Genomic DNA, 115,343 nt, shown 5'->3' with positions numbered 1-115,343 from the left:
CCAGCGAGCGACCGACGTCGGTGCCGATCATCAGGCCGACCTTGTCCTTCGCCACCGCCGGTGGGCGCGCGCCCGGCGGCAGGCCCGGCACCGGGCGGCCGTTGCGTTCGGCGATGCGCTGCATCAGCGCGGTGCCGACCGTGCGGGAATCCTCGTCGGACAGCAGCGGCTGACCACCCGCGAAGGCATTACGGACGGCGCGCTCGAACGCGGCGAAATCCATGTCCGGACCGGAGCTGGCGATCGAGCGGCCGACATCGGCGCCGATCATGTAGCTCACGCGATCCCGGTCGGACGTCGGCGCCACGGCCTTGTCGTCCGCAAACGCCAGACCGGCACTCCACAACGACAGCAGCAGGGCCGCCATCCAGGCGGCCAGGCCGCGTGCACGCACACTCATCGAACTCTCCGGGAAACGGTCGCGATCACCGCCGGGCCTCTGCCGGGCGGACGGTCGTCGGGCCGCACATTGTCGCGGCCGGCGCCGGTGCGGGCAATCGCCGGACGCAGGTTCTTCGGGCGGGTCGTCATCGCGCGGGCGCGGCGGCCGGCACCGGCGCAGCGATCGCCTTCTCGATCGCCTGGATCACTTCCGGCGCATCGGGCTTGGTCCGGCTGCCGAAACTGGCCACGACCTTGCCGTCGCGACCGATCAGGTACTTGTGGAAGTTCCACTTCGGCGATTCGCCCGTGGCCGATTCCAGCGCCTTGTAGAACGGCGTGGCCTCGTCGCCGACCACGTGGACCTTCTGGAACATCGGGAATTTCACGCCGTAGGTGAGCGTGCAGAACTCCTGGATCTTCTTTTCGTCGCCGTATTCCTGGTTCATGAAATCGCCCGACGGGAACCCCAGCACCGCGAATCCGCGCGGCTTGTAGCGCGCATGCAGGGCCTCCAGCGCCTCGAACTGGGGGGTGAAGCCGCACTTGCTGGCGGTGTTCACCACCAGCAGGACCTGCCCGCGGTAGGCGGCCGAGAGATTGACCGGCGTCTTGCCCGCCAGCGGGCGGTAGCTGTAGTCCAGCAGGCTCTTCCCGGCAGCGAAGGCCAGCAGCGACAGCATGGAAAGGCCGGCGACGGCGAGGATTCGGGGCAGCAGGCGGCGCATGGCGGGCTCCGGGCGGGAAAGGCGCCGAGTATGACTTCAGTTGGGGGCGATTGGTTTCCCGGGCACTTGACCGGGCGTGTTTCGGTGTTATAGTTGCATACAACACCAGTCGACAAGTACAGGAGTCCCCCATGCCTCGCAAGCTCCTCCATGCGCTCCGCGGCCTCGGCATCGCGACGGGTGTCATGAGCGTCGGTCTCTTCGTCGGGCTCACCGCCCCGGAGACCGGCACGTCGGTCTCCAGCGCCGTCCCGGACGACGCCGGCACGCCGGTCACCAGCCGCAGCCACCGCCGGGCCCTGGCCCGCGAGTCCCTCGCGCTGCCCTTCTTCTCCTTCGCGCAGACCATGCGCCACGGCAACGGGAGCTGACCCCCCATGAATGCCATCCAGTGGAGCGACGGCGCTCCGATCTACCGCCAGCTGAAGGAACGCGTCGTCGCGATGATGCTCGACGGCCTGCTCAAACCCGGCGACCCCCTCCCCTCGGTGCGCCAGGTGGCCGCCGAGTACCAACTGAACCCCATCACCGTCTCGCGCGCCTACCAGGAACTGGCCGACGAGGCGCTCGTCGAGAAACGCAGAGGACTGGGCATGTACGTCACCGAAGAAGCCGCGAAGAAACTCCTGTCCACCGAGCGCGAGCGCTTCCTGCGCGAAGAGTGGCCGCTGGTGCTCGAACGCATCCAGCGCCTGGGCCTGCGGATGGACGATCTGCTGAAGCCGGCCACCGACGGAGGTGCCGCATGAACGCCGCCGTCCATCCCGTCGTCTCCGCTCGCGGCCTGCGCAAGGCCTACCGCAACAAGCTCGCGCTGGACAGCGCCGACTTCGACATCGCCGCCGGCCGCATCGTCGGCCTGATCGGCCCCAACGGTGCCGGCAAGACCACCGCGCTGAAAGCCGTGCTCGGGCTGATCCCGTTCGACGGCGACCTCAAGGTGCTGGGCCGCGACCCGCGCACCGAGCGCGACGCGCTGATGAACGAGGTCTGTTTCATCGCCGACGTGGCCGTGCTGCCGCGCTGGATCAAGGTGAAGGAAGCCATCGAGTTCGTCGCCGGCGTGCATCCGCGCTTCGACCGCGCCAAGTGCGAACGCTTCCTCGCCAACACCCAGCTCAAGCCCGACCTGCGCGTGCGCGAGATGTCCAAGGGCATGATCGTGCAGCTGCACCTGGCGCTGGTGATGGCGATCGACGCGAAACTGCTGGTGCTGGACGAACCCACGCTCGGCCTGGACATCATCTACCGCAAGGAGTTCTACCGGCGCCTGCTGGAGGACTACTTCGACGAACAGAAGACCATCGTCATCACCACCCACCAGGTCGAGGAGATCGAGCACATCCTCACCGACGTGATGTTCATCCGCGATGGCAAGGTCGTGCTCGACGCGACGATGGAAAGCCTGGGCGAGCGCTACGTCGAGGTGCTGACCAGCGCCGACCGCGTCGAAGCCGCCCGCGCGCTGAAGCCGATCGACGAACGCGCGCTGCCGTTCGGCAAGACCGTGATGCTGTTCGACGGCGTGCCGGAAGCGCAGCTGGCCGCCTACGGCGAAACCCGCATTCCCGGCCTCGCCGACCTGTTCGTCGCCACCATGAAGGGGACCTACGCATGAACGCCACCACCCTCGCCCCCGTGGCCGCGGCCTCGAACGGCTTCGGCCCGGCGCAGAAACTGAAACTGCTGCTCAAGCGGGAATTCTGGGAAAACCGCAGCTTCCTGTGGGCGCCCGCGATCACCGGCATCATCGCCACCACCTTCGCGCTGATCGGCATGATCGTCGCCACGATCTTCATCCAGCGCGCGAAGAGCGAAGGCAACTTCCACGATGGCTTCTCGGTCGACGGCGAGCCGGTCGGCGAGACCCTCGGCGCCATCGGCACCGGCATCTTCGCCAACGGCATGTCGCTGGCGATCCTGGTGACGATCTTCGTGGTGTTCTTCTACGCGCTCGGCTCGCTCTACGACGAACGCCGCGACCGCAGCGTGCTGTTCTGGAAGTCGCTGCCGGTATCCGATGCCCAGGTCGTGCTGTCCAAGGCGCTGTGGGCGCTGGTGCTGGGCCCGGTGATGGGCATGGCGGTGGGCGTGCTGATCGGCCTGGCGATCTGGCTGCTGGCCGGCCTGGCGATGGTCGTCAACGGTCTGCCCGGCGTCTCCGGCTACTTCACCGGCTTCAATCCGTTCCACGTGATCGGCCAGATGTTCGGCACGCTGCCGGTGTACATCGCCTGGTCGCTGCCGACCGTCGGCTGGCTGATGCTCTGCTCCGCCTGGTCGCGCCGCTTCCCGTTCCTGTGGGCGGTCCTGATCCCGCTGCTGGGCTGCGCCATGGCCAGCATGACCGGCCTGATCTTCAGCGCGGTCACCGGCGCCGAGTTCCCGCACGGCAGCCTCTGGTACGTGGTCGTCCTGCGCGGCCTGTGCAGCCTGATCCCCGGCACCTGGTACGTGAAGGCGGCCGATGCCACGGACATCATGTCGATGGCCCAGGACGGGCATGCCGCGGCCAAGCTGGACCTGATGTCGAGCTGGCAGACCTTCGGTACGCTGGACCTGTGGATCGGTGCGGCGGCAGGCGTGGCGATGATCGTCCTGGCCACCCGCCTGCGCCGCTGGCGCGACGAGGGCTGAGGTCCCCGGCCCGGCCCGCGCGGCCGGGCTCCCTCCCGCACACGGTTCCAATCCCCGGTTTCCACCACCGCTTTCCCGAGGTCACCACCATGCGCACCTCCACCCGCCGTTTCGCCTGTGCCCTGCTGCTCTGCCTGCCGCTGATGGCCTGCTCGGACGACACCGCCCAGCCCGCCGCCCAGGGCCAGGAAGAACCCGGCATGCTCGGCAAGGTCGTCCGCGAAGCCACCGACAAGGCCCGCGACGAGCTGGCGACCAACAACATCGATCTCGACGCCACCGGCCAGCCCAAGGCGCAGATCGCGCCGAACGGCGATTTCATCGTCGGCGGCAAGCCGGTCGCCATCGACGACGCCCAGCGCAAGCTGCTGCTGGAATACCGCGCCGGCATCACCGCGATCGCCGCGGCCGGCATCGACATCGGCGTGCAGGGCGCGGACCTGGCCGGCAAGGCCGTCACCGAAGCGCTGGCCGGCGTGTTCACCGGCAAGAGCGACGAAGTCGAGAAGAAGATCGAGGGCCATGCCGAGGGCATCAAGCAGGCCGCCGTGAAGCTGTGCGAGAAGCTCCCGGCGCTGCTCGACACCCAGAACCGGCTGGCGGCGTCCCTGCCCGCCTTCAAGCCCTACGCGTCGATGTCGCAGCAGGACATCGACGATTGCAACAAGGACGGCAACGTCAACCTCAACCTGCCCGGCAGCGTGCACGTCGCGGCGGATGTCGAAGCCGGCGACGCGCGCGGCGACGATGCGGCTTCGGAAGCCGAAGCCGCCGCCACCGAGACGAAGCCGGGCGACGCGGCCGCCGCCAAGCGCTGATCCATCCGGCCAGGCCCGGCGGCGTGCCTCAACCTCCGCCGCCGGCGCCTTCGCGGATGCCACCCTCGGTCAGCGCCGCGGGATCCAGCAGCCGCCGCAGCTCCGCCGCCGACAGGCCGCTGTCCTCCAGCGCCACCTCGAACACCGGACGCCGCTCGCGATACGCCTTCTTGGCGATCGCGGCGGCTTTTTCGTAGCCGATCACCGGATTCAGCGCGGTCACGAGGATCGGGTTGCGCGCCAGCGCGTCGGCCACGCGATCGGGCCGGAACACCAGCCCCGCCACCGCGTCGTCGGCCAGCGCGCGCATCGCATTCGCCAGCAGGCCGATCCCGTCCAGCAAGTCGGCGGCGATCAGCGGCAGCATCACGTTGAGCTGGAAGTTGCCGCTCTGGCCGGCAATCGTGATCGTCACGTGGTGGCCCATCACCTGCGCGGCGACCATGCACACCGCCTCGGGGATCACCGGGTTGACCTTGCCCGGCATGATCGACGAGCCCGGCTGCAGCGCCGGCAGTTCGATCTCGCCCAGTCCCGCCAGCGGCCCGGAATTCATCCAGCGCAGGTCGTTCGCGATCTTCATCAGCGCCGTCGCCAGCGCGTTGAGCTGGCCGGAGAGTTCGACCGCGTCGTCCTGCGCTGCCAGGCCTTCGAAGGTGTCGTCGGCGGGCACGAAGCGCGCGCCGGACAGCACCGACAGCGTCTGCGCGACACGCTTGCCGAATCCCGCCGGCGCGTTGATGCCGGTGCCGACCGCGGTGCCGCCGATCGGCAGCCGGCGCACGCGCTTGAGGCTGTCCTCGATCCGCTGTCGGGCCGAGTCCAGCTGCGACGACCACGCCCCCAGCTCCTGGCCGAAGGTCAGCGGCATCGCGTCCATCAGGTGGGTGCGGCCGGTCTTCACCAGCTTGCGGCCCTCGCGGGCGCGGCGGTCGATCGTGCTGCGCAGGTGCTTGAGCGCCGGCAGCAGGTCCTCGACCACGGCGAGCGTGGCGGCGACGCGGATCGCGCTCGGCACCACGTCGTTGGAGCTCTGGCCGAGGTTCACGTCGTCGTTGGGATGCACCCGGCCGCGGCCGGTGCGCATCGCGAGCGCGGCGATGACCTCGTTGGCGTTCATGTTGCTGGAGGTGCCGGAGCCGGTCTGGAAGACGTCGACCGGGAAATGCGCGTCGTGCTCGCCCTCGGCGACCTCCAGCGCGGCCTTGCGGATCGCCGCGGCGCGGGTCTTGGGCAGCAGGCCGAGGCTGGCGTTGGTCTGCGCGGCCGCGGCCTTGATCAGCCCGAGGGCGCGGATGAAGCCGCGCGGCATCGGCCGGCCGGAAATCCTGAAGTTGCGCCGCGCCCGCTCGGTCTGCGCGCCCCAGAGGGCCGCCGCGGGCACCCGCAGCTCGCCCATGCTGTCGTGCTCGATGCGAAAGGGATCGGGGATGGCGTCCGCCGCCGCGTTGCGCCTGGCCATGGCCGGCCTCCGGGGAGCTGTGGGGGTGGCGGGAGCATACGCCGGGCGGGGTTTACAATGCCCGTTTCCCCACGCCGCGGCCGTCCGCCTCCGCTCGCCATGTCCGAATCCGCGCTCCTCGCCCTCTCGCCGCTCGATGGCCGCTATGCCGGCAAGGTCGACGCCCTGCGCCCGATCTTCTCCGAATTCGGGCTGATCAAGGCCCGCGTCAAGGTCGAGGTGGAATGGCTGCTGGCCCTCGCCGCGGAGCCGGCGATCGTCGAACTGCAGCCTTTCTCCGACGCAGCCGCGGCCCGGCTGCGCGCCCTCGCCGACGGCCTGTCCGTGGCGGATGCAGCCCGGGTCAAGGCGATCGAGCGCACCACCAACCACGACGTCAAGGCGGTCGAGTACCTGATCAAGGAGCGGCTGGCGGACGACGCCGAACTGGCCCCGGCGCTGGAATTCGTGCATTTCGCCTGCACCAGCGAGGACATCAACAACCTCAGCTACGCGCTGATGCTCAACGAGGCGCGGCAGACGGTGCTGCTGCCGACGCTCGACACGCTGATCCAGACGCTGCGCGCGATGGCCCACGAACATGCGGCGTTGCCGATGCTCTCGCGCACGCATGGCCAGACCGCGTCGCCGACCACCGTCGGCAAGGAACTGGCCAACGTCGTCGCCCGCCTGCAGCGCCAGGGCGAACTGCTGGCCGGCGCGCAGATGCCGGGCAAGATCAACGGCGCCGTCGGCAACTACAACGCCCACGTCGCCGCCTACCCGGATGTCGACTGGGCCGCGTTCTCGCAGCGCTTCGTCGAATCGCTGGGCCTGGACTGGCAGCCCTACACCACCCAGATCGAGCCGCACGACGGCATCGCCGAGGTCTGCGACGCGCAGAAGCGCATCGACACCATCTGCATCGACCTGTGCCGCGACGTCTGGGGCTACATCTCGCTGGGCTACTTCAAGCAGGCGGTGAAGGCCGGCGAAGTCGGCAGCTCGACCATGCCGCACAAGGTCAACCCGATCGATTTCGAGAACGCCGAGGGCAACTTCGGCATCGCCAACGCACTGTTCGAGCACTTCGCCGCGAAGCTGCCGATCAGCCGCTGGCAGCGCGACCTCACCGACTCCACCGTGCTGCGCGCGCTGGGCACCGCGTTCGGCCACGCGCTGATCGGCTTCGATGCGCTGTTGCGCGGCCTGAACAAGCTCAGCGTCAATCCCGAGCGCCTGGCCGCCGACCTCGACGCCGCGTGGGAAGTGCTGGCCGAAGCCGTGCAGACGGTGATGCGCCGCCACGGCCTGCCCAATCCGTACGAACAGCTGAAGGCGCTGACCCGCGGCCACGGCATCACCGCCGAGTCGATGCGCGACTTCATCACCGGCCTCGACCTGCCCGCCGACGCGAAGCAGCGTCTGCTCGACATGACCCCGGGCGGTTACACCGGCCTAGCCGAATCGCTGGCCCGCGCCGTCTGAGCGCCGAGCGCATGGACACGCGCCTTGCCGGCATGCTCGCCGCGTCCGTGCTCGTCGCGGCCGTCGCGATGTGCCCCGCGCCGGGCATGGCGTCCGATCCCGCGCGCGACGCCGCCGCGGACGCCTGCATTGCCGCGCATTCCGGCGCGGACTCGATCGATTGCCTGCAGGCGATCGCCGACGCGGCCGATGCCGAGCTGTCGGCGCTGGAAGCCGCGTTCCTCGCCCGCGCGCAGGCGCGCCGGGACGCGGACGACATCGGCGACACGCACCATGGCCTCGCGACGACCGGACTGCACTCCGCCACCCGGGCCTTCGAGGCCTACGTCGAGCATCAATGCCAGGCCGAAGTGGGCCTCAGCGGCGCGGTCGCGTCGGGCAGCGGCCAGATCGACGGGACGTGCCGGATCCGCCTGAAGGACGACCGCATCGCGCACCTGCGGACGCTGCTCGCGCGCGACGCACAGCGCAATGCCGCGTCGTCCGCACCGTCCACGACGTTTTCTCCCTCTCCCTCCTCTCCCGGCTCCCCATGAAACGCACTGCACGCGCGGCCGCCGCGCCCCCGATCGAAATCGACGCCACCGGCAAGGGCCCGCTGGGCATGTCGCCGGCGAAATTCCTGCGCGACTACTGGCAGAAACGCCCGCTGCTGATCCGCAACGCCTTTCCCGGCTACGTCTCCCCGGTATCGCCGGAAGACCTCGCCGGCCTCGCCTGCGAAGAGAGCGCGCTGTCGCGCATCGCCGCCTACGACCGCACGACCGATGCGTGGACCGTGCGCAGCGGCCCGTTCGACGAAGCCGAATTCCCCGGCATGCCGCACCAGGACTGGACGCTGCTGGTGCAGGACGTCGACAAGTGGGACGCCGACATCCGCGCGCTGCTGGACGATTTCGACTTCCTGCCGCGCTGGCGCATGGACGACATCATGATCTCGTTCGCCGCACCGGGCGGCTCGGTCGGCGCGCACATCGACCAGTACGACGTGTTCCTGCTGCAGGGCCTGGGCCACCGCCGCTGGATGATCGACACCGCGCCGAACCCCGACGAGACCTACCTCGACAACGTGCCGCTGCGGCTACTGAAGCACTTCGCGCCGACCCACGACTGGGTGCTGAAGCCCGGCGACATGCTCTACCTGCCGCCGGGCGTGCCGCACCACGGCGTCGCCGAGGATGCGTGCATGACGATCTCGGTCGGCCTGCGCGCGCCGTCCAGCGCGGAACTGCTGGGTGACTTCATCGACACGCTCACCTGCGACGCCGACGAGGCCGTGCGCTACGCCGACCCGGACCTCGCGCCGGCGAAGGACGGCCACGAGATCGACGCCGCCGCGATGGGCCGCGCGATCGAGGCGCTGAACAAGCTGCGCATGCACGATCCGGAACGCCTGGGCGACTGGTTCGGCCGCTTCATCAGCCTGTACCGCAGCGCCGGTGTGCCGCTGGATCCGGATCCGCCGCAGTCGCCCGAAGCGGTCGAAGCTGCGCTGCAGCAGGGCGCCGTGCTGGCACGCCATCCGTGGACGCGCGCCGCATGGCGCCGCAGCACCGAATCCAGGCGCATCGGCAAGCTCTACATCGGCGGCCGCGTGCATGCGCTACCGCTCGCCGACGCGCGCGCGCTGGCCGCGGCGCAGCAACTGGACGCCGACGGCTACGCTGCGCTCTCGCCCGACAGCCGTGCGCTGGTGCTCGACCTGCTGGGCGAAGGCCATTACCACCTCGCCGTCGAGGACGACGGCGGCTTCGACGGTGACGAGGACTGACATGAGCGAGCGCACGTTCCGGATCGAACCCGTCGACTACGCCACCGGCGTCGACGCCCTGCGCGCGGTGCGCGAACCGGTGTTCGTGCAGGAACAGCAGGTGCCGCTGGCGCTGGAGTGGGACGAACTCGATCCGCTGTGCGTGCACGTGATCGCGCGCGACGCCGACGGCCGCCCGATCGGCACCGGGCGGCTGACGCCGGAGCGGAAGATCGGCCGGATGGCCGTGCTGCCGGACTGGCGCGGCCACGGCGTCGGCGATGCGCTGCTGGTCGCGCTGCTCGACGAGGCCCGCACGCGGCGCTGGCCGGAAGTGACCCTGCACGCGCAGGTGTCGGCGATCGGCTTCTACGCGAAGCACGGTTTCGTACCGGTCGGCACGCGGTTCATGGAAGCCGGCATCGAACACCAGACCATGCGCCGCCGGCTGGGCGGCGCGACCGAGATCGACAGCCGCGAGGCCGCCGCGGCCATGGTCTGCGCGATCGCCGCCGGTGCCCGTCGCGAGTTGTCGATCTACACCCGCGCCCTCGACCCGGGCCTGTTCGACGTACCCGAAGTGCTCGAAGCCCTGCGCAAGCTCGGCACCCGCCGGCAGCGCGTGGACGTGCGCGTGCTGCTGCAGGACGCGGCGTCGGCGCAGCGCGCACACGCGCCGCTGATCGGCCTCGCCCAGCGCCTGCCCAGCGTGTTCGCGTTCCGCGAGGTGAGTGATCCGGCCGATCGCGGCTACGCCTCGGCCTACGTCGTCAACGACGACGGGGGCTGGTATTTCCGCACCCTCGGCAATCGGTTCGATGGCGAGGCGGCGATCGACGACGGCGGCCGCGCCAGGCAGCTCGCGGAGAGCTTCCAGCCGGTGTGGGAACGCGCCCGGCTGGTCACCGAATTCCGCGCGCTGGGGCTGTGACGCCCACCGGGCGCCGGCTCAGCCGCGGGTGAGCGGCGTCGGCGCCAGCGCGACCTCGAAATGCACCTTGCCGCCGTCCTGGCGGATCGACAGCAGTTCCGGCCGCGTGCCGGCGCCGTCCAGCGCGCGCAGCGCGTCGGACACGGTGCGGTTGCTGTCCGCGGTGCCGAGCAGCGTGACCTTCTCGCCACCGTAGCGGACGTCGGTGATGGTGCACTTCGGCGGCAGCAGCGCGGCCAGCCGGTCGCGGATGGCCGCCGGTGCGGCCATGCCCGCCGGGACCGCCTGCGGCGGGGCCACCGACAGCACCGCCATCGTCGGCGCGGGCGGCGCGGCGGCCGCCGCGGCCTGCGCATCGCGCAGCACCAGCGGGGAATCGGTGAGCGCGAACTCGACGTAGCGACGCGACAGGTCGCTCGACCGCCCGCCGCGGACGACGTCCTTCGGCGCGTCCGGGTTGCGGGAGGCACCGGCGATCCGCCCCAGCAGGGTGTCCATGTCGGTCGTCGGCGCGGAATAGCGGATGCGGACCTTGCCGTCGCCGACTTCGACCTGTTCCACCGTGGTGCCGGCCGGGGCCATGGCTTCGATGCGGGCGCGGATCGCCGCCTCCGGCAGGTAGCGGCGGGCGTCTGCGTCGCGCTGCGCCTGCATGCGCGCGGCGTCCTCGGCCGCGATCTCGTCCAGCGGGCGCTGGAAGGCCTGCACGTCGCGCGGCTTCCAGCCCGGGTCGCCGGCCAGCCGCGGCCAGTGGACCTCGCCGGTGAAGGTGCCGGTGGGGATCGGCAGGTCACGGCAGCCGTCGCCGCACCAGACGGTGATGCCGACCGTCTTCAGGCCCTTGAACTCGCCGATCACCGAACCGTCCTCGCCGCGGGTGAGGCGCATCGGTCGCAGTTCGCCGCGCGGCAATTCCAGCCAACCGGCCTTGCAGGTCATGCCCGTGCCGGGGGACAGGATCCGGACCAGTTCGGTTTCGGGCCCCAACCGGGCCAGTTCGACGTCGTACGCGGCTTGGCCATGGGCGGCGACGTAATCCGTGCGCTCACGTTCGGACAACAGGTGGTACCAGCGCCGATAGCGCGGCTTCTCGAATTCGCGGATCACGTCGAGGTGCTGCCGCACCCGGTCTTCGGCGATCTTCCAGCGCAGTTCGAATACGCCGGGCGCGGTGCGACGGATGGCGACCGCCTGGATCTGTTCGATCGGCACCCGGTTGCCGTCGGGCTTGCGGAAGGCTTCCTCCATCGCGCCGGCCTGCGACCCCTTCCGCTCCGGCGGCAGCGAGACCTGGTAGATGCCGTCGAGGTTCGGGCAGCCGTAGGCGTCGACCGCCAGCGCGGCCCGGCCGGCGCGGTCGATCCCGCCCACGTTGTCCCCGCAACCGGCCAACGCCGTCAGCGCGTACACCGTCACCGCTGTCACCGTTGCATGTCGAAATCGCCGCATGCGCATCCCCCCGTTCGATGCGCGGACCATAGCAGCGAATGCCGCGTTTTCCCGGCCTGGACCGCGCCGGTATCGCCGGACGCACCGTCCGGCGCAGCGCGCCGCACCCCGCGGACGGATGCCGGCGGATGGGCGTGCGACCAATGTCGAAGCAACGACAGGCCTGCCGGGGGAGTTGCGGTGGTGCGCTGCGGCGAAGCCTCCGGCTATAATTCCGGTTCTTTCGCCGCAGGTCCGCCGTGCCGGCAGATTTCCCGGCGGATCAAGCGCTTATCCTCTCCCGCGCCACCCCACCTCCGAGTGTGATCCCCGAGTGGACAGTCTCCTGAAGCAGTTCGCCCAGTCCTCCCAGCTTGGCGCCAACGCCGGCTACATCGAAGACCTCTACGAGCAGTATCTGGTCGCTCCCGACAGCGTCGGCCCGAAGTGGAAGACCTACTTCGACGGCATCCGCGGCCGCGATGGCCAGGACGTCCCGCATTCGGCGGTCATCGACGCCATCGCCGAAGCCGGTCGCCAGGCCGCTCGCGGCGTCGCCGTCGCCCCGGCCACGGCCGGCGACGAGCGCGAACGCGCGGTCGGCCGCCTGATCACCGCCTACCGCGCCCGCGGCCACCTGGCGGCGACGCTCGACCCGCTGGGCATGATGGACAAGCCGGAGGCGCCCGATCTCGAACTCGCCTTCCACCGCCTGAGCGAACGCGATCTCGGCGACGAGTTCAGCACCGGCGGCGTCGCCGGCCAGCCGCGCATGAAGCTGCGCGACCTGCTGGCCCTGCTCAAGACGACCTACACCGGCAGCATCGGCGCCGAATTCATGCACATCACCGATGCCGAGCAGCGTCGCTGGATGTACGAACGCCTCGAAACCGCCGGCGGCCGCTACGACCGCAGCGCCGACGACCGTCGCCGCATCCTGGAGCGCCTGACCGCCGCCGAAGGTCTGGAGCGCTACCTGCACACCAAGTACGTCGGCCAGAAGCGCTTCTCGCTGGAAGGCGGCGACGCGCTGATCCCGCTGCTGGACGTCACCATCCGCCGCGCCGGCGCCGACGGCGTCAAGGACGTCGTGCTGGGCATGGCCCACCGCGGCCGCCTCAACGTGCTGGTCAACACGCTGGGCAAGCCGCCGCGCAAGCTGTTCGACGAATTCGAGGGCAAGTTCGAGCACGACGAGCACGCCCACGCCGGCGACGTGAAGTACCACATGGGGTTCAGCGCCGACGTGCAGACGCCCGGCGGCCCGGTCCACCTCGCCCTCGCCTTCAATCCGTCGCACCTCGAGATCGTCGACCCGGTGGTCGCCGGCAGCGTGCGCTCGCGCCAGCAGCGCCGCGGCGACAAGGCCCGCCGCCAGGTGCTGCCGGTGCTGATGCACGGCGACGCCGCGTTCGCCGGCCAGGGCGTGGTGATGGAACTGTTCCAGATGTCGCAGGCCCGCGGCTTCGCGGTCGGCGGCACGATCCACATCGTCATCAACAACCAGGTCGGCTTCACCACCAGCGAACGCCAGGACGCCCGCTCCACGCTGTACTGCACCGACGTGGCGAAGATGGTCGAGGCGCCGGTGCTGCACGTGAACGGCGACGACCCGGAAGCGGTCGCGTTCTGCGCCGAGCTGGCCTTCGACTTCCGCCAGCGCTTCGCCAAGGACGTGGTGATCGACCTGATCTGCTACCGCCGCCACGGCCACAACGAGGCCGACGAGCCGGCGGCGACGCAGCCGCTGATGTACCAGACGATCCGCAAGCACAAGACGCCGCGCGAGCTGTACGCCGAACGCCTCGCCTCCGCCGGTGCGCTCGCGGCCGCCGATGCGCAGGCGCTGGTCGACGACTACCGCCGCAAGCTCGACGACGGCGTGGTCACCACCGAACTGGCCGCCAGCAACCCCGACGCCTACGCGATCGACTGGTCGCAGCTGCTGGCCGGCAAGCTCTCCGACCCGGTCGACACCCGCGTCGACCGCGCGAAGCTCGACGGGCTGGCGAAGGTCATCAACACCGTGCCCGAAGGCGCGACCCTGCATCCGCGCGTCGCCAAGATCTACGAGGACCGCGCGAAGATGAGCGCGGGCGATCTGCCGGGCGACTGGGGCTTCGCCGAGAACCTCGCCTACGCGGCGCTGCTGGCCGAAGGCTTCCGCCTGCGTCTGGTGGGCCAGGATTGCGGCCGCGGCACGTTCTTCCACCGCCACGCGATCCTGCACGACCAGAAGACCGACGACGACCACATCCCGCTGCGCCAGCTGGTGAAGACGGCCGAGGACGTGACGATCATCGACTCGCTGCTCAGCGAGGAAGCGGTGATGGCGTTCGAGTACGGCTACGCCACCGCCGATCCCATGACCCTCGACATCTGGGAAGGCCAGTTCGGCGACTTCGCCAACGGCGCGCAGGTGGTGATCGACCAGTTCCTGTCCTCGGGCGAGGCCAAGTGGGGCCGCCTGTGCGGTCTGGCGCTGTTCCTGCCGCACGGCTACGAAGGCCAGGGCCCCGAGCACAGCTCGGCACGCCTGGAGCGCTTCCTCCAGCTGTGCGCGCTGCAGAACATGATCGTCTGCACGCCCACCACCCCGGCGCAGGCGTTCCACATGATCCGCCGGCAGATGCGCATGAAGACGCGCAAGCCGCTGGTGGTGATGACGCCGAAGTCGCTGCTGCGCCACAAGCTGGCGGTGTCGACGCTGGACGAACTGGCGAACGGCGGCTTCCAGCACCTGATCCCGGACAGCCACGCGAAGGATGCGAAGTCGGTGAAGCGCGTCGTGGTCTGCGGTGGCAAGGTCTACTACGACCTGCTGGAAGACGCCCAGAAGCGCGGCCAGACCGACGTCGCCATCATCCGCATCGAACAGCTGTATCCGTTCCCGCGCGAGGCCCTGTCCACCGAGCTGGCGCGCTACGGCAAGACCGTGCCGGTGGTGTGGTGCCAGGAAGAGCCGATGAACCAGGGCGCGTGGTACCAGATCCAGCACCACCTGCGCGCCTGCCTGCAGGAGAAGCAGTCGGTGCACTACGCCGGCCGCGCCCGCTCGCCCTCGCCCGCCGTCGGCCACTTCAACGACCACGTCGAGGAGCAGCAGAAGCTGATCGCCGACGCACTGGTGAACCCGCTCAACGGCGTGCTCGCCGACGAATGATCCCCGCCGGCGCCACGTGCGCCGGTTCCACTTTCGAATACCGCTGTCAGGACGTCACCCATGGCCACCGAAATCAAGGTTCCCGTTCTTCCCGAGTCCGTCTCCGATGCCGTCATCGCCACCTGGCACAAGAAGGCGGGCGACGCGGTCAAGCGCGACGAGAACATCGTCGACCTCGAGACCGACAAGGTGGTGCTGGAAGTGCCCTCGACCGTCGACGGCGTGATCAAGGAACTGAAGTTCGCCGAAGGCGCGACCGTCACCAGCCAGCAGGTCATCGCGGTGATCGAGGAAGGCGCCGTCGCCGCCGCGCCTGCGCCGGCCGCTGCCGCGCCTGCCGCCGCCCCGGCGGCTGCTCCCGCCGCGCCGGCCAGGGCCGCGGCGCCTGCGGCTGCTCCCGCCGGCGAGCTGCCGCCCGGCGCGCGCTTCGCCGCCAACACCGCCGGCGTCAACCCGGCCGACGTGCAGGGCACCGGCCGCCGCGGCATGGTCACCAAGGAAGACATCGTCAACTACGCCAGCGGCAAGACCGCCGGCGTCTCGGGCGGCGCGCGTCCGGAAGAGCGCGTGCCCATGACCCGCATGCGCGCTCGCATCGCCGAGCGCCTGATGCAGTCGAAGAACTCGATCGCGATGCTGACCTCGTTCAACGAAGTCAACCTCGCCAAGGTCATGCAGATGCGCAAGGAGCTGGGCGAGTCCTTCGAGAAGGCCAACGGCATCAAGCTCGGCTTCATGAGCTTCTTCGCCAAGGCCGCCGCGAACGCGCTGCAACGCCACCCGATCGTCAACGCCTCGGTCGATGGCAACGACGTGATCTACCACGGCTACGCGGACATCAGCATCGCGGTCGCCACCGAGAAGGGTCTGGTCACGCCGGTGCTGCGCAACGTCGAGCGCATGGGCTTCGCCGACATCGAAGGCGCCATCGCCGGTTACGCCAAGGCGGCGCGCGAAGGCGGCCTGAAGCTGGAAGACCTGCAGGGCGGCACCTTCACCATCACCAACGGCGGCACCTTCGGCTCGCTGATGTCCACGCCGATCGTGAACCCGCCGCAGTCGGCGATCCTCGGCATGCACGCCATCAAGGAACGCCCGATCGCCGAGAACGGCCAGGTCGTGATCGCGCCGATGATGTACATCGCGCTGAGCTACGACCACCGCATCATCGACGGCAAGGACGCGGTGCTGTTCTTGGTCGACATCAAGAACCAGTTGGAAAACCCGCACCGCATGCTGCTGGGCATGTGATCCCACTCATCCCCTCCCCCGCCCGCGGGGGAGGGTCAGGGTGGGGGCAGCGGACACGGCGCCCCCATCCCGCCCTTCCCCCTCACGCGGGGGAAGGAGACACACCTCAACGGGAAGTGACATGAGCGATCCGCAACAATTCGACGTCGTCGTCATCGGGGCCGGCCCGGCCGGCTACCACGCCGCGATCCGCGCCGCCCAGCTCGGCATGAAGACCGCCTGCATCGACGCCGCGCTCGGCAAGGACGGCAAGCCCGCCCTCGGCGGCACCTGCCTGCGCGTGGGCTGCATCCCGTCGAAGGCGCTGCTCGATTCCTCGCGCCAGTTCTGGAACATGGGCCACATCTTCGGCGAGCACGGCATCAGCTTCGCCGACGCGAAGATCGACGTCGGCGCGATGGTCGGCCGCAAGGACAAGATCGTCAAACAGTTCACCGGCGGCATCGCCCAGCTGTTCAAGGCGAACAAGATCACCGCGTTCTACGGCTTTGCGCAGCTGCAGCCGGGCAACGTCGTCAAGGTGAAGCAGCACGACGGCAGCGAAGTCGAGCTGAAGGGCACCAACGTCATCCTCGCCGCCGGTTCCGACTCGATCGAACTGCCGTTCGCGAAGTTCGACGGCCAGCACATCGTCGACAACGTCGGTGCGCTCGATTTCACCGAAGTCCCCAACCGCCTCGGCGTGATCGGCGCCGGCGTGATCGGCCTGGAACTGGGCAGCGTGTGGAACCGCCTCGGCGCCAAGGTCACGATCCTCGAAGCGATGCCGGACTTCCTGGCCGCCGCCGACGGCGAAGCCGCGAAGATCGCCGCGCGCGAATTCAAGAAGCAGGGCCTCGACATCCAGCTCGGCGCCAAGGTCAGCAAGGCCGAGGTGAAGGACGGCGAAGTCCACCTGACCTACACCGACGCCAAGGGCGAGCAGACCCTCGTCGTCGACAAGCTGCTGGTCGCCGTGGGCCGCAAGGCCGCGAGCAAGGGCCTGCTGGCCGATGGCACCGGCGTGCAGCTCGACGAGCGCGGCCGCATCGTGGTCGACGAGCACTGCCACACCGGCGTCGATGGCGTGTGGGCCGTGGGCGACTGCGTGCGCGGCCCGATGCTGGCGCACAAGGGCTTCGAGGAAGGCATCGCGGTGGCGGAACTCATCGCCGGCCTGCCGGGCCACGTCAACTTCGACACGATCCCGTGGGTCATCTACACCGAGCCGGAAATCGCCTGGGTCGGCAAGACCGAGGAGCAGCTGAAGGCCGAAGGCGTGCCGTACAAGGCCGGCAGCTTCCCGTTCGCGGCCGTCGGTCGCGCGGTGGCGATGGCCGAGCCCGCCGGTTTCGTGAAGGTGCTGGCGCACGCCGAGACCGATCGCGTCCTCGGCATGCACCTCGTCGGCGCGAACGTGTCCGAACTCGTGCACGAAGGCGTGCTGACGATGGAGTTCAGCGGCTCGGCCGACGACCTCGCCCGCATCTGCCACGCGCATCCGTCGCTGTCGGAAGCCGTGCACGACGCCGCGATGGCCGTGCACAAGCGCGCGATCCACAAGGCGAATTGATCGAACGACCTCCCTCGCCCGCGATCTTCCGGAACGCCAGGCCCGCGCCTGGCGTTCCGCGTTCCGGGCCGCCGCAAATCGTCCTGCTACCATGCCGCGATGAACGCCCAACTGCTGATCAAGGCCGCGATCACCGTCGCGCTGGTGCTGCTGGCGAGCGTGCTGGCGCGCCGGCCGGGATTCATGGGCGCGCTGGTCGCGTCGCTGCCGGTGACCTCGCTGCTGGTGCTCGGCTGGCTCTACGCCGACACCCGCGACCCAAAGCAGGTCGCGGACATGGCGATGGGCATCTTCTGGTTCGTGCTCGGCAGCCTGCCCTTCTTCGTGGTGCTGGCCGTCGCGCTGCGCCAAGGCCTGGCCGTGGTGCCGTCGTTCGTGCTCGCGGCGCTTGCCGGTTTCGGCGGCACCGTGCTCGTGCAGTGGCTGCTGACCCGCAACGCGACCGGAGCAAGCTGACATGACCAACACACCCGCGACTTCGTCCGCGAACCCGATCCGCAACGTCTCCGACACCGCGCTGTGGGTGGCGATCTATCGCGCGATGGAAAGCGAGCGTCCGGACGCGATCTTCCGCGATCCCTACGCCCGCCGCCTCGGTGGCGAACGCGGCGAGACCATCGTGCGCCAGATGCCGAACGGCGCCGCGATGGCGTGGCCGATGATCGTGCGCACCGCGGTGATGGACGAGATCGTCACGCGCTGCGTGCGTGACGGCGCGCGCACCGTGCTCAACCTCGCCGCCGGCCTCGACGCACGCCCCTACCGCATGGACCTGCCCGCAAACCTGCGCTGGATCCACGTCGACATGCCCGACATGATCGACTACTTCCGCGGACACATGGCCGGCGAGACGCCGAAGTGCCGGCTGGAGTTCGTCGCAGCAGACCTGCGCGACGGCGAACTGCGTCGCCGTGTCTTCGCCGACGCAGCACGCGAAGGCCCGGTGCTGGTGATCACCGAAGGCCTGCTGGTCTACCTCCCGCCGGACGACGTCGCCGCGCTCGCACGCGACCTGCATGACGTCGCGCGGGCGCGCTGGTGGCTGAGCGACCTCGCCTCGCCGATGCTGCTCAAATACCTCGAGAAACAGTGGCTCGGCCGGCTGCGCGACGGCAACGCGCCGTTCCTGTTCGCACCGGCCGAAGGCACCGCGTGGTTCGCACCGCACGGCTGGCGCGAAGCCGAGTGGCGTTCGAGCTGGAGCGAATCGTTCCGGCTCAAGCGCACCATGCGCTTCGTCTGGCTGTGGAACCTCCTCGGCAAACTGCAGCCGAAGGAAAAAGCCGAAGCCGGCAAGCGCATGTCCGGCATCATGCTGCTGCATTCCGAACATTGAACAAGGCCCTGCATTCCAAGATGAAATCGATCTGCGTCTACTGTGGTTCCAACGCCGGCGCCAAGCCGGTCTACGCCGAGCGCGCGACCGCGCTGGGTGCGCGCATCGCGGCCGAAGGGCTGCAACTGGTCTACGGCGGCGGCAACGTCGGCCTGATGGGCATCGTCGCCGATGCCGTGCTGGCGAACGGCGGCGACGTCGTCGGCGTGATCCCCGAGCAACTCGTGCAGTGGGAAGTCGCGCACAAGGGCGTGACCCGGCTGGAGGTCGTCGCCAACATGCACGAGCGCAAGGCGCGCATGTTCGACCTCGCCGACGGCTTCATCGCCCTGCCCGGCGGCTTCGGCACGCTCGACGAGATGTTCGAGATGCTGACCTGGCGCCAGCTCGGCCTCGGCCGCAAGCCCTGCGCCTTCCTCGACGTCGACGGCTTCTACGCGCCACTGATCGGCATGATCGACCGCATGGTCGAGGAACGCTTCCTCCACCCCGAACAGCGCCACGACCTGTGGCACGGCGAAGACCTCGACCTCCTCTTCCCGTGGATGCAGGGCTACGTCCCCGCCGAAGCCGACAAGTGGATGGACGAGAAACGGCGGCGGGAGATGCGTTGAGGCGTTCCGGATACAAACGCACGAGGATTCGATGAAACCGGCACTCGTCCTGGCGCTGATCGCCACCTTGCTCGCTGCCATCAGTCTTTGCGGATATCGCACACAGCGCGGGTTGGCCGAGCAAGGCAATGCATCGCCGCCTTCCGAGTACGCACAGGCCTACAACATCACGTTCGAGAGATCCGCGTGTCTGGGCAATTGCCCGGTCTTCCTGCTGATGATCGATATCAAAGGCAACGTGAAGCTGCAGATGCCGGCGCACGCAGAGTCCGATACCTCGTACTCGGAACCCGTCCTGGCGACGTACGTCACCGGGATTCCCGATTCCCGCGTGCAGGCACTGGCTCGAAAATTCGATTCAGGCGGCTTCCGCAAGCTCAAACTCGACTACTCGATCGACGTCACGGACGGCCCGAGCACCACCATCTCGATCGATTCAACCCGCGCGCATTGGTCCACGCAGGTTTACATGGTGCCGTGTGCATCGGAAGGAAAACGCTGGAGCGATCGAACGCGGAAAGACATGGGGATCACCGAGTTCGTCCCGGACGTGTTCTGCGACTTGTCCGATGAACTGGACGACATCGCATGCGAAGCCTACCGACGCGGCGCTCGCAACGGCCAGGCAAATGACCTCACGCCCTCCCGCCCTCCCCACTGCAGGCGCCCACAATGAAGAACTTCCAGGCCTTCCGCATCCACAACGACGCCCACGGCTATCGCAGCGGGCTGGAGCAGGTGTCGATCGACGACCTCGCGCCGGGCGAGATCGTCATCAGGACCGCGTATTCGTCGGTGAACTACAAGGACGCGCTGGCCGGGACCGGCGAGGGCAAGATCCTGCGCAGCTTCCCGCTGGTGGGCGGCATCGACGTGGCCGGGCACGTGGTCGCGTCCGAGGCGCTGGGCTTCCGGGAGGGCGACGCGGTGCTGGTCACCGGCTGCGGCCTGAGCGAGACCCGCGACGGCGGCTATTCGGAATATGCGCGCATCGAGGCGAAATGGGCGATCCCGCTGCCTGCGGGCCTGAGCCTGCGCGAGAGCATGATCCTCGGCACCGCCGGCTTCACCGCGGCGCTCGGACTGCTGCGCATGGAAGAGAATCGCCAGAGCCCCGCACTGGGACCGCTGGCCGTCACCGGCGCCACCGGCGGCGTGGGCTCCTTGGCGGTCGACATCTTCACCCGGGCCGGCTACGAGGTGCATGCGATCAGCGGCAAACCCGAGCACGCCGGCTACCTGAAGGCGCTGGGCGCGACCGAGGTGCTGGGCCGCGAGGCGCTGGCCGAGGCCCGGCCGCTGGAGAACGCCCGCTTCGGCGGCGGCCTGGACAACGTCGGCGGCGCGATGCTGGCCAGCCTGCTCGCACGGACGCGCCCCTACGGCAATGTCGCCAGCGCCGGCCTGGCCGCGACCGCCGACCTGCCGACCACGGTCATGCCCTTCATCATCCGCGGCGTGTCGCTGCTGGGCGTGGCCTCGGCCGGAACGGCCCGCGATCTCCGTGAACAGGTCTGGGAACGTCTGGCTTCGGACTGGAAACCGGCGCATCTGGACACGATCTGCACCCGCGAGGTCACTCTCGACGCGCTGCCCGAGGTCTTCGCGGGCATGCTCGCCGGCGGATCGCTGGGGCGGACGCTGGTCCGGATCGGCTGAGCGGGCCTCGCCGTGTGCGTTGCATCAACAAATCGCCGGCGCCCGCTTCCGGGCCGGCCCGCGCCCGACTACACTGAACGCAGTCTTTTCCGGGGGTCTCCATGGCTCGCATCCTGATCGTCGACGATTCGCCGTCGCAACTGATGGGCATCCGCCGCATCGTCGAAAAACTCGGACACGAGGCATTGACCGCCGAGGACGGCGCGGCAGGCGTCGACGTCGCCAAGCGCGAAATTCCCGACCTCATCCTGATGGACGTGGTCATGCCGAACCTCAACGGCTTCCAGGCCACGCGCACCATCTCGCGCGAGCCGACCACCAAGCACATCCCGATCGTGCTGGTCACGACCAAGGATCAGGACACCGATCGCGTGTGGGGCATGCGTCAGGGCGCCCGCGCCTACCTGACCAAGCCTTTCAGCGAAACCGAGCTGGCGGACACCATCACCCGCTACGTCAGCGGTCTGGGCTGAAGGCCCGGCTGACGCCGGCGGGCCGACAGGCCCGCCGATCGTCTCGTCAACCCGAAATCTTTCCGGATCAGGCGCGACGCCAGTCGTCGCCGAAGGCTTCGCGCAGGCGGCGATAGGCCTCGCGCTCCTGCTCGTTGTTGGCCTTGGGCGCCAGCACTTCCAGTTCGACGATCTGGTCGCCGGCCGGCGCACCACCGGTGCCGGGCAACCCGCGGCCGCGCAGGCGCAGCTTGCGCCCGCCCTCGGAATCCGCGGGAATCTTCAGTTCCACCGGCCCGCCCAGCGTGGGCACGCTCAGCGTCGCGCCCAGCGCGGCCTCCCACGGCGCCACCGGCAACACGTGGATCACGTTGCGACCGTCGACCTCGAAGCGCGGGTCGGCGGCGTACTCGACTTCCAGCAGCAGATCACCGCCGCCCGGCGCCTGCCCGGCCAGGCGGATCGCCTGCCCCGGCCGGATGCCCTTGGGCACGCGCACTTCCAGCGACTTGCCGGCCACCGACACCCGCACCGGATGCCCGGCATGGACCGCCTCCAGCGGCACCGCGAAGCGGGCGCGGGTCGCACCGTCGCCGCGCGCGTGCGGACCGGGGCCGCCCGGACCACCGCGGCGGCGCCCGAACAGCTCCTGGAAGAAATCGCTGAAGCCGCCGTTGGCGCCTCCGCCGGCGAAGATGTCCTCGAAATCGAAGCCGCCCGGGCCGCCGCCGAAGCCGCCCGGCGGCGGCTGCACTTCGTCGCCGGGGCGATAGCCGCGGGCGCGGAGCTGGTCGTAGGCCTTGCGCTTCTCGGGGTCGCGCAGGGCCTCGTAGGCCTCGTTGACGGCCTTGAACTTCTCTTCGGCGTCCGACTCCTTGCTCACGTCGGGGTGGTACTTGCGCGCGAGCCGGCGGTAGGCGGTCTTGATCTCCGCCTCGCCCGCGCCGGGCTCGACGCCGAGAATGTCGTAGTAATCCTTGAAACGCATGGGCCTGGTCCTGCGAACGGGGGCTTGAGGACGAAACGGGACGCGCACGATAACAAAACGACCGCGTCCGGTTGCGGGCCGGCGCGGTCGCGAGGGACGCGCGCATCGACGGGCGATGCGCGCACGGCGGAGCGGTCAGGGCCGATCAGGCATTCGTCGGCCGGGCGCCCACCTGGATGCGACGCGGCGAGGATTCCGGACGCTTCGGGATCGCGATCTCGAGCACGCCGTTGCGACCGATCGCGGTGATGCCCTCGGCATCGGCGGTGTCGGGCAGCGCGAAGCGGCGGTGGAAGCTGCCGTAGCGACGCTCGATGCGCGAGAAACGCTCGTTCGATTCGGCGAAGGTGTTCTTGCGCTCGCCCTTGATGCTGAGGATGCCCTTGTCCATCAGCACCTCGACCTCTTCCGGATCGATGCCCGGCAGATCGGCGAGGATCAGGAAGCGATCCGCTTCCTCGCGGATGTCGACGCGCGGCACCCACTGGCTGGTGACGACCGCGGATTCGTCGGTGGTGTTGCCGGCGTTGAAGAAACGCTCGAACAGCTGCTTGAACTCGTCCTGGGCACGAGCCTGGGCCGGCCAGGCCTGCTGATAGCGCATGACGCTCATGGGTGTCTCCGTGAAGGGGCGGCACCGTGCCGCCATGACCGGGAGATGTGTGCATTGCCCTGCATTTCAAGAGGGTTCGACACGCCCCCGTCGCGGCAGGCGTTCATGTTTCGGCCTACACTGTCGCCGCACGCCCCCAACAGGAGATCCGCATGACCATCCAGATCGGCGACCGCCTTCCCGAGGTCAACATCAAGCGCATCAACGACGGCATCGAGACCGTCGACACCCATCGTTTCTTCGAAGGCCGCAAGCTCGTCCTCTTTGCGGTGCCCGGCGCATTCACGCCGACGTGTTCGGAGAAACACCTGCCGGGTTTCATCGCGCAGTTCGATGCGTTCCGCGACAAGGGCGTGGGCGTGGCCTGCATGTCGGTGAACGATCCGTTCGTGATGAAGGCATGGGCCGCCAGCCAGAACGCCCCCGCGGAGATGGACATCCTCGCCGACGGCAACGGCGACTTCGCCCGCGCACTCGGCCTGGAGATGGACGCGAGCGCCTACGGCATGGGCCTGCGCAGCAAGCGTTTTGCAATGTACATCGAGGACGGCGTCGTCAAATTGCTCGAAATCGAGGCGCCCGGCGAGTTTCGCGTATCCTCCGCTGAACACATGCTTTCGCTGTTGCCCTGAAAACGCCGGGGCATCGGATCGGCCACTAGGATGCGGGCACCTCAGGAGGACCCGCCATGGCACGCAGCGCATCCCGCTTCACCGCGAAGAAGACCACGACCACCGCCGGCCTCACCAGCCGCGAAACGCTCCGCGCCAATGCGCGCAGGAAGATCGAGGACGGCGCCGTCACCGAGACGTACACCGGCGATCGCAGGACACTGATCAAGCTGCTCAACGACGCGCTCGCCACCGAGTACGTCTGCGTGCTGCGCTACTACCGACACTACTTCATGGCATCGGGCATGCTCGCCGATGCCGTGAAGGCCGAGTTCCTCGAACACGCGCAGCAGGAACAGGCGCACGCGCACCGCATCGCCGAACGCATCGTGCAGCTGGGCGGCGAACCGGATCTCGATCCCGACACCCTCACCGCCCGCGCCCACGCCGAATACAAGGAAGGCAAGGACCTGCGCGACATGGTGAAGGAGAACCTCATCGCCGAACGCATCGCGATCGACAGCTATCGCGAGATGATCGGCTGGGTAGGGGACAAGGATTCGACGACGCGGCGCATGCTCGAAGACATCCTCGCGCAGGAAGAGGAGCACGCCGACGAGTTCGCCGACCTGCTCGAAGGCTGGATCGGCAACTGATCCTGCCTCCGCCGTCGCTTCCGTGCATGGCGCACGGAAGCGATCGGCCTCACGACAGCGACGTCATTCGAGGATGCGGAACCGGATCCGTGTCCATGCACCGCTGGCCGACAATGCGGTCAGCGTGTGCTCGCCGACCTCGGCGAAATCGCGCACCAGCGGCGCACGACCGGCGCTTTCGCCGACCCACTGTCCATCCAGCAGCCACTGCACCTCGCGCTCGGTGCCGAGCGCACGCAGCGACAGGCGCACCGGATGTTCGCTGCCCGGTGCACGCGCCAGCGTCGCGCCATCGTTGAGGCCGTCGATGCGCAGCGTCTCGGCCGCGTCACGCCCGTCGGCCATGCAATCGTCGGCGAGTACCGGCAACGTCGACGCCGCGCGTGTCTCGCTCGACAGCCACGGCGATGCCAGCGCGGGCCAGCGCGCGATCTCGCGGGCTTCCGTGCGATGCGGCAGCGAACACGTCGCGGACACGCGACGCCCGGTATCGAGATCAATCTCGAAACGTTCGCGACCTGCGTTCCACAGCCTTGCGCCGCGCTCGGCGAACGTCGGCGGTACCGCGCCGTCGAGCGTCCATGCCTTCATCCTTCGCTGGCACAGTGCCGGCGACTGATCGTCTGCCGCGATGCCCAGCGGCCAGCAGATCTCGGCCTCGGCCACGCCCGCAGGCGGCGGCGAGGCGGCTTCCACACGCTGTCCCGGCAGCGAATCCACCACTTCGAACAGCAGCGGCAGCGCGGTGATCGCACCGAACTGTCCGGGCAGCGGCGTGCCGTCCGGACGACCGACCCACACGCCGACGGTGTAGCGGCGCGTGCCGCCGACCGCCCACGCATCGCGGAAGCCGTAACTGGTACCGGTCTTCCACGCCACGCGCGGACGCGAGCCACGATCGTATTGCAGCAATTCGCCCGGGCGCGGATTCGATTCGAGGATGTCGCGCACGATCCACGCCGCGCCGGGCGACAGCACGCGACGATCGACCTTCGCATCCTGCGGCGTGTAGCGCACGCGCCCGGCGATGCCGCCGCGATTGAACGCGGCATACGCACCGACCAGATCCTCCAGCCGCGCGCCGGTGCCGCCGAGGATCAGCGCGAGGTTCGGTTTCGCGCCCGCCGGGAATTTCAGGGCCAGCCCCGCGTGCCCAAGCCGCGCGGCGAAGCGCTGCGAACCGACACGATCGAGCAGATCCACCGCCGGCACGTTGAGCGAGAGCCGCAGCGCCTCGGCCGCGCCGATCGGACCGTTGAAGGTCTCGCCGAAATTGCCGGGCCGGTAGTCGCCGAAACTCTGCGGCGCGTCGACAAGCAGGCTTTCGGAGTGGATCACGCCGTCGTCGATCGCCATGCCGTACAGGAACGGCTTGAGCGTGGACCCGGGCGAACGCCAGGCCTGCACCATGTCGACGTGCCCCAGCCGCGCCGCCTCGCCGAAATGCACGGAGCCCACGTAGGCGCGCGCTTCCATCGTCGTGTTGTCGACCACCAGCAATGCCGCGGACGTGCGCTCGGGCAAGCCGGAGAAATAGGCGGCAACGCGTTCCTCCAGCGTGCGCTGGAGGTTGGGGTCGATGGTCGAGACGATGCGCACTGCCTTCGGATGCGCGCTGCGCAGGCGCTGGGCGAGCAGCGCGGCGCTGAGCGGCGGCTGCAACTGGCGCGCGACCACGGGTTCGATCTTCGCGTCCTGGACGTCCGCGCGCCGCCAGACACCGAGGTCGGCCATGCGATCGAGCACCTTGTCGCGCGCGACGCGGGCGGCTTCGGGATGGCGATCCGGACGCAGCCGGCTCGGCGATTGCGGCAGCACCGCCAGCAGCGAAGCTTCCGCGCGCGACAGCCGCGATGCGGGCTTGCCGAGATACGCCCAACTCGCCGCTTCGACGCCTTCGATGGTGCCGCCGAACGGCGCGCGTTCGAGATACAGCGTCAGGATCTGGCGCTTGGTCAGGTGCAATTCGAGCTGCAGCGCACGCAGGATCTGCTTCAGCTTGCGCCCGGGCGTGCGCGTCGAGGTGCCGTGGTCGGCGTCGAGGATGCGCGCGACCTGCATCGTCAGCGTGGAGCCGCCGGAGACGACTTCACCACTGCCGAGCATCTGACCGCCCGCACGCAGCAGCGCATACGGATTCACGCCCGGATGCTGCCAGAACCAGCGGTCCTCGTAGTTCAGCAACGCATCGAGATACAGCGGCGACACGCTTTCGGGTGTGGCGGGATAGCGCCACACGCCTTCACCATCGGCAAAGGCGCGCAGCGGCGTGCCGTCGCGGGCGACCACCAGCGTGCTGGTGTCGCGCGCCTTCGGCAGTTGCGGCGGGAACACCAGGTCGAGCAGCAACAGCAGCGACAACAACCCGGCGAGGCTCCAGCGCGCCCAGGACAGCGCGCGACGCCAGGACCAGCGGGCGACAGACATGCGGATCATCGGAAGGGTCGCCTGATGCGACACGGATATCGGAGAAGGGAGAGGCGACCTCCTCCGCGATGGTGCGGAGGAGGTCGCCGGAGCGATCAACGCGGGTCAATCACTTCGGCTGCACGACCGTGATCGTGGCCGGCACGGACTTGCCGACGCCGCGCAGCTGCGGCCGGTACATGTCCTCGACCAGCGACGGCGGCACGGTGTAGGTACCCGGCGTCACCGCGCGCACGAGGTAGAACACGCGCGCGGTCGAACCGGCGTCGAGCTTCACCGCGGCGACGTAGCGGTCGTCGCGATACTCCTCGTGCTGCACTTCGGCGGCACTGCCCCGATCGGTGATCTCGATGCCGTCGACCACCACGTCGGCCCACTGCTTCTCGTCGCCAAGGTTGAAGTTCTCGATTTCGAGGCCCGCCGGCAGCAGGTCGGTGAGCAGCGCGTCGGGCATGGCTTGGTCGGCGGTGATGCTGACCGAGACGATCAGCGCCTCGCCTTCGGCGATCGGGCCCGGCTTCCACGGCTTGCCGTCGGTGGTGTACCACTTGCGCTCGATGCCGATATTGCTCTTGTCCTCCGCCGGCGCCGTGCGCGGCACGCCCGCGACTTCGAGACTGGCGTACAGCGGCGACGCGCTGCCGGCCACGGGCTCGAAGCGGAAGCCGCGCGAGAGCGTGGTGAAGTCGACGCGACGGCTCTGCATCCGGCGCGCATCCACCGCATCGGCGGTATCGCCCAGCTTCCACGTGCCCGACACGGTCTTCTTCTGGTCGGCCAGCAGCGCGCGGCCGACCCGCGCCAGCGCCACCTGCTCCTGCGTGCTCAGCCAGAACCAGTGGTAGCCGCGGCGCACGTCGAGCGCCTTGCCGAGGTCCAGCACCTTCGCGTCGTTCTCCGGATTCGGCATGCCGCGCTCGTGGGTGAGCGCGATCATCAGCGCGGCGTCGCGGATGTCGCTGCTGTAGTCGCCCAGGTACTCGTAGCGGTTCTTCGCCGTGTCGAAGTCGAAGCCCGCCTTGATCGCCTTCGCACCGCGCGCACGGTCGCCCTGCAGCGACAGCGCGAGCCCCAGGTGCACCAGCGACAGGCCGTTCATCGCCTTGCCGCGGTCGTTGTCGTACAGCGCGCGCAGCGTGCCGAGCGGCGCCCGGTTCACGCGCGCAAGCACGTAGCCGGCATGCGCCTGGTACGCGAACTTCAGGTGCTCGCGATGCTCCTTGCCATAGAACTCGTTGCCGCCGGCCAGCAGGTCCTCGCTCAGGCGCTGCAGCGACTTCTGCAGCATGGCGTCCGGCACCGCAAAGCCCGCCTCGCGCGCATCCAGCAGGAACTCGACGATGTACGGCGTCAGCGCCGGATTGACGTAGCTGTCGTCGCCCCACATCGAGAAGTGACCGTTCGACACCTGCATCGCGGCCAGCCGACCGAACGCGCCTTCCATCCGCGCCTTGCGGGTCGCGGCGTCGAGGCCCTTGGCGTCGAGCATCTTCGCGGTGTCGGCGTCCATCACCAGCGCGGCGTAACCCTTGCTCGTGGTCTGCTCGGCGCAACCGTACGGGTAGTCGAGCACGCCCTGCAGCGCACTGGCGAAGGGAATCGGCGGCAGTGCGCTCACCGTCATCTGCGCATTCACCGAGCCGGGCATCAGGCCTTCGGCCATGTCGGCGCCCATCGCGATCGGCACGCCTTCGGCCATCGTCACCGAACGCGCGCGCAGCACGCTGGGCCACGCCGGACGCACCGGCATGTCGAAGCGGCGATCGACCTTGAAACCGTTGCCGTCGACGCGCACGCGGATCTTCGCCGTGGTGTAGCCCTCGCCCGCCGACAGCGGGAAGGTCAGCGTGGTCTTGCCGCCCGCACCGAGCTTCGCCGTGCGCGCGCCTTCACCGATGGTCAGCGGGCCGATGCCGTCGACCTGCACCGCGAAGCTGCCGGGCTTGCCGGTGAAGTTGGTGAGGTCGAGCGTGACGTTGCTGCGGTCGCCCGGCGCCAGCACGCGCGGATAGCTCGCTTCGGCGACGATCGGCGCCTGCACGATGATCTCGCTGTCGGCGTTGCCGTAGCGCTGGGCGGAGTACGCCAGCGCCGAGACGCGCAGCGTGCCGTTGAAGTCGGGCACCTTGAGCGGGATGCGCGCGATGCCCTTGGCGTCCAGCTTCACCGGACCGGAGAACAGGTCGACCGTCTGCACCTTCGAGGTGGGACGACGCGCCTGCGCCAGCGGCTGCAACGCCATGTCGCCGCCGAAGCGGATCTTGCCGATCTCGCCGTCGAGGCTTTCGATCACGCGACCGTAGATGTCGTAGGCGTCCACGCCCAGGCGACGCTGCGCGAAGAACTGCTTGTTGGCATCCGGCACCGGGAAGCGGGTGATGTTGAGGATGCCCACGTCCACCGCGGACACGGTGACGAACGCTTCCTGGCCGGCCAGCTTCGGCACCGCGACGGTAGTGGTCAGCGTCTGCTCGGGGCGCATCTGCTTCGGCAGCGACAGCCCGACCTCGACCCGACGATCGCTGCGATCCATCGGCACGAAGGCCACGCCCACGGCGCGCGCCGGGGTGATCTTGTTCGACGCGCTGCCGCCGCGGAACACCAGCGCGGTGACGTAGACGTCGTGGCGTTCCCAGTCCTTCGTCACCGGGATCTCGAACGTGCTGCCGCGCTTGACGTCGATCTCCTGCACGTACAGCAGGTGGTCGGTCTCGACCATCAGCAGGCCCTTGCCTTCGTGCGGCGGCGTCAGCGTCGCCTTCAGCGTGTCGCCGGCGTGGTACGCGGTCTTGTCGAGCGCGACCTTGACCTTGTCGGGGCGTGCGTCGAGGCCGCGGTTCTCGTCGTCCCAGCTCCAGCCAGCATTGAACGGATAGCGCGTGGTCAGGCCGGTCACCGGATCGAGCACGTCGATGCGGTAACCGCCCCACTCCACCGGGAACGCCAGGCGCACCGGCGTCACGCCGGCGTCGATCATGCGGGTCTCGACGTTCTCGAAGCGCGAGGTGAAGTCGAAGTCCCAGCCCTCGTCGTCATCGTAGTTCCAGTGGTAGTCGCGATGCTCGCGCACCAGCGTCACCTTCAGGCCCTTCGCCGGGCGCGGCTTGCCGTCGGCGCCCACGCGCAGGAACTGGAAGCCGGCGTCGGTGTCGCTGTCGGCGCCGTCCTTGTCGTCGAACAGCGGGCGCACGCCGACGATGGCATCGGCCGGCCACAGTACGCGCTTGAGCGAGCGATCGACGCTGCGGCCGCCGGTCTCGAACAGGCTGCCGGACACGATCGCGGCGATCGGCGACTGCGGTTTGGCTTCGTCGGGCAGCGCGATGTCCTCGCTGAGCTGGCCCTTGTCGTCCAGCGTGGTGTCGACGACGTCCTTCGCGTCCTTCGGCAGGCTCATCGTCGGATCGCCGAAGAAATAGCCGGGCAGGTTCTCGATCGGATGCTGTTCGACCGCCACCGCCAGCTTCGCGGTGAAGCGGTTGCCGGCGGCCGGCGCGCCATAGAGGTAGGCGCCGGTCGCTTTCAGCGTCAGCGGCTGGCCGGGCTTGAGCGTGGCCGTCGCGGTGTCGAGGTCGAGCTTCATGCGCTCGGGCAGGAACTCTTCGATGCGCAGGGTCATGCCCTGCACGGCCTCGGCGCTGGCGGGGTCGGTGCGGAATTCGACCTGCCAGCGTCCGGTCGGGGCTTCCTGCGGGATGAGTTTCTCGAAGCGGTAGTAGCCCTGCGCGCCGGCCTCGATGCGGCTCTCGACGAAGGGCTTGCCGTTGGGCTGCTTCAGGCGCACGAACAGCGGCTGCGCCTTGTTGCCCTTCATCGGCACCGGCTTGCCGTCGTTGTCGCGCAGCAGCGCGGAGATGCGGACGATTTCACCCGGGCGGTACAGGTCGCGGCCCGACCACGCGAACACGTCGAACCACGCGGATTCGCGGCCGCTGACGGCGAATTCGGACAGGTCCAGCGCCGGCTGGTTGAACGGCAGCATCGACACGTCCTTGCCGCGGCGCGCGACCAGCACCTGGCTGGCGTCGAGCTTGTAGTTCAGCAGCACGTTGCCGTTGCGGTCGGTCTGGCCCTTCAGCGAAGTCTCGCCCGCGGCGTTGAGCACCTGCAGGTCGACGCCGGAAATGCCCGAGCCGTCCTGCAGCGAGGCCGTGTGCACGAACAGTTTGTCCTTGTAGGCGCGGACGTGCAGGCCGATGTCGCTGACGGTGAAGAACGTGGTTTCGTACTGTTCGCCGAACTGGCCGGTGCGCTTCATCACCGCGAAGTAGAGGCCCGGCTCCTGCAGTTCCTCGATGTCCTGGATCGGCAGGTAGGTGACCATGCGCTCGTTGCGCTTGCCGCCCAGCACGAACCGGTTGGTGTAAACCGGCTCGGCCAGCTTCTCCAGCGGCGTCTTGCCGTCGTATTCGCTGTCCAGTTCCCAGCCGCTGCGGCGACCGCCGCGCTGGTATTCGCTGAAGAACTGCGGCAGCGACTTCTCGCGGACGCGGAGGAATTCGACGTCGACCTCCGGCACGTTCACCGACACCACCGGCAGGCCGCGGCTCTCGCGCGCCGGCAGCACGCTGCCCTGCGAGGCGAAGCCGACCGCGGGTTTCAGTTCTCCGGTGTAGACCTTCAGCTCGGCGTCGCGGCCCAGCGTGGTGCCGTCGGCGGCGGCCAGCTTGCCGGAAATCTTCAGCACGTAATCGGTGTTCACCGCCACGTACGGGTAACGCAGGATCTTGCCGCTGTCGTCGAGCTTCCAGCCGCTCTTCTCGGTCGGCGGATGGTCGAACGCGATCAACTGGTCGAAATTCTGGGTGCCGACCACCGGGCGTGAGAACTCCAGCGCCACCGACAGCGTGTCGCCGTCCTGGTCCGGGTACGCCCGGAGGACGGCGAAAGTCTTCGTCTCTTCATGCTTGGCCTGGATGGCCTCGCCGCTCACTTCGGGCAGCTGGCCCTTGGCCTTGTCGCCGCACCCCGGCAATGCCACCAGCAGCACTGCCAGCCCCGCACCCGCCGCCCACTTCCCCACCAACCCGCGAACCCGACCCACCAACCCGAACCGCGACGAGCGACACATATGGCCTCCTGGATGTTGGGCGGAGTATAGAGAGCTTTCAGAGTAACGGATCACTTTTTCTGAACATTTTTTTGACTTTTTTTTAACTTTAACGGAAGCCAACCGGGTCGGCGCAAACCGTGGCCGCTCCGACAGGGTATCGCCGTAAGGCTTTGATTTCGTGATCGTCTCCACCGCTTGTCGGAAGGGGGCATGTGGCCCGGATTCCGTCTCGCCCGGAGACATGACACGCGCGGATACTGGCCGGGCGAGGCCTTCTCGCACCATGCCTCCGCCTCCCGCCTGCGGTTTCGGCCGGCGGCTTGCGGACGGACGCATGGACAAGGAACAGGCGCGCCGGACTCACGGCGCGTCCATCGCCCGGGACACCGGGCCCGCCACCATGGAGTGTTGAATCATGATGATCCTTCCACGCCGCCGGGCGATGCTCGCTTCGGCGGTTGCCCTGAGCCTCTGCGCCCCCGCGGCCATGGCCGCCACCCGCACCGACCTGCACGCCGCCGACACCGGCGGTGTCGCCCAGCGCAATGCCGCCCTCGCCAAGGCCGCCGCCGCCGACACCGTGCACACCCGCCACGAGCGCGCGCTCGGCCTCGACGCCGATTCGCGGCTCGTCCTGCTCGACCGCAAGTCGACGCTCGGCGTCCGCAACCATCGCTACCAGCAGACCTTCCGCGGCATTCCCGTGTTCGGCGAGCAGATCGTCGTGTCCGAAGACACCTCTGGTCACGTGCGCACGCTGTTCGGGCAGAAACTCGACGGCCTTGCCGCGCAGATCCCGGCCGGCAGGCCGCGACTGGCCGCGACCCGCGCGCTGTCGATCGCCAAGAGCGCCGGCCTCGGCAACCGCGTCGGCTTCATGCGCACGCGCGACGAGATCGCGCCGCTGATGATCCACGTCGACGATGCCGGCCGCGCGCGCAAGGCGTACGTCGTGACCTACTTCGCCGACAGCGCCCGCGGCGGCTCGCCGATGCGGCCGACGGTGATCGTCGATGCCGAGACCGGCCGCGTGCTGAAGCAGTGGAACAACCTGCAGACCGCGCTCATCGGCACCGGCCCCGGCGGCAACGCCAAGATCGGCCAGTACGAGTACGGCACGAACTACGGTTACATGGACGTCGCGCAGTCGGGCAGCACCTGCACGATGAACAACGCGAACGTGAAGACCGTGAACCTCAACCACGGCACGTCCGGCACCACGCCGTTCTCGTACACCTGCCCGCGCAACACGGTGAAGGTGATCAACGGCGCGTACTCGCCGCTCAACGACGCGCATTACTTCGGCGGCGTCGTGTTCAACATGTACCAGGCGTACATCGGCAAGGCACCGCTGACCTTCCAACTGGTGATGAAGGTCCACTACAGCTCGAACTACGAGAACGCGTTCTGGGACGGCACGTCGATGACCTTCGGCGACGGCGCCGGCACGTTCTATCCGCTGGTGAGCCTTGACGTGTCGTCGCACGAGGTCTCGCACGGCTACACCTCGCAGAACTCGAACCTGACGTATTCGGGCCAGTCGGGCGGCATCAACGAGGCGTACTCCGACATCGCCGGCGAAGCGGCCGAGTACTACATGCGCGGCAGCAACGACTTCAAGGTCGGCTACGACATCTTCAAGGGCAGCGGCGCGCTGCGTTACATGTACAACCCGCCGCTCGACGGTCGGTCGATCGACAATACCGCGAATTACACCGCTGGTCTCGACGTGCACTACAGTTCGGGCGTCTACAACAAGGCGTTCTACAACCTCGCGACCAAGCCGGGTTGGAACACGCGCACCGCGTTCCAGGTCTTCGCGCGTGCGAACGATCTGTACTGGACCGCAAGCACCGACTTCAACCAGGGCGTCTGCGGCGTGCAGACCGCGGCCGCCAACTACGGATACAGCGTGTCGGACGTGACCGCGGCGTTCACGGCGGTCGGCGCAGTCTGCCCGCAAGGGGCACCGGGCCCCGACATCGTCGGCATCGCGAGGATCGGCGCGTCCGGCAAGACCGAAGTGCATACGCTCAACGGTGCAGCGGGCTACCAGAACTTCTCCGCCCACATCGCCACCGCGCTGCACCAGACGGGCAACGACGGCGCATGGGCGTTCGCACTGGGCGACTACAACAAGGACGGCGTGCTGGATCTTTATGCCGTGAAGAAACAAGGTGGTTCCAACACCACCGAGGTCCATGTGCTCAACGGCGCCAACGGCTACCAGAGCTTCCTGGTCAACACCACGACCGCGCTGCACGTCACCGGCACCGACACGACTTGGATGTTCGACCTGGGCGACTACAACCGGGACGGCACGCTGGACCTGTACGCGATCAACCGCGTCGGCGCATCGGGCAAGACGGAAGTGCACGTGCTCAACGGCGTCGGCAATTTCCAGACGTTCCTTGGCCATCATGCGACCGCACTTGGACAAACCGGTACCGATGGCAATTGGGTCTTCAAGGTCGGCGACTACAACAAGGACGGCTACGCGGATGTCTACGGCATCTTCCGTCTTGGCGCATCGGGCACCACTGAAGTGCATGTGCTCAACGGCGCCAACGGTTACCAGAATTTCCTGCTGCATACTGCCACTGCGCTGGGCCAGACCGGCACGAACGGCGCATGGCGCTTCGCCCTCGGCGACTACAACCGCGACGGTACGACCGATCTGTTCGCAATCAGCAAGCTCGGTGCTTCGAACACGACCGAAGCGCATGTGCTGAACGGCGCTGCCGGGTTCCAGAGCTTCTCGCTGCACACGGCGACGGCGCTCAGCCAAACCGGAAGCGACTACGCCTGGGACTTCCTGATCAAGCCCTGACCTAGTGCCACAACGCGACAGGCCGCCTCGCGGCGGCCTGTCGTGTCTGCGTCGTGCAGTGTCGATCGGAAACCTCGATCAGGCTCCGGCCTCCGGCGATGGCACGACCGGAACCTCCGCCGCTTCGTCCTCGTCCAGCGACGCATCCAGACGCTCAAGCGCCTGCAGCGTTTCGCCTTCGGCCAGGCGCATCAGGGTGACGCCCTGCGTGTTGCGGCCGACCTGCGAGATCTCGGCCGCGCGCGTGCGCACCAGCGTGCCGCCATCGGAAATCAACAGGACTTCGTGATGGTCGCTGAGCTGGATCGCGCCGACCAGCAGGCCGTTGCGCTCGCTGGTCTTCATCGCGATCACGCCCTTGGTGCCGCGGCCCTTGCGCGGGAAATCCTCCACCGACGTGCGCTTTCCGTAGCCGCGCTCGCTGGCGGTGAGGATGTCGCCGTCGCCGTCGACCACGACCAGGCTCACCACTTCCGAACCACTCTCGACCTGCGCGTCCGCGGCATCGGCCTCGCCGTCCTGCGCGCCGGACTCGTCGGCCTCGGCATCGCCCGGGGCGACGAGGCGCATGCCGCGCACGCCGGTCGCGGTGCGACCCATCGGACGCACCAGCGATTCGGAGAAGCGCGCGACGCGGCCGTTCGAGGCGAACAGCATGATGTCGCGCTCGCCGTCGGTCAGCGCGGCACCGACCAGCGCGTCGCCGTCGTCGAGGTTGATCGCGATCTTGCCGCGCGCCAGGCGGAACGCGAATTCGGTCAGCGGCGTCTTCTTCACCGTGCCGTTGCGGGTGGCGAAGAACACGTAGTGCTTCTCGTCGTACTCGCGCACCGGGACCACGGCCTGGATCTGCTCGCCCGGTTCCAGCGCCAGCCAGTTCACGATCGGCCGGCCGCGCGCGTTCGGACCCGCATCCGGCAACTGGTGCACCGGCAGCCAGAACACGCGGCCGCTGCTGGTGAAGGTCAGCAGCGTGTCATGCGTGTTGACCAGCCACAGTTGGTCGATGAAGTCCTCGTCCTTCGTCGCGGCGGCATTCCGGCCCTTGCCGCCGCGCTTCTGTGCGCGGTACGCCGTCACCGGCTGGCGCTTGGCGTAGCCGGCGTGCGACAGCGTCACCACCACGTCTTCCGGCGCGATCAGGTCGAGGATGTCGAGGTCTTCCTCGCTGGCGCGGATCTCGCTGCGGCGGTCGTCGCCGTAGTCGCGCTTGACCTCCAGCAGTTCGTCACGGATCACTTCGCGCAGGCGATCGGGGCTTTCGAGGATCTCGATCAGGCCGCGGATGGCCTCCAGCAGTTCGCGGTATTCCTCGGTCAGCTTCTCCTGCTCCAGCCCGGTCAGGCGGTGCAGACGCATCTCGAGGATTTCCTTGGCCTGGATCTCGGTCAGGCGATAGCTGCCGTCGACCAGGCCCACGCCGGCGGGCAAGTCGTCCGGACGCGACGCATCGCTGCCGGCGGCCGACAGCAGGCTCGCCACCAGGCCCGGCGCCCACGTGCGCGCGAGCATGCGCTCGCGGGCTTCGTTCGGATTCGCCGACGACTTGATCAGTTCGATCATCTCGTCGATGTTGGCCAGCGCGACGGTCAGGCCTTCGAGGATGTGGGCGCGGGCGCGGGCCTTGCGCAGTTCGAAGATCGTGCGGCGCGTGACCACTTCGCGGCGGTGGCGCACGAAGGCTTCGAGGATCTGCTTGAGGTTCAGCAGCTGCGGGCGGCCGTCGACCAGCGCCACCATGTTGATGCCGAACACCGACTCCATCGGCGTCTGCGCGTAGAGGTTGTTGAGCACGACCTCGGCCGACTCGCCGCGCTTGACCTCGATGTAGATGCGCATGCCGTCCTTGTCGGACTCGTCGCGCAGCTCGCTGATGCCTTCGAGCTTCTTTTCCTTCACCAGCTCGGCGATCTTCTCGATCAGCCGCGCCTTGTTGACCATGTACGGGATTTCGGTGACGACGATCGCCTCGCGACCGTTGTCGGCCACTTCGACGTCGGCACGGGCGCGCATGCGCACGCGGCCGCGACCGGTGCGGTACGCCAGATGGATGCCGCCGACGCCGTTGATGATGCCCGCGGTCGGGAAATCGGGGCCGGGGATGTGCTGCATCAGCCCGTCGATGTCGATCTCCGGCTCGTCCAGCAGCGCGACGGTGGCGTTGATCACTTCCGAAAGGTTGTGCGGCGGGATGTTGGTCGCCATGCCGACCGCGATGCCGGCGGAGCCGTTGATGAGCAGGTTGGGCACGCGGGTCGGCAGGACCGTCGGCTCCAGTTCCTTCTCGTCGTAGTTCGGCTGGAAATCGACCGTGTCCTTGTCGATGTCGGCCATCAGCTCGTGGCTGAGCTTCGACATGCGCGCTTCGGTGTAGCGCATCGCCGCGGCGTTGTCGCCGTCGATCGAACCGAAGTTGCCCTGCCCGTCCACCAGCATGTAACGCAGCGAGAACGGCTGCGCCATGCGCACCAGCGTGTCGTACACCGCGCTGTCGCCGTGCGGGTGGTACTTACCGATCACGTCACCGACGATACGCGCCGACTTGTAGTAGGGCTTGTTGCTGTGCGCGCCGAGTTCGTTCATCGCGTGGAGCACGCGGCGGTGCACCGGCTTGAGGCCGTCGCGCACGTCCGGGAGCGCGCGGCCCACGATCACGCTCATGGCGTAATCGAGATAGCTGCGGCGCATCTCGTCTTCGAGATTGACGGGGATGATTTCCTTGGCGGGCTCGGTCATTCAGACGTCTTCGGCTGGTTGGCGGCGAGGCGTCGCGGACGCCGCTGCCGGATGACCGCGACCCCTTGCGCCCCCGGTGACGAGGTGGGCGGCGCATGGTGGTCGGCGGACGGCGCGCGAGGTCTCGCGCGAAAGCGGAATTGTATCACGGAGCGACACCCGCGAGGGCGCTTTTCCATTCCCGAACAGGGACTTGCGCGCGCCTGAAGGACGTCTCGCGAGACGATCGATCAGTGGCCGAAGAAGGTCTGCATCGACACCCGGTTCGGGCGCTCGATCGCGCCGCGCTCGGTGACGATCGCGTCGATCAGCTCGGAAGGCGTGACGTCGAACACCGGGTTCCAGGCGTTGATGCCGTCGGCCACGGTGCGCACGCCGCCGACGCCGAACAGCTCGCCCGGATCCCGCTCCTCGATCTCGATCTTGCTGCCGCTGGCGGTCGCCATGTCGACCGTCGACGACGGCGCGACGACCATGAACTTCACGCCGTGGTAGCGAGCGGCGATGGCGAGCTGATACGTGCCGATCTTGTTCGCGGTGTCGCCGTTGGCACAGATGCGATCGGCGCCCACGATCACCCACTGCACCTGCCCGGTCTTCATCAGGTGCGAGGCCGCGGCGTCGGCGATGAGGGTGGCGTCGATGCCGTCCTGCTGCAGCTCCCATACCGTCAGGCGCGCGCCCTGCAGCCAAGGCCGGGTTTCGCCGGCAAACACGCGCTCGATCCGACCCTGGGCGACACCCGCGCGGATCACGCCCAGCGCAGTGCCGAAGCCGGCGGTCGCCAGCGAACCGGTGTTGCAGTGGGTCAGCACGCCGCTGCCGCGGGCGATGAGCTGGGCGCCGAGACCGCCCATCTTGCGGTTGGCGGCGAGATCCTCGCTGGCGATGGCCTGCGCCTCGCGGAACAGCGCCGAACGCCAATCGTCGCCGCCGATCGTCAGCGCGCGGCGCATGCGCTGCAAGGCCCACGCGAGGTTCACCGCGGTCGGACGCGCGGCGTTGAGCTGCTGCATCACCGGTTCGAGCTTGGCCGCCGCGTCGGCAGCGGAGATCTCGATGCCGCCGGCAGCATCGAGTTCACGCGCCGCCAGCACCACGCCCCAGGCCGCGGCGATGCCGATCGCCGGCGCGCCGCGCACGATCAGCGAATGGATGGCGATGGCGACCGCTGCGCTGTTGCGGCAGGTCGCGTATTCGACCGCGAACGGCAACTTGCGTTGGTCGAGCAGTTCCAGTGCGTCGCCCGTCCACCGGATCGGACGAATGCGGTCGTAACGACCGTAGTCGATGGCTTTTGTCATCGGGCCATTTTAGCGGTGCCGGATGCGCGAAGACCCGGTCATGGACCGGGTCTTCGGATGGATGCGACGGAATTCCGGATTCAAGGCGTGATCTGGCCCGGTTCGCCGGCGGCGTTCTCCTGACGCTGGCGGAGACGGGGATGGTCGCGCGGCGCTTCGGCCGGCGGTGCGGGCTCGGCCGGACGCGGCGCTTCGACGGCGGGACGCCCCGGCGGATCGATCTGGGCGATCCGGACCGGCTGCGCGGGCTGCGCCGCCCGGGCGTGGGGCCGCGGAGCAGGCCGCTCGGCGACGGCGACCGGACGCTCGGCCGGGCGCGGCTGCTCGACGTCCATGCCCGGGCGCGACGGCGGCTGTGGATCGGGGTTCACGAAAACGCCCGGCGGACGATCATTGCCGCCCGGCGGCGGACCCGGCGGCGGCTGCCAGCCGCCATTGCCGCGATGACCGCTGCGCTCCACGACGAATTCGCCGCGGCAACCACCGGTCACCCATACGCCATTGCCGCTGCGGCCCCAGGTCCGGCCTTCGATGCACGGTGTATCCGACAGCTGACGGAGGAGGCGGATGTCGCCGCGACGACCGGAGGCGAGATTGCAGGTGCGGCTGTGGTTGTCGCGCGACTCGCAGCGGACCAGATCGTTGCCGCCGTAGTTGCCGTAACCGCCGTTTCCGTAATAGCCGCCGTTGCCGTAGCCGCTCTGGAACAGCGCACGGCATCCGCCGCTGACCCACACGCCACGCGAGTCGCTGCCCCAGGTTCTGCCGCGCACGCAGGGCGTGTTCGACAACTGGCGAACGAACCGCGCGTTGCCGTAGCTGTTGCAGCGCGTGGTGCGGTTGTCGCGCGATTCGCAGCGGAACAGGCCATCACTGGCGTAGGTGTTGCCGTAGCCGTAATCGCTGCCGTAGTAGCCGCTGCCGTAATCGTCGTCGCCATAGCCGTAGCCGGAGACATCGAACTCGGCGCGGCAACCGCCGGACACCCACAGCCCCTGGTAATCGGTGCCCCAGGTGCGGCCACGGATGCAGGCGCTGTCGGAGAGCTGGCGCACGAGCTGCGCATCGCCGCCGGAAGTGCCGCAGCGGGTCATGCGACCGTCGCGGGATTCGCAGCGCACCACGTTGCCGTAGCCGTTGCCGTTGTAGCCGTAGTTGCTCCACTGCGCCTGCGCCGGCAGGGCGCCCAGCCCGGCGAGCAGCACGGAGGAGACCAGAACGAAAGCGTTGCGCATGGCGTCATCCCCTTGATGAGTGGCCCCACTGTAGCTTTGCCGCATGAATGGCCGGTCAATTTTTCCGGGAAGTTCCCCGGCCGAACGCGCAATATTCAGGTAAACGGTTTCAGGCAAGGCGAGCTCAGGACCGGAAGAAATCGAAGGCGACGGTGTCGGCGATCCGGTCCGTGCCGAGCAACGCCATCAGCAGGCGCTCGATGCCCAGTGCAACCCCCGCGCAATCCGGCAGGCCGGCCGCCATCGCCGCGAGGAGGCGATCATCCAGCGGCGGGCATGCCGTGCCGCGTGTGCGACGAATGGCCTCATCGCGTTCGAAGCGCGCCCGCTGCTCGGCGGCATCGGTCAGTTCGTGATAACCGTTTGCAAGTTCCAGCGATCCGAGGTAGAGCTCGAAGCGCTCGGCGACCGGCGGATCGTCACCCTCGCCCGCCCGCAGCTTCGCCAGCGCGCACTGCGACGCCGGCCAGTCGAGCACGACCAGCAGCGCCTCGGCGGCGAAGGCCGGCTGCAGCCGATGCGTCATCAGCAGATCGAGCCAATCATCGCGGTTCAAGCCTTCCGGATCGATGCGCACGTCGCCGAGTGCGGCCTGAAATTCGCGTTCCGTTGCGAGGAACGGGTCGAGCCCTAGCCGGTCGCGGTAGAGATCGCGGAACGTGGTGATCGTGACACCCGCGTCGCGCCCGACGAGCGCCAGCGCCGCGCGCACCAGCGCCACGGTCTCATCGACCAGGCGCAGGTGGTTCCAGCCGACGCGATACCACTCCAGCATCGTGAATTCGGGATTGTGGCGCCCACCGGCCTCGCCGTCACGGAACACGCGGCCGAGTTCGTAGCAATCGCCGATGCCCGCGGCGAGCAATCGCTTGAGCGGGAATTCCGGCGACGTGCGCAGCCAGCGCGTGCGCGGCCCGCCTTCGGTGCGCCCGGAGAATTCGAGCGAGAACGAGGCGATGTTGACGTCGGTGTTGCCCGCGGCGGACAGCACCGGCGTCTCGACCTCCAGCACGTCGCGTTCGGCGAAGAACGCACGGATCGTCGCGTACAGCCGCGCGCGCAGGCGCAGCGCGTCGAGGCCGGCGGTCGGCCGCCAGTCGCTCATGCCGCGCCGTGTTCGGCGAGGAACGCGAGCAACTTCGCCTCGTCCCAGATCTCGATGCCGAGTTCCTGCGCCTTGGCGAGTTTGCTGCCCGCGGCTTCGCCGGCGACGACGAGATGCGTCTTCTTCGAGACGCTGCCGGCGATCTTGGCGCCCAGCGCTTCGAGCTTCGCGCCGGCCTCGTCGCGCGACATCGCGGACAGGCCGCCGGTGAGCACGACGGTCTTGCCTTCGAGCGGGCCGGCCGGCGCGTCGTCCGATTCCGGCACGCGTGCGAGCAGCGTCGCGAGCGCGTCGCATCCACGCGCGAGCAACTGCGCATGTGCCGGATCCTCGCGCCATGCGACCAGCGACTGCGCGGTCTCGGCCGGCAGGCCGGCGGTCACGAAGGCATGCTCGGGCGCATCGCGCACCGCCGCGACGTCCGCGAATGCGGCCGCAAGCTGCTCGGCGCGGATGCGGGTGATCTTCGGGATTTCGAGGTCGGCCAGCAGCGTCGCCGGCGTCAGCTCGGGCCGCAGTTTCGGCGGCGGCGCATGCGTGTCGGCGATGCGCACGCCGCGTTCGAGCAGCGCGTCGATCACCTGCTGGTTGCCGGGCTGATCGAAGAAATGGCCGAGCGCGCGCGCGACTTCGCCGCCGATGTCGGGCACGCGCTTGAACAGCGGCCACGGCAGATGGCGGATCAAGTCGAGATCGCCGAACCACGCCGCCAGCGACTTCGCGGTGCTTTCGCCGACGTGCTCGATGCCGAGCGCGAACAGGAAGCGCTCCAGCGTGGTCGTGCGGCTGTGGTCGATGGCCTCGATCAGGTTTTCGGCCCACTTGGTCGCGACCTTGCCGGCCTTCACCGTCTCCGGCGTGGTGCCGTCGCGTTCGTCCGCCTCGCGCTTCATGCGCAGCAGATCGTCGAGCGTCAACCGGTACAGGTCGGCGACCGACTGCACGAAGCCGAGGTCGCACAGGTCCTCGACGTAGCGATCACCCAGGCCTTCGATGTCCATCGCGCGGCGCGAGGCGAAGTGGCGGATCGCTTCCTTGCGCTGTGCGGCGCAGGTGAGTTCGCCAGAGCAGCGCCACACCGCTTCGCCTTCCTCGCGCACGATCTCGGAGCCGCAGACCGGGCAGGCGTCGGGCATCTGCCACGGCTGTGCGTCGGGCTTGCGATGCTCGGGCACGACGCGGACGATCTCGGGGATGACGTCGCCGGCGCGGCGCACGATCACGGTGTCGCCGACGCGCACGTCGAGGCGCGCGATCTGGTCGGCGTTGTGCAGCGTCGCGTTGGTCACGACGACGCCGGCGACCTGCACCGGCTTCAGCCGCGCGACCGGCGTGGCGGCGCCGGTGCGGCCGATCTGGATCTCGATCGCCTCCAGTTCGGTCGACTGCTCCTGCGCCGGGAACTTGTGCGCGATCGCCCAGCGCGGCGCGCGCGAGACGAAGCCCATTTCGCGCTGCCCGGCGTAGTCGTCGAGCTTGTAGACCACGCCGTCGATGTCGAACGGCAGCCGGTCGCGCTTCTCGCCCATGCGGCGGTAGTAGCCGAGCAGACCTTCGGTACCGGTGACGACGTCGCTTTCGGCGCTGACCGGGAAGCCCCATTCGCGCAGCCGCTGCAGCGTCGCCGAATGCGTCGCCGGCAACTGCACGCCTTCGACCACGCCGACGGCATAGGCGTAGAACGCGAGCGGCCGCTGCGCGGTGATGCGCGGATCGAGCTGGCGCAGCGAACCGGCGGCACCGTTGCGCGGGTTCGCCAGTACCTTGCCGCCGTCCTTCAGCGCACGCTCGTTGTAGGCACGGAACGCGGCCAGCGGCATGTAGACCTCGCCGCGCACTTCCAGCACGTCGGGTGCGTCGTCGCCGCGCAGATGCAGCGGCACCGCCTTGACCGTGCGCAGGTTGGCGGTGACGTCCTCGCCGGTGCTGCCGTCGCCACGGGTGGCGCCGCGCACGAACGCGCCGCGCTCGTAGCGCAGGCTGATCGCGAGGCCGTCGAGTTTGGGCTCGACCGAGAACACGGGATCCGTGCGATCGAGGCGCTCCTCGATGCGACGCACGAAGTCGGCGACTTCCTCGTCCGTGAACGCGTTGCCGAGCGACAGCATCTGGATTTCGTGGCGCACTTCCGCGAACGCCGACGACGGCGCATTGCCGACGCGCTGCGTCGGCGAGGTGGCGTCGGCACATTCCGGATGCTCGGCTTCGAGCGCCTGCAGCTCGCGCATCAGCCGGTCGTACTCGCTGTCCGGGATCGACGGATCGTCGAGCACGTAATAGCGGTGGTTCGCGTCCTCGATGCGGCGGCGGAGGTCGGCGATGCGGTGGGCGGCGTCGGTCATCGTGCGCTCTCGTGGTCCGGGCGGCACCCGCCACTGCGGCGGGCGGAACCGGAGGATCGTCTCATGCGGTCGTCGCAGGCGACGCGACGGTGCGGCGAAGCGGATTGGTAGAGCGGCCTTCAGGCCGCTGATCCACGGCAGCAGTTGTAGCGGCCTGAAGGCCGCTCTACCGAGAAGGAACTACCAGCGGGTGTTCTTCGAGATCGGCGGCGCTTCGTGCTGGCGATCGTAGGCGCGCAGCTCGTCGCGCAGGTGCGCGATGCGCTGGCGGCCGATCGCGTTGCGCGATTCGTCCAGCACCACGCCGTCGAGCAACTCGGCCATGCGCTGCGCGGTCGGCAGCATCTTTTCCCAGGCGTCGAGCGCGGGGATCGGCGCCGGCAGCGTGAGGAAGAACGCGATCGCCGGCGTCTCCAGCGACTGGATCTCGGCCATCTCGAAACTGCCGGGCTTCTTGATGTTGGCGACGCTGAAGATCGGCCCGCCGTCGGCGCGGCCGTCGGCGAGGCGGTGGAACACGTTCATGTAGCCGTAGCTGAGGCCGGCCTTCTCGGCGGCGACGACGATGTCCGGCCCGCGCAGCACCTGGCCGGCGCGCGCGGCGACGTACAGGGTCACGATCTTGTCGAATTCCTCGCGGTCGCGCTTGCCGACCTCGGGGCCGGACGGCGGCGGCGCGGACGGTTCCGGCGGCAGTTCGTCGCGCAGCACCGGGCCGCCGAGGTCGATCGACTGCGGCGGCGCGCCGGCGTCGAGCCGCGGCTCGCTGCGGCCGCCGCGCTCGTCGCGCACCTTGCGGCCCTGCCCCGGCTTGCGCGGGCGGCCGAACACGTAGATCGCGCCCATCAGCAGCAGACCGGCGACGACGATTCCAATTCGCAGCATCCAGATGTCGGACATCGGTGGGGACCTCGCGGAAGAACGTTAGGCGGCGCCGGCCAGGCGCGCGGCTTCGGCCAGATCGACCGACACCAGGCGGCTGACGCCGGGCTCGCGCATGGTGACGCCGCTGAGCTGCTGCGCCGCCTCCATGGTGGATTTGTTGTGGGTGACGAACAGGAACTGCACCTGCTGGCTCATCTCGCTGACCATCGCCGTGAAGCGGCCGACGTTGGCCTCGTCCAGCGGCGCGTCGACCTCGTCGAGCAGGCAGAACGGCGCGGGATTCAGCCGGAAGATCGCGAACACCAGCGCGACCGCGGTCATCGCCTTCTCGCCGCCGGACAGCAGCGAGATGTTCGACACGCGCTTGCCGGGCGGACGCGCCATGATCGCGACGCCGGTGTCGAGCAGGTCCTCGCCGGTGAGTTCGAGGTAGGCGTGGCCGCCGCCGAACAGGCGCGGATACAGCTCCTGCACGCCGGCGTTGACGCGGTCGAAGGTGTCCTTGAAGCGGCCGCGGGTCTCGCGGTCGATCTTGCGGATCGCCTCTTCCAGCGTCTCCAGCGCGGTCGAGAGATCGGCGTCCTGTGCGTCGAGGTATTCCTTGCGCTGCGCGGCCTCGGCGTGTTCCTGGATCGCGGCGAGGTTGACCGGCTCCAGCCGGCGCAGCTTCGCGTCGAAGTCGGTGACGATCTTCTCCCACGCGGACGGATCGGCGTCCTCGGCCAGCGTGTTCAGCACGTCCTCGACCACGAAACCGGCGGACGTCACCGCCTCGGCGAGCTGGTCGGCCTTCAGCGACAGCGCCTGCTGGTCCAGCCGGCGCTGCGCGATCTTCTCGCGCTGGGCCAGCGACTGTTCGTCGCGCTGGTGGCGGGTCTGCTCGAAGCCGCGCAGATCGTTGTCGATGCCGTCGAGCGCGGCGCGCGCGGCGGCGAGATTCTTCTCGGCGATGACGCGCTGCTCCAGCGCGACCTGGCGCTGCTCGTCCAGCGCCACCACCGGTGCATCGCCATCGGACAGTTGCGAAGCCAGTTCACTGAGCCGGCTGTCGAGCTGCCCACGCTGCCCGCCCATGCGCTCCAGCGCCTGCGCCAGCGCGACGACCTGCGCGCGCTGCGATTCGAGGTTCAGCGCCAGCGCGTGCGCGGCGTCGCGCGATTCGCGCGCGGCCTGGCGCGCGGCGTCACGGGCGTCCGCGAGCGTGCGGCGCTCGGCTTCGAGCTGCTGGCGCGCGCCTTCGAGTTCGCCCATGCGCTCGACCGCTTCTTCCAGCCGCGAACGTGCGTCCTTCGCCTGCTGCGCGGCGGTGTCGATCGCTTCGATCAGCTGGCCGAGGTCGACGTCGATCTTGGCGATGCGGTTGCGTGCGCTGTCGAGCCGGCCCTGCTGGCTCTGCAGCTGGCCGGCGAGTTCGGAGACGTTGCGGTGCGCCATGTACAGCGCGCGCTGGGCGTCCTCGCGCTGCTGCTCGGCGGCGAGCATGCGGTCGCGGAACGACGCGATGGTCTGGTCGAGCGCGGCCTCGCGCTGTTGCAGCGCCTCGATCGTGGCGCGCAGCTCCTGGATCTCGCGCTCGCGCAGCAGCGCGCCCTGCTTGGCGGCGCCGGAGCGGCTGACGCGCACCCAGCCCTCGCCGAGGCGTTCGCCGCTGCGGGTGATGACGGATTCGCCCTCGCCGAGCCGCGCCTGCAAGGCGCGCGCGTCGGCCAGCGTCTCGGCGACGTGCAGCTTCGCCAGCAGGCGACGGATCGCCAGCGGGCCTTCGACCTTCGCCGCGAGCGAGGTCGGCGCGAACGCGGCGTCGCCATCTGCGGAGGCGACCAGCGCGAGGCGGCCTTCGCCGAGGTCGGACAGCGCTTCGACCAGGGTTTCCGGCGATTCGATCAACACGCCTTCGATCAGCTGGCCCAGCGCGCTTTCGACCGCGAATTCCCAGCCCGATTCGACGCGCAGCGCTTCGCCGACGCGGGTCGCCGAATCCAGCCCGCGCGCCTTCAGCCAGGTCATGGCGGCGCCCTGCTCCTGGCCCAGCGCGGCGTTCTGCAGCGCTTCGAGCGAGGACAGGCGGCCGCGCGCGGTCTGCGTCTGCTTGCGCACGTCGGCCAGCTCGGCCTGCGCGTTGCGCACCTGGTCCTGCAGGTCGACGACGGCCTGCTTGCGCGCGTCGAGGTCGAGGTTCAGCCCGTCGAGCGCGGCCTTGCGCTCCTCGTGCTGGAGTTCGATGCCGGCGAAGGTCTCGGCCAGCGCGTCGAGATCGAGCGCGGTGCGTTCGCCGGTCAGCTGTTCGCGGCGGCGTTCGGCGTCCAGCGACTGGCGGTCGAGGTAGTCGACGCGGGTGCGTTCGACTTCGGCGGCGCGCGAGGCCTCGGCCTGGGCGCGGCTGAGCTGGTCCCAGCGCTGCTGCCAGTCGGCGAGCTTCGCTTCGGCGTCATGCAACGCCTGCTGGCGGTCGGCGTCGGCGTCCTTCAGCGCTTCGAGGCGCGGCTCGGCGTCGTCGATCTCGGCACGCAGGGTGTCGAGGCGCTGCTGGTCGTGTTCGATGTGCAGGCCGATCTCCGACAGCGCCTGCTGCGCCTCGTCGCGGGCGCGCTGGAGGCGCTGCGAGAGTTCCCTCTGGTGCGCGATCTGCTGTTCCAGCCGGGCCAGCGTGCCGCTCACCTCGTAGCCTTCGGCCTGCGCCTTGCTCAGCGCCTCGGCGGCGGCCTCGCGGCTGGCGCGGCCTTCCTCGATGCGGCGTTCGGCTTCGCGCTGGTCGGCGATGATCTGCTGGAGGCGCGTCTCTTCCTGCGACAGCTTCTCGCGCAGGCCGCGCAGGCGGTTGTCGAGCACGCGGAATTCCAGTGCCTTCCACTCCGCGTCCTTGATCCGGCGATCGGCCTGGATGGCCTGGTACTGCTCGGCCTGGCGCGCCTGGCGGGCGAGATGCTGCAGCTGCTTGCCCACTTCCTCGCGCAGGTCGTTGAGGCGGTCGAGGTTCTCGCGGGTGTGGCGGATGCGGGTCTCGGTCTCCTTGCGGCGCTCCTTGTACTTGGAGATGCCGGCGGCCTCTTCGAGATAGACGCGCAGTTCCTCGGGCTTGGCCTCGATGACCTGCGAGATCATGCCCTGCTCGATGATCGAGTAGCTGCGCGGGCCCAGGCCGGTGCCGAGGAACAGGTCGGTGATGTCGCGACGGCGGCACTTGGTGCCGTTGAGGTAGTAGTTGCTCTGGCCGTCGCGGCTGACGGTGCGCTTGACCGAGATTTCGTTGAACGCGGCGTATTCGCCGGTGATGGTGTGGTCGGCGTTGTCGAAGATCAGCTCGACCGCGGCCTGCGACACCGGCTTGCGCGCCGAGCTGCCGGAGAAGATCACGTCCGTCAGCGAGTCGCCGCGCAGGCGGCTGGCCGCGCTCTCGCCCATCACCCAGCGGATGGCGTCGATGATGTTCGACTTGCCGCAGCCGTTCGGCCCCACGACGCCGGTCATGTTGGTCGGCAGGTGCAGCGTGGTCGGGTCGACGAAGGACTTGAAGCCGGAAAGCTTGATCGTGGAAAGACGCATGCGCTGACGGAAACTCCACCGGCCCGACCGGATGGACCGGCGCTGGCGCAGTCAGGGATTCGGTTGAAGAACGAGCGCCAAGCGATTGATTTCGCTGGCGACGAGGCGAGAAAAGAACCGCGCCGTCACCGCAGTATATAGAACGCTGCGACGCGGGAAACTCACCCCGCCGCCGACAGCCTCGCCCCGGTCGCGGCGTCGAACACGTGCAGCCGGCCCGGAGCCGTGCGCAGCCCGACGCTGCCGCCCGGCGCCACCGGCAGGTCCGGCGCGAACCGTGCCACCAGCGCCTGGCCGCCGCAGCGCAGGTAGGCGAAGGTCTCGCTGCCGACGCGCTCGACCACTTCGACCTCGGCCTCGAACGCCGGCGCCTCGCCGGGGGCGCAGGGCAGCAGGTGCTCGGGGCGCACGCCGACGTCGACCTCGCGCCCCGCCCAGCCCGGATCGCCCGCCAGACCCGGCAGCGGCAAGGTGCGGCCGTCGGCCAGGGTCAGCAGCGCCCCGCCCTCGCCTGGCGCCAGCCGGCCGTGCAGCAGGTTCATCGCAGGGCTGCCGAGGAAAGTGGCGACGAACACGTTCGCCGGCGCGTGGTACAGCGCCATCGGGGTGTCGATCTGCTGGACCTCGCCGTCGCGCATCACCACGATGCGCTGGCCGAGGGTCATGGCTTCCACTTGATCATGCGTGACGTACACCATCGTCGCCCCGAGGCTGCGGTGCAGCCGCGCGATCTCGGTACGCATCGACGCACGCAGCTTGGCGTCGAGGTTGGACAGCGGTTCGTCCAGCAGGAAGACCTTCGGTTGCCGCACCAGCGCCCGGCCCAGCGCCACGCGCTGGCGCTGGCCGCCGGACAGCGCGGCGGGCTTGCGCTGCAGCAGCGGGCGAAGCTCGAGCCGATCGGCGGCGGCTTCGATGCGCGCGGCGATCTCGGCCTTCGGCATGCCGCGCAGCGTGAGCCCGAACGCCAGGTTCTCGGCCACGGTCATGTGCGGGTACAGCGCGTAGCTCTGGAACACCATCGCGATGTCGCGGTCCTTCGGCGCGACATCGTTGACCACGCGATCGTCGATCCGCAGGGTGCCGCCGCTGATTTCCTCCAGCCCGGCGATCATCCGCAGGAGCGTGGACTTGCCGCAGCCCGAGGGGCCCACCAACACCAGCAGCTCGCCGTCGGCGACCTCGAAACCGGCGCCGTGCACGGCGACGTGGCCGTCCGGGTAGACCTTGCGGAGTCCATCGAGCGTGACCGTCGCCATCGGCAATCCTCATCGGGGAAGCGGCGCCGACGCGACCGCGGGCGGCTTGCGTCCGGGACATCGGCCTCAGGGCGTGCAATGTAACCGTTTTCATGATGCCATCGCCACGGGCACCGGGGAACCCCGGGAAGGCCACGTCCCCGCCGGCGCGATCAGCCGGCGCGGATCGCCTTGATGTCGCGATCCGCCGCCCAGGCGAGCACGTCCTCGCGACGCAGCGCAGTCGCCATCAGGTCCGGGAACTGGTCCGGGGTGCAGGCGAACACCGGCGCACCGAGCGCGGCGAAGGCCTCGGCCATGCGGGCGTCGTAGGCCGGACGGCCGTCGTCGCTGAGCGCGAGCAGCACGATCAGGTTCACGCCCTGCCGCACCAGCCCGGCGGCGCGGGCGAGCAGTTCCTCGCCGTTGCCGCCTTCGTACAGGTCGGAGATCAGCACCAGGTGGGTCTTCGCCGGGCGCTCGATCCGTTGCTCGCAGTACGCCACGGCCTGGTTGATGTCGGTGCCGCCGCCGAGTTGCACGCCGAACAGCACCTTCACCGGATCGGCCAGTTCGTCGGTCAGGTCGACGATCGCGGTGTCGAAGCAGACCAGCCGGGTGCGCACCACCGGCAGCGACGCCATCACCGCGGCGAAGATCGAGGCGTAGACCACCGAACTGGCCATCGAGCCGGACTGGTCGACGCAGAGCACGACCTCGTCGAGATCGACCAGCCGGCGCTGGTGGCGCATGAAGCCCAGCAGCGTCTCCGGCACCACGGTGCGGAAGGCCGGCTGGTAATGCCGCAGGTTGGCGCGGATCGTCCGCGGCCAGTCGATGTCGGCGTGGCGCGGGCGGCGCGTGCGCCGGGCCCGGTTCACCGCGCCGCGCACGGCCTCGGCGGTCTTGCGTTCCAGCCGGCGCATCAGATCGTCGACGACCTTGGCGACGACGATGCGCGCGGTCTCCAGCGTCTTCTCCGGCATGATCGAGCGCAGGCTGATCAGGTCGGCGACCAGGTGCACGTCGGCCTCCAGCGCGGCGAGGAATTCCGGCTGCAGCAGCATCTGCTTCAGGCCCAGCCGCTCCAGCGCATCCTTCTGCACCACCTGCACCACCGGCCCGGGGAAGAATTCGCGGATGTCGCCCAGCCAGCGCGAGACCCGCGGCGCCGAGCGCGACAGCGAACCGCGGCCCTTCTCGCCGCCGGCATCGGCGTCGTAGAGCGCCGACAGCGCGGCGTTGAGGCGGCGATCGGATTCCGACAGCGACGCATCGTCCTGCCCGAGCATCAGGTGCCAGCGCCGCCCGCGGTCGGCCAGCGTGGCGTCGTCGATGCCGTCGTGCCCCGGCGGCGTCGGGTCGTCTAGTGCGGCCATGACGGCATCTCCCCGCGCAGCAGCGTCGACAGGCGCCCGCGTTGCGCTTCCCAGTCCTCGAACAGGCCTGCATCGAACCGCTCGGCGCCGCCGCCGGCCGCGCGCGGGCGCAGGATGCGATCGAGCAGGCGCTTGCGTTCGTGTGCGTCGAGTTCCGAGAAAACGCGGCGGAACAGCGGCAGCTGCGCCTGGAACACGTCCGGCGCGAGCCCCAGCAGCCAGGCGTCGACGATCGCCAGCAGCGCATCGTCGTGCAGCAGGCGCTTGGCGCCCTGCTCGAAGAAGCCCTCGAAGAACCGCGCCGCATCGGCGGTGGCGACGCCGGGCGACAGCATCCGCTGCATCAGCGTGCGCAGCGCCTCGGCATCGATCCGCTCGGCGGCGTACAGCAGGCGGCAAGCCAGGCCGCAGACGCGACGGTCGCTCTGCGTCTCGCCCGCAACCTCGTCGAGCGCGCGCCACCAGGTCTCGACGATCGCGGGATCGGCTTCCGCCAGATCGAGCGACGCCTGCGTGCCCTGGATCGCACGGCACAGCGCTGCGGCCTGTTCGGCATCGAGATGGCGCGCGGCGTACGGCAACGACAGCGCAGCCTGCACCAGCAGGCGTTCGATCAGGCCGCCGACGCGATCCAGCGCCAGCGCACGGGCGCTGCCGTAGCGGCGCAGCGCGATCAATGCCGGCAGCGCTTCCAGCAGTTCGCGGCACTCCTGCGCATGGCCGGCGCGTTCGTCGAGCAGCGCCAGCCCGGCATCGACGGCGTCCGGCAACTGCGCTTCGAGACAGGCGTGGATCAGTTCGACCAGCGCATCGAGGCCGGCGGCGGCGCGCATGCGCTCGGCACTGCGCGCAGCGGCGGCGCGGGCGATCGTGGGTCCGTGCGCGAGGTGCTCGACCAGGCGCACCGCGAATTCCGGCTGCCACGCGAGGGTCCAGCGTTCGCGGAAGGTGCCGCGGCTGCGGCCGGCGTCTTCGGCCTTGCCCCAGTCGACGTCCAGCAGGCGCAGCCGGTGCAGCAGGGTCGAACGCTCGGCGCCGCTGTCGGTGCGCAGGTCCAGCGCGAGTTCGCGCGGCAGCGCCTCGGGCTTCAGCCGCACCCGCTTCTGCTGGCGCTGAAGATCCTCCAGCAGCGGCATGAGCGGCGTGTCCGGCGGGATCGCGCCGACCTCGCGCCCCAGCAGCAGTGCATCGGCGTGCCGGTCCCACGGCAGCGATTCGCCGCCGCAGACGCAGGCCACGACGGCGTCGCGGATTTCCTCGAAGCCGGCGCGCGGACGGCCACGCAGCGCGGCGAGCGCGGTCGCCATGCGCACGGTCTCGATCACCGACGCCGTGGACACCGGCAGCCCCGCGGCGCGGAAGGTGCGCGCCACCGAGACGACCCAGCGCGCGGTGCCGCTGGGCTGGTCGCCGTGTCGCCACAGGTGCGCGTACCAGCGCGGCGCGGCGACGCCGGCGCCGTAGCCGCTGGCGTAGGCCAGCCGCGGCGAGGTCCACGGCACCCAGGTGCTCTGCATCCGGCGCTTCGGCAACCCGGCAAGCAGCGCGCGATCGTCGCCGGCGCGATGCTTCGCGCGCAGCGCCGGCACGTGCCATGCGCCGCAGACCACGGCGATCGCGCCATCGGTGTCCTTCGCCGCCGCCGCGATCGCCAGGCGCATGTGCGCCTCGCGCCGGCGTTCATGGCGCGAGATGCGCGGATGCCGCTCGCGCAGCGTCGCCATGATCTCGGCGACGGCCTCGAACGCATGCAGCGGATCGCGATCGTCGGTCGCGCTCTCGATCCAGTCGTTCCACCAGGCCTCGCCGTCCTCATAACCGGCCGCTTCGGCGATGGCGCCGATCGGATCGATGCGCAGGCGGGCATCGTCGTCATCGTCCGCGTCATCACTGGCCGCTACATCATCTGGCGCGGTCTCGCCCGCGAGCGCACCCGGCTCGCCGTCGCCCTCGCCCGCCGCCACGGCGTCGTCGGCGCGCTTCTGCGGGCGCAGCGACACCGGCAGGTCGATGAACGCGACCGGCACGCCGTTCGCGATCGCCCAGCGCACCGCCTGGTATTCCGGCGAGAACTCGGCGAACGGATGGAACACGGCATCGTCCGGCGCGTCGACCGCATGCGACAGCAGCGCCACCGGCGGCCGCATCGCCGGATCGGCCAGTGCCGGCAGCAGGTCGCTGGCGTCGGCCGGGCCTTCGATCAGCACCCGCGCCGGACGCAGCGCATCGAGCGCGTCGCGCAGCCTGCGCGCCGACCCGGGGCCGTGGTGGCGGATGCCGAAATAGTGCGGCGTGGCGGGCATGCGCGGCTCAGAGCACGTCGAGCATCGCGCGGTAGTAGGCCGCGTCGCCGGCGCGCTTCTTCAGCACCGTTTCCAGGTATTCCTCCAGCACGACGCGATCCTGCACCGGGTCCTTCACGATCGCGCCGACGAGGTTCGCGCCGAGATCCTCGGCGGACAGCCGGCCGTTGCCGAAGTGGTGGCACTGGCTGAGGCCGCCGACCATCACCGCGATCGCCTCGGCGGTCGACAGGTTGCCGGTGGGGGTCTTCAGCGCGATCTTGCCGTCGAGCGTCTTGCCGTCGCGCAGCTCGCGGAAGATCGCGACCACACGGGCGATCTCCTCGGCGGCATTCGGCGGCACCGGCAATTCCAGGCTCCGGCCCATGTCGGCGACCCGGCGCTGCACGATCGAGACTTCTTCGTCGAGATCGTCCGGCAGCGGCAGCACCACGACGTTGAAGCGGCGCTTCAGCGCGGCCGACAGTTCGTTCACGCCCTTGTCGCGGTTGTTGGCGGTGGCGATGACGTTGAAGCCGCGGCGCGCGTGGACGATGTCGTCGAGTTCGGGGATCGGCATCATCCGCTCGGACAGCACGGTGATCAGCGTGTCCTGCACTTCAGAACCCATGCGCGTGAGTTCCTCCATCCGGCACAGCGTGCCCGCTTCCATCGCCCGGAACAGCGGCGTCGGCACCAGCGCGTCGCGCGACGGGCCGTGGGCCAGCAGCTGCGCGTAGTTCCAGCCGTAGCGGACCTGGTTCTCGTCGGTGCCTGCGGTGCACTGGATGACGCGGGTGGAGTCGCCGGAGATCGCCGCGGCGAGGTGTTCCGACACCCATGATTTCGCGGTGCCGGGCACGCCCAGCAGCAGCAGTGCGCGATCGGTGGCGAGCGTCGCCACCGCGGATTCGATCAGGCGCCGCTTGCCGACGTACTTCGGCGAGATCGGCGTGCCGTCGGTCGCGGTGCCGCCCATCAGGTAGGTCACCACCGCCTGCGGCGAAAGCTGCCAGTGATGCGGGCGCGGGCGGGTATCGCCGGCGCGCAGCGCCGCCAGTTCGGCGGCGTAGGTCTGTTCCGCAGTCGAACGTTGCTGGTCGGTCATGGGGAGGCCTCTTTGGCGGAAATCGATGCAGGGGCGGCCGCCGGCGGCGACTGCACGTTGAGCCACAGCGCGTCGAGCGCGGGATCGCCGGGATGCACGCCGGCGGCGGCGAGCGTGCGCCACAGGTCTTCGGCGGCGGCATGTGGCAGCAGCGCGGCCAGCGCGACGGTCTCGCGGGCGAAGCCGTCCTGTGCACCGCCGCCGTCGGCGAGGTGGCGCTGCAGCGCGTTCTCGTAGGCGGCCCAGCGCGGGCCGCGACGCAGCAGACGCAGGTCGATGCCGTCGATCGGCCCGAGCACCAGCGTCTGCAGCGCGGCGTAGTCGTCGAACGGACCGGCCTGCGCCAGTTGTTCGCGGATCACGTCGGCGCGCACCGCGGGCGACAGCCGGGCGACGATCGCTTCGATGCCCGCGTTCACGTCCGCGATCAGCGGCAAGGCCAGCGCGCCGGACAGCACACGGCGCAGCAGTGCGAGCGCGACGCCGTCGGAGGCGGTATGCGCGGCGCACTCGAACACGGCGCCGTCGTCCTCGTCGCCCGCGGTCCAGGCCTCGGCCAGCGCCTCGGGCGCGAGTTCGAGCAGCGCGCACAGGTCCGACCAGCCGAGCTGGGCGAGCCGCGCGCGACGCGCGGCATGCTGCGGGCGGGTCTTCAGCGGCGTCAGCGCGACCTTCGTGCGGCGCTGGATCAGGCCGGTGCGCCCGACCTCGAACCAGCCGCGGACCTCGGTCGCCTCGGCGTCCCCCAGCGGCACGCGTTCGCCCAGCCGCGCGCGCAGTCGCGCCGCGGCCTGACGCACTTTCTCGGAACGGTCGGTGGACAGGCTCGCGAGCAGTGGCAGATCGTCCGGCCCCAGCCCGATCGCCAGCGTCTCCACCAGCGGCAGGCGCTGTTCGGCCAGCAGCCCGGCAAGGCCCGCGGCCAGCCGTTCGCGGGCGACATCGGGCGCCGTGGCACGCGTCTGCGCGAGCCAGCGGCGGCGATCCGACGGCCACCACGTGTCCCAGTCGTCGGCATCCGTCGCGGACGCGGCGCGCGGCGCGCGCTGGGCGGCTTCCCAGGCACGCCACGCATCGTAGGCCGTGGGCAGGTCGTCGTGGTCGGGCCCCGGTCGCCAGTCGAACGGATGCGCCATGCGTCCGCGCGTCGCGAGCATCGCCAGCACACCGGCCAGCGCCTGCGCCGACTGCGTGCCGCGCAGGCGGCGGAACCGCAGGCGCAGCGGATCGGGCAGCAGCACCAGCGTCGGCACCGGCAGCGGAACGCCCGGCTGCGCCGAGGCCGGCAACACCGGCCGCAGCAGGAACTGCCGCGCCTGCGTCGCCAATGCGAGCAGGCCGGCTTCGTCGTCGGCGTCGATCGCATCGCGCCAGGCCACGGGCATGTCGTCCGCGGCGGGCGCGTCACCGCCGACCAGCCAGCGCGCGGCCAGTCGATCCAGTGCGGCGGGCAACGTGGCGTCAGTCATCGGGCCAGGCGCTCCCCAGCGCGGTATCGAGTTTCAGCAGCGAGGCCTGGAACCCGTTCCACAGCGCGACCGCGCCGTGCAGCGCGGCGCCGCGCCAGAACGCGTCGTCGGCCAGCGGCGCGACGCGCAGCGCGCAGTCCGGCGCCGACCGCCACCACAGTTGGCCCTGCGCATCCTTCAGTAACTGCCCCGGCCCGAGCAGCAGCGGCGTCTGCACGGCCCATGGCACGCGGGCAAGATGCTCGCGGTGCGCCGCCAGCGGATCGGCAGGCGGGGTTGCCTGCAACGATGCGGTGTCGATCGGCCCGGCGTCGTTCTGGCCATCGCTGACGACCGCGCGCAGCGGATAACGACCCGGATAGAACGTGAGTTCCGCGGCGAAACGCTGTCCCGGCACGAAGGCCGCGGTCCGGCGTCCGGCCGACGCGGGAAAGAAATCGAGCAGCAACGCGAAGCGCGGCGCGGTGCTGCCCAGGTCCAGCAGCCACGTGGCCTGGCTCACGAGCCCGTCGCGCCGGGTCTCGACCCGGTTGCCGACGACCTCCCACGTGCTGCGCACGCGCAGCGCGGACGGATCCGCGAGCACCGCGTCGCGCGTCGGCGCCTGCAACAGGCCGGCGCGGGCATCGGCGTCGTCGGGCGCGGCGGACCACGCCCGCACGAGCAGCGTCCACTGGCCGAATTCGAACAACGCCGCATCGGCGCGGCCTTCCCGCGGCAACGCCAGCAGTCGCGACGGCAGTTCATCGACGCGCGAAGCGAGGATCGCGGCTTTGGCATCGTTCAGTCGCGCGGCGATCCTGCGGCAGCGCGCGGCGGCATCGTCGACGAAGGCCACTGCACCGGCACGCAACTGGTCATGCACCCACTGGCGCAGATCCTCGAGCCCTGCGCGCACCGCCTCGTCGGACTGCTGCCGGCGGCGTTCGGCGGCCTTCGCGCGCTTCTCCGCCTCCTCGGCGGAAGGCGGCGCCTCGGGCGCCTCCGATGTCGCCGCGGCGCGGGCGGCATCGAGGTCCTTCGCCGGGCCGTCGGCGGACGCCCCGGCGGCCGCGCGGCCACCGCCGCGCTTGCGGCGCCCGAGCCATTCCTGCACCCAGACCGGCGGTTCGTCGGCGCCGAACTGTTCCGCCGTCTCCGCGAACTTCCACATCAGCGCCAGCGCATGCTTGCACGGGAACTTGCGCGACGGGCACGTGCATTTGTAGCCGTGGTCGGCGACATCCGCGACCACGAGATAGGGATTGGCGCCGGAGCCCTGGCATTCGCCCCAGATCACGTCGAACGCGTCGTTGCGCGCCACGCGGCCCCAATGCTTCGGCGCGAGCAGTTTCCCCGCCGAAGCCAGCACGCTCTGTTCCGGCGCAAGCGCCTGCACTACCGCCAGCGTCAACGCCACACGATCTCCGGCGCAATCCCGCGCATCGCGAAGGGTGACGTCCGGCCCGGCTTCATGCGTCGATCGTGTTCCTCGGAAGACGGCCGAAGCATAAGGGAATCCGATGTCGGCGGGAATCGCGCCGGCGACGGCTCAGCGCAGCATCACCCGTACCCGTCGCGCGCCCGGCGGGATTCGCAACGCGCCGTCCCGCCAGATGACGATGCGGCCGTCGATCGTCGTCCGCCCCGGCTGCGCGTCGGCCAGCGGCCACGGCAGCACGGCGCCGCCGGACGGCAGGCGCGTGTCGGCGGACACCGTCAGTTCCAGCGCGTCGGGCGTGCGCCGCAGCGTGTAGCCCAGCATGCCCTGCGGCGTGCGCAGGCCGTCGATGGCAATGCCCTCGCCGTCCAGCCAGCGCGCGGGAATGCCGGCCGCCAGCACCAGCGCGTCGTCGTCCTCGCGACCGTAGGCGAACAGATCCAGCGCCGACCGCACGAAATCCGACGCCACCCACGCATGCGGAAGATCGCCGAGGAAGAACGGTCTGCGCGGCGTGCGCGTCACGACCTCACCCCACTGGTTCCATGCCTGCGGCGCGCGGTCGGCGAAGAAGAAGCGCACCGCCTCCCATGCGCGATCGCGCCAGCCCAGGCGCACGAACGCGCCGACGTTGCGCCATTCGTACGGCGTGTAGTCCTTCCATTCGCGCTGGCCGTCGCGGCGCTGCGCGAACTCGCGCCAGTAGCGCTCGAACGTGCCGTGCAGCAGGTCCTGCGGCAATCGCGCCTGTTCGCCGCCGGGCGCCAGCGCGATCGTGGTCGAGGTCGGGTCGAAATCGCCGAGTTCCGCTGCGCCGGGGAGATAGTCGATGCCGTGCTTCGCGGTTGCCAGCCGCAGCGAAGCATGGAGATCAGCGGCGAAGCGATCGCGCGCCGACATCATGCGCGCCGCATCGGCGGTCTCGCCCAGCCGTTGCGCGATCCACACCGCGTCCTTGTAGCCGCGCAGCGCCCAGAAGTCGTCCCAGTACGAATGCATCGGCTTGGCCGAATAACCCTCGTGGCTGATCGACACCGGCATCAGCCCATGGAACGCCGCGTCGCGAGCGCGGTTCTCCTCGGTGCGCTCGCTCGCGCTCAGCGTTTCCATGTAGTCGAACGCGGCGTGCACGTGCGGCCACATCCGGCGCAGGAACGCGTCGTCGCCGGTATGGCGCGCGTATTCGGCGATGGCGAAGATCAGTTCGCCGTGACTGTCGTTCTCCGGCACCGGATCGCTGCCGCGATCATCGACGCAGCACGGCACCTTGCCGTTGTCGAACTGGTACGGCGCGTACCATTCGAGATAATCGCGCACCGCATCGGCCCGCCCCATGCGCAGCAACGCTTCCGAGATCATCGCGCCGTCGCGGATCCAGCTGCGCGCGTACGAGCGCGTGCCCGGCTGCAGCCGCGGCCCCACGCGCGAGATCAACTGGTGCGCCAACGCGGTGCGCAGGGTATCGACCAGCGGCTGCCCTTCCACCGGCACGGTGAAACGCACCACGCCGAGCTTCGCCCGCCACGCACCGGCGACGATGCGCTCGCGCTGTTCGGCGGTGCGGGTGTTGCCCTCGCAGAATGGTGCGATTCCGAACGGAACGACCACGCTGATCTCGCGCGATTCGCCCGGCGCGAGGCGCCAGCGGTACAGCAACGCACCGGACGCAAGTCCCGTGGCGTCGTCGACACGACGCGCGGCCGGCGTGTCGCCGCTCGCCAGATGCGCGCTCGCCATGCCGGCATCGAACGCGGTCGCGAACACGGCATCGGGTGCACGTCCTGGATACACGCGCGGCTTGCCGTCGACCTGCACGATGCCGTCCTCGCCGATCGCCAGCGACGCGATCCGGCTGACACCACCCGTCGTGTTGAGGAACTGGCCGGGCGGATTGACCTGGAACGGCTGCACTGCCAGCGCCAGCGTGTAGTCGTGCGGCATCGACGACGGATTCGACAGCACGTAGCGGGCGACGATCTGCGTGCGTTCGCCCGTCGTGTCGCGATCGACGAACGCGGTCGTGCGCAGCGACGCCGCTTCGTGCGTCCAGCCGACGCTCGGGATCGGCAGGTAGCCGTCCGCCAGCGACTGCGCGGTCGCGACATCGGCCCAAGTGAGCAGCGTGTCGTCGACGCGCACGAACGGTTCGAGACTGAAGCCGCCCTTCGCGACCTCGATCGCACCGTCCTCGCCGATCAGACCCTGCTCATGGCCGCCGTCGACGCCGAGGATCGTCCAGTACGGCTGTTCGCCACTGAAGCCGCGCGGGAAACGGCCGCGCGGCGGGTCCTGCGCCACCGAAGCGACGAACGCATTCGGCGTCGTCGCGAAGGCCAGCAGCTGGACCGATGCCTGCACAAGGCCCGCGCCGTTATCGCGACTCTCGATCGCGACGTAGCGCGCTTCGGATTCGGGCGTCGCGATCCAGTCGCGGCCGCCGTCGCTGCCGGACACCGTGCGCAGCGTGCGCCAGGCCTTGCCGTCGTCGGACGCGAGCACGGCGTAGTCGGCCGGCCGATCCGTCCAGTCCAGCCGCAGGCCGCCGAATTCGGTCGACTGGCCGAGATCCAGGGTGATGCGCTGCGTCCCCTTGCCGCCCGTCCATGCCGTCGCGTCGTCGCCGTCGATCGCCTTCGCCGCCTCGCGATCATGCGCCGTCGCGCGCGCGGAGATGATTCTCGGCGCAACGACGTCCGCGGGCAGCACGGTGAAGCGCAGGTCGTCGAAGCACACCGTGCCCTTGCCGCCGGTACTGTTGTTGAGGGTGAATTCGAGCTTCGCACTGGCACGCAGCACGGGATCGCGGCCCGGGCCCCAGGCCTTGCCGATCATGCGGCGCTTGTAGCGCACCGCGGTCCAGTCGTGCGGGAATGCGTACTTCGGCCGATTGACCCACCACACGTTGTCGCCACTGGCGTCGATCAGCTTGAACTGCAGATCGTTCGACGGCGAATCACCGCGCAGGCGCAGGTCGAAGCGGTAGTTGTCGGGATACTCCAGCGGCAGGTCGCGCTGCATGCCGACGTAGCCCGACACGCCGTTGAAGTCGTAGTCGAGGCAGAGCGCGCCGGCGTCGGCGCGGATGCTGCCGATGACTTGCGTGGAGGCGATGACGCGCCAAGGCGCCGGATTGGAAAAGTCGTCGAGCAGCCGAGCGCCATCGGCACCGGAAGCGACGATCGGGGAAAGACAAAGCAGCGGCGATGCAATGAGGGGGAGGCATTTCATTTGAATCGACCGCCGCTCTGGAGAGGATCGTTTGATTGCGGATGAATTGGCCCTGCCGAACATTGCAGTGCCGCGCGGGGCGTGCCGTGCCGTCCGTGGCGCAGCGCGACAGGCTGCGGATCGCCCGGCCCGTGCATCCTTGCACGGGCGTTCGCCCGCGCGCGAGGCAGTGCCTCGCAAGCGCGCGGGCTCACCCTTTCACGCTCCCGAGGAGGAGGCCCTGGATGTAGTAGCGCTGGAGGGCGAGGAAGAGCAACAGCACGGGCGTCACGGTCAGCACCGCGCCGGCCATCATCATCTCGACGTCCTGGATGTGTTCGCGCGACAGCGAGGCCAGCGCGACCGGAAGCGTTTGATGGGTCTGGTCGGTGAGCACGATCAGCGGCCACATGAAATCGTTCCAACTGCCCATGAACGTGAAGATCGCCAGCGTCACCAGCACCGGCTTGAGCATCGGCAGCACGATGCGGAAGAAGATCCGCCACTCGCCGGCGCCATCGATGCGCGCGGCCTCCATCAGTTCGTCCGGGATCGAACGCGCGTACTGGCGCACGAGAAAGATGCCGAAGATCGACGCCAGCCCCGGGATCACCACGCCGGCATAGCTGTTCACCAGCCCCATTTCCTTGAGCATCAGGAACAGTGGCAGCATCGTCACCTGCGACGGGATCACCAGCGCCGCCAGCAGCGCCTTGAAGATGCGCTCGCGGCCGGCGAAGCGCAGCTTGGCGAAGGCGTAGCCGGCCATCGCGTTGATCATCAGCGACAGCAGGGTGATCGCCGACGACACCAGTACGCTGTTGCGGAAATAGGCGCCCATGCCGATGCGCTGGAACAGCGCGCGGTAGTTGTCGAGTGTCGGCACGTCGGGCAACAGCGGCGGCGGGAAGCGGCTGGCGCCGCCGGCGGGCATGAACGAGACCGACAGCATCCACAGCAGCGGCGCGAGACTGAGCAGCGTCAGCGCGATCAACGCCGCGTGCACCAGCAGCGCGTGCCCGCGCGAATCGCCAACGGCGCGGACGGCACTCATGCCAGCCCCCGGCGGCGTCCGAGGCGCAACATCAGCGTGGTCACCGCGAAGATGATGAGGAACAGCAGGAACGCGACTGCGGACGCGCGACCGAGGTTCCACCAGCGGAAGCCTTCCTCGAACATGAAGTACAGCACGCTGACCGTGCTCTGCAGCGGATCGCCGCGCGTCATCACGTAGGGTTCGGCGAACATCTGGAAGTAGCCGGCGACGGTGATCACGCCGACCACCATCAGCACCGGACCGAGCATCGGCAACGTGATGTGCAGGAACTGCCGCCAGCGGGTCGCGCCGTCGATGCGCGCGGCTTCGTACAGGTCCTGCGGGATCGCCTGCAACCCCGCGAGGAAGATCACCATGTTGTAGCCGAAGTTCTTCCACACCGCGAGCAGGATGATCGTCGGCATCGCCCAGTGCGGATCGCCCAGCCAATCGACCGGCGCGATGCCCAGATGCCCCAGCCCCCAGTTCACGAGGCCGTAGCTCGTGTGGAACAGATAGCGCCAGATCACCGCGACCGCGACGAGCGTGGTCACCACCGGTGCGAACAGCGCGGTGCGGAAGAACGCGCGAAAGCGCGTGACCGGCGCGTGCAGCAGCAGCGCGGCGCCGAGCGAGGTACCGATCGATAGCGGCACGCCGACCAGCACGAAGTAGAAGGTGTTGCCCAGCGACTTCCAGAACAGCGGCGTCTGCAGCAGGTCGACGTAGTTGTGCAGGCCGACGAAGCGCAGGTTGTTCCAGTCGGCGAGCGCGTAGAGATCGAAATCGCTGAGGCTGAGCAGCAGCGCGGCGAGCACCGGCAGTCCGAAGAAGACCGCGAGCACGATCAATGCCGGTGCCACGAACGTCCAGGCCGCGAGTCGCGCGTTCACTGGGTCGCTCCCGATGTCGCCGCACGCCGCGCTTCGACCCAGCGGCGCTTTTCGAGCAGGCCGTTCACGGTGGCGTCGAGTTCGCGCACGGCCTTGTCGGCGGGTTGCCCGCCGCGCACCACACGCTCGCTCGCGAGCCGCATCTCCTGCACGATGCGCTCCCACTCCAGCACCTTGGGCGTCGGCTTCACGCGTTCGAGTTGGTCGCGGAACGCGGCCGCGTACGGGTCCGCGCGCAGCGTCGCGTCATCCCAGGTGCTGCGCCGCGGCGGCAGGTCGCCGATCTCCGCATGGAAGCGCCGCTGCACATCCGGTCGCGACAGGTATTCGATGAACGCCCACGCCTCGGCCTTGCGCGGCGAATGGCGCGAGATCACGAGACTGGTGCCGCCGGCGATGCCCGCCCCCGGACCGTCGGGTCCCGGCAACGCGGCGGTGCCCCAGGCGCCCTTCAGCGCAGGCGGCTCGCGCAGGCGGAATTCGCGGATGTTCCAGGGGCCGGACACGTAGAACACGAACAGCCCGTTGAAGAATTCGTCCCAGACGTTGGAGATCTGCGTCTCCGACATCGGCGGCGCCCAGCCGTTGCGGAACATGCCGTCGTAGAACGCCAGCGAACGCCGAAAACCCGGGCTGTCGAAATTGCTGCGGCTGCCGCGCAGCAGCGGATCGTCCTGCTGCAGCGAGAACGACAGCAGTTGCTCGAATTCGTTGAGCGGCAGCAGGATGGCGTAGCGGTCGCGACCGCGCAGGCGTTTGATCGCCGCCATCTGCGTCTCCCACTCCGCCCAGGTGCGCGGCGGCGCGGTGAAGCCGGCCTGCGCCAGCAGGTCCTTGCGATAGAAGATCAGCCGCGTGTCGACGTACCACGGAATACCGTACAGCCCGCCGTCGACGACATTGGTGTCCCAGATGCCGGGGAAGTAGTCGGACGCCGTCAACGTCTTCGAGCGATCGACGTACGGCTGCAGCGGTTCCAGCGCATGCAGCTCGGCGAACTCGGGCATCCACGTGTTGCCGAGCTGGAACACGTCCGGCAGCGCCTCCGCGGCGTAGGCGGTCAACAGCTTCTCGTGCGCCGCGGTCCACGCAACCTGCTGGATCTCGACGTGCACGCCCGGATGCTCACGCTCGAACTCGGGGATCAGCGCGCCCACGACCTCGGCCTCGCGGCCCATCGCCCAGAAATGCAGCACGGTGCGATCGTCGCGACGACTGCATCCTGCCGCGACGAGCAACGTGCAGAGCGCCACCAGGCAGGCGATCGCGTGCGGACGCATGCCCTGCCCTAGCGCGACGTCGGTGCGGCGGCCGGGGTGTCCAGCCAGCCACCAGTGAATCCGGCGCGTTCGAGCCCGCGACGGAGGTAGGGATTGCGCTTCATCGTCTCCCAGATCAGGCCGTCGCGCTGGTTTGCGATCATCGCGAGGATCGGTCCCTGGTCGATGCCGAGATGGTCACTGGCGAACCAGCCCTTGCCGGGCACGATGCGTCCGGTCGTCAGCGCAACTTTGTATTCGAAACTCGGATTGAAGGCGTCGATGAACCCGTAGCGACCGTACAGGTCCGCGCCGTAGCGCGCATGCATCGCCTCGGCCGCGGGGATCACGATCTCGGGGGCGAACGGCAGCGACGACAGTGCGGCCGTCGGTGCGAGCGTGCCGTCGTCGAAGCCATCGACGATCGCGGCGCCACGCGCACTGTAGCCGCGGAACTCGCGAGATTGCCCGCGGTAGACCTGATGGGCGTTCAGCGGTCCGTCGCTGGCGGTCAGGCCCCAGACGTCGCCGTCGTAGCCCTTCCAGCCCATGGGATTGGCGATCGCGTACGCGCGCTGCGCCAGCGTCGCGCGCCGGCTGTTCTCGAAGTAGTCGAGGCCTTTGTCGCGCATGAAGGCATCGCGGATGCCGCGATAATCGATCCAGACATGGCTGTACTGGTGCCCGAACAGCGGCGCGAAGCCCAGGTGTGTCTGGCCCTCGAAGGTGCCCCATGTCCGCGGGTATTCGGCGGTCCACGCCTGCCAGGCATCGGGCCGCACCGGATGCGTCGGCGACCCGAGCGCGAGCACGTAGACCAGCATGGCTTCGTTGTAGCCGCGCCAGTCGTGGGTGATGAACCCTTTCTCCGGCGACCAGCCCATGGAAATGGCCGGCGGCCGTGGCTGCATCCAGTCCCACTCGACACGCCGATACAGCGTGTCGGCGAGCGCACGGATCTCGGCTTCGACCGGATCGTCGCGGTCGTAGTAACTCTGCGCGAACAGCACGCCCATCATCATCAGGCCGGTGTCGACGCTCGATAGTTCCACCCAGTTCGCGAAGCGCCGGCCCTCGCGCATGTCGAGGAAGTGGTAGTAGAAGCCGTGGTACGACGCCTTGCCGGTCGCCTCCGGGCCCGACGGCAGGTCGCGCAGGAAGCGCAGCGTCGTACGCGTGCGCTCGGCGGCCTGCGCGCGCGTGATCCAGCCGCGCTCCGCGCCCACCGGATAAGCAGTCAACGCGTAGCCGATCGCGGCGACGCTGGCGAACGGCCGCGCCGGATGGCGATCCGGCGCGAGCCCGGTGTCGGCCGGCGTCGTTTCCCAGAAGTAGTCGAACGTCCGGCGTTCGATATCGTCGAACAGGGGCGGCAGCGGCCGCCCCTTGGAATAAGAAGACGCCGGGACAGGAGCGAGCGCCGTCGGGGGGACGTGACGGCAACCCGGGGCCACGGAGAGAGAAAGGCACACTCCCAGCCCGGCGATGATGCGAAACACCTTGCGAATCAAGACGTGCTCCATCGGAATGCGGTGTCCCGCCCGGCCTCGGGGCCGGGCGGGCGATGCGTCACCAGATCAGGCCCACCGTCATCTTCAGCTCGCGGGTGCGATACGAGGCGCTGTTCGGCTTCCCGAACGTCGGGTTCGCAGAGCCCGGGCCACCCCACCAATCGTCGTAGCCCGTGTAGTTCGTCCAGTTGAACAGGTTGAAGATGTCGGCACGCAGGCGCAGCTTCAGGTCCGTGCCGGTATCCCACTGTTTTTCCGCCGAGATGTCGAAATACTTCTCGCCGAGGGTTCCGCTTGGCTCGTACTGATCGAACCTGCAGTCGTTCCACGACGGCGCGTCGTAGCAATTCACGCCGTAACGCGGCGCCTGGGAGGCCAACGTCAGCTTTGCCGAGAACGTGAAGTCGTCCCACGGCTGGTAGATGCCGGTCATCACCAGACGATGGGGCGAGACGCCGCCGGCCTTCTTCCATCCGAAGCCATCGAGCGTGGGGTAGTCCAGCGCGTAGTGCTCGCCGAACTGGCGATTCTCCTTCGCATCGGTATAGGTGTAGGCGAGCGTGGCGCCCCACCTGGACTCGCGGGTGAAGGGCTTCTCGATGCTGACCAGCAAGGCATTGCTGCGGGTTTCGATGCCGTTCGTGCCGAGGATCAGCGCGCCGTAGCCCGGAACACCCGCACCCCACGGCGCACCCCACGTCGTCCCCGGGGAAAAGAAGGCGCCGCTGGGCAGGCGATTGCCCAGCAAGTAGGCGAAGCCGTCGTGGCTTTCGATCCGAGACAAGGTCACGGACGAAGTCCAGCCCTGCCCCCAGAGATCGAACGCATTGCGCATGCCGATGCTGAACTGGTCGGAATACGGCGTCTTGAGATCGTTGTTGAGCATGTCGATCTCGCGGCCGTTCCCCGACACGGTCGCGAGCGCGCGCAACGTCGCCGGATCGAGGTAGGACGAATTCCAGGCCAAGCAATCGCCCACGCCGACCGTGCAGGGATGCAGCGCCGTATTGAAGTGGAACGTCGTCGTCGGGAAGGTCGCCTTGGTCGTTTCGAGCTGCATCCAGTCGAAGAGATTGCGGTCATAGGAACGACCGGCACCACCGAAGAACACATGCCGCTCATCGCCGTTCAGGTCGTAGGAGAAGCCCACGCGCGGCTGCCACTGCCCCTTGTTGTCGCTGCGATTGTGGCCATTGCTGATGTAATCGTTGATGTCGATGCCGCCGAGCGCGAGCGACTGTGCGTAGGTCTGCGTGCCGTTTCCGCGCGGATCGATTGCATTGAGGGCAGCCACGACGCTGGCCGGCGTGACGTAGTCGGTATAGGCCGGGTTCTTCTCGTAGTCCCAACGCAATCCGAGGTTCAACGTCAGCTTGTCGTTGACATCCCAGTCGTCCTGGAAATAGATGCCGAACTGCTTGTTCTTGCTCGAGACGCTGCCCGCGGCGACACCCGGGATACCGGTGCCGAACTCGACGCGCCACGGCTGGCTGAGGTTGTCGTTGATGTCGTAATAGAACTGCGGGTTGTAGGCGTTCTGCTCGGTCGTCTCCAGCTCGACGGCCTTGTACTTCACGCCCATCTTGAAGGTGTGGGATGCCAGCCCGGTGAATGTCAGGTCATCCTGCAGCGACCAGCCTTTCTGGCCCTTGTTCTGGAAATTCCGACCGCCACCCGCCATCAGGATTTCCTGATTGTCGTTGGGGTTACCCGGGTTGACGCGAGTGAGCACGTAACCGTTCTCGAAACGGAGCGGCTTCGGCGAGAAGAACGAATCCTCGTGCGTGAGATGGGCATCATTGAGCCAGTTGCCCATCGTCAGCTGATAGCGCAGGTCGTATCGGGTCTCGACGTTGCTCTTGTCGGCACCGTGCGCGTAGGTCTCGATCCCGCCCACGCTGGTGACTTCCGACTCGCTGCGCCGGCGCGCGCTGAATTCGAAGTAGTGGTTCTCGCCGATCGCCCAGTCGACCTTCCCGAAGTAGAGATCTTCGTCGAAGGGGACGCTGACGGCACCGACGGCCGACTGGAACTGCGCGGGAAGCGCGGACGCGGGGATGCCGGCACCCGGAACCACCGTGCGCGGGCGATCGAACTCCTTCGATTCGTAGGTCACGAAGAAATGCGCGACGTCGCGGATGATCGGACCACCGAGAGAAACACCGTATTGCTGCTCGCCGCTTTCGGCCTTGTTGTCGTCGCGCTCTTCGAACACGTTCCGCTTGCGCCACGGCGTGCGCGTCATGTCCCAGAAGAAACTGCCGTCGAAATCATTCGTGCCGCTGCGGGTCTGCGCGACGATGGCCGCACTGCTGACCTGGTCGAATTCGGCCTTGTAGTTCTGGGTGATGACCTTGAACTCGCCGACGGCGAGCTGCGGGAAGGGATTGCCGGAAGAAGAATCCTGGCCGGTGACGCCGCCCTGCAGCACGTAATTCTTCTGGCCAACGCCATCGATGAACACGTTGATGTTGTTGGCGCTCTGCGCGCCGCTGCGCAGTTGCGTCTCACCATTGTTGTTCTTGACGAACTGCACGCCCGGCACGATGTCGGCGTACGCCAGGAAATTGCGGGATGCCTGCGGCAGCGCTTCGATCTGTCGATTGCTGACGTAGCTGGCGACTTCCGATGTCTTGGTCTCGGTCAGCACCGTGCCGACGACTTTCACCGTGTCCAGTTCGTTGCCGGCGCCCGACGACTCGCCCGTGACATCGGCGGCATCCAGCGTCACCGTCTCGCCGACGCGCAGGGTGATGTCGCGGCTGGTGGTCTGTCCGCCGGATTCGACGCTGACGCGGTAGGTGCCGGGCGGCAGGCCCGGCAGGGTGTAGCCGCCGCTGCCGGCGGCGGACACGGTGCGCGTGAAACCGGTGGCGGTGTTGGTGGCGGTGACCTTCGCGTCCGCGCCGGCCTGGCCGCGCAGCGTGGCACCCGTGGATTGCGCGAATGCGATCGGGGCGCCGATCAGCAGGCAACTGGTCAGCGCGACGCTCAGCAGCGAGCGCTGGAGCCGACGGGGTGTCTGACGACGTGTTTGGTTCATGACTGCGCCCCTCCCGAGGGCATGCGTGAGCTGAAGTGGTTCGAATCGCGATCGACGTGGCTGTAAACGTTTACATCTTGTGTCAAAAAAAATCCCCCCGGATTCCCTGTCATTGCGGGCGTGTACCGCCAGCTCTCGCGGAGGCGCCGCTGGACTCGCGGACGATCAATTCCGGCACCAGCGGCGCAAGCGCCGCGGGCACGTCGTCGCCGGCGTAGACCTCCAGCAACACGCGCATCGCATGCGCGCCGAGCTCGGCGATGTTCACCTGCATCGTGGTGAGCGAAGGCATGACGTAACGGGCAAGCGGAATGTCGTCGAAGCCGGCCAGCGCGATGTCCTGCGGCACGCGCAGGCCGGCCTGGTTGAGCGCGTAGAGGCAGCCCAGCGCCATCATGTCGTTGGCCGCGAAGACGGCCTGCGGCCGCGCCCCGGCGGCGAGCAACTGCTGGCCGGCAAGGTGCCCGGACGCTTCGCTGAAATCGCCGGGCAGCACGATCGGTTCGGCGGCCGGGTCCGCGGCGAGCAGCGCATCGCGATAGCCGCGCAGGCGCTCGTGCGCGTCGAAGTTGTTCTGCGGCCCCGCGATGAACGCGATGCGGCGATGGCCGCAGGCCTGGAGGTGTTCGACCATCCGGCGCGCGCCGCCGTAGTTGTCGATGCCCAGCGCGATCGGGCCGGAATCGGTCGGCTGCGAGTTGATCAGGACCGTCGGCAGCGCCGCGAGATGGTCGCCGATGGAATCCAGGTCCCCGGCGTGCGGCGACATCACCAGCAGGCCGTCGACGCGGCCGCGCATCGCGCGCAGCGCCGCCGCCTGTTCTTCCGGATGACCGTGGTAGCTCGACACCAGCAGGTGCAGCCCGCTCTCGCGCGCCACCTGGTCGATGCCGCGCATCAGTTCGGAGAAGAATTCGCCGTGGATGTCCGGCAGGACCACGCCGATGGTGTGCGTGCGCCGGCTGCTGAGACTGCGCGCGGCATGATGCGGGCTGTAGCGCAGTTCGTTGGCGACCGCCAGCACGCGGCGGCGCACGACCTCGGTAACGTTGTCGTGACCGTTCAACGCACGCGACACGGTGGCCACCGACACCTTGGCCGCCCGCGCCACGTCTCTGATCGTCACACTCGATGCCATCGCCGGCTCATGTTGACTGGAATCCCCGTGGCGGCAATGTAACCGTTTTCAAAAAGCGATGCAAAGCCGCTTCGGACAGGTCGGGAAGCGGATGGCAGATGCAACGCAACACACTGATTGCAGGGCAGAATTTCACGGCGCGGCAGGCTGCGGCGGTGGCGCGGATCGATGCTGCAAAGCAGCATGACCCGCACGACGACGAGGCCGTGACGCCGCCATGGCGACCGTCAATCGTCGACGGCCGACGATGCCTGGATCGACAGCGCATGGATGTCGGTCTGCATCAGCGTGCCAAGCGCTTCGTACACCGCGCGATGACGGGCCAGCGGCGTCATCCCCGCGAACGCCGGGCTGGCGATGCGCACGGTGTAATGCCCTCGCCCGTCACGCGCGCCCTCGTGGCCGACGTGACGGTGGCTGTCGTCGATGACTTCCAGCCGGGCCGGCGCAAGTGCGGCCTCCAGGCGCTGGCGGATCGCTTCGACGCGGACTTCGCGCGGCAGTTGGCCTTCGATGTGCCCGCCGCTCATGGCAGCACCGGCCGGAACGGGCGGACGTCGACGCGGGCATAGACACCGGCCGCGACATAGGGATCGGCGTCGGCCCAGGTGCGGGCAGCCTCGAGGCTCTCGAATTCGGCGACGACCAGGCTGCCGGTGAAGCCGGCCGGGCCCGGATCTTCGGCATCGATCGCCGGGTGCGGGCCGGCGAGGAGCAGGCGTCCGGCGTCGCGCAGCGCTTCCAGACGCGCGAGGTGCGCGGGCCTTGCCTCCCGGCGAAACGGCAGCGAGTCGGGAACGTCGTGGCCCTGGATGGCGTACCACATGGCTCAGGCTCCGATGAACGGAGCGACAGGATAGTGGATCGCGACCCGCCGGGGCCGGCTGGACAGCCGGCACGGCAGGCCGTACCCTTGGCCATCGTTTCGAGGCCGGCAACGGCGTATCCTCGATGGCGTGCGGGGCCCAAGCCGGCCGACCGACGCCCCGACCGAGGTGCCCGCCGTCCCCACCCGGCCACCGGCCCACGACCTCCTCCCCGCATCGCCCTGCCGGACGCATGGGCCCGCCGGGCGCATGGTCGGAGCCTTCGATCCGCCCCGCACGATCCGTCCCCGTCCGCATGGGCCGGTGTGCGTGTTGAACCCGCCATCACCGAACGAGCCTGCCGAACCCGCGTTGCCAGCGATCCAGGGAGGATCGGAACGACGCCCATGGCGACGACCCGCGCATCGCGGACGCCGGATCTGGGCCCGACTCCCGCATCGCACCGCTGCCCCTCGCCAATGCCATGACCCACCCGTCGCATGAGCACTGAAACCGCGCCCGCACCGGCCGAGCCCGTCGTGCACGCGCCGCAGCAGCACGAGATGGCGCTGGCGATGGTGCTCGGGCAGCCGGTGCTGCAGATCCCGCAGGACCTCTACATCCCGCCGGACGCGCTGGAAGTCATCCTCGATGCGTTCGAGGGACCGCTCGACCTGCTGCTGTACCTGATCCGCCGCCAGAACCTCGACATCCTCGACATCCCGGTCGCCGAGATCACCAAGCAGTACGTCGAATACATCGGCGTGATGCGCGAGATGCGGTTCGAGCTCGCGGCCGAATACCTGGTGATGGCCGCCATCCTGGCCGAGATCAAGTCGCGGATGCTGCTGCCCCGCCCGCCCAGCGACGAAGGCACCGAGGAAGACCCCCGCGCCGACCTCGTCCGCCGACTGCAGGAATACGAACGCTTCAAGCAGGCCGCCGAGGATCTGGACGCCCTGCCCCGCATGGACCGCGACACCTCGGCGGTGGCCGCCTTCGTGCCCGACCGGGCCAGCGTCAAGCTGCCGCCACCGGTGGAACTGAAGGAAATGCTGCTCGCCCTGCACGACGTGCTCAAGCGCGCCGAGCTGTTCACCGGACACTCGATCAAGCGCGAGGCGCTGAGCGTGCGCCAGCGCATGACCGACGTGCTGGACCGGCTGTCGAACGGCAGCTTCCACCGCTTCGAGTCGCTGTTCGAGCCGCGCGAAGGCCGGCTTGGCGTGGTGGTGACCTTCCTGTCGATCCTCGAACTGGCGAAGGAACACCTGCTCGACATCGTGCAGGAAGCGCCGCTGGCGCCGATCTACATCAAGTCGCTCGCGATCGGCACCGACGGCGAGGTCGCCGTGCCCGCGCTGAGCAGCGAATTCGACGATGACGCGGTCGAGCCGACCGCGCCCGGCGATGCACCGACGCCGGCGGCCTGAGCCGCCCTTTCCCCTCATCGACCGTCCCATGAATCAAGCCCTCATCACCCGCATCGTCGAAGCAGCGCTGCTCGCGGCCAACCAGCCACTTACCCTGGTGCAGCTGCGCGGCCTGTTCACGCTGGACGAACCCGCACCCGAAGGCAGTCTGGAACAGGCGCTGAAGGATCTCCGGGCACAGTGCGCGGAGCGCGGCATCGAACTGGCCGAGACGGCCTCCGGCTATCGCTTCCAGGTGCAGGCCGATGTGCACGCCTGGGTCGCGCGCCTGTGGACCGAGCGCCAGACGAAGTACACCCGCGCCACGCTGGAAACGCTGGCGATCATCGCCTACCGCCAGCCGATCACCCGCGGCGAGATCGAACAGGTCCGCGGCGTCGCGGTCAGCAGCAACATCATCAAGGCGCTGGAAGAGCGCGAGTGGATCCGCTCGGTCGGCCACCGCGATGTGCCGGGCCGCCCGGAACTGCTGGGCACCACGCGCACCTTCCTCGACTATTTCGGTCTCAAGAGCCTGGACCAGTTGCCGCCGCTGTCCGAACTGAAGGATTTCGGCGAACTCGACCCGCAACTGACCTTCGAGGATCCCGACGCACCGAAGCCCGGCGCCATCGTCGCCGGCGTCGCGGACGACGCCGCACCGGGCGCCGAGCCGGATCTGCCCGAGGCCCCGGAAGGCCGCGCCGAAGACGCATCTTCCGACGAAGGCGACACCGACAGCCACTCCGAAGCCGCGTCGCAGGACGCCGTTTCTTCCGACGAACCGCATCCCGATGAACCCCGTGACGCCGACGCGGCGTCCGACATCCCACACCACGCTCTCGTCGCCGATGACGACAGCACCGGAGCCTGACATGAAAGAACACGCCCCCCGCACCCTCTCGCTCAAGCGCGACGCCGCGTCGCCCGAAGAAGCGCCCCGCCTCGAGGAACGCCTGCACAAGGTGCTGGCCCAGGCCGGCCTCGGCTCGCGGCGCGCGCTGGAACAGCGCATCGCCGACGGCCTGATCAAGGTCAACGGCGAGACCGCGCAGGTCGGCATGAGCGTGAAGGGCGGCGATCGCATCGAGATCGATGGCCGCACCTTCGTCGCCAGCGCGCTGACCGAACCGGCGCGCGTGCTGATCTACAACAAGCCCGAAGGAGAAGTGACCTCGCGCGAGGATCCCGAAGGCCGCCCGACGATCTTCGAAGCGCTGCCCGTGCTCAAGGGCGCGCGCTGGATCGCGATCGGCCGCCTCGACATCAACACCACCGGTCTGCTGCTGCTCACCACCGACGGCGAACTCGCGAACGCGATGATGCATCCCTCGTCGGAGATCGAGCGCGAATACGTCTGCCGCGTCCGCGCGCCCGAGGGCGAGGACGATGTGTCCGACAAGCTCGTCGATCGCTTGCGCCGCGGCGTGGCGCTGGAAGACGGCCCGGCCAAGTTCGACGAGATCGAACGCATCGGCGGCACCGATTCGCACGACTGGTTCCGCGTCACCCTCAGCGAAGGCCGCAATCGCGAAGTGCGCCGGCTGTGGGAATCGCAGGGCTGTCAGGTGAGCCGCCTCAAGCGCATCCGCTACGGCGACGTGACCCTGCCGCAGCCGTTGCTGCGCGGCCAGAGCCAGGAGCTGCCGACGGCGCAGGTCGATGCGCTGCGCAAGAAGCTCAATCTGGAAGAAGGTCCGCCGCCTGCATTGACGCTGCAGCCGGTGATCGGCCAGCGCAAGGCGGCCAAGTCGACGGTGCATGTCGGCCGCGAAGGCCGCAGCCAGGCCTACGTCAACGGCCACAACACCGCGGACGAAGGGCGCGAACTGCGCCGCTTCGACCACGTGCGCGAGGACCGCGGTCGCGGTCGCGGCGGCAAGAAGCGCGGCGACCTGACCGTGAGTGGCGAAGCCGCCGCCCGCCAGGCCCAGAACAAGCCGCTCAAGCAGCGCCGGCAGAAGGACCAGATGAAGCCGCTGCCGGACGGCAACCCGGCGGCGTTCCGGACCTGGTACGTGCCGGACGGCGTGGAAACCGGCCCGGCTGGCCACCGCAACGCCGGTCCCCGCGGCCCGAAGAAGCCCTATGGCCAGAAGGCCGGCGGCGCGGGTGGACAGCGCCAGGGCCAGGGTCAGCCCGGTGCGCGCCCTGCCCGTCCGTATGGGCATCCCGGCAACGCGGCCTCGTTCCCCTCCGACCATGCGAATGGCGGCGGTTACGGTGCCTTCGGCGAGCAAGGCCCGCGCGGCCCGCGTCACCAGGGCCCGAAGAAGCATGGCGGCGGGCCTCGCCCGGCAAGTGGCGCTCCCCGCCCAGGCGGCGGCCCTCGTCCGGCCGGCAACGGGCCACGACCTGCCGGCGGCCGCCCGGGCGGCAGTCGCCCCGGCGGCAATGCGGGCGCCCCGCGGGGACCGCGGAACCATAGCGGCGGCGGTCGCGGAAAAGCGCCGCAGCGCTGAAGCATCGGGCAGCGAAGCGACACGGCAGTGGACTTCATTCCACCGAATGACAGCTGCCGGCGTCGCGTGATGGACCGGGAGTTGTCGTGCCGAACCGCACGCGCGATGCATCCCGAGGCTTCGGCTATACTGCCCACCCGCGCCGGAATGGCGGAATCGGTAGACGCAGCGGACTCAAAATCCGCCGCCCTTAAAAGCGTGTGGGTTCGAGTCCCACTTCCGGCACCAGACAAAACGAAGGGCCAGACATTGCTGTCTGGCCCTTTTTTGTGCTTTCTCGAGAAGCCATGACTACTGGACTTGCTCGGGATAAGTGCAGTCGGAGTAGTAAATCTGGCAATTCGATGTCTTCGCCGAGCAATTCCTCATGGCGTTGCTTTCGGCATCGGCCTTGTCTGGCGAACGCCACAAGCTGGTCTGGCCGTCGCCCCACGCCAATGCAACGCACTGATCGTGATAGGTGATCCCGATTTGGCAGCCACCTTGTCGAGAGTTGGCGTCACATTGCTTCATCGCAGCCGATGAGGCCTGAGCCTCCGACGTCATGCCGGTGACCGTACCGAAGGCGCCATTTGTGAGAGCTATCGCTCCCCAACGGCTTTCCCAGACCGGCGCGACCTCCTGCTGATCGCCCCCCTCCAGAGGCGCGCACCCATAGAATCCGCCCGCATCCTGACCACCACCGATCGAGTAATAGCCCGGCGGACAGGCGTACTGAGCGAAAGCGCCCTGCGAGAACCCGAGAAGCAGGAGAGCGCACACCCCTATCCGTATCACAGGCAGGACTCCAAAAAATGGGCAAAGGAATTCGTGAACTCCATGTGGAACATGACGTTGATTTTTTGAAATCGCAATCACCCAGCGAACTCTGCCCATGCGCAACCCAAACGAAGGGGGACATCGATGAGCCCGAAGAACCGAGGGCACCGCAGCACACCCCACGCGATACAACTCATATGGATGAGCAGGCCATGAAAGGAACAAGGGCCAAGCAGCGATGCCTGACCCTTGTCGTCATACTTCTTGCCAAGCTTCCCGAAAACTACTGAACTTGCTCAGGGTAACTGCAATCCGAATAGAAAATCTTGCAGTTATTGGCGCTACCGGAACAGTTTTTCATCGCATCACTTTCCGCAGCATCGCGCTCGGGCGACCGGGAAATCGCGTAATGCATGTCACCCCATGCAAGCGCAGCGCATTGATTGTAATAAGTCATCTGCGTCGCGCAGCCACCGGACTTCGCATGACTCTGGCACTGAGACATGGCGGCCTTTTCTGCTTCGACTTCCGAACGCATACCGCCGGAAACGCCATAGGCGCCATTCGCGATCGCAATCGCTCCCCAACGGGCCTCCCACTGCGGGGGCAAAGCTTGATCTTCTCCCCCTTCGAGCGGAGCGCAGCCGTAAAAACCGCCGGCATCCTGCCCGCCACCAATCGGATAGTAACCGGGAGGGCAAGCGTACTGGGCATACACGTGCCGCGGCATCAGAGAGAAGAGCAAGAAAACAGCTAGCAGGTAGTACCGCATGTTTGCGAGCCTGATGAATGGACACACTCCGCTTTGTAGACGGAGTGTGCCGAACAGCTGATGAACCGATCAGGCAACTGGGGATTCCGGATCACCAGATGGTGATCTCGCCGCCGCGCCCATTCTTCCAGATGAAGCAACGGGGTTGCCTCCTTGCACAGAGCCACCGGTACTGTAGCGAGGTGCGGTCGCTGCGTTCGTATAGGCGCCTGTTTGCGGAGCCGACGCGGAACCTTGAACGCTACCGCTTGCGCTGTTCACGCCACCACCACCGGAATACCCTCCGCTGTAGCCACCGCCATGATGATGACCACCCCCACGATAACCGCCGCCGGCCATGGCATGGCTGCCGGTGATCGAGGCGACCGGGGCGAAGTTGCCCAGCGTGCCGGAGAAGAAGTTGGACACCATCGGTGGCGTGGTGATCAGCAGGACCGTGAGCAGGAGACCGATGCCACCCTGCTGCAAGGCCATGGAGTTCATGCCGTCATTGAAATTCGTGCCGAGGATGCTGCCGATCAGCGAGGAGGCCCAGAACGCTTCCGCGACGGCAAGGACGGTCTTCGTCGCAATCGCGATCATCGCGGCCAATACCGCCATCGAGAACATCGTTCCGATGCCGTAGAGCAACCATTTCTGGAAGAGCGACTTGGTCGCGTCGAACAGCAAGCAGAGGATGAAGATCGGTCCGAGACCGATGAACAACGCCCAGGCCACTTCGTACATCAGCAGCATCGCGCCACCGACCATCGCAGGGCCGGCCGTGCCGACGCCGACAAGCCACATGTCGCGACTCTTTTCCTGATAGAGGTTCGGATCATCCGAAATCTGCAGCACGTCGATGCTCGAAAGACCCAGCTGCATGTAGGCCAGATTCTTGTCGATCATGGACTTCGGATCGTCACCGTCTTCACCTGTCACGGCGGCGGTGATCGCGCCCTGCAGGTCTTCGGTGAGGAAGTTGTAGATCGCGGAGTTCGTGGTGGCGAAGGTCATCGCCGCCGACACGATCAGCAAGGCGCGCATCGAGTTCATGAGGAAAGCCATGAACGATTCGCGGTTTTGCCCGGTGACGAAACGGAGTCCCTGGAAAAAGACCCAGATAGTCATGATGACGAGGGCAATGCCGCCCGCCGTGACCGTCACGGAACGCGACATGTTGAGGCCGAAGTGCTCGATCTCGCTGTGGAGGAAATCGTAGATCAGGACGAAGTACGCCAGATCGCCGATGGAAGCCGCACCCGACGGGTGCAGCAGCTTTTCCAGAAGTCCGGCGCCGGCACTGCCGAACACGCCTGCCATCATGTCAAACATAGGTTTCGCCCTTGATCCTGTCGCCGTCCACGAATTCCGATGAGATCACTGTCTGCTTTGCCAGCCTGGCTGCCGGCCGCCGGACGGCGGACCGACAGCCGGCTGTCGCGGATCAGTCGTCGCAGGTGATGTTGTTGCCGTCGCGGGTGCAACGGGCATCACTCTCGTTGACCATCAGCGCGCCCTTCAGCGCCAGCGTCGAGACGACGGCACCCGCGGCCGAGGCGATCATCGAGCTGCCGTTGTCACCCTTCAGCGCACGACGGGCCAGCTCTTTCTGGTCGTCCTTCAGCGTCGAGATGATCGAGTCGTACATCTGGATGCGCTGCTGCGACTGCTGGTAGTTGGCCAGGATCTGCTGGATGCCGGCGGTGGCGGTCGCATTGTTCGTGGAAACCGCCGTGGTGCCCTCGGAGGAAGACAGCTCGGTGATCTGGCGCTTGATGTCGTTCTGCGTTTCCTGCAGCAACTTGTTCATCGCGTCGACCTGATCGTTGTACTTCTTGTTCTGCATGATGACGATGTACGTGCACAGCGCCTTCTGCTGCGAAACGATGTCGCCGTTCATGTTCAGGCCGAAGCTGGAGATCAGATCGGACAGCATGTTGCCGCTGCCGCCCTGGCAACGCTCTTCGACGCCTTCGGTCTCGGCGCGCTTGGAGAACTGCTTGCCGAACGCAAGCTGCGCCTGGCTGAAGACATGCTGCAGCTGCGTCAGTCGGTTGCGCGCGGTTTCGTAGTACTCCTGCGCATCCTGGAAGCGCTGGGTATACGTGTTGATCTGATTCATGTACGCCTGAATCTGATTCATGATGTGCGTCGCCATGTTGCCGACGTCCGTCACCGGGATGCCGGCACCGGCGTTGCCTGCTGCGAAGGCGCAGGCCAGCGCCAGAGTGGTCATGAACGACGCTTTGCGCGCGCGACGGGAGTGGTTCTGGGTCTTCACGAGGCACCTCCGGTGTGTGCTGGACCTGATAGGGATGGGTTATCGGGTAAAGCTGAATGCAGTTTGTATAGGATACAACGTCTTAAAACGGGATTCCGGTCACAAAGTCAAGTCCCGACCGCCCGACGGCTGTCGCCGGACGCCTGAGTGGTCTTCTTGCCCGAGCCCTTGCGGCTGGCATAGAACTCGTCCAGCCAGTCGTCCGGACGGAGGGCATCGACGCCGACGCCCTTCTTCCGTGACGTTTCGTCCAGGAGACGGTGCAGGATCTCGATGTTGTCGGTCGACGCCGAGATGACCGCCAGGGCGTCGTCCATGCCGCGCAGGTTGAGCTGGCACACGCTCGACGCGTGGCCCTGCTTGACCAGGAAGCAGCGCGACCGCTCGTCCAGGCCCTTGACGACCTGGTACTCGGCATCGGTCAGCTTGAGACCATCGATGTAGTCCTCGCGGCTGGCATTGGGGTTCGGCAGCAGGATCATGGTCGCGGTCTGTTCGATCAGCGCGGCCGAGATCGAGCTCTTCAGCGCGTCTTCCGGGCTCTGCGTCGCGAAGATGCCAAGGCCGTTCTGCTTACGGATGGTCTTCTGCTTGTTCTTGGCGAATTCCTTCAGGCCACCCTCGCCATCGAGGATCTTCCAGAATTCGTCCATCACGTAGATCAGCGGGCGGCCGTCGATCAGCTCTTCGAGACGGTGCAGCAGGTAGTTGATGACCGGGACACGGACTTCCGGATTGTCGATGACGTCGGTGTAGTCGAACCCGATGATGTTGGCCTTCTGCAGGTCGATCGTGTCGTTCGGGTTGTCGAACACCCAACCGAGCGAACCGGCGTTGGTCCATTTGCGCATGCGGGCGAAGAGGCCGTCATCGCCCATGTTGGGCAGGCTCTTCTGGAAGTTGGTCATGCTGCGCAGGTGCATCGGGGTGTCGAGCATGTTCTCCACGGCGCGGAAGATGTCTTCCTCGTCGCGGGACGTGTACTGCTTCTTGCCGATCAGCACCTTGATCAGGTCGGCCAGGAACTGCACGTTCGCTTCGTTGCGCTCGCACTGGAACGGATTGAAGCCGGTGGGCTGGCCATTCTCGAGCGCGAGATAGTTGCCACCGCAGGCGCGGACGAAGATCTCGGCGCCGCGGTCCTTGTCGAAGAAGAAGATCGTCGGCGACGGGTTGTACTTCTGGACCTGGCTGAGCAGGAAGTTGATCAGCGCGGTCTTGCCGGTACCGGACTTGCCGATGACCATCGTGTTCGCGATCGCCTTTTCGCCCAGCGAATTCTCGGCGGGGTGCGTCGCGTGGAAGTTGAAGTAGTACGGCTGCCCGTTGGTGGTCTGCAGCGTCGTGACGCACTCGCCCCACGGGTTGTTGTCGCGCTTGCCCGAGGCGAAGTTGTGCAGCGGCGACAGGCCGAGGAAGTTCAGCGAGCTGACGTTGGCGATGCGCGTGCGGAACTTCCAGTTCGTCGGCAATTGCGAGTAGAACGACGAGGCGACCGCAAGGTCTTCCTTCGCGGACACGAACCCCGCGTTCGACAGCTCCGCGCGCGTGGTGGCCACGCGCTGGGCGAGCGCCTCCTGGCTCTCGGCGTACACGGTCATGATGAAGTGGTACTCGCCGAGGACGAAGTTGCCGGACGACAACTGGTCCATCGCGTAGTCGAGCTCGACGATCTGGCTGACCGCCTTGTCGCCCGACGAGATCATCATGCCCTTGGTGCGTTCGAGCACCTTGAGCGCGTCCTGCCGGCCCATCGGGCTGAAGGAATGGGTCAGGATGTATTCGAAGTCGAGGTACTTCAGCCCGTTGAGGATGCCGGGGAAAGTCCCGTCGACGTATTCCTTGACGTTGAGGATGGCGCCGAAATGGTTCACGCCGCTCGGCGTGTTGATGACGAAGTCGCCGCTCTTCGACGAGAACATGTGCCGGCTGACCGGCAGGTAGTTGTAGATCGGCGCGTGCAGCACCGGCACCGGTTCTTCGATGCGGTTGAGCACGAAACCGAGGAATTCGAGCGTTTCCGAGAAGACGACGCCATTCGCGCCCTCGTACATGCCGAGGCGATACGGCGAATAGTCCTTGATGACGGCCTCGACGTTGCCGGCGAGTTCGTGGATCTTGGCGATCGCCTGCTCTTCCTCCGCCTTGAGGCGGGCATGCTCGGCGGTCTTCTCCATCAATCGCTTGTTGCCCACCACCGGGCGGTAGATCATCGTCAGATACAGATCGTTCTGCATGATCTTCTGCGAGGAGAGCGCGCCGTAGTAGGCGTCGGACATCTCCTGGTTGAAGCGCTGGCGGAACTGGCTCTTGACGTTCACGCGCCGGCGGCGGCGGATGTCATGGACCCAGAACGCGACGTTCACGAAATCGGGCGCGCGCAGGGTCTGCAGCAGCCGGTTGAACGTGTTGTGGCGATGTTCGATCTCCCACTCCTCGCGACCGACGAACGGCAGGCCCTCGAGATGCCACGAGAGCAGGTAGTCGCCGTCCCGGGTCTTGATGACCGAGGGAGAGACATGGGACGAGAACGGGACGAACTCGCTGATGGAAGTGTCGGGATTGAACATGCGCTGGAGGAATCCGGGCTTGGCGTTGGAACGATGGCACAAGGGAGTCGCAGGAATCCGGAACGCAAAGCGTCCGGGGTGCCGCGGGAACCATGAGCCGACGCCGGATGTCTCCGATGTTCCGGTATCCGCCGGTCGGCCCCTGGAAGCCGCCGGACCGGGTTCGTTCGCACGAACCCGGTCCGACGTCGATCAAGCTTTCGCGGTCGCCTTGGCGGCCCGCTTGCCTGGCCCCGTCATCCTCCCGCTGAGGATGAAGGGCCCGGACATCCTGCGCTTCGCACCCGGACGCGACAACCGGTAGGCATTGGGGGAGAACACCCACATTCCCCCGTGGTCCTTGACGTTGCGCGCCCGCAGCTTGAACTGCAGGTTCAATCCGAGCAGGCGGAAGATCATTTCGTCGCGCCGTGCCATCTGCCGCATCACGTACAGGACGACCGGGATGAGCAGCAGGTACTGCAGGCCGAAATAGACCGCCATCAGCAGCGACCCACCCGCACCGATGAAGAAGGGGATGTAAGGCACCCCCATGAACATGGCGGGACGGGTACAACCGCGGAAGAGCACGTTCTTATGCATACACGGCCGGCAGGGCGTTGACGATCATCGCGGTGCAGTCGGCGTCGGCGGTCGCCTGGTCGCCCAGCAGCAGCATGCCGGCGATCTGGCTGGCCGCACCGATCAGCAGGCCACCGATCAGGATCGGCGCCACGTCCGAGATGCGCTTGTGCGCGAACGCGATCTGGTAACCGGCGATGATCACCGCGATCGTCACGATCGCGACCGACGCCATGTTCAGCAGGCCGCGGATGTCATCGAAGAAACCGCAGATGCGGACGTCGGCGCCTTCGAAGGTCTGCGCGAACAGCACGTTCGGCACCGACAGCACGGCGACGAACAGCGCGGCCATCAGGAACGACGAGACATTGCGGCGGGTCTGGTTGGACTTCATGGGGAACTCTCCTGGGTTAACCGGTATGGAAATGAGATGGAACGAGGGGTGGAGCCTGCGTCTTGATCCCGGCCGGCAAACCCTCCGCACGGCCTGTGCGGAAAACGCCAGATCGGAGTCGGGGGCCACGGTCGCCGTCGTCCGGCGACCGTGGCTCCTGTGCGGTGATCATCGCACCGATCGATCCCGTGGATCGATCAGGCGACGATCGGCAGGGCGTTGACGATCATCGCGGTGCAGTCGGCGTCGGCGGTCGCCTGGTCGCCCAGCAGCAGCATGCCGGCGATCTGGCTGGCCGCACCGATCAGCAGGCCACCGATCAGGATCGGCGCCACGTCCGAGATGCGCTTGTGCGCGAACGCGATCTGGTAACCGGCGATGATCACCGCGATCGTCACGATCGCGACCGACGCCATGTTCAGCAGGCCGCGGATGTCATCGAAGAAACCGCAGATGCGGACGTCGGCGCCTTCGAAGGTCTGTGCGAACAGCACGTTCGGCACCGACAGCACGGCGACGAACAGCGCGGCCATCAGGAACGAGGACATGCGGCGGCGGGTATGGGTGGACACTTTCATTGACTTGCTCTCCTTGGATCGAACGAGATGTAGCGGCATTGCCTGGGCTGGAACGCGCCCGACCATCGACGGGATGGCCGTGACGCCTGGATGGAACATCAGAATACGAATGCGTCGTCCTGTTTCGGGTCGCTGATGACGAAGGCCTTGTCCGACCCGCGCTCGCGGCGCTTCGGCGCGGCGGCCTCGGGCGTCGGCGCGGCCTCGGCGACCACTGCACGCGCCACACCGACGCTGGCGGTGGGCACGGCGCGACCGATCGGGGCTGCGGCCTCCGGGGCGGGCACCGGCGTCGGGACCGCACGGGCGACCACGGAGGCAGGGGCAGGCATCGCCGGCTCGGGCATCTGCGGCGGCGCGTCCGCCTCGGCGGACGCCAGTACAGACGCAAACCGGGAAGGCACTGGCTCGGCACGGGACGGGCGAGCGGAGGCAACCGCCGCCGGGGCGGGAACGCCAGCCGGCACCGGAAGGGACGGAGCTTCCGCGCCAGGCGCGGCGTTGTAGAGCGGGAAACGACTGACCGGAACCGAACGCCGCGCAGCGCGTCCGACGACCTCGATGGCCGGGGAGCCGGCGTCGGCATCGCCCGCACGGCCTTGCCGCAGGGAGGCGTAGATCTTCTGGACGTAACCGTGGCGGAACCCGGTCGAGAAATTGCCGGAGTAGTAACAACTGAAGGACTTGCCCCAGTCGCCGGCCGCGCGGTGGTAGCACTCGGCGAGGATCTTGGACCCCGCCGTCAGGTTCGTGCAGGGCTCGAACGCCTTTTCGTAGGAATCGATCCCGTACTTGCTGAGGTTGTAGCGGTTGACCTGGGCCAGACCGAGCGAGAAGTTGAACCCGCGGCCTTCGAGCATGCGGACGGTGGCGAGGGCTTCGGGAAGATTGCGGGGCTGGCGCACGAGGCGGCCGCCCACGACGCCGATGGCGTACGGATTGAACGCCGACTCGACCTGCACCACGTGGTGCATGACTTCGTTCGGCACGGACAGCCCCTGGCAGCCCATCAGCTCCATTCCCGGCAACAAGGCGCCCCCTCCTTATTCTCGGCTGCGTCCGTCATGCAGCGGTTGTGATCGATGTGACGGGACATGCCCGACGTCTCCATTTCCCCTCGGCAATAGTCCACAGCCCCGGCGGGACTGTCAACGAAACTTGCGAGACAATCATACCTGAAAGCACGCACTACGTCTCAGATTTGGCTCGTAACGCACGCTGGCGTATCCAATTCGGGCACCACGCAGCGCGTCGTCGAAACGGTTGCGGCAGCCCCCTGCCGATGCCGTAAGATCGCTTTCCGTCGAAAGGGGATGCACGGCATGACGCGGGCGCTGGAAACGGTTGCAACTGAAACGATTCCGCACATGGCCTCGCCTTCCCGTTTCCGCCCCCTTCGGCCGTCCGTTCCCGGCGACCATGCAGGGGCGGGACGCCGCCCGATCGCCACTCCATCCCGGCCCGCCGGACACCTCCGCCCTTCCCTTTTCCGGATCCCTGGGTCTTCGCAGGACGCCACCCCGTGAGCAACGACTCCTCCAACACCAAGGCCAAAGTGGCCTTCCTCGGCGTCCTGCTGGTCGCCGCCATCGCCATGGGCCTGTACCTGTCGGGCTACATCATCCTGATGATGCTGAAGCTGCATGGCAGCAAACCGCACTGGAACACCTGGCTGACCTACTTCCAGGCCATCCACCAGCCGCAGGTCCTGCCCTACGCCAAGAAGATCAAGATGGCAGGCGCGATCGGCTTCGGCCTGCCGGTCGGCGGCTGGCTGGTGCTGACGATCATGGCGCTGATGCCCAGGCAGCGGACGCTGCACGGCGACGCCCGCTTCGCCACCAGCGGCGACCTGGCCGCCAAGGACATGTTCAAGCCGCACAAGAACGGCATCGTCGTCGGCAAGTTCGGCGGCAAGCTGGTGCGGCTGGGCGGCCAGCAGTTCGTGATCCTCGCCGCGCCGACCCGCTCGGGCAAGGGCGTGGGCATCGTGATCCCGAACCTGCTCGACTACCAGGAATCGATGGTGGTCCTGGACATCAAGCAGGAGAACTTCGACCTGACCAGCGGCTGGCGCGCCAGCGTCGGCCACGAGATCTTCCTGTTCAACCCGTTCGCGGAAGACCGCCGCAGCCATCGCTGGAACCCGCTGACCTACGTCTCCAACGATCCGGCGTTCCGCGTCTCCGACCTGATGAGCATCGCGGCGATGCTCTATCCCGACGGTGCCGAGGATCAGAAGTTCTGGGTGAGCCAGGCCCGCAACGCGTTCATGGCCTTCGCGCTGTACCTGTTCGAGAAGTACGACGACGACCAGAAGATCGGCTTCCCGTTCTCCAAGCCGCCGACCATCGGCGCGATCTATCGCCTGTCCTCCGGCGACGGCAAGCAGGAACTCAAGCCCTTCCTCAAGGACCTGTCGCAGCGCCCGTTCCTCAGCAGCCACGCCAAGACCGCGTTCGCCGGCATGCTGTCGCAGGCGGACGAGACCTTCGCCTCCATCCTCGGCACGTTCAAGGAACCGCTGAACGCGTGGATCAATCCGATCCTCGACGCGGTGACCAGCGCCGACGACTTCCTGCTCACCGACGTGCGCAAGAAGAAGATGACGATCTACATCGGCATCCAGCCGAACAAGCTGGCCGAGAGCCGGCTGATCATCAACCTGTTCTTCAGCCAACTCATCAACATCAACACCAAGGAGCTGCCGCAGAACAACAAGGAGCTGAAGCACCAGTGCCTGCTGCTGATGGACGAATTCACCTCCATCGGCAAGGTCGACATCATCTCCACCGCGGTGTCGTACATGGCGGGCTACAACATCCGCCTGCTGCCGATCATCCAGAGCATGTCGCAGCTGGACGCAACGTACGGCAAGGACCTGTCGCGCACGATGATCACCAACCACGCGCTGCAGATCGTCTACGCGCCGCGCGAGCAGCAGGATGCCAACGACTACTCCGAGATGCTCGGCTACACCACCGTGCGCAAGGACAGCTTCACCCGCGGCCGCGAATTCAGCCGCAGCGAGTCCGAGGAGCGTCGCGCGCTGATGCTGCCGCAGGAACTGAAGGCGATCGGCTTCGACAAGGAGATCTTCTTCTACGAAGGCATCCCGCATCCGGTGATGTGCGACAAGATCAAGTACTTCCAGGACAAGTACTTCACCCAGCGCCTCCTGCCGGCGGTGAAGGTCGCGCCGATGGACATCAAGCTCTGATCGCACGGGCGGTTTGCCTGCCCCGTGCCTGACGCCGGTCGCGACGCGACCGGCTATGATCGCGGGACGTCTTCCGGGAGTCCCGCCATGCCTCGTTCCCCTCTCGCCGGCGCGCTCGCGCTGGCCTGCGCCCTGGTTCCCGCACTTGTTCCCGCCATCGCGTCCGCCGCGGATTCGACGCCCGATTACGCGCTCGACTGCGGCCAGGTCTTCGACAGCCGCAGCGGCAAGCTGATCGGCCCGCGCACGATCGTCGTGCGCGCCGGCAAGATCGCGGAAGTGCTGTCGGGCCGCAGCGAACCGGTGGCGAACGCGACCCGCATCGACCTCTCCGGCCAGACCTGCACGCCCGGCTGGACCGATCTGCACGTGCACCTCAGCGACCAGTCCAGCCCGAAGAGCTACGAAGAGGAATTCCGGCTCGACCAGGTCGACTTCGCGCTGCGCGGCGTGGCGTTCGCCCGACGCACGCTGATGGCCGGCTTCACCAGCGTGCGCGACCTCGGCGGCACGCCGGCGCTGCACATCCGCGATGCCGTGAACCAGGGCCTGATCCCGGGCCCGCGCATCTGGGCCGCGGGCACCGCCATCGCCACCACCGGCGGCCACGCCGACCCCACCAACGGTTACAACGCGACGCTGTCGCACCTCGTCGGCCCGCCCGGCCCCACCGAGGGCGTGATCAACTCCGTCGACGAAGCCCGCCAGGCCGTGCGCCAGCGCTACAAGGACGGCAGCGACGTCATCAAGATCACCGCCACCGGCGGCGTGCTGAGCTACGCACGCTCCGGCGATGCACCGCAGTTCACGGTCGACGAGATCCGCTCGGTCGTCGACACCGCGAAGGACTACGGCTACCGCGTCGCCGCGCACGCGCACGGCGCCGAAGGCATGAAGCGCGCGGTGCTCGCGGGCGTGACCAGCATCGAGCACGGCACGTACATGAACGACGAGATCATGGCGCTGATGAAGCAGAAGGGCACGTGGTACGTGCCGACGATCACCGCCGGCCGCTTCGTCGCCGACAAGGCGAAGATCGACGGCTATTTCCCCGAGGTCATCCGCCCGAAGGCCGCGCGCATCGGCGCGCTGATCCAGGACACCGCGGCGAAGGCGTACAAGGCCGGCGTGAAGATCGCCTTCGGCACCGACATGGGCGTGGGTCCGCACGGCGAGAACGCCCGTGAATTCGGGTACATGGTCGACGCCGGCATCCCGGCGTCGTACGCGCTGCAATCGGCCACGTTCTACGCCGCGCAGGTGCTGGGCGTGGACGACCAGGGCGTGATCGAACCGGGCAAGCGCGCCGACATCGTGGCGGTGCCCGGCGACCCGCTGGCGGACATCGCGGTGACGATGCAGGTCGACTTCGTGATGAAGGACGGCGTGATCTATCGCGACGATCACGGCCGCGACGACCGCGACCACGACGCGGAGGCGCGCTGATGTCGATGGAATGGGCCGGTTACGTGGCGGCGACGATGACCACGCTGTCGTTCGTGCCGCAGGCGGTGAAGACCATCCGCAGCCGCGACACCAGCGGGCTCTCGCTGGGCATGTACGTGGTGTTCACCGTCGGCGTCGCGATGTGGCTGGTCTACGGCATCGCGCTGCACTCGATCCCGATGATCCTTGCGAACGTGGTGACCTTCCTGCTGTCGGCAACGATCCTCGGCCTGAAGCTCAAGCACGGCTAGGCGGCAGGCGGCCTGCGATCCAGGCCGTCCACGCCAGCCACAGGCCGAACGCCAGGCGTTCGGCCAGCGCCGGTGCGACCAACGCCCCGCCCGCGACCGCGCAGGCGGGCAGGAGCAGCGCAGCCGCTCCGGTGACGCGTCGCCCGCGGACGCCGTGCGTCATCGCCCACGACAGGCCGCCGACGGCGAAAGCCAGCCACCACAGCGTCCATGCCGCGCCATGCAGCCCGGTGGCGAGGCCGTCCGGCTGGCGCGGATCGAGTGGCCACACGCCCTGCGCCGCGAACGCCACCGCCGACAACCACAGCACCTGCGTGCCGATCCGCGCCGTCCAGCGCGCCGACGACGGCAGCGCCGCACGCAGCGGCCACAGCGCGATCGCGACCAGCACGCCGCAGAGCCCGAAACCGGCGACGTTGAACCACACCGCTCCGGGCATGCCGATCGCGCCCAGCCAGGCCAGCGGATGCCCCGACTGCACGAATCCGGTCGCGCGCACGGCCGGCGATGCGCCGCAGGCCAGCGACACCGCGACGAACAGCGGCAGCGCGATGCGACCGGCGAGGATCGGCCAGCGGGACGAGGACGATGACGACATCGGGGCTCCGGTCGAATGAATCCGGTCGGACAGCACCATGCAGGCCGCCGTGACGGGGGCGGCAGTATAGCCACGCCATCGCGGCGAACCGCCGCATCCTGCGGTCTTCTGCCGCGATCGCGCCTTGGAATCCCGCGCCGCCGCCGCCATGATGACGGCCCCCGCCGACGGAATCCGCCATGACCGCCCTCCACGTCTTCGACGCCACCGCACAGAACTTCGAGGCCGAAGTCCTGCAGCGATCCCTGCAGACGCCCGTGCTGATCGATTTCTGGGCGGACTGGTGCCAGCCGTGCAAGACGCTGGGACCGATCCTGGAAAAGCTGGCCGAGGAGTTCGGCGGCGCGTTCCGGCTGGCGAAGGTCGACGTGGAAGCCGAGCAGGAACTGGGCGCGGCGTTCCAGATCCGGTCGATCCCGACCGTCGTGCTGGTGAAGGACGGGCAGCTCGTGGACGGTTTCCAGGGCGCCCTGCCCGAGGGCCAGCTGCGCGAGTTCCTGAAGCACCACGGCATCGAGCCCAGTGCCGTCGAACCCGCCGAAGCGGAAGTCGCCGAGCCGGCCGCCATCGACCCGCAGGCCGAGGTCGCGCGCCTGCGCGAAGCCCTGGCCGCCGAGCCCGACAAGGGCGAACTCAAGCTCGATCTTGCGCTCGCCCTGCTCCAGGCCGGCGTCGCCGACGAGGCCGAACGCCTGCTCGACGCCCTGCCCGCCAACCTCGCCACCGACGACCGCGCCGTGCGCGCCCGCGCCCGCCTTGGCTTCGCGACCCTGCTGAAGGACGCGCCGTCCGTCGACGCGCTGCAGGCCGCGATCGACGCCGACGCCGGCGACCTGCGCGCCCGCCACCTGCTGGGCGTGCGCCATCTCGTGGCCGGCCGTTCCGAGGAAGGCCTGGAGCAGTTCATCGAGATGCTGCGCCGCGACCGCACCTTCGACGACGGCCTGCCGCGCAAGGCGTTGATCGACGCGTTCCGGGTGATCGAGGACGAAGACCTCGTCGGTCGCTACCGCCGGAAGATGTCGGCGCTGCTGCTGGTCTGACCGGCGATGCCGCGTGCCCTGTCGCCGCGCACCTTGCGGCGCATCCTGAATCTCTGGCCGCCCTACCTGTTTGCCGGCGTGCGCGTGCGCAGCATCGGCGAGGACTGGCGCAGCGCCGAAGTCGAACTGCGCGCGCACTGGTGGAACCGCAACTACGTCGGCACGCACTTCGGCGGCAGCCTGTTTTCGATGACCGATCCGTTCTGGATGTTGCTCGCGATCCACGCGCTGGGTCGCGACTACATCGTCTGGGACAAGGCCGGCGAGATCGTGTTCCGCAAGCCCGGGCGCGGCACCGTGCGCGCCCGCTTCGCGCTGGACGACACGACGCTCGACACCATCCGCACCGCGACCGCCGGCGGCGAGAAATACCTGCACTGGTTCGATACCGACGTGGTCGACGCTTCGGGCGAGGTCGTCGCCCGCACGCGTAAGCAGCTCTACATCCGCCGCAAGCGCCGCGACGCGGACACGGCGCAGACGACAGCCGATTAGTGCGACGCCGCCTGGAAATACGGCGGCAGCGGCACCCGCCAGCACGGTTCGTCGGGACGCACGCGGTAACTGTCGAGGCATAGCGCGCGGCCGTCGTCGATCAGGCGAAGCTTCCGCGAGGCCGCGCCGATCGCGGCATGCCGCGCTTCGAGACGTTCCAGCACCGGGCCCGTGTCCGACGCTTCGGCGCGAAGACGCAACAGTTCGGCGACGAGGCGGATGCGCGCGTTCGTGTCCTCGATCTGCGCGGCGTAGTCGTTGTCGCCGGACTTCGCGATTTCGCCGAGGATGCAGCCGGCAACGTCTGAGGCACACTCCAGCCGCACGAACGACATCTCCGGGGGATGGACGACCTTGAAGCGGACGTCCGCCCGGATCTTCGCGGTGGTCTCCGGCGCGCAAAACGGCAAAAGCCGCATCGCCTGCTCGGCGACGGCCATGTCCTCGTCGAACATCAGCGGATCGGAGACGCGATGCACCAGGCCCGACGTCGCACGCTGTCGCAAGGCGCTTGAAGTGCTGGAGCGCACGTAGGCGAACTCGCCGCGAGCGGCATCGCACAGCGAGAACTCGCCCGCCGTCGGCGGTGCGAAGGCCGCCTCGCACGACGATGGCAGCACGAAGTCGCGCGGCACCTGCGCCAGCATCGACAGGAACAGGTCGGCATAGCTCGCGCGGACATGCCCGGCGGCCACGAGGCGCGCGATCAGGGTGTCGCTGTTCGCGCCGAGCCGCCGCCACGTCGCGATCGCCCGGCAGGCGCCGTCGAAGGCGACCTCGCGCCGTCCCTGGACGAAATCGAGCGCATAGCGGGTGCGCAGCTGGCCGCCGTTCTGGAGATGCTGCGGCAACGGCATCGCGGCGGGATAGCCGAACGGGTCGCGCAAGCCGGCATAGGCCGACAGCGATTCCATCCGGTCGAACCAGTCGCGGTGGCGGGCGACCACATCGGCGTAGGCCGCGGGATCGGCCTGCACCTGCGCCAGGCATTCGCGGCCAGAGGCGCACAGGTGTTCGCGGTCCGCCTCGGACAGCGTGTCCGGGTAACGTCCGACCGCCACGCTCGCCGGCTCGGACAGCGCGGCCGCGTCCCTGGCGGTGGCCTTCCAGCGGCGCACGTCCTCGGCGAAGACCGCGTCCCGTTCCCCCGCCGGGATGGCGTAGGCCAGCTGCCACAGCGTTTGGAACGCGTTCGGCCCGTTCAGCGCCGGCAGGGCGGACAGTTCGACCACGGCCGCCCGCTGGGCCGGGCTCGGGCCGCGGATCCTCGAAACGGTCCACAGCGCGACGCCCACGAATGTGACGGCCACCGCGGTGCCGCCTAGGACCATTGCCCATTTCCGCATGCCCCGCTCCCTCGCGTTCGAAAGGATGAGAATCCCGTCATGGATCGGGCGGGAAGGGCCGATTCCCGACGCCGTCCCGGGCGGGTATCCTCGCAGGTGAAACAGGGGAAAATCGAGATGGGATCGACGCGAACGGAGCCTCAGGAGGGCATGCCGGATATCGCCGGGTATCGGCTGATCCGCGTGCTTGGCTATGGCGGCATGTCCACCGTGTACCTCGGCCAGCAGCTGTCGCTGGGCCGGGACGTGGCGATCAAGGTCATGCGCCAGGAAGTGGTGACCGACGAAACCGGCCGTCGCCGGTTCGAGAACGAGGCCCGCACCATCGCCCGCCTCGACCATCCGCACATCGTCCGCATCCACGAGGTCGGTCGCACTGCCGAGGGCCAGCCCTACTACGTCATGCCGGTGTTCCCGCGCGGCCATCTCGGCCGGCGCAATCTCACCCGCGACGAGAGCCGGGTGCGCGAGATCCTCGAAGTCCTGCTGTCGGCGCTGGCCTACGCCCACGGCCGCGGCGTGGTGCATCGCGACGTGAAGGCCGAGAACGTGCTGTTCGACGAAGCCGAGCGGCCGATGCTGACCGACTTCGGCATCGCCCTGCGCCGCGGCTACGGCGCGCGCGTGACCACCGCCGGCGTCGCCGTCGGCAGCACCGCGTACATGGCGCCGGAGCAGGCCCGCGGCGGCGACGTCGACCTGCGTGCCGACCTCTACAGCCTGGGCGTGCTGGCCTGGGAAATGCTTACCGGCAGTCTGCCGTACAAGGCCCACGACGGCCTGTCGATGGCACTGAAGCACGTGCAGGACCCGATCCCGCGCCTGCCTGCACACCTCGCGCAGTGGCAGCGGTTCTTCGACCGCGCCCTCGGCAAGACCCCGGGCGAACGCTTCACCGACGCGCAGGACATGCTCGATGCCATGCGCGCCGTGCCGCATGCACAGAAGCAGCCGCTGCGCGCGGCCTTCGCGCGCCTGCGCAGCCGCACCGGCGCACGCCAGCTGGCGATCGCGGCGGTCGTCGTGGCCGCGCTCGCGGGCGGTATCGCCGGGCTGGTGCGACTGGACGAACGCAACAGCCAGCGCGCGCTGGCGGCGATCGCGCCCGGGCCGCACGCTGCCGCAACGGCCACGCCCGGCAGCGCCGGCCTCGATCCCACGCTCGGCGCGCCGGAGATCGATCCCACCGAGTCGCTGCTGCGCGCCGCGCCGGACTCCGCCGCCCAGGGGTTGATGGACGATGCCAAGCGCCAGTTGCAGCAGCGCCGGCTGATCGCGCCGGCCGGCGACAACGCCTACGAAAGCGTCATGGCCGCCTGGCGCACCGATCCCAGCCACCTCGGCCTGCAGGATGTCAGCAACCGCGTGTTCGCCGCGCTGGGCGACGAAGCCGAGCAACACCTCGGCAAGGCCGAGGAACCGCTGCTGCGCGACCTGCTGAGCCGCATGACCCGTCTCGCCGAACAGGACCGCGAGCGCGGCGCGGCGCAGATGACCCAGATGCGCAAGCGGCTGTCGACGACGCTGACGGCGCGGCTCGACCAGGCCCAGGCCAAGTCCGACAAGGCTGCCGCGCAGCGCCTGCTGGCCTCGGCGCGCAGCATCGGCATCGATGGCGCGCAACTCGCGTCGCTGCAGTCCCGCGTCGGCAAGATCGCGCAGCCGGGCGATCGACTGGCCGACACCACGGGTGACATGACGCTGGTGCAGGCCGGGGGCAAGCTGGTCGCAGTGTCGCGCTCGTCGATCAGCCGTGCCGAGTACGCCGAATTCGCGAAGGCCACCAACCGTGCGGCGTCGCTGTGCCGCGAGAAGGCGTCGCTGCTGCGGGTGCTGGCGCCGCGCACCTGGGACGCGCCGGGCTTCGACCAGAGCACCAGCCATCCCGTGGTCTGCGTGTCCTGGCAGGACGCCGAGGCGTATGCCCGCTGGCAGAGCGGGCGCGGCCGCTACCACTATCGACTGCCCACCGCCGCCGAGGCGCAGGCTGCGGCCCGCAACGACAGCGGCAAGCCCGTGGCCGAGTGGCTGAGCGACTGCGCCGGCGGCAGTTGCGTGCGGCACATGACCTCCGGGCGCAGTTGGCGCGGCGCCGGCGGCGGCCGCCCGCTGGAGGCCGCCCGCGGCTACGACGACGTGAGCTTCCGGCTGGTTCGCGAGATGTGATCGGCGCGGGTGCCGCGTCGAGACGGCGGGCCAAGGCCCGCCCTACAATCCCCGCATGTCCACGCCTCCCACGTTCGGCCGCCGGTTGCAGGGCCTGTTCATCGCCGGATTGCTCACCCTGTTGCCGATCTGGCTGACGTGGGTGGTGATCAAGTTCGTGTTCGTGATGCTGTCGGACCTCAGCAGGCCGTTCATCGATCCGCTGCTGCAATCGCTGGCGCTGTCGTCTCCGAAGACGCTGGGCTGGCTGGCGCAGGCGTGGGTGAAGACCGCCCTCGGGCTGATCGCCACCGTCGGCACCGTACTGGTCGCCGGCTGGCTGACCCGGCGCGTGCTGGGCCAGCGCCTGCTGGGCTGGTTCGAGGCGCTGATCGGGCGCATCCCGCTGGCCAGCACCGTCTACGGCAGCGCGCGCAAGCTGCTGGACATCCTGCAGACCAAGCCCGACGGTACCCAGCGCGTGGTGCTGATCGACTTCCCGCACCACGACATGAAGACGCTGGGCTTCGTCACCCGCGTGATGCGCGAGGCTGGCACCGGGCGCGAACTGGCCGCGGTCTACGTCCCGACCACGCCGAACCCGACGTCCGGCTATCTGGAGATCGTGCCGGTGGAGCGCATGACCCCGACCGACTGGACCGTGGACCAGGCGATGAACTTCATCATCAGCGGCGGTGCCGTGGCGCCGGAGACCATCCCCTTCACGCCGCCGGCCGCCGCAGCGGCCGCATCCGCGACCACGGAGCAGACGCCCGCATGAGCGCACATCTCCTGCACGACCGTGCGACCCGGCTGTTCATCGCGCTCGCCGCGTTCTTCTGCGTCAACGCCGTGCTGGCCGAATTCATCGGTGTGAAGATCTTCGCGCTGGAAGACACGCTGGGCATCGCGCCGCTGGAGTGGAACCTGTTCGGCCAGACCGGTTCGCTGAGCTTCACCGCCGGCACGCTGCTGTGGCCGATCGTGTTCGTGTTCACCGACGTGATCAACGAATTCTTCGGCACCCGCGGCGTGCGCATGATCTCGTGGATCGCGGTGGTGCTGATCCTGTATGCCTTCCTGTTCGCGTTCGCGGCGATCCATCTCTCGCCCGCAGGCTGGTGGGTCGAGGCGGTGCAGACGCAGGGCGTGCCCGATTACCAGAAAGCCTACGCCGCCGTGTTCGGCCAGGGCCTGTGGACCATCGCCGGTTCGGTGCTCGCGTTCCTGCTTGGCCAGCTGATCGACGTGTCGGTGTTCCACCGCATCCGCCGCCTCACCGGCGAGCGCCACGTCTGGCTGCGCGCGACGGGTTCCACGGCGGTGTCGCAGCTCGTCGACAGTTTCGTGGTGCTCTACATCGCGTTCGTGCTCGGTCCGCAGCACTGGCCGATGTCGCTGTTCCTCGCGGTCAGCAGCGTGAACTACGCCTACAAGATGCTGGCCGCGGTCGCGCTGATCCCGCTGCTGTACGTGATGCGCCGCGCGATCGACGCCTACCTCGGCAAGGAACGCGCCGAACAACTGCGCCACCAGGCCGCGCACTGATCGACGGCGTTGCCGGACCTTGCCGGTCTTGGCGCTTCGGCACCCCGGTCCCCGCAGTGACCTTTGGCCGATGCCGCGACCGGCGATTCGCGCGACCCTCCCCGGGCTTCCATCGACCTGCGGCCGCACCCTGCCCGCAGGCGCGTTCCTTCCACGCCCGGAGTCTCCCATGTCCTCGAACGCTTCCGCCCGCCGGCCCGCGCTGCTCGCGCTCGCCGTCGCGGTGGTGCTGGCCAGTGCCAGCGCCCTGCCCGTTTCCGCCTTCGCTGCCGCCCCCGCGCAGGCGACCGCCGCCGAATCCAGGGCGCAGCAGCTGAATCGCCTGTACGACGAGTACTGGGAAGAGACGCTCAAGCTCAGCCCGCTGCAGGCCACGTTCCAGGGCGACCCGCGCTACAACGACCAGTTGCCGAACTTCCTCACCGAGGACTACCGCAAGCAGTCGCACGACTTCACCGTGCGCTGGCTCAAGCGCATCGAGGCGGTCGGTCCCGATGGCTTGAGCGGCCAGGATCGTCTGAGCTACGACATCTTCGTGAAGAACGCGAAGGACACGCTGGAAGGCGAGCAGTTCCCCGGCTACCTGATGCCGATGAACCAGTTCACCAACCTCGCCGGCTTCGCCGCGCAGCTGGGCTCCGGCACCGGCGCGCAGCCGTTCAAGACCGTGAAGGATTACGACGACTGGCGCGCCCGCGGCGGCAAGATGCCGGCGATCTTCGACCAGGCCATCGTCAACATGCGCGAAGGCATGCGCACCGGCGTGGTGCAGCCGAAGGCACTGATGGTGAAGGTGCTGCCGCAGTTCGACGCGCTGATCAACGACGATCCCGAGAAGACCCTGTTCTGGGGACCGATCAGGAACCTGCCGGCCACCTTCTCCGACGCCGACAAGGCGCGCATCACCGCCGAATACCGCACGATGATCGCGCAGGAGATCATGCCGGCGTTCAAGCGCATGCGCGACTTCATCGCCAAGGACTACCTGCCCGCCTGCCGCGACAGCGCCGGCATGGAAGGCCTGCCCAACGGCAAGGCGTGGTACGCGTTCAACGCCTACCAGAGCATGTCGATCCGCCGCTCGCCGGAGGAAGTGCACAAGATCGGCCTGAGCGAGGTCGCGCGCATCCACGACGAGATGCGCAAGGTGATGGCGGAGGTCGGCTTCAAGGGCACGCTGCAGGAATTCTTCCAGTACCTCAACACCGACAAGAAGTTCGACTTCGCCTCCGAAGACGCGCTGCTCGCGCATTACCGCAGCATCGAAGCCAAGCTCGAACCCGGCCTCAAGCGCGAGTTCCGCCTGATGCCGAAGGCCGGCTTCGAGATCCGCCCGGTCGAAGCGTTCCGCGCGCAGTCCGCTGCCGGCGGCGAATACCAGTCGCCGAGCGAAGACGGCAGCCGTCCGGGCATCTTCTACGTGAACACCTACGACCTGCCCAGCCGCAAGACCTGGGACAGCGAGGACCTGTTCCTGCACGAAGCCAAGCCCGGCCATCACTTCCAGATCGCGATCCAGCAGGAGCTCACGGGCATCCCGAAGTTCCGCCGCTTCGGCGGCGAGACCGCGTTCGCCGAAGGCTGGGGCCTGTATTCGGAGACGATCGGCAAGGAGCTGGGCATGCTCGACGATCCGTACATGTACGTCGGCATGCTGCAGAACGAACTGTGGCGCGCGATCCGCCTCGTGGTCGACACCGGCTTCCACAGCAAGGGCTGGACCCGCGACCAGGTGATCGCCTACATGCGCGAGAACTCGGCGGTAAGCGAAGTCGATGCCGTTGCCGAAGCCGAACGCTACATGGCCATTCCCGGCCAGGCGCTGGCGTACAAGACCGGCCAGATGAAGATCACCGAACTGCGCGCCCGCACCGAGAAGGCGCTGGGCAGCCGCTTCGACATCCGCGCCTTCCACGACGAGATCCTCGGCGACGGCGCGGTGCCGCTGGACATCCTCGACGCCAAGGTCGACCGCTGGATCGAGAGCCAGAAAAAGAAGTGATCGCGATGCGATGACGCAACACGCGAAGGGCGGCTTCGGCCGCCCTTCGTGCGTTCGGGGCTCCAGCATCTTCCTTCTCCCCGCCCGCGGGGAGAAGGTGCCCGAAGGACGGATGAGGGGCGAGACGCGATCGAAAGGCCGTCAATACGCCTTGCTGCTACGTATCGCGCTCAGCCGCTCCGGGGGCGCGAACGTGTCGGGCCGTGCCAGCGTCCAGTAGTCGCGGAACACGGCATGGTCGCTGATGCGGCCGCCGAGCAGTTCGCCGGGTTCGAGGAAGCGGTACAGCACGTTGAGCGAGCGCACTTCGGTCGGCGACACGCGGCGCAGGATGTGCTCCGGACCGAGCTGCGACGGATGTTCCAGCCCCGCGGCGCACAGCATTTCGCGCAGCGCCTTGAGCGTGTGGCGATGGAAGTTGTGCACGCGCGTCGCCTTGTCGGGCACGTCGAGCTTGCGCCAGCGGCTGGCATCCTGCGTCGCGATGCCGGTCGGGCAGCGATCGGTGTGACAACTCTGCGCCTGGATGCAGCCCAGCGCGAACATGAAGCCGCGCGCGGCGTTGCACCAGTCGGCGCCGAGCGCCATCGTGCGTGCGAGATCGAACGCGCTGGTGATGCGCCCCGCCGCGCCGACGCGCACGCGATCGCGCAGACCGAGGCCGACGAGCGTGTTGTGCACCAGCATCAGGCCTTCGTGCATCGGCACGCCGACGTGGTCGATGAATTCCGCCGGCGCGGCGCCGGTGCCGCCCTCGCCGCCGTCGACGACGATGAAATCCGGCAGCAGGCCGGTCTCCTGCATCGCCTTGGCGATCGCGAACCACTCCCACGGATGGCCGATCGCCAGCTTGAAGCCCGCCGGCTTGCCGCCCGACAGCGCACGCATCTTCGCGACGAATTCGAGGAGTTCGATCGGCGTGGAGAACGCCGAATGCCGCGCCGGCGACACGCAGTCCACGCCCTGCTTCACGCCGCGCGTCGCGGCGATCTCGGCACTGACCTTCGCCGCCGGCAACACACCGCCGTGCCCCGGCTTCGCGCCCTGCGACAGCTTCAGCTCGACCATCTTCACCTGCGGGTCGACGGCGTTCGCGGCGAAGCGCTCGTCGCTGAAGGTGCCATCGTCGTTGCGACAGCCGAAATAGCCGCTGCCGACTTCCCAGACCAGATCGCCGCCGTGCTCGCGGTGGTACGGCGAGATCGAACCCTCGCCGGTGTCGTGGTAGAAGCCGCCGCGCTTGGCACCGGCGTTGAGCGCGCGGATCGCATTGGCCGACAGCGCGCCGAAGCTCATCGCCGAGATGTTGAACACGCTGGCGTCGTAGGCCGCGTCGCCGTCACCGCCGATCCGGATGCGGAAATCGTCGGAGGCGATCTTCGTCGGCATCATCGAGTGGTTGATCCACTCGTATTCCTCGCCGTACACGTCCTGCTGGGTGCCGAACGGGCGGGTGTCGTTGACCGACTTCGCACGCTGGTAGACCAAGGCACGCTGCTGGCGCGAGTACGGCACCTCCGCGGTGTCGGACTCGATGAAGTACTGGCGCATCTCCGGGCCGATCGACTCCAGCCCGTAGCGGAAATGGGCGAGGATCGGATAGTTGCGGCGCAGGGTGCTGCGGGTCTGCAGCAGATCCAGTGTGCCGAGCGCGGCCAACGCGGCGAAGATCGCGAACGCCCACCACCAACCGTCGCCGAAGTACGACGCCGCACACAGGGACGACAGGGTGAGGAGCAGGCTGGCGAGATAGGCGGCGTAGCGCGACATGCAGGGCGATCCGGGTCGGGGCGGACGAACGGTGCGGCGCACCGCGCCTTTCCCCGTCGACGCCATCGTCGTTGGTGCCCGGGGCGGGACTCGAACCCGCACGACCTGCGTCGGGGGATTTTAAGTCCCCTGCGTCTACCGTTTCGCCACCCGGGCAAAGTTTTTTAAAACAATTACTTACGTGAAATTCTTGAATCAGAGATCCGGAGCCTGTTGCAGTTGGTGCCCGTAGGGTGCCCGATGTGATGCAGGAAAGGGCTGACTACGAAACCGCTCACTGCGTGTCGCGCTAGTTCCGCACGGGGCGACGTCTCCCCGCTTTGAGTAGCGGGCCGATCTAGAGTCCGTGGTTACTGTATCCGACCTTTGATGTGTTCTGCGTAGGCCGACGGCGTCAGCCCGCCCAACGCCTTCTTTGGCCGCTCCTCGTTGTATTCCCGTCGCCACTGTTCGATCAGCGTCCGTGCGTGCAGCAGGTGGGTGAACCAGTGCTCGTTGAGGCATTCGTCGCGTAGCCGGCCATTGAACGATTCGATGTATGCGTTCTGATTCGGCTTACCCGGCTCGATCAAGCGCAGCTTCACGCCGCGTCCGTGCGCCCAGACCAGCATCGCCTTGCCGCAGAACTCCTTGCCGTTGTCCGTCCGGATCACCTCCGGCAAGCCGCGAACGCGGGCCAGTCGGTCCAGCACACGGACCAGGCCATGGCCCGAGATCGCACGCTCCACCTCGATGCACAACGCCTCGTGCGTCGCGTCATCGACGATCGTCAGACACTTGAGCACACGGCCATCGGCGGTCCGATCGAAGACGAAGTCCATCGACCAGACCTGGTTCGCGCGTGTCGGTCGCACCAGCGGCTGCCGCTGGCCCGGCAACACCTTCTTGCGCTTGCGCCGGCGAACCTGCAACTGCGCCTGCCGGTACAACCGTTCCACGCGCTTGTGGTTCACCATCACCCCCGCCTGCCGCAGTTTCAGATGGATCATCCCCACGCCGTAGCGCCGATGGCGCTGGGCCAGCGCCACGATCCGCTCCCGCAGGTCCACGTCGCGATCGGCACGCGGCGCGTAGCGCAAGGCGCTGGCACTCATGCGCACCACCGACAGCACACGCCGCTCGCTCAGCCCACGATCCACCATCTGCCGCACCAGCACGCGTCGCGCCCGCGCGGTCACCACTTTTTTCGCAACGCCTCCTTGATCACTTCGTTCTCCAGCACCGACTCGGCCAGCAGCTTCTTCAGGCGCGCATTCTCCGCCTCCAGCTCGCGCAGGGGTTTGGCCTCGGACACGCTCATCCCGCCGAATTTGCTCCGCCACTGATAGTACGAGGCCTCGCTGAACCCGTGCCGCCGGCGCAGCTCCTTCACCGCCAGGCCCGCTTCGGCCTCACGCAGAAACCCGATGATCTGCTCTTCGGCAAATCGCTTCTTCACGTCCAATTTCCTCTCTCCGGGGAATTGGACTCCAGATCCGGATGCTACTCAAAAGCGGGGAGACGTCGTCACCTCCCTATTTGCATCCGCAATCGACCGGAACACGCATCATCCGAACAAATAACCGTTCCATGAGTCACCGCACAACAACTATAGTCACGGCGACACCAAGCCACGATTTATCGAACAAGCAAGTCGAACTCGTCAGATGTGACAATTTTCAGCCCCCCATCCGAGCCGAACAGCTTGATCCTGATTCGTGCGCGATGGGTTGATCTTTGCTCCTTTTCACCAGCAGGTATAGCTGGGGATGCGCGGATATCTCGCTCAATATCCAAGACAAAATTCGCCGCCCTTCCATCCTTCAAGAAATGAATCTTTCTCTGCGGCTCAAGCAACCCATCCTCAAGCCGATGCGGATACTCGGCCCACTGCCCGCCCTCGTTTATCTCGACAGAGATAGAGAACTTCACAGCATCCCTTTCGTTGTTTTCTACAGTGATCGCATAAAGCGAGTCGCTCTTCTTGACTGTCTCGACGCGAACCCCACTGGCGGCGCTGGCGCAGCCAGAGAAAAAGAAGATCCACATCGCAACCAAAATCAACTTCACTACTTTCACTTGACCTTCCTACACGCGTCCAGCTCATGCCGCACTACGAACTCTCGCTCCCCAAGGCTCGGCCGCGCGAGCCCTGAAAGTGAACCAGGTCCTACGGATGGGTCGCAGGCTTGAATATCCCATCTTCGGAACATGCGCCATAGGGATCAACAACCTTGAACTGGTTAGAAAAAAGCTCCTGCTTCACTTTCCCATCAACGACAACCCTAAAACGGAAATAGGGTGCCCTATCGCATCGCGGAGCCACACCTTCTGGAAGCAGCGGCGGAGAAATTTCAAGAAAATTCAACACAATCCTGAGCTTCTCCCGTACCTTGGCGTGATGAACAACGGACAACCCTTCGGGCGTACCGTGCTCTATCTCGTAGGGCCACGCGACCCACTCTCCGTCATCAAGTATTTCTGCATTGGAATAGAAATTGACTGGGTCTTTTCCATCGTTCTCCACTTCCAAGATCACGGACTCGTTTCGGTCATACGAGCCCTTCAGGGATTCGTTCAAGAGACGAACCCCCGAAGCATTTGCAGCGCATGCGGGAAGTAGCGTCCACAGCAGAAAAATCGCGACATTCCTCATTTCCTACCTCCACCCATTTGTTGAAGTGATTCCATCATAGTCAACAGAGACATCGATCCGACGAGCACCAGAAGCCCTCATCCTTTTCAAGTCCTGGATAAGGTCGGTACAGACTTCGATACACCCGCTCGTTTGCCCCTTCTTTGAGTCATGCAAATACATATCATGCCGACCAAAGGTCTTCGTGCCCGGATATGGGACAAGCCTACCTCTCCAAGTCCCCCATATCTGCTCGCCACCAGCAGGCACTCTCTCAATCCCACCTTGAGGACTAGGTGTCAACACATAGCCGCTGCCATATTTTCGCGTACCGGCCATACGATCCGGATTTGGCCCAAGGTCGATATAGTACTTCCCCTCAGGGGTCGGCCCCCAGTTTTGGATGTCCTGAGCAGCTGATGTCCTGTAGTCATATTTGATCGCCGCCGCGTACTTTCCTGAGCTTGCCTTGCACCGGCGTTTCACGGTCGTGAGGTTTCCGTAGTCACCAGCGTAGAGAACAATTTCCTGCCCCGTGTACTCAAGCCAATCGAGACCGAGGGGATCACGATTTCCCAACGCGTTTCCGCCAGCGTAGCCGTACGTGCTAACACCACCAGAAAGCCCAATCGGATCACTCTCCACGTACCGTCCCGTGGTCGGATCGTAGTCCCGGAAGTAGTTGTAGACCAATTCGCTCGCCGCATCGTACCGCTGGCCCGGGAAACGCATGTCGAGGGTGAGTGCGATGCCGTCGCCGTCGGGGTCTTCGTTCGGCGTGCCGTTGCCAAACGCTTCGCCGGCCAGATCCCAGCGCCACACCGCCACGTCGCGGTCCGGGTCGATCGCCACCCGTGGGCTGCCGAGGGCGTCGGGTTCAAGGTAGTACAGCTTCTGGTTCGTGCCAGCGCCGACCAGCAGGCCGACGGGCAGGTCGTCCAGCCAGATCGCCTGCTGGAGCGCGTTGCCGGCGGCGTCGTAGTCGCCGAGCCAGTGGCCGGCCTCGTCGTACATGGTGTGGACGGTCTGACCGCTGCCGCTGCGGTACACGCGCTCGCCCTTGGTGTTGTAGCGGTAGTCCATCGCGACGACGCCATCGCGCTTGACCTGCTTCAGTCGGCCGGCGTCGTCGTAGGCGAACTCGCGGACCATGGCCGGTACCAGTTTCGTCGGTGCGGCTGTCGACGCCTTGCCTGCTCGCTTGGCCGCACGCGCGATCTGCGCGCGCGCCTGCACCTGTGTGCGCCAGCTGCGGGCCTGCGTGTCCACGGCAAGCGCCGGGCGGTGGGCCACCAGCGCCGCGGTACCACCGATGCGGATCGTGTTGCCCGCCGCGTCGTAGGCCCGGTTCACGCTGCCCGCGCTGCTCAGGCGGTGCGTGCCCACGGCGTAGGCGAGGCTGCGCGTGGCACCGTTGGTGTCCGTCGTGCGGTCGCCGGTGGCGTTGTAGCCGTAGCCCTGCAGCAGCGCGTTGTTTGCACCGTCGCGGACCTCGGTCAGGCGATCCAGGCCGTCATACGTGTACTTGCGCTTCGGCGGATCGGCCTGGCTGGCGTTGCGCAGCGAATCCAGGTTGCCGGCCGCATCGAACCAGTAGCCTTCGTTCAGTCCGCCGGCGCGGTTGTCCTCGACGAACCCCGGCCGGCCGCTCGGCGTGCGCGAGCGGGTCAGCTTCCGGCCGTTGCCGTAGGTCCACCACCACGCGGAACCGAACGGATAGTGGACGGTGCCCGACAGCAGGGTCTTCGTCTGACCATTCGCCAGCGTCACCGTCAGGTCCGTCGCATCGCCGCGGCCGTTGCGGCCGATCCGCACCTGTGCGCCGTCCGGATAGGTCATCCCGAACACCAGCGCCGTCGGCGGCCGCGGGCGACCCGGCGCATCGGTGTCGTTGCGGATGCGTGGCGCATGGTCGTAGCGCACCGTGAAGCTGCGGCCCTGCGTCGTCTGCACCTTGCGCGTGAGGTTGCCGAAACGGTCGTAGCAGAACGCGGTGCCGTCGCTGCTGCCGACCGTCATCCGCGCGAGGCGGCCGACATGGAAGGTCTCCCCGGCCGGGCACTCGGCGGGCGCGGTGTCGTAGGTCAAGCCGAGGTTCCGGGTGCTGTCCGGATACGTCACCGAGGTCACGCGGTCGATCAGGTCGTAGCCGTAGGTCGCGGTGATGTTGCGGGCATCGATGCGGGTGGCCAGGCGGCCGGCCGCGTCGTAGGTCGACGTCGTGGTGCCGGTGTCGGGGCTGATCAGTTCAAGCAGGTCGCCGAAGCCGTTGTAGCGGTAGAAGGTATTCAGCTCGCCCGGGTCCGTGACCTGCACGACCCGATCCAACGCGTCGTACTGCACCTGGGTCCGCGCCGCGATGCCGCCGACGTTGCGGATCGTCGTGCGCAGCCGGCCCAGGGCGTCGTAGGTGTGGCTGGTGTCGCGCAGCAGCGGGTCGCGCTCGGAGGTCGCATTGCCGACGGCGTCGTAGCCGAAGGTGGTGCTATGGAGTTCACTGTCGGTGACGGCGTGAAGCCGCCCCAGCGTGTCGTAGACCCGCGAGAGCGTACGCAACACGGCGCCGCTGGCGGTCGTCGCGTCCTCACGCATGACATCGCCGGCCGCGTTCAACGTGAACGCCATGCGGTTGCCGTCGTTGTCGATCACCGCGGTCAGTCGTTGCAGCGGGTCGTACTCGAATACGGTCGCGCGGCCGTCCGGCAGCACCATGCGATGTACGGTGCCGCTGGGGTCGTACTCGATCCGGGTGATCTGGTCGTCGTACTCGGTGGAGGCATCGGCACCGCGCACTTTCTGGGCGAGGATGCGACCTCGACCGTCGTAGACCAGATCGGTCACGATGCCGTTCGCGTCCTTCGCCGACAGCACCCGCCCGGCGCCGTCGCTGGCGAGGATCTCGACGGTCTGGGTCAGGGCATTCGTGACCTTCCACAGATCACCCTTGCGATAAGGGCAACTCGTCGGCGCGGCGGTGCAGGTCGCAGCATCGGCCTGGCGGTAGGTGTAGGTCGTCGTGTCGTCACTGCCGGAGAGCGGACCATCCACCGTCTTGAGCAGGCCGATGGTCGGGCACGTTCCCGCGGCCACATCCGCCTGCACGCAGTAAGCCAGCGTGGTCGTGCGCAGGTCGCCCGTGACCGGATCGGTCTGCGTGATGGCGGTCATGCGGCCGCTGGCGTCGTAGCTCCACTGGGTCTTCGACTTCAGGACGCCAGCAGCATCACGTACCCGCACTTCGGTCAGGCGATTGAGCGTTGGATCGCGCACGAACTCGATCCGTCGCTGCTCGGGCTTGCCGACCGCTTCGATGACAGCGGAGCGGTAGCCATTCGTCGCGTCGTACTCGTAGTCGGTGAAGGTATTGAGGCGATCGGTGCTGCGTGTCAGGCGGCCCTGCGTATCGAAGGCCTGGCCGTCCTGTCCGCTCTGGCCCAGGCTGCTCACCGCAGTGACGCGTCGATACAGCCCCGGCTGGATCGTGTAGGTCTTCGTGTCGCCGGTGTCGGTCGCGACCGTGCTCTGCGTGTCGCTGTCGTAACTGACCGTGGTGACGTTGTCGGGGCTGCCGAACGCGCGGCTCTCGATCGCCCGGCCGCGCGCGTCGTACTTGAATGAGGCGTAACGATGGCCGTCCTCGGCGATGATGCCGGTCAGGTGGTGGCGCTGGCTGGGGTCACCGATCAGGCCCGCTTGGGCATAGCGGTACTCGCGCACGCGCTCGTCCGGATACACCACGCCGGTCAGGTTGCGCTCGGTGTCGTAGCCATAGGCCACGGCCGAACCATCGGGCAACACGATGCGCCTGAGCATCTTCCCGCTGTCGTACTCGAATCGCAGCACACGGCCCTGACCGTCGGTCGCGGTCGACAGCAGGCCGTTGGCATAGGCCAATGTCACATCGAGGCGCGGGTCGGCCGGCTGGCCGATCTTGAGGAGGACGCCGGTCGCGTCGAACTCACGATACTCGCCGTTCGGCGACTTCAGCAGCCAATGCCCGGAATCGCTGTCGACGAGCAGGAATCGGTCGACCGAGTTCTCGCCGCGGTAACGACCCGTCGACATGCGCACGAAGCTCTCGTAGGTGCCGCTTTCGTCGACCACACTGACGGTCGTGTCCGTGCTGGCGCCGAACACACGGTCATCGAACGTATGGCTCCAGCCGATGCCCGAGCCCGGATCGTTCCGGAACTCGTGGTAGGCATGGTAGTAGCGGGTGAAGATGTGGCCCGCGAAGTCGAAGTCCGGCTCCTGCCGCGCCTTGTCGCCGGTGGCTGGATAGCAGGGGAAGATGCTGGCCTTGCAACTGGCGACCTGCTGGACCGGACCGGTGATCGTGTAGGACTTGATGTCGTAATTGCACAGCACCGGCAGGGTCAGGTCGCCGTTGCCGTCGTTGGGCGTCTCATCGCTTAGCCCCGTGTAGCGGTACGGACAAGTGTAGGGTGCCTTCTTGAAGATCTTGAACTTCCTGATGCCCGATGAACCCGATTGGCACGTGTAATTCGTCTGGTACAGGTGATCGCCGTAGTCGACGGTCCCGCCACCGGTGCCCCCGGTGACGCTCCTGTAAGGCGTGGTCCGCGTGTCCTCGATCAGGACCGGCGCAGCGTAGGTGCAACTGGGATTGGCCGCGGCGTAGTAATCCATCATTTTCGACACGAGGTTGCCCTCGTCCGCACACCAGTTCGTCCACGGTGTTCCGGTGGCGGGTGTGCAGCCCTGCCCGCTGGTCGGGGGCGAACTCCCGACACCGGTCGCCATGTAGGCGGCGGCATACAGGGCAGAAGCCGGCTGATCCTTCACGGCGTAGGAATACGACGCCGTCTGGTTCGTGGCCATGCTCCCCAGGTCCGTCGTCTTCTGTTCGAGCAGTGCGCCGATGTCGGCGTTCGTCGGTGCCGAACGCATCTTCTGCTCGGCTTCGTCCAATGTGTTGCCACACAGGCCGCTGTAGCAGAACTGCGATGTCGCCTTGGGGACGACCTGTGCCATCGCGCCGACGGCGGCCACCACGGCGAGCTTCACCGTCAGGATGACGCCGAACCAGCGGCGGGCGATGGAACGGCCTCGGGGGGCCGTGGGGTTGCGATCTGCACTCATCGAATCTTCCTCGTCGAAGTGATGCATGGCAGGCCATACGAACGCGGCTGCCGGAGACAACGTGTCACGGGTGGAAACGGGTCTAACGCTGAACGGGCTGGTCCGCGAAATGTCGATGCCGACGGATGGCGAAGACCACGATTGCGACCAATACGACGATCGAAGCGATCCAGCTGAACGCGATCAACGCCACCGCAAGGCGAACAAAGAACTGCACGGACCTGACCCCTCATCGAAATTGAATGGACGGACATCCCGCCCGAGCAACCTTGCGCCTAGCGCGCGCCCATCCGCATGGCAGGCCCCTGCGCATCGTCGAAGCCCTGCGCCTGCGTGCGCGCCATGTCCTGGTCCTGCCCCTGCTGGCGCATCTGCATCGCAGACTGGGCCACGGACGAGGATTGCTCGACCGACTGCGACAACGCCTGTTCGACGTGTACCGCGATCCGGCGATGGCCGGGGTCGTCGAGTGCGCCCTGCACGACGAACACGGTCTCCGGGCGTCCGGTCTGCGGATCGATCCTGTTGCTGGGCACCACGTGATCCACGCCGGTGAAGTTCCAGCCCGGCGTGGATACCGCCTGCGCCACGACCGCGGCGCCGAGCGTCTCGCGCGCTCGCTCGCTCAGGCCCGCCATGCCCGGCGCGGCGTCCGCCTTCTCCATCGCGCGCTGCGACTGGAGGTAGAGCCCGTGCGCGGGGTGCGTGGACGCCGTCATCCCCGGTGCGGTGTGTGCCTCACGCGCGGGCTCGACGGCATCGCGTTCGTCGTCGCGTTCCGGCTTGCTCGCGCCTGCGGCGAACATGGGCGCAGCGGGCGAGAACAGCGGGACAGCACCGTCCGGGCGCGCTTCCCGGTGTGTTGCAACGACCTCGTGCGCCGGCGGCGGCACGGTGCGTTCGAAGGCATCCCGCGTCGGTTCCGGGGATGGCGTGGCGACAGGCTCCGCATGCTCGACCGGCGCGCGCTGCAGGCTCGGCGCGCGCGCGACCGCTGTCTGTGTGTCTGGGTCTGCGATGCCGGTCGCCGGCAGATCATGGGCGGCCTGGAACTGGCGCACGGCGTGTTCGGTCTCGGGACCGTAGTGACCGTCCTGCGGCAGCGGTTCGCCCTCCGGGCCGCGATAGCCCTGCCGATCGAGTCGGAATTGCAGCAGTTCGACCTGATCGCCACGCGTGCCCGGGCGCAAGGCGTCGTCAGGTGCCGAAGTGTCGACGCGCGGCGCGGTGGACACCGCGGGCGTCCGTGGTTCCGGTTCGGGGGAGAGAACCGGCACCACGTCTGGCGCGCGCGCCGACGCTTCGGCAATGGGAGAAGGCGTGTCCAATGCATCGACGGGTTCGCGTGCGACGCCATCGTCCCGCCGCCGGCCCGTGACCTGGATCGTCTCCAATGCCGCCGTCTCCGGCTGCGACAGCCCCTGCCGGTTCGCTTCGCGCATCGTCTGGACGTGTGCGTCGCGCTCCTGTTCGGTGGCGCGCTCGATGCGCTGGTCGGGCGCTTCCGGCACTGGCACCTCGAGGTGCCGCGTGCGCACCTCGGCCAACGCCTGACGGATGTCCTCGCTGCTCGTCACCGCGGCGATGTGGTCGACGCCCTCGCGGTCGCGTTGCAGATGCACGATTGGGCTGTCCGCCCCGATCCGGCCATCAGGCCCGGGCTTGAGCTGCACCGAGCCCGGGCCCGACAGTGCGTTCTCCGTGCGCGTGCGCTGCATCGCCAGATCGATCGCCTCGCGCCACTCCGGCTGAAGCTCCGTCCCGGCGACCCGGTAGCGGTACATCAGTTCCTCGTGCTGCGTCGCTTCCGTGGTCTTCGGGCCGTGCGGCAGCGCCGTCGAGATCTCCTCCGCATGCTGCTGGAGGTTGGCCTGGAGCAATACCCGCGAGGCGTTCAACTCCAGCCGCAGCGCACCTTCCGCATGATCGTTGCCCGGAAGCGCCGTCCGGTGAATCCAGTCCCCGTCCGGCTGGTGCTCGTAGAGCTTGCCGTCCGATGCGATCAGGCGGTCGTGGTCGGTCAGCGCCGTCCGCACCGCCTCCGGCATCGGACCGAACTTCTCCCAGCCGTACTGCGCGTAGGCCGCCTCGTAGCGGGCGGCGATGCCGGCAGGGCCGTTCACCACGTTCGCCTGCATCACCTCCAGCGAGGCGCGGGACAGCGATGCCGCGCGCTCCGGGCTCGCCGTCTCGACCTCGACGATGTCCAGGTCGTTGCGATCCGCACCGACCACCACGCGGCGATGCCATTGCCCGCCATCCGCATCGAAGGTCCATGGCGCGGGCTTGAGGCTGCCACGGTCGTGTTCGTCGGCAGGCAGGCGGAACGGATTGGCCGGTGGTTCGGCCTCGCCCAGCGCCAGCGCCGTGGCGGTGTTCGTGGCGCGGTAGTTCAGTTCGCGCGCCTTGTCGTAGCTCGCGACCACGGCCGTTCGCGCCGGGTTGTCGGTAGCATCGAGCGTGGCATCGACCAGTCCCTGCCGTTCCCATGCGCGGCCGTTGAAGGCCCACGGCACGCCCGTGGCATCGGACTGGTGGAAGATCGCGTGGTTGTCCTGCAACTTGGCGAGTCGATCGCCGACCGAACTGCCGGCCACGGCACCGGTGGCGATGAAGACCATCGCGCCGGGACCAGTCTCCCAGCCCATCGCCGCACCCGCGACCGCGCCGCCAGCCCAACCGCCCATGCCGCGCGCGCCGTAGTGCGCCAGCACCGACTTCGCTGCCTCCGGGTTGTCCAACGTCAGCTGCGCCGCCGCCCGATCGCCGGCGGCAGCCGCTTCGACCACGCTCAGCACGCCGCCGGCCGCGGCGACGCCGAAGGTCACCTTCATCGGCAGCGGCATCGGCGGCTGGTAGGCGTGCAGTTCGACGTTGGGCGAGTCCATCACGCGGGCGAGCATGGCCTCGCCGGCGGGCATCGCAGGCTCCGGCGCCAGCGGGCTGCGCACGACGGTGCGTCCGTGCGACACGCCGCGTAGCAGCGACTCGTCGACTGGCTCCGGTGCCTGCTTGGCCACGGTGACGACTTGGCCGGGCACGGCAAGATGCGAGTGATCCGGAACGAGTTGAGTGATTTCGCCCTGCGGCGTGTCGCGGCCGATCTTGGGAAAGTGCCGGAACAGCACGCTGCCTTCGGTGGAATGGTGGATCACGTTCATCCGCGGGTCCTGCGTCTCGTGCAGGCGCTGGAACAGCGGCTCGCTCGACAGGGCGTTGCGGTAGTCGGTCATCAGGTTGAGGCTGCGATCCCCCAGTCCACCGCGCAGGTAGCTGCCACCGATGTCCGAGTGCACGCCGGACACGGTCACGCTCAGGAAGCGCCCATCCTCCGACAGACCGTCGGGCAGGATGCGATCGACCGGGAACAGGCCGCGACGCTCGTCAGCGGCGTTGATCTGGAAGCCCGACACCACCGACGGCGGCAGGCGCCGGTCGAAGACTTCCATGTACCCGGTCGGCACCGGGTCGTACAGGCCGACCGCCATCGGCGTCATGCCGGGCGACTGGAGATAGCGTGTATAGGATTTTGTGGGATGCCCCAGTTCATCCACGCTATCGATGACACTGTCCTTCGCCGGGATACCACGTTCGTGGATCATCCGGGCGACGAGCGGCACTTCACTGGCGCCGCGGCTGAAGCCCTCCAAATAGATGCTCAGTCGAGCATGGGGATCGGCCTCGAAGATATCCTGCGCCTTGGTGACTAGCTTCGCGTACATCTCCTCCGCTCGCTCAAGGCTGGTGCGACCCGTGGCACCATCAATGTTCTTCGCAATGGTGTTGGTTTGTGTACCTGGGCCGGGGGAGTATTCAACGTGAACCCCCTCAACGCCGGCATCATACAAATCCCTTGCCTGCGCCTTGAGCTTGGCGACATTGGTTGCGTGGAGTGGATCTTGATCGACATCGTTGCCCGTTCCATCCAGCAATCCGACCAGAAGATGGGAGTGGGGGTCGTTGCGGTCGAGCAGGGTCGGCGTCTGGAACCGGTACAGTCGATCGGCCGCAGCCTCATAGCGGTGCACCTGATCCGGTGTCGCCAGCGTGTGCGGCACGTCGTCGGTCGGCAGACCGTCTTCGCCTAGCCGCACGACTTCCTTCTTTCCGCTGCCTCCCATCCATCACCCCTTCGGTCAGTACGTCTTCGTCCAGGCAAGGATCAAGTCATTGCGCCATGCGCTGTTCGGGTTGCTGGGGTCCGCCAATTCTTTCTGCACGATGCGCCCCCGCATGTAGATGTTGATCGTCCGGTCGTTGACTTCGAGCAGGATGTCGACCGATCTTGCGGATGGGTCGTTCTCCCACCCCGGCTTGATCTCCTCCCGCGCCACGTTGTGCAGGACGAGGCGATCGGGAAAGATGTCCTTGAGGTCAATTTCGGCGTGCCGTGCAACGCCGTCCAACGCCGTCCAACGCACATCAGCAGGTGGAGGGAATACCTCGCTGGCCATCACGATGTGATCCGCATACCACTTGTCTTTCCAATCAGGGGAACGTGGCTCACCGGATGGCCCATCTTGTACTCTGTCGGACAACTCCTGCGTTCCCTGGAAAACAACACGGCATTTCAGCGTGTTGTAGCAGCGCGCGCCGAAGCTGAAACTATCGAACCGTATTGGCCACGGTTCTTGCGGTGCTTTCTTCTTGAACAGCTTGCCCAGAATGAACATTTCGGCGCCCTCGGGATCGGTGGGGATGTCGTCGATTGCACGCGACACCGGGAATGATGCGGTGCCCGGCGACGCCGCGGCAACGACCGCGAGTTCGCGCTTCGGCAGCACCGGCTTGCGCTTCGCGATCACCGGCAAGCCATTCAACGGCAGCAGGCCGAGTTCCTCCCGCGTCCGAGCATTGATCATGTCCAGCTCACGCAGCAATTGCTGATCGTGTAGTCGATCCCCCGGACCCGCATCGCCCATCCTGATTTCTACCATCGCCCTGTCTCACCCCTTGATCCGCCACTCCGTCGCGCCCTCAGCACCACAGGAACACCACGGCGCCAAGCAGCCATCGCGCCAGCCAAAGCACAACGTCTGCCACCCGCTCGATCCGCGCGCGTTCCCGCTCGTCCCCCTGCCTGCGGCGCCGCAATCAAGCCGCCCTCCCGGGCCGCTCGTGGGATTCGCGCCAGATCCGCCAGTAGATTTCTTCGCGATGCACCGGCACCTCGCGCGGGGCGTCGATGCTGATCCGGACCTGCTGCCCGCGACGCATGCGCAACGTGCCGCCGTAGCGGTCCTCGCCGAACCGGACGAACACCGCATCGCCGATCCGCAGGGACTCGCCGGCTAGCAGTGCGGCCACGTAGCAACGTTTGCGGCGTTGCCGGTGACGCAGGGCGATGAGTGGCTGACCTTCGTCATCGACGACCGACAGGTCGCCTGGCGCGGCAATCGCCACCGTGTAGTGATTGCCCGCCTTCCCACGGATCGTCAGGCGCACGCTGTCGCCGATGCGGATGCTCTCACCCACGCGGCGGGTCAGGACCAGCATGGCAGCCTCCCGATGTCCGTCGCGCGCGCCGGTTTCGATACGCGGCGACGCGGTGGTGGCGTCCGCACGATGCGCAGCACCTTGGGCGGATCGATGCACAGGCGGATGTCCCGCAGCGGCTGCGCACCGTCGATCCGCAGGCACACGGCCTGCACGGCGATCGTCGTCGGGCCGATGGTGAAGGTGTCCGCATCACGCAGCGCGAGGACATGCGCGACGCGCCCGACACCGGAAGGCGCGCTCGCGTGGAAGCCGCCCACGCCGCCGAGGTCATGGCGCACCGACGCATCGAGGTAGACGTACAGAACGTCGTCGATGCGGCCGGTCAGGTGCAGGCGCGTGTCCCGGCCGATCGTGATGGATTCGAGCAGGGTGCAGTCGAGGATGGGCATCAGGCGCTCCTCGCGTGCTGGTATGCGGCGCAGCCGGTGGTCGGCGACCACGTAGGCAGTGATGCCGTGGCGCGGGCGACCCCGCGCCGGACGCCCGCAGGCGGGACGTACTCGGGCGGCGGCATGGGGAACCGGTTGCCGACACCCACGTGCAGGCTGTCCAGGCAGTCCGCGGCCAGTTCGATCACCTCGCCCGGGAGCCAGATGCGGACCTCGTACTGGCCGAACTCGAAGCGTCGGCACCCGTACAGCGAAAAGAGGTAGCTCCAGACGCCGGCGCGGCCGGAGACGGGATGGATGGCCTCGCCGCCGAGCGTGAGGCAGGTTCCCGACGGTGCCCACGCCCCGAAGGCGATCCGCTCCCCCTGCCGAGCGTGGATCGTGATCCCGGCCTTTTCTCCGAGTCGGAGGCTTCCTCCAACTTGGCACGTGACGACTTGCATCCTGCTCTCCTTATGGGGCGGCCGGGGCAATGCTTCTCCCCGGCAAAGGGGGTGTTACAAAAATAAGTAGCATTGCTATTATTTGATTGTCAACTTTTTCCGTAGTACGTTTGACCCCCGACCCAAGAGCCACTCCTGTGATGGACAAGTTCACCCGCGCTTTCGCCGAGGCGATGGAAGCGACACGGACCCGCAACAGTGAGGTCGCCAAACGTGCCGGCGTGGTCGATGCCTACGTATCGCAGTGGCGCAACGGACGCCGCCCGATCCCGGCAGGGCGCGCGCCGATCGTCGCGGAGATGCTGGGCGTACCGCCGGAACGCATCAGCGAACCGTATGCGCGGCTATTGCTGTCGGGTTGCATTCCGCGCGACGGGATCGGGTCGGGCACCGTGCCGAACGGCCATCTCGCGGTGGACCGCCTGCATTCCTTCGATTACGGCGATGGCCCAGGCTTCATCCTGCTGCCGGAATTCCTGGTGCGTCAGAAGATCGGCATGACGCCGCTGGACGAAGTGCGCTGGACCTTCCAGCCCAACGACGCGATGGTGCCGCTCATTCCTGCACGCACCGTGGTCCTGATCGATGTCCGCACCCTGACGCTCGACCGGGTCGTCGACGGCGGGATCTATGCCTTCACACTGTTCGGGCGGCCGCACATCCGGCGCATCCTGATTCGTCGCGAAGGTTGGGTGCTGTGCATGCAGGACACCGACAGGGATCGCATCCTGGTCGAAGATCCGGCGACGACCCAACTCGCGCTGCGCGGAGCGGTCGTCGGCTGGCTGTAGCGCCGCGCGCCCCACTCAGGGGCACGCCGTTGACAATGAAGCCTAGCCCCCGTAAGACGGGGGCGACGGCGGGTTATTGACCGAAACAGGGGCAGGCATGGACGCTCGGGCGTGGAAAACAGTCGGCAAAGGCGTGGCGATAGCAGCAGCCTATTGCGCTACATTTCTGGTCCTGTGGCAGCACTCGTACGACCAGTGGTATCTCCCTGCCGGATTGCGCATTGCGAGCTTGCTGCTGTTGCCTATGCGCTACTGGCCTTATGTGTTCGCGGGTGATGCAGTCGCCCTGCTCGAACTTCGCGCGCCCAAAGCCGAGCAATACAGTCCGCAGTGGGCCTATCTCAGCCCGTTCTTGTTGGTGACGGCGATATCCGTTGTTCCGTTCTATATCCGGAAGAAATTGATCAAAGATCAATTCATCCTGAAGAGATTGCCCCTAATAGCTGCAGTCGCAAGCATCTGGTCAGTGATCGCAGGAAGAATCATCAACATCGCCTTGGATGGCCCGACGCCGCCATTCACAGCCGAACGATTCATTGGCTTCGGCGTTGGCGGCTATCTTGGCATCCTCATGGTCATGCTGCCCTGTCTGCTGTGGCAGCAACGCCATGAATGGCGCAATACGCACCGCCAAATCTCTCAGACTCTTGCGGTTTCGCTCCTGATGGTCTTGACTCTCTACGGATCGGCGATGATTCCCATTGAAGCGGGATCAGCAATTCGCCTCATGCCGTTGATATTCATGCTGTTACCGTTGACATACATGACCATCTTGCATGGATGGCACGGCGCAGCAATCGGAACACTGCTGATCAATTTCGCAATCGCGCTTGCACTTCCGAGCATACCCATGATCGGAAGCTCTGACTCGATTGTATTGATAGCACAAACCGCGTTGGCCGCAGTCTCCGCCGCACTTTTGGCGATGGGCGTTCGCATCTCCAATTTGCATAGCCGATCTGGCGACTATTTGCGCGACGAAATTCTCATCATGCGCATGCAACAGCATTATGCAGACCACGAAGCGAAGACTATGGGCGCCGTCCGCGCAATGTTCCAGTCTTTCGAACGCAGATTCCGCGAGAAAGCACTACTGCTCGCCTATGCACGCGACGATCTGGACGCCTATCGCAATGCAGTCGCGCAGACGCTCAAGGACGAAGGGCTTTATCGCCAAGCGATGGATGCCATGTCCTCCGGTGTGGAGTCCGCGAGGGCATTGGCGCGACACAGCGAACTGCTCTATCCCTTCGAGATCGAAACCTACGGCCTGTATGCCGTGCTGACCTCGGAGTCCTTCGCCGAGCGGTGGAAGGGCCGCGCCCGCCTCCGACTGGTCTTGATTGGACGCTCTCCCAGTAGACTCAGTGTTCCACTGCAACTGGCCGCCTATCGTGCGATTTGCAGTGCGATGGATGTGCTCGCAATGATGGCGCCGACCGAGGTCACGATCCAGACCCGGGGCTGGTACCGGCGCGGACATCGGGGCATCACGATCTTCGTGGACTGCATCCCGACAGCCGAGTTCGTCCGCATGCCAGAAATCGAGTCAGCGCTACAGGAACTGGAAGTGCTGGCGCGAGCGTATGGCGGCGCCAGCAAGCACCGCCAAACGCACCGGATCGGCATCCTGCTTTCCGAGCCAGAACAAAGCGCCTAGTTCGCCGTGTTCAACGCGCGCACCCACCAGTATTGCGTCGCCCCGCTTTCGATCAACATCACCTCGACCTCTTTCGAGCGCAACAGCACCCGGGCGTTCCCAGGCGGCAAGGCATCCCCGGGCAACAGGACACGATCCGCATCACGACCGATCGGCAGCACCCATTGCACATCGCCGATCCTGCCCACCGCCGCGCGCACACCACCGGCGCTGTCGTTGATCTGCGTGTAACGGATACCGCCACGCTCGAATTCGTAGACCCTCCATGCGGGATCAGCCGCAAGATCCAGCGCAGGTGGAAGCGTCTCACCAAGCCCCTGGCTAGCCTTTGGCGCTCCGTTGTCATCAGAAGGGCAACAGGCCCAAGCCATCGAGGGAAGCAGCATCACCATCGCCAGCGTCGTGCCGCGTAGGGCGGTCAATCGCACGTCGTACACGTTCATCGCATTCTCCTTGGATTCCTTGAAGTGTTCGGCACGCCACCAACCGCAACACGCCGCGGCAACGGGCATCGACGTGGGAGAAGGGACGGCGAATCGAGGCTACGCGACGCAGATTGAAGCAGGCAGTGCGGAGGGGCGCAGCGATGCGATAGCGGGGCTACATGAGATGGCGTGCACATCGGCTTGTGGCACGGAAGTTTCAATGACGGCCCGCCCGATAGACCAGATCACCCATCCGGTCGGCGCGATACGGTCAGTGCGTCAGGATACGCACGCAGGAGCGAAGCACCTGATCAGAGGTATTGCTGGAAATGGGACTTAGGGCCAGTAGTGAATTCTTGCGCCGCATCCGTCTGTATTTGTCCGATATCACAGTTCGCCGTGCCCCATCCCGGTGTCTTCTGCAACCCGCTCGTAGGGCACGGTCATAGGCCACCCCATGCTCCGCCCGCTGGCTGTACGCCGCCCGCGCTGGCAGCGACCGCCGGAGGGTCTGTCCAGCCATCGGTTTCTCGGGGCGCCCGGGTCAAAGACGCCGATCCTCCGACGCACTTCCAACGCTGTCATGGCGCCGCCCGACCGCTGCGCGTCTCCGCCGAGATGAGGTGGGGGGATCAGTCCCATCTACATGGTGGGATACCGTGGCGCGACGAACACGAAGACCCCCGGCATGGGGTTCCATGCTGGGGCGTATGCTGTACTCGGGTTGCCATCGGCAGTGGCATGCCGACCAGAGCGTCGTCAGGCGCCGTGCTGATCGCCTGTAGTCACTTATCCCTTCCGGGACTCACTGCCGCGGGCCACTGGGTTTGGCGTCAAGGCCGCGAAGCGTTGACCATCCATGCCCACGCGGACGTCATCACCCGAGCTTCTTGCGATAGGAGGTCGTCGCGGCACGGAAACCCGCCGGCACCGGTAAGCCGTCGGCGGGCGCAAGTTCGATTGACCTGAGACGAATCATGTAGCCGCCCGGGAGGTGAGTTCTCTACCCTCGACAGACCAAGGAGAACTCATGAAGAA

General features: G+C 67.7%; 86 protein-coding genes, 2 tRNA genes and 2 pseudogenes (1 of these 90 running past the window's edge). 37 read left to right on the top strand and 53 right to left on the bottom strand.

Annotated elements, in window-relative coordinates; all coding sequences use genetic code 11:
* Window positions 1-400, bottom strand: partial view of an FKBP-type peptidyl-prolyl cis-trans isomerase N-terminal domain-containing protein gene (locus ACT53R_RS07375; RefSeq protein WP_476171210.1) — the start only. It extends 554 nt beyond the left edge of the window; 400 of the gene's 954 nt are visible here — the first part of the coding sequence; its start codon is at window positions 398-400; its stop codon lies off the left edge, out of view.
* A 127-nt stretch (window positions 401-527) separates the two neighbouring features.
* Window positions 528-1,109: a glutathione peroxidase gene (locus ACT53R_RS07370; RefSeq protein ID WP_476171209.1), complete on the bottom strand. Its 582-nt coding sequence runs from the start codon at window positions 1,107-1,109 to the stop codon at window positions 528-530.
* A gap of 131 nt (window positions 1,110-1,240) precedes the next feature.
* Here ACT53R_RS07370 and ACT53R_RS07365 point away from each other — a divergent pair, with 131 nt between their 5' ends.
* From ACT53R_RS07365 to ACT53R_RS07345, 5 genes are all read left to right on the top strand, one after another.
* On the top strand, window positions 1,241-1,480 hold the full coding sequence (locus tag ACT53R_RS07365; protein WP_476171208.1) for a hypothetical protein: 240 nt from the start codon (window positions 1,241-1,243) through the stop codon (window positions 1,478-1,480).
* Window positions 1,481-1,486: 6 nt separating this feature from the next.
* Window positions 1,487-1,858 (top strand): GntR family transcriptional regulator, encoded by a 372-nt coding sequence (locus ACT53R_RS07360; RefSeq protein ID WP_476171207.1) that lies wholly within the window; start codon window positions 1,487-1,489, stop codon window positions 1,856-1,858.
* Window positions 1,855-2,727, top strand: coding sequence for an ABC transporter ATP-binding protein (locus ACT53R_RS07355; RefSeq protein ID WP_476171206.1), 873 nt, complete (start codon window positions 1,855-1,857; stop codon window positions 2,725-2,727). Before ACT53R_RS07360 ends, ACT53R_RS07355 begins: the two co-directional genes overlap by 4 nt.
* A complete protein-coding gene (locus ACT53R_RS07350; protein WP_476171205.1) occupies window positions 2,724-3,746 on the top strand; it encodes an ABC transporter permease in 1,023 nt (340 codons plus the stop codon). The genes ACT53R_RS07355 and ACT53R_RS07350 overlap by 4 nt, the downstream gene beginning before the upstream one ends.
* A gap of 89 nt (window positions 3,747-3,835) precedes the next feature.
* Complete coding sequence (locus ACT53R_RS07345) at window positions 3,836-4,564, top strand: DUF2884 family protein (protein WP_476171204.1); 729 nt, start codon at window positions 3,836-3,838, stop codon at window positions 4,562-4,564.
* 28 nt (window positions 4,565-4,592) lie between these two features.
* On the opposite strand, the gene ACT53R_RS07340 is transcribed toward ACT53R_RS07345, so the two are convergent.
* Window positions 4,593-6,026, bottom strand: a complete 1,434-nt coding sequence (locus ACT53R_RS07340; RefSeq protein ID WP_476171203.1) for a class II fumarate hydratase — start codon at window positions 6,024-6,026, stop codon at window positions 4,593-4,595.
* A 99-nt stretch (window positions 6,027-6,125) separates the two neighbouring features.
* On the opposite strand from ACT53R_RS07340, the gene purB reads away from it, so the two are divergent.
* From purB to ACT53R_RS07320, 4 genes are read left to right on the top strand one after another with little or no spacing between them, the layout of a single operon-like run.
* Window positions 6,126-7,493 (top strand): adenylosuccinate lyase, encoded by a 1,368-nt coding sequence (gene purB / locus ACT53R_RS07335; protein ID WP_476171202.1) that lies wholly within the window; start codon window positions 6,126-6,128, stop codon window positions 7,491-7,493.
* Between the two features lie 11 nt (window positions 7,494-7,504).
* Window positions 7,505-8,029 carry a lysozyme inhibitor LprI family protein gene (locus ACT53R_RS07330; RefSeq protein ID WP_476171201.1) on the top strand — a complete coding sequence of 175 codons (525 nt, stop codon included), beginning with the start codon at window positions 7,505-7,507 and terminating at the stop codon, window positions 8,027-8,029.
* Entirely contained in the window at window positions 8,026-9,264 is a 1,239-nt protein-coding gene (locus tag ACT53R_RS07325) for a JmjC domain-containing protein (RefSeq protein ID WP_476171200.1), read from the top strand. The genes ACT53R_RS07330 and ACT53R_RS07325 overlap by 4 nt, the downstream gene beginning before the upstream one ends.
* Before the next feature lies 1 nt (window position 9,265).
* Window positions 9,266-10,174: a GNAT family N-acetyltransferase gene (locus ACT53R_RS07320; RefSeq protein WP_476171199.1), complete on the top strand. Its 909-nt coding sequence runs from the start codon at window positions 9,266-9,268 to the stop codon at window positions 10,172-10,174.
* Window positions 10,175-10,192: 18 nt separating this feature from the next.
* Here ACT53R_RS07320 and ACT53R_RS07315 read toward each other — a convergent pair whose 3' ends face one another.
* Window positions 10,193-11,599 (bottom strand): PilN domain-containing protein, encoded by a 1,407-nt coding sequence (locus ACT53R_RS07315; RefSeq protein WP_476171198.1) that lies wholly within the window; start codon window positions 11,597-11,599, stop codon window positions 10,193-10,195.
* A gap of 337 nt (window positions 11,600-11,936) precedes the next feature.
* Between ACT53R_RS07315 and ACT53R_RS07310 the strand changes: the two genes are divergently transcribed.
* The 9 genes from ACT53R_RS07310 (at window position 11,937) to pilH (ending at window position 21,650) form a co-directional block, all read left to right on the top strand.
* Entirely contained in the window at window positions 11,937-14,765 is a 2,829-nt protein-coding gene (locus tag ACT53R_RS07310; protein WP_476171197.1) for a 2-oxoglutarate dehydrogenase E1 component, read from the top strand.
* Between the two features lie 60 nt (window positions 14,766-14,825).
* On the top strand, window positions 14,826-16,016 hold the full coding sequence (sucB, locus tag ACT53R_RS07305) for a dihydrolipoyllysine-residue succinyltransferase (RefSeq protein ID WP_476171196.1): 1,191 nt from the start codon (window positions 14,826-14,828) through the stop codon (window positions 16,014-16,016).
* A 121-nt stretch (window positions 16,017-16,137) separates the two neighbouring features.
* Entirely contained in the window at window positions 16,138-17,568 is a 1,431-nt protein-coding gene (gene lpdA / locus ACT53R_RS07300) for a dihydrolipoyl dehydrogenase (RefSeq protein WP_476171195.1), read from the top strand.
* A gap of 99 nt (window positions 17,569-17,667) precedes the next feature.
* Entirely contained in the window at window positions 17,668-18,024 is a 357-nt protein-coding gene (locus ACT53R_RS07295; RefSeq protein ID WP_476171194.1) for a DUF3147 family protein, read from the top strand.
* Between the two features lies 1 nt (window position 18,025).
* Window positions 18,026-18,904: a class I SAM-dependent methyltransferase gene (locus ACT53R_RS07290; protein ID WP_476171193.1), complete on the top strand. Its 879-nt coding sequence runs from the start codon at window positions 18,026-18,028 to the stop codon at window positions 18,902-18,904.
* A 20-nt stretch (window positions 18,905-18,924) separates the two neighbouring features.
* Window positions 18,925-19,518 (top strand): LOG family protein, encoded by a 594-nt coding sequence (locus tag ACT53R_RS07285; protein WP_476171192.1) that lies wholly within the window; start codon window positions 18,925-18,927, stop codon window positions 19,516-19,518.
* Window positions 19,519-19,549: 31 nt separating this feature from the next.
* Window positions 19,550-20,194, top strand: coding sequence for a DUF6438 domain-containing protein (locus ACT53R_RS07280; protein WP_476171191.1), 645 nt, complete (start codon window positions 19,550-19,552; stop codon window positions 20,192-20,194).
* Entirely contained in the window at window positions 20,191-21,177 is a 987-nt protein-coding gene (locus ACT53R_RS07275; protein ID WP_476171190.1) for a YhdH/YhfP family quinone oxidoreductase, read from the top strand. The genes ACT53R_RS07280 and ACT53R_RS07275 overlap by 4 nt, the downstream gene beginning before the upstream one ends.
* Window positions 21,178-21,278: 101 nt before the next feature.
* On the top strand, window positions 21,279-21,650 hold the full coding sequence (gene pilH, locus ACT53R_RS07270; protein ID WP_476171189.1) for a twitching motility response regulator PilH: 372 nt from the start codon (window positions 21,279-21,281) through the stop codon (window positions 21,648-21,650).
* A 67-nt stretch (window positions 21,651-21,717) separates the two neighbouring features.
* On the opposite strand, the gene ACT53R_RS07265 is transcribed toward pilH, so the two are convergent.
* Both ACT53R_RS07265 and ACT53R_RS07260 read right to left on the bottom strand, forming a co-directional pair.
* Window positions 21,718-22,617, bottom strand: coding sequence for a DnaJ C-terminal domain-containing protein (locus ACT53R_RS07265; protein WP_476171188.1), 900 nt, complete (start codon window positions 22,615-22,617; stop codon window positions 21,718-21,720).
* Window positions 22,618-22,762: 145 nt separating this feature from the next.
* Window positions 22,763-23,230 carry an Hsp20/alpha crystallin family protein gene (locus tag ACT53R_RS07260; protein WP_476171187.1) on the bottom strand — a complete coding sequence of 156 codons (468 nt, stop codon included), beginning with the start codon at window positions 23,228-23,230 and terminating at the stop codon, window positions 22,763-22,765.
* 152 nt (window positions 23,231-23,382) lie between these two features.
* Between ACT53R_RS07260 and ACT53R_RS07255 the strand changes: the two genes are divergently transcribed.
* Complete coding sequence (locus ACT53R_RS07255) at window positions 23,383-23,862, top strand: redoxin family protein (RefSeq protein WP_476171353.1); 480 nt, start codon at window positions 23,383-23,385, stop codon at window positions 23,860-23,862.
* Window positions 23,863-23,918: 56 nt separating this feature from the next.
* Window positions 23,919-24,497, top strand: a complete 579-nt coding sequence (locus ACT53R_RS07250) for a ferritin-like domain-containing protein (protein ID WP_476171186.1) — start codon at window positions 23,919-23,921, stop codon at window positions 24,495-24,497.
* Between the two features lie 63 nt (window positions 24,498-24,560).
* Here ACT53R_RS07250 and pbpC read toward each other — a convergent pair whose 3' ends face one another.
* Window positions 24,561-26,933, bottom strand: a complete 2,373-nt coding sequence (pbpC, locus tag ACT53R_RS07245; RefSeq protein ID WP_476171185.1) for a penicillin-binding protein 1C — start codon at window positions 26,931-26,933, stop codon at window positions 24,561-24,563.
* A 100-nt stretch (window positions 26,934-27,033) separates the two neighbouring features.
* Window positions 27,034-31,995: an alpha-2-macroglobulin family protein gene (locus ACT53R_RS07240; RefSeq protein WP_476171184.1), complete on the bottom strand. Its 4,962-nt coding sequence runs from the start codon at window positions 31,993-31,995 to the stop codon at window positions 27,034-27,036.
* 397 nt (window positions 31,996-32,392) lie between these two features.
* On the opposite strand from ACT53R_RS07240, the gene ACT53R_RS07235 reads away from it, so the two are divergent.
* Window positions 32,393-34,807 (top strand): M4 family metallopeptidase, encoded by a 2,415-nt coding sequence (locus ACT53R_RS07235; protein WP_476171183.1) that lies wholly within the window; start codon window positions 32,393-32,395, stop codon window positions 34,805-34,807.
* A gap of 78 nt (window positions 34,808-34,885) precedes the next feature.
* Here the strand turns inward: ACT53R_RS07235 and gyrA are convergent, their stop codons facing one another.
* The 22 genes from gyrA to ACT53R_RS07125 form a co-directional block, all read right to left on the bottom strand.
* Window positions 34,886-37,543 (bottom strand): DNA gyrase subunit A, encoded by a 2,658-nt coding sequence (gene gyrA / locus ACT53R_RS07230; RefSeq protein WP_476171182.1) that lies wholly within the window; start codon window positions 37,541-37,543, stop codon window positions 34,886-34,888.
* A gap of 230 nt (window positions 37,544-37,773) precedes the next feature.
* A complete protein-coding gene (gene mtnA, locus ACT53R_RS07225) occupies window positions 37,774-38,847 on the bottom strand; it encodes an S-methyl-5-thioribose-1-phosphate isomerase (protein ID WP_476171181.1) in 1,074 nt (357 codons plus the stop codon).
* A gap of 80 nt (window positions 38,848-38,927) precedes the next feature.
* On the bottom strand, window positions 38,928-40,082 hold the full coding sequence (locus ACT53R_RS07220) for a DUF3011 domain-containing protein (protein ID WP_476171180.1): 1,155 nt from the start codon (window positions 40,080-40,082) through the stop codon (window positions 38,928-38,930).
* Window positions 40,083-40,206: 124 nt separating this feature from the next.
* Window positions 40,207-41,187 carry an EF-P lysine aminoacylase EpmA gene (gene epmA, locus ACT53R_RS07215; RefSeq protein ID WP_476171179.1) on the bottom strand — a complete coding sequence of 327 codons (981 nt, stop codon included), beginning with the start codon at window positions 41,185-41,187 and terminating at the stop codon, window positions 40,207-40,209.
* Window positions 41,184-43,529 (bottom strand): NAD-dependent DNA ligase LigA, encoded by a 2,346-nt coding sequence (gene ligA, locus ACT53R_RS07210; RefSeq protein WP_476171178.1) that lies wholly within the window; start codon window positions 43,527-43,529, stop codon window positions 41,184-41,186. Before ligA ends, epmA begins: the two co-directional genes overlap by 4 nt.
* Before the next feature lie 180 nt (window positions 43,530-43,709).
* Window positions 43,710-44,429 (bottom strand): cell division protein ZipA, encoded by a 720-nt coding sequence (gene zipA, locus ACT53R_RS07205; RefSeq protein ID WP_476171177.1) that lies wholly within the window; start codon window positions 44,427-44,429, stop codon window positions 43,710-43,712.
* Between the two features lie 24 nt (window positions 44,430-44,453).
* The gene (gene smc, locus ACT53R_RS07200; protein WP_476171176.1) at window positions 44,454-47,957 is read right to left on the bottom strand and encodes a chromosome segregation protein SMC; all 3,504 of its coding nucleotides are present in this window, start codon (window positions 47,955-47,957) and stop codon (window positions 44,454-44,456) included.
* A 161-nt stretch (window positions 47,958-48,118) separates the two neighbouring features.
* The gene (locus ACT53R_RS07195) at window positions 48,119-49,216 is read right to left on the bottom strand and encodes an ABC transporter ATP-binding protein (protein ID WP_476171175.1); all 1,098 of its coding nucleotides are present in this window, start codon (window positions 49,214-49,216) and stop codon (window positions 48,119-48,121) included.
* 152 nt (window positions 49,217-49,368) lie between these two features.
* Complete coding sequence (locus ACT53R_RS07190) at window positions 49,369-50,574, bottom strand: VWA domain-containing protein (RefSeq protein ID WP_476171174.1); 1,206 nt, start codon at window positions 50,572-50,574, stop codon at window positions 49,369-49,371.
* Window positions 50,562-52,877 carry a DUF5682 family protein gene (locus tag ACT53R_RS07185; RefSeq protein WP_476171173.1) on the bottom strand — a complete coding sequence of 772 codons (2,316 nt, stop codon included), beginning with the start codon at window positions 52,875-52,877 and terminating at the stop codon, window positions 50,562-50,564. Before ACT53R_RS07185 ends, ACT53R_RS07190 begins: the two co-directional genes overlap by 13 nt.
* Window positions 52,878-52,884: 7 nt before the next feature.
* Window positions 52,885-53,964 (bottom strand): ATP-binding protein, encoded by a 1,080-nt coding sequence (locus ACT53R_RS07180; RefSeq protein WP_476171172.1) that lies wholly within the window; start codon window positions 53,962-53,964, stop codon window positions 52,885-52,887.
* On the bottom strand, window positions 53,961-55,433 hold the full coding sequence (locus ACT53R_RS07175) for a DUF5691 domain-containing protein (RefSeq protein ID WP_476171171.1): 1,473 nt from the start codon (window positions 55,431-55,433) through the stop codon (window positions 53,961-53,963). The genes ACT53R_RS07180 and ACT53R_RS07175 overlap by 4 nt, the downstream gene beginning before the upstream one ends.
* Entirely contained in the window at window positions 55,426-56,832 is a 1,407-nt protein-coding gene (locus tag ACT53R_RS07170) for an SWIM zinc finger family protein (RefSeq protein WP_476171170.1), read from the bottom strand. Before ACT53R_RS07170 ends, ACT53R_RS07175 begins: the two co-directional genes overlap by 8 nt.
* 132 nt (window positions 56,833-56,964) lie before the next feature.
* Window positions 56,965-60,081, bottom strand: a complete 3,117-nt coding sequence (locus tag ACT53R_RS07165; protein WP_476171169.1) for a discoidin domain-containing protein — start codon at window positions 60,079-60,081, stop codon at window positions 56,965-56,967.
* 190 nt (window positions 60,082-60,271) lie between these two features.
* On the bottom strand, window positions 60,272-61,114 hold the full coding sequence (locus ACT53R_RS07160; protein ID WP_476171168.1) for a carbohydrate ABC transporter permease: 843 nt from the start codon (window positions 61,112-61,114) through the stop codon (window positions 60,272-60,274).
* Window positions 61,111-61,989 (bottom strand): carbohydrate ABC transporter permease, encoded by an 879-nt coding sequence (locus tag ACT53R_RS07155; RefSeq protein WP_476171167.1) that lies wholly within the window; start codon window positions 61,987-61,989, stop codon window positions 61,111-61,113. The genes ACT53R_RS07160 and ACT53R_RS07155 overlap by 4 nt, the downstream gene beginning before the upstream one ends.
* Window positions 61,986-63,269 (bottom strand): sugar ABC transporter substrate-binding protein, encoded by a 1,284-nt coding sequence (locus ACT53R_RS07150; protein ID WP_476171166.1) that lies wholly within the window; start codon window positions 63,267-63,269, stop codon window positions 61,986-61,988. The genes ACT53R_RS07155 and ACT53R_RS07150 overlap by 4 nt, the downstream gene beginning before the upstream one ends.
* 8 nt (window positions 63,270-63,277) lie before the next feature.
* A complete protein-coding gene (locus ACT53R_RS07145; RefSeq protein WP_476171165.1) occupies window positions 63,278-64,771 on the bottom strand; it encodes a glucoamylase family protein in 1,494 nt (497 codons plus the stop codon).
* Between the two features lie 46 nt (window positions 64,772-64,817).
* Window positions 64,818-67,802 (bottom strand): TonB-dependent receptor, encoded by a 2,985-nt coding sequence (locus tag ACT53R_RS07140; RefSeq protein ID WP_476171164.1) that lies wholly within the window; start codon window positions 67,800-67,802, stop codon window positions 64,818-64,820.
* Between the two features lie 109 nt (window positions 67,803-67,911).
* Window positions 67,912-68,940, bottom strand: a complete 1,029-nt coding sequence (locus ACT53R_RS07135; protein WP_476171163.1) for a LacI family DNA-binding transcriptional regulator — start codon at window positions 68,938-68,940, stop codon at window positions 67,912-67,914.
* Between the two features lie 227 nt (window positions 68,941-69,167).
* Window positions 69,168-69,470 (bottom strand): BolA family protein, encoded by a 303-nt coding sequence (locus tag ACT53R_RS07130; protein ID WP_476171162.1) that lies wholly within the window; start codon window positions 69,468-69,470, stop codon window positions 69,168-69,170.
* Window positions 69,467-69,766, bottom strand: coding sequence for a YciI family protein (locus tag ACT53R_RS07125; protein WP_476171161.1), 300 nt, complete (start codon window positions 69,764-69,766; stop codon window positions 69,467-69,469). Before ACT53R_RS07125 ends, ACT53R_RS07130 begins: the two co-directional genes overlap by 4 nt.
* Window positions 69,767-70,246: 480 nt before the next feature.
* Here ACT53R_RS07125 and ACT53R_RS07120 point away from each other — a divergent pair, with 480 nt between their 5' ends.
* The 4 genes and pseudogenes from ACT53R_RS07120 to ACT53R_RS07105 all read left to right on the top strand — a co-directional run bounded on the left by ACT53R_RS07120 (window position 70,247) and on the right by ACT53R_RS07105 (window position 73,848).
* Entirely contained in the window at window positions 70,247-71,179 is a 933-nt protein-coding gene (locus tag ACT53R_RS07120) for a segregation and condensation protein A (protein WP_476171160.1), read from the top strand.
* Window positions 71,180-71,207: 28 nt separating this feature from the next.
* A pseudogene (gene scpB / locus ACT53R_RS07115) lies at window positions 71,208-71,978 on the top strand (SMC-Scp complex subunit ScpB); the annotation flags it as partial.
* A gap of 55 nt (window positions 71,979-72,033) precedes the next feature.
* Window positions 72,034-73,620 (top strand): pseudouridine synthase, encoded by a 1,587-nt coding sequence (locus tag ACT53R_RS07110; protein WP_476171159.1) that lies wholly within the window; start codon window positions 72,034-72,036, stop codon window positions 73,618-73,620.
* A 141-nt stretch (window positions 73,621-73,761) separates the two neighbouring features.
* A tRNA-Leu gene (locus tag ACT53R_RS07105) sits at window positions 73,762-73,848 on the top strand.
* Between the two features lie 63 nt (window positions 73,849-73,911).
* Here ACT53R_RS07105 and ACT53R_RS07100 read toward each other — a convergent pair.
* Entirely contained in the window at window positions 73,912-74,496 is a 585-nt protein-coding gene (locus ACT53R_RS07100) for a DUF4189 domain-containing protein (RefSeq protein ID WP_476171158.1), read from the bottom strand.
* On the opposite strand from ACT53R_RS07100, the gene ACT53R_RS07095 reads away from it, so the two are divergent.
* Entirely contained in the window at window positions 74,415-74,669 is a 255-nt protein-coding gene (locus tag ACT53R_RS07095) for a hypothetical protein (protein WP_476171363.1), read from the top strand. The genes ACT53R_RS07100 and ACT53R_RS07095 overlap by 82 nt on opposite strands.
* On the opposite strand, the gene ACT53R_RS07090 is transcribed toward ACT53R_RS07095, so the two are convergent.
* The 8 genes and pseudogenes from ACT53R_RS07090 to ACT53R_RS07055 form a co-directional block, all read right to left on the bottom strand.
* The gene (locus tag ACT53R_RS07090) at window positions 74,663-75,151 is read right to left on the bottom strand and encodes a DUF4189 domain-containing protein (RefSeq protein WP_476171157.1); all 489 of its coding nucleotides are present in this window, start codon (window positions 75,149-75,151) and stop codon (window positions 74,663-74,665) included. The genes ACT53R_RS07095 and ACT53R_RS07090 overlap by 7 nt on opposite strands.
* Window positions 75,152-75,220: 69 nt before the next feature.
* Window positions 75,221-76,456 (bottom strand): TrbL/VirB6 family protein, encoded by a 1,236-nt coding sequence (locus ACT53R_RS07085; protein WP_476171156.1) that lies wholly within the window; start codon window positions 76,454-76,456, stop codon window positions 75,221-75,223.
* A gap of 121 nt (window positions 76,457-76,577) precedes the next feature.
* Window positions 76,578-77,414 (bottom strand): hypothetical protein, encoded by an 837-nt coding sequence (locus ACT53R_RS07080; RefSeq protein ID WP_476171155.1) that lies wholly within the window; start codon window positions 77,412-77,414, stop codon window positions 76,578-76,580.
* A 107-nt stretch (window positions 77,415-77,521) separates the two neighbouring features.
* Window positions 77,522-79,984, bottom strand: coding sequence for a VirB4 family type IV secretion/conjugal transfer ATPase (locus ACT53R_RS07075; RefSeq protein ID WP_476171154.1), 2,463 nt, complete (start codon window positions 79,982-79,984; stop codon window positions 77,522-77,524).
* A 273-nt stretch (window positions 79,985-80,257) separates the two neighbouring features.
* A pseudogene (locus ACT53R_RS07070) lies at window positions 80,258-80,566 on the bottom strand (VirB3 family type IV secretion system protein); the annotation flags it as partial.
* Window positions 80,559-80,939, bottom strand: a complete 381-nt coding sequence (locus ACT53R_RS07065) for a TrbC/VirB2 family protein (RefSeq protein WP_476171153.1) — start codon at window positions 80,937-80,939, stop codon at window positions 80,559-80,561. The pseudogene ACT53R_RS07070 and the gene ACT53R_RS07065, both read right to left, overlap by 8 nt.
* 197 nt (window positions 80,940-81,136) lie before the next feature.
* Complete coding sequence (locus tag ACT53R_RS07060; RefSeq protein ID WP_476171152.1) at window positions 81,137-81,517, bottom strand: TrbC/VirB2 family protein; 381 nt, start codon at window positions 81,515-81,517, stop codon at window positions 81,137-81,139.
* A gap of 98 nt (window positions 81,518-81,615) precedes the next feature.
* On the bottom strand, window positions 81,616-82,536 hold the full coding sequence (locus ACT53R_RS07055) for a lytic transglycosylase domain-containing protein (RefSeq protein WP_476171151.1): 921 nt from the start codon (window positions 82,534-82,536) through the stop codon (window positions 81,616-81,618).
* Between the two features lie 575 nt (window positions 82,537-83,111).
* Here ACT53R_RS07055 and ACT53R_RS07050 point away from each other — a divergent pair.
* From ACT53R_RS07050 to ACT53R_RS07040, 3 genes are all read left to right on the top strand, one after another.
* Window positions 83,112-84,737, top strand: coding sequence for a type IV secretory system conjugative DNA transfer family protein (locus ACT53R_RS07050; RefSeq protein ID WP_476171352.1), 1,626 nt, complete (start codon window positions 83,112-83,114; stop codon window positions 84,735-84,737).
* Window positions 84,738-84,824: 87 nt separating this feature from the next.
* Window positions 84,825-86,183: a metal-dependent hydrolase family protein gene (locus tag ACT53R_RS07045; RefSeq protein WP_476171150.1), complete on the top strand. Its 1,359-nt coding sequence runs from the start codon at window positions 84,825-84,827 to the stop codon at window positions 86,181-86,183.
* A complete protein-coding gene (locus ACT53R_RS07040; protein WP_476171149.1) occupies window positions 86,183-86,434 on the top strand; it encodes a SemiSWEET transporter in 252 nt (83 codons plus the stop codon). The genes ACT53R_RS07045 and ACT53R_RS07040 overlap by 1 nt, the downstream gene beginning before the upstream one ends.
* On the opposite strand, the gene ACT53R_RS07035 is transcribed toward ACT53R_RS07040, so the two are convergent.
* A complete protein-coding gene (locus ACT53R_RS07035) occupies window positions 86,421-87,032 on the bottom strand; it encodes a hypothetical protein (protein ID WP_476171148.1) in 612 nt (203 codons plus the stop codon). The genes ACT53R_RS07040 and ACT53R_RS07035 overlap by 14 nt on opposite strands.
* 179 nt (window positions 87,033-87,211) lie before the next feature.
* Between ACT53R_RS07035 and trxA the strand changes: the two genes are divergently transcribed.
* Window positions 87,212-88,075: a thioredoxin gene (gene trxA, locus ACT53R_RS07030; protein WP_476171147.1), complete on the top strand. Its 864-nt coding sequence runs from the start codon at window positions 87,212-87,214 to the stop codon at window positions 88,073-88,075.
* A gap of 6 nt (window positions 88,076-88,081) precedes the next feature.
* Window positions 88,082-88,570: a DUF4442 domain-containing protein gene (locus ACT53R_RS07025; protein ID WP_476171146.1), complete on the top strand. Its 489-nt coding sequence runs from the start codon at window positions 88,082-88,084 to the stop codon at window positions 88,568-88,570.
* On the opposite strand, the gene ACT53R_RS07020 is transcribed toward ACT53R_RS07025, so the two are convergent.
* Window positions 88,567-90,258, bottom strand: coding sequence for a hypothetical protein (locus ACT53R_RS07020; protein ID WP_476171145.1), 1,692 nt, complete (start codon window positions 90,256-90,258; stop codon window positions 88,567-88,569). The genes ACT53R_RS07025 and ACT53R_RS07020 overlap by 4 nt on opposite strands.
* On the opposite strand from ACT53R_RS07020, the gene ACT53R_RS07015 reads away from it, so the two are divergent.
* The 4 genes from ACT53R_RS07015 to ACT53R_RS07000 all read left to right on the top strand — a co-directional run bounded on the left by ACT53R_RS07015 (window position 90,145) and on the right by ACT53R_RS07000 (window position 95,611).
* The gene (locus ACT53R_RS07015) at window positions 90,145-92,082 is read left to right on the top strand and encodes a bifunctional serine/threonine-protein kinase/formylglycine-generating enzyme family protein (RefSeq protein ID WP_476171351.1); all 1,938 of its coding nucleotides are present in this window, start codon (window positions 90,145-90,147) and stop codon (window positions 92,080-92,082) included. The genes ACT53R_RS07020 and ACT53R_RS07015 overlap by 114 nt on opposite strands.
* 55 nt (window positions 92,083-92,137) lie before the next feature.
* Window positions 92,138-92,842 (top strand): DUF502 domain-containing protein, encoded by a 705-nt coding sequence (locus ACT53R_RS07010; protein WP_476171144.1) that lies wholly within the window; start codon window positions 92,138-92,140, stop codon window positions 92,840-92,842.
* Window positions 92,839-93,609, top strand: a complete 771-nt coding sequence (locus ACT53R_RS07005; protein WP_476171143.1) for a queuosine precursor transporter — start codon at window positions 92,839-92,841, stop codon at window positions 93,607-93,609. The genes ACT53R_RS07010 and ACT53R_RS07005 overlap by 4 nt, the downstream gene beginning before the upstream one ends.
* 70 nt (window positions 93,610-93,679) lie before the next feature.
* Complete coding sequence (locus ACT53R_RS07000) at window positions 93,680-95,611, top strand: DUF885 domain-containing protein (protein WP_476171142.1); 1,932 nt, start codon at window positions 93,680-93,682, stop codon at window positions 95,609-95,611.
* 141 nt (window positions 95,612-95,752) lie between these two features.
* Here the strand turns inward: ACT53R_RS07000 and ACT53R_RS06995 are convergent, their stop codons facing one another.
* From ACT53R_RS06995 to ACT53R_RS06945, 11 genes are all read right to left on the bottom strand, one after another.
* The gene (locus ACT53R_RS06995) at window positions 95,753-97,381 is read right to left on the bottom strand and encodes an FMN-binding glutamate synthase family protein (protein WP_476171141.1); all 1,629 of its coding nucleotides are present in this window, start codon (window positions 97,379-97,381) and stop codon (window positions 95,753-95,755) included.
* 72 nt (window positions 97,382-97,453) lie between these two features.
* A tRNA-Leu gene (locus ACT53R_RS06990) sits at window positions 97,454-97,537 on the bottom strand.
* Window positions 97,538-97,731: 194 nt separating this feature from the next.
* Window positions 97,732-98,819, bottom strand: a protein-coding gene (locus tag ACT53R_RS06985) for an IS3 family transposase (protein WP_476171350.1) whose coding sequence is annotated in 2 segments (ribosomal slippage) — window positions 97,732-98,561 and window positions 98,561-98,819 — 1,089 coding nt in all. Because the reading frame shifts where the segments join, the coding sequence is not laid out codon by codon here.
* A gap of 179 nt (window positions 98,820-98,998) precedes the next feature.
* Window positions 98,999-99,439 carry a hypothetical protein gene (locus tag ACT53R_RS06980; protein WP_476171140.1) on the bottom strand — a complete coding sequence of 147 codons (441 nt, stop codon included), beginning with the start codon at window positions 99,437-99,439 and terminating at the stop codon, window positions 98,999-99,001.
* Window positions 99,440-99,530: 91 nt separating this feature from the next.
* A complete protein-coding gene (locus ACT53R_RS06975; protein WP_476171139.1) occupies window positions 99,531-100,016 on the bottom strand; it encodes a hypothetical protein in 486 nt (161 codons plus the stop codon).
* A 3-nt stretch (window positions 100,017-100,019) separates the two neighbouring features.
* Window positions 100,020-105,125, bottom strand: coding sequence for an RHS repeat-associated core domain-containing protein (locus ACT53R_RS06970; RefSeq protein WP_476171138.1), 5,106 nt, complete (start codon window positions 105,123-105,125; stop codon window positions 100,020-100,022).
* Window positions 105,126-105,373: 248 nt separating this feature from the next.
* Window positions 105,374-109,219 carry a phospholipase effector Tle1 domain-containing protein gene (locus ACT53R_RS06965; protein WP_476171137.1) on the bottom strand — a complete coding sequence of 1,282 codons (3,846 nt, stop codon included), beginning with the start codon at window positions 109,217-109,219 and terminating at the stop codon, window positions 105,374-105,376.
* A gap of 15 nt (window positions 109,220-109,234) precedes the next feature.
* Window positions 109,235-109,978 (bottom strand): hypothetical protein, encoded by a 744-nt coding sequence (locus ACT53R_RS06960; RefSeq protein ID WP_476171136.1) that lies wholly within the window; start codon window positions 109,976-109,978, stop codon window positions 109,235-109,237.
* Window positions 109,979-110,192: 214 nt separating this feature from the next.
* Window positions 110,193-110,594 (bottom strand): carbon storage regulator, encoded by a 402-nt coding sequence (locus ACT53R_RS06955; protein WP_476171135.1) that lies wholly within the window; start codon window positions 110,592-110,594, stop codon window positions 110,193-110,195.
* Window positions 110,582-110,986 carry a hypothetical protein gene (locus ACT53R_RS06950; RefSeq protein ID WP_476171134.1) on the bottom strand — a complete coding sequence of 135 codons (405 nt, stop codon included), beginning with the start codon at window positions 110,984-110,986 and terminating at the stop codon, window positions 110,582-110,584. Before ACT53R_RS06950 ends, ACT53R_RS06955 begins: the two co-directional genes overlap by 13 nt.
* Complete coding sequence (locus ACT53R_RS06945; protein ID WP_476171133.1) at window positions 110,986-111,429, bottom strand: hypothetical protein; 444 nt, start codon at window positions 111,427-111,429, stop codon at window positions 110,986-110,988. The genes ACT53R_RS06950 and ACT53R_RS06945 overlap by 1 nt, the downstream gene beginning before the upstream one ends.
* A 140-nt stretch (window positions 111,430-111,569) precedes the next feature.
* Between ACT53R_RS06945 and ACT53R_RS06940 the strand changes: the two genes are divergently transcribed.
* Both ACT53R_RS06940 and ACT53R_RS06935 read left to right on the top strand, forming a co-directional pair.
* Window positions 111,570-112,220 (top strand): hypothetical protein, encoded by a 651-nt coding sequence (locus ACT53R_RS06940; protein WP_476171132.1) that lies wholly within the window; start codon window positions 111,570-111,572, stop codon window positions 112,218-112,220.
* A gap of 97 nt (window positions 112,221-112,317) precedes the next feature.
* Complete coding sequence (locus ACT53R_RS06935; protein ID WP_476171131.1) at window positions 112,318-113,880, top strand: MASE1 domain-containing protein; 1,563 nt, start codon at window positions 112,318-112,320, stop codon at window positions 113,878-113,880.
* Here the strand turns inward: ACT53R_RS06935 and ACT53R_RS06930 are convergent.
* Complete coding sequence (locus ACT53R_RS06930; protein WP_476171130.1) at window positions 113,877-114,323, bottom strand: hypothetical protein; 447 nt, start codon at window positions 114,321-114,323, stop codon at window positions 113,877-113,879. The two genes, ACT53R_RS06935 and ACT53R_RS06930, sit on opposite strands and share 4 nt — an antisense overlap.
* Between the last annotated feature and the right edge of the window lie 1,020 nt (window positions 114,324-115,343).

The organism is Lysobacter sp. DMC104 (assembly GCF_056313665.1).
Note: the sequence above shows the minus strand (reverse complement) of the source record. Positions and strands in the feature narration are given on the sequence as shown.

Coding starts and splice junctions, on each gene's coding strand:
- ACT53R_RS07370 (WP_476171209.1), bottom strand. CDS start 1,109: ATGCGCCGCCTGCTGCCCCGAATCCTCGCCGTCGCCGGCCTTTCCATG.
- ACT53R_RS07365 (WP_476171208.1), top strand. CDS start 1,241: ATGCCTCGCAAGCTCCTCCATGCGCTCCGCGGCCTCGGCATCGCGACG.
- ACT53R_RS07360 (WP_476171207.1), top strand. CDS start 1,487: ATGAATGCCATCCAGTGGAGCGACGGCGCTCCGATCTACCGCCAGCTG.
- ACT53R_RS07355 (WP_476171206.1), top strand. CDS start 1,855: ATGAACGCCGCCGTCCATCCCGTCGTCTCCGCTCGCGGCCTGCGCAAG.
- ACT53R_RS07350 (WP_476171205.1), top strand. CDS start 2,724: ATGAACGCCACCACCCTCGCCCCCGTGGCCGCGGCCTCGAACGGCTTC.
- ACT53R_RS07345 (WP_476171204.1), top strand. CDS start 3,836: ATGCGCACCTCCACCCGCCGTTTCGCCTGTGCCCTGCTGCTCTGCCTG.
- ACT53R_RS07340 (WP_476171203.1), bottom strand. CDS start 6,026: ATGGCCAGGCGCAACGCGGCGGCGGACGCCATCCCCGATCCCTTTCGC.
- purB (WP_476171202.1), top strand. CDS start 6,126: ATGTCCGAATCCGCGCTCCTCGCCCTCTCGCCGCTCGATGGCCGCTAT.
- ACT53R_RS07330 (WP_476171201.1), top strand. CDS start 7,505: ATGGACACGCGCCTTGCCGGCATGCTCGCCGCGTCCGTGCTCGTCGCG.
- ACT53R_RS07325 (WP_476171200.1), top strand. CDS start 8,026: ATGAAACGCACTGCACGCGCGGCCGCCGCGCCCCCGATCGAAATCGAC.
- ACT53R_RS07320 (WP_476171199.1), top strand. CDS start 9,266: ATGAGCGAGCGCACGTTCCGGATCGAACCCGTCGACTACGCCACCGGC.
- sucB (WP_476171196.1), top strand. CDS start 14,826: ATGGCCACCGAAATCAAGGTTCCCGTTCTTCCCGAGTCCGTCTCCGAT.
- lpdA (WP_476171195.1), top strand. CDS start 16,138: ATGAGCGATCCGCAACAATTCGACGTCGTCGTCATCGGGGCCGGCCCG.
- ACT53R_RS07295 (WP_476171194.1), top strand. CDS start 17,668: ATGAACGCCCAACTGCTGATCAAGGCCGCGATCACCGTCGCGCTGGTG.
- ACT53R_RS07290 (WP_476171193.1), top strand. CDS start 18,026: ATGACCAACACACCCGCGACTTCGTCCGCGAACCCGATCCGCAACGTC.
- ACT53R_RS07285 (WP_476171192.1), top strand. CDS start 18,925: ATGAAATCGATCTGCGTCTACTGTGGTTCCAACGCCGGCGCCAAGCCG.
- ACT53R_RS07280 (WP_476171191.1), top strand. CDS start 19,550: ATGAAACCGGCACTCGTCCTGGCGCTGATCGCCACCTTGCTCGCTGCC.
- ACT53R_RS07275 (WP_476171190.1), top strand. CDS start 20,191: ATGAAGAACTTCCAGGCCTTCCGCATCCACAACGACGCCCACGGCTAT.
- pilH (WP_476171189.1), top strand. CDS start 21,279: ATGGCTCGCATCCTGATCGTCGACGATTCGCCGTCGCAACTGATGGGC.
- ACT53R_RS07265 (WP_476171188.1), bottom strand. CDS start 22,617: ATGCGTTTCAAGGATTACTACGACATTCTCGGCGTCGAGCCCGGCGCG.
- ACT53R_RS07260 (WP_476171187.1), bottom strand. CDS start 23,230: ATGAGCGTCATGCGCTATCAGCAGGCCTGGCCGGCCCAGGCTCGTGCC.
- ACT53R_RS07255 (WP_476171353.1), top strand. CDS start 23,383: ATGACCATCCAGATCGGCGACCGCCTTCCCGAGGTCAACATCAAGCGC.
- ACT53R_RS07250 (WP_476171186.1), top strand. CDS start 23,919: ATGGCACGCAGCGCATCCCGCTTCACCGCGAAGAAGACCACGACCACC.
- pbpC (WP_476171185.1), bottom strand. CDS start 26,933: ATGATCCGCATGTCTGTCGCCCGCTGGTCCTGGCGTCGCGCGCTGTCC.
- ACT53R_RS07240 (WP_476171184.1), bottom strand. CDS start 31,995: ATGTGTCGCTCGTCGCGGTTCGGGTTGGTGGGTCGGGTTCGCGGGTTG.
- ACT53R_RS07235 (WP_476171183.1), top strand. CDS start 32,393: ATGATGATCCTTCCACGCCGCCGGGCGATGCTCGCTTCGGCGGTTGCC.
- gyrA (WP_476171182.1), bottom strand. CDS start 37,543: ATGACCGAGCCCGCCAAGGAAATCATCCCCGTCAATCTCGAAGACGAG.
- mtnA (WP_476171181.1), bottom strand. CDS start 38,847: ATGACAAAAGCCATCGACTACGGTCGTTACGACCGCATTCGTCCGATC.
- ACT53R_RS07220 (WP_476171180.1), bottom strand. CDS start 40,082: ATGCGCAACGCTTTCGTTCTGGTCTCCTCCGTGCTGCTCGCCGGGCTG.
- epmA (WP_476171179.1), bottom strand. CDS start 41,187: ATGAGCGACTGGCGGCCGACCGCCGGCCTCGACGCGCTGCGCCTGCGC.
- ligA (WP_476171178.1), bottom strand. CDS start 43,529: ATGACCGACGCCGCCCACCGCATCGCCGACCTCCGCCGCCGCATCGAG.
- zipA (WP_476171177.1), bottom strand. CDS start 44,429: ATGTCCGACATCTGGATGCTGCGAATTGGAATCGTCGTCGCCGGTCTG.
- smc (WP_476171176.1), bottom strand. CDS start 47,957: ATGCGTCTTTCCACGATCAAGCTTTCCGGCTTCAAGTCCTTCGTCGAC.
- ACT53R_RS07195 (WP_476171175.1), bottom strand. CDS start 49,216: ATGGCGACGGTCACGCTCGATGGACTCCGCAAGGTCTACCCGGACGGC.
- ACT53R_RS07190 (WP_476171174.1), bottom strand. CDS start 50,574: ATGGCCGCACTAGACGACCCGACGCCGCCGGGGCACGACGGCATCGAC.
- ACT53R_RS07185 (WP_476171173.1), bottom strand. CDS start 52,877: ATGCCCGCCACGCCGCACTATTTCGGCATCCGCCACCACGGCCCCGGG.
- ACT53R_RS07180 (WP_476171172.1), bottom strand. CDS start 53,964: ATGACCGACCAGCAACGTTCGACTGCGGAACAGACCTACGCCGCCGAA.
- ACT53R_RS07175 (WP_476171171.1), bottom strand. CDS start 55,433: ATGACTGACGCCACGTTGCCCGCCGCACTGGATCGACTGGCCGCGCGC.
- ACT53R_RS07165 (WP_476171169.1), bottom strand. CDS start 60,081: ATGAAATGCCTCCCCCTCATTGCATCGCCGCTGCTTTGTCTTTCCCCG.
- ACT53R_RS07160 (WP_476171168.1), bottom strand. CDS start 61,114: ATGAGTGCCGTCCGCGCCGTTGGCGATTCGCGCGGGCACGCGCTGCTG.
- ACT53R_RS07150 (WP_476171166.1), bottom strand. CDS start 63,269: ATGCGTCCGCACGCGATCGCCTGCCTGGTGGCGCTCTGCACGTTGCTC.
- ACT53R_RS07145 (WP_476171165.1), bottom strand. CDS start 64,771: ATGGAGCACGTCTTGATTCGCAAGGTGTTTCGCATCATCGCCGGGCTG.
- ACT53R_RS07140 (WP_476171164.1), bottom strand. CDS start 67,802: ATGAACCAAACACGTCGTCAGACACCCCGTCGGCTCCAGCGCTCGCTG.
- ACT53R_RS07135 (WP_476171163.1), bottom strand. CDS start 68,940: ATGGCATCGAGTGTGACGATCAGAGACGTGGCGCGGGCGGCCAAGGTG.
- ACT53R_RS07130 (WP_476171162.1), bottom strand. CDS start 69,470: ATGAGCGGCGGGCACATCGAAGGCCAACTGCCGCGCGAAGTCCGCGTC.
- ACT53R_RS07125 (WP_476171161.1), bottom strand. CDS start 69,766: ATGTGGTACGCCATCCAGGGCCACGACGTTCCCGACTCGCTGCCGTTT.
- ACT53R_RS07120 (WP_476171160.1), top strand. CDS start 70,247: ATGAGCACTGAAACCGCGCCCGCACCGGCCGAGCCCGTCGTGCACGCG.
- ACT53R_RS07110 (WP_476171159.1), top strand. CDS start 72,034: ATGAAAGAACACGCCCCCCGCACCCTCTCGCTCAAGCGCGACGCCGCG.
- ACT53R_RS07095 (WP_476171363.1), top strand. CDS start 74,415: ATGGGCAAAGGAATTCGTGAACTCCATGTGGAACATGACGTTGATTTT.
- ACT53R_RS07100 (WP_476171158.1), bottom strand. CDS start 74,496: ATGGGCAGAGTTCGCTGGGTGATTGCGATTTCAAAAAATCAACGTCAT.
- ACT53R_RS07090 (WP_476171157.1), bottom strand. CDS start 75,151: ATGCGGTACTACCTGCTAGCTGTTTTCTTGCTCTTCTCTCTGATGCCG.
- ACT53R_RS07085 (WP_476171156.1), bottom strand. CDS start 76,456: ATGATGGCAGGCGTGTTCGGCAGTGCCGGCGCCGGACTTCTGGAAAAG.
- ACT53R_RS07075 (WP_476171154.1), bottom strand. CDS start 79,984: ATGTTCAATCCCGACACTTCCATCAGCGAGTTCGTCCCGTTCTCGTCC.
- ACT53R_RS07065 (WP_476171153.1), bottom strand. CDS start 80,939: ATGAAGTCCAACCAGACCCGCCGCAATGTCTCGTCGTTCCTGATGGCC.
- ACT53R_RS07060 (WP_476171152.1), bottom strand. CDS start 81,517: ATGAAAGTGTCCACCCATACCCGCCGCCGCATGTCCTCGTTCCTGATG.
- ACT53R_RS07055 (WP_476171151.1), bottom strand. CDS start 82,536: ATGGAGCTGATGGGCTGCCAGGGGCTGTCCGTGCCGAACGAAGTCATG.
- ACT53R_RS07050 (WP_476171352.1), top strand. CDS start 83,112: ATGGGCCTGTACCTGTCGGGCTACATCATCCTGATGATGCTGAAGCTG.
- ACT53R_RS07045 (WP_476171150.1), top strand. CDS start 84,825: ATGCCTCGTTCCCCTCTCGCCGGCGCGCTCGCGCTGGCCTGCGCCCTG.
- ACT53R_RS07040 (WP_476171149.1), top strand. CDS start 86,183: ATGTCGATGGAATGGGCCGGTTACGTGGCGGCGACGATGACCACGCTG.
- ACT53R_RS07035 (WP_476171148.1), bottom strand. CDS start 87,032: ATGTCGTCATCGTCCTCGTCCCGCTGGCCGATCCTCGCCGGTCGCATC.
- trxA (WP_476171147.1), top strand. CDS start 87,212: ATGACCGCCCTCCACGTCTTCGACGCCACCGCACAGAACTTCGAGGCC.
- ACT53R_RS07025 (WP_476171146.1), top strand. CDS start 88,082: ATGCCGCGTGCCCTGTCGCCGCGCACCTTGCGGCGCATCCTGAATCTC.
- ACT53R_RS07020 (WP_476171145.1), bottom strand. CDS start 90,258: ATGGTCGAGGCGGGCGATGGTGCGGGCCTCGTTCTCGAACCGGCGACG.
- ACT53R_RS07010 (WP_476171144.1), top strand. CDS start 92,138: ATGTCCACGCCTCCCACGTTCGGCCGCCGGTTGCAGGGCCTGTTCATC.
- ACT53R_RS07005 (WP_476171143.1), top strand. CDS start 92,839: ATGAGCGCACATCTCCTGCACGACCGTGCGACCCGGCTGTTCATCGCG.
- ACT53R_RS07000 (WP_476171142.1), top strand. CDS start 93,680: ATGCCGCGACCGGCGATTCGCGCGACCCTCCCCGGGCTTCCATCGACC.
- ACT53R_RS06995 (WP_476171141.1), bottom strand. CDS start 97,381: ATGTCGCGCTACGCCGCCTATCTCGCCAGCCTGCTCCTCACCCTGTCG.
- ACT53R_RS06975 (WP_476171139.1), bottom strand. CDS start 100,016: ATGAGGAATGTCGCGATTTTTCTGCTGTGGACGCTACTTCCCGCATGC.
- ACT53R_RS06970 (WP_476171138.1), bottom strand. CDS start 105,125: ATGCATCACTTCGACGAGGAAGATTCGATGAGTGCAGATCGCAACCCC.
- ACT53R_RS06965 (WP_476171137.1), bottom strand. CDS start 109,219: ATGGGAGGCAGCGGAAAGAAGGAAGTCGTGCGGCTAGGCGAAGACGGT.
- ACT53R_RS06955 (WP_476171135.1), bottom strand. CDS start 110,594: ATGCTGGTCCTGACCCGCCGCGTGGGTGAGAGCATCCGCATCGGCGAC.
- ACT53R_RS06950 (WP_476171134.1), bottom strand. CDS start 110,986: ATGCCCATCCTCGACTGCACCCTGCTCGAATCCATCACGATCGGCCGG.
- ACT53R_RS06945 (WP_476171133.1), bottom strand. CDS start 111,429: ATGCAAGTCGTCACGTGCCAAGTTGGAGGAAGCCTCCGACTCGGAGAA.
- ACT53R_RS06940 (WP_476171132.1), top strand. CDS start 111,570: ATGGACAAGTTCACCCGCGCTTTCGCCGAGGCGATGGAAGCGACACGG.
- ACT53R_RS06935 (WP_476171131.1), top strand. CDS start 112,318: ATGGACGCTCGGGCGTGGAAAACAGTCGGCAAAGGCGTGGCGATAGCA.
- ACT53R_RS06930 (WP_476171130.1), bottom strand. CDS start 114,323: ATGAACGTGTACGACGTGCGATTGACCGCCCTACGCGGCACGACGCTG.